This window comes from Streptomyces sp. Edi2 (assembly GCF_040253635.1).
Lineage (GTDB): Bacteria > Actinomycetota > Actinomycetes > Streptomycetales > Streptomycetaceae > Streptomyces.
The window spans coordinates 690,477-805,819 of record NZ_JBEJGX010000003.1; the positions used below are offsets into that span (position 1 = coordinate 690,477).

Annotated in this window: 90 protein-coding genes and 5 pseudogenes (2 of these 95 cut by a window edge); 51 read left to right on the forward strand and 44 right to left on the reverse strand. The window is 71.6% G+C overall.

Features of this window, described 5'->3' with window-relative positions; translation table 11 throughout:
- The 3 genes from ABR737_RS06450 to ABR737_RS06460 form a co-directional block, all read left to right on the forward strand.
- A protein-coding gene (locus ABR737_RS06450) for a gas vesicle protein K (protein WP_350256692.1) crosses the window boundary here: on the forward strand, nt 1–193 show its 3' end. 224 nt of this gene lie to the left of the window's left edge; the window shows 193 of its 417 coding nt (coding positions 225–417); its start codon lies off the left edge, out of view; its stop codon occupies nt 191–193.
- Nucleotides 194–426: 233 nt separating this feature from the next.
- Nucleotides 427–597 (forward strand): hydrophobic protein, encoded by a 171-nt coding sequence (locus ABR737_RS06455; protein WP_350249221.1) that lies wholly within the window; start codon nt 427–429, stop codon nt 595–597.
- Nucleotides 598–882: 285 nt separating this feature from the next.
- Complete coding sequence (locus ABR737_RS06460; RefSeq protein WP_350249222.1) at nt 883–2,586, forward strand: cholesterol oxidase substrate-binding domain-containing protein; 1,704 nt, start codon at nt 883–885, stop codon at nt 2,584–2,586.
- Nucleotides 2,587–2,729: 143 nt separating this feature from the next.
- On the opposite strand, the gene ABR737_RS06465 is transcribed toward ABR737_RS06460, so the two are convergent.
- The 9 genes from ABR737_RS06465 to ABR737_RS06505 form a co-directional block, all read right to left on the reverse strand.
- Complete coding sequence (locus tag ABR737_RS06465) at nt 2,730–3,884, reverse strand: CapA family protein (protein WP_350249223.1); 1,155 nt, start codon at nt 3,882–3,884, stop codon at nt 2,730–2,732.
- Between the two features lie 373 nt (nt 3,885–4,257).
- Entirely contained in the window at nt 4,258–4,917 is a 660-nt protein-coding gene (locus ABR737_RS06470) for a hypothetical protein (protein WP_350249224.1), read from the reverse strand.
- A gap of 162 nt (nt 4,918–5,079) precedes the next feature.
- On the reverse strand, nt 5,080–5,364 hold the full coding sequence (locus ABR737_RS06475) for an HAD hydrolase-like protein (protein WP_502964284.1): 285 nt from the start codon (nt 5,362–5,364) through the stop codon (nt 5,080–5,082).
- A 125-nt stretch (nt 5,365–5,489) separates the two neighbouring features.
- Entirely contained in the window at nt 5,490–6,062 is a 573-nt protein-coding gene (locus ABR737_RS06480) for a hypothetical protein (RefSeq protein ID WP_350249226.1), read from the reverse strand.
- A gap of 174 nt (nt 6,063–6,236) precedes the next feature.
- Nucleotides 6,237–6,842: a response regulator transcription factor gene (locus ABR737_RS06485; RefSeq protein WP_350249227.1), complete on the reverse strand. Its 606-nt coding sequence runs from the start codon at nt 6,840–6,842 to the stop codon at nt 6,237–6,239.
- Nucleotides 6,839–8,014 carry a sensor histidine kinase gene (locus ABR737_RS06490; RefSeq protein ID WP_350249228.1) on the reverse strand — a complete coding sequence of 392 codons (1,176 nt, stop codon included), beginning with the start codon at nt 8,012–8,014 and terminating at the stop codon, nt 6,839–6,841. The genes ABR737_RS06485 and ABR737_RS06490 overlap by 4 nt, the downstream gene beginning before the upstream one ends.
- A gap of 220 nt (nt 8,015–8,234) precedes the next feature.
- Nucleotides 8,235–8,972 (reverse strand): ABC transporter permease, encoded by a 738-nt coding sequence (locus ABR737_RS06495; RefSeq protein WP_350249229.1) that lies wholly within the window; start codon nt 8,970–8,972, stop codon nt 8,235–8,237.
- Nucleotides 8,972–9,901 carry an ABC transporter ATP-binding protein gene (locus ABR737_RS06500; RefSeq protein WP_350249230.1) on the reverse strand — a complete coding sequence of 310 codons (930 nt, stop codon included), beginning with the start codon at nt 9,899–9,901 and terminating at the stop codon, nt 8,972–8,974. The genes ABR737_RS06495 and ABR737_RS06500 overlap by 1 nt, the downstream gene beginning before the upstream one ends.
- 176 nt (nt 9,902–10,077) lie before the next feature.
- Complete coding sequence (locus ABR737_RS06505) at nt 10,078–10,563, reverse strand: tetratricopeptide repeat protein (protein WP_350256693.1); 486 nt, start codon at nt 10,561–10,563, stop codon at nt 10,078–10,080.
- 1,470 nt (nt 10,564–12,033) lie between these two features.
- Here ABR737_RS06505 and ABR737_RS06510 point away from each other — a divergent pair.
- The 3 genes from ABR737_RS06510 to ABR737_RS06520 all read left to right on the forward strand — a co-directional run bounded on the left by ABR737_RS06510 (nt 12,034) and on the right by ABR737_RS06520 (nt 15,752).
- Nucleotides 12,034–12,372, forward strand: coding sequence for a hypothetical protein (locus ABR737_RS06510; protein WP_350249231.1), 339 nt, complete (start codon nt 12,034–12,036; stop codon nt 12,370–12,372).
- Nucleotides 12,373–12,558: 186 nt separating this feature from the next.
- Entirely contained in the window at nt 12,559–13,338 is a 780-nt protein-coding gene (locus tag ABR737_RS06515) for a DUF3800 domain-containing protein (protein ID WP_350249232.1), read from the forward strand.
- Nucleotides 13,339–13,670: 332 nt separating this feature from the next.
- Nucleotides 13,671–15,752 (forward strand): hypothetical protein, encoded by a 2,082-nt coding sequence (locus ABR737_RS06520; RefSeq protein ID WP_350249233.1) that lies wholly within the window; start codon nt 13,671–13,673, stop codon nt 15,750–15,752.
- Nucleotides 15,753–16,219: 467 nt separating this feature from the next.
- Here ABR737_RS06520 and ABR737_RS06525 read toward each other — a convergent pair.
- Nucleotides 16,220–17,095, reverse strand: a pseudogene (locus ABR737_RS06525) (EamA family transporter); the annotation flags it as partial.
- Between the two features lie 89 nt (nt 17,096–17,184).
- Here ABR737_RS06525 and ABR737_RS06530 point away from each other — a divergent pair.
- The 3 genes from ABR737_RS06530 (at nt 17,185) to ABR737_RS06540 (ending at nt 20,575) form a co-directional block, all read left to right on the forward strand.
- Nucleotides 17,185–18,036, forward strand: a complete 852-nt coding sequence (locus ABR737_RS06530) for a LysR family transcriptional regulator (protein WP_350249234.1) — start codon at nt 17,185–17,187, stop codon at nt 18,034–18,036.
- 109 nt (nt 18,037–18,145) lie between these two features.
- Nucleotides 18,146–18,910, forward strand: coding sequence for a (2Fe-2S)-binding protein (locus tag ABR737_RS06535; RefSeq protein WP_350249235.1), 765 nt, complete (start codon nt 18,146–18,148; stop codon nt 18,908–18,910).
- A gap of 255 nt (nt 18,911–19,165) precedes the next feature.
- Nucleotides 19,166–20,575: an amidase gene (locus ABR737_RS06540; protein WP_350249236.1), complete on the forward strand. Its 1,410-nt coding sequence runs from the start codon at nt 19,166–19,168 to the stop codon at nt 20,573–20,575.
- Between the two features lie 80 nt (nt 20,576–20,655).
- Here ABR737_RS06540 and ABR737_RS06545 read toward each other — a convergent pair.
- A pseudogene (locus tag ABR737_RS06545) lies at nt 20,656–20,835 on the reverse strand (dTDP-4-dehydrorhamnose reductase); the annotation flags it as partial.
- Between the two features lie 474 nt (nt 20,836–21,309).
- Between ABR737_RS06545 and ABR737_RS06550 the strand changes: the two are divergent.
- Together ABR737_RS06550 and ABR737_RS06555 are read left to right on the forward strand one after the other, a co-directional pair.
- Nucleotides 21,310–21,834, forward strand: a complete 525-nt coding sequence (locus tag ABR737_RS06550; RefSeq protein ID WP_350249237.1) for a hypothetical protein — start codon at nt 21,310–21,312, stop codon at nt 21,832–21,834.
- Between the two features lie 301 nt (nt 21,835–22,135).
- Nucleotides 22,136–22,372: a hypothetical protein gene (locus ABR737_RS06555; RefSeq protein WP_350249238.1), complete on the forward strand. Its 237-nt coding sequence runs from the start codon at nt 22,136–22,138 to the stop codon at nt 22,370–22,372.
- Between the two features lie 142 nt (nt 22,373–22,514).
- Here the strand turns inward: ABR737_RS06555 and ABR737_RS06560 are convergent.
- Nucleotides 22,515–23,206, reverse strand: a pseudogene (locus tag ABR737_RS06560) (SDR family oxidoreductase).
- Nucleotides 23,207–23,235: 29 nt separating this feature from the next.
- Complete coding sequence (locus tag ABR737_RS06565) at nt 23,236–23,478, reverse strand: hypothetical protein (RefSeq protein ID WP_502964285.1); 243 nt, start codon at nt 23,476–23,478, stop codon at nt 23,236–23,238.
- Between the two features lie 79 nt (nt 23,479–23,557).
- Between ABR737_RS06565 and ABR737_RS06570 the strand changes: the two genes are divergently transcribed.
- Nucleotides 23,558–24,352, forward strand: coding sequence for an SDR family oxidoreductase (locus ABR737_RS06570; protein ID WP_350256694.1), 795 nt, complete (start codon nt 23,558–23,560; stop codon nt 24,350–24,352).
- A gap of 5 nt (nt 24,353–24,357) precedes the next feature.
- Here ABR737_RS06570 and ABR737_RS06575 read toward each other — a convergent pair whose 3' ends face one another.
- From ABR737_RS06575 to ABR737_RS06585, 3 genes are all read right to left on the reverse strand, one after another.
- Complete coding sequence (locus ABR737_RS06575; protein ID WP_350249239.1) at nt 24,358–25,311, reverse strand: IS481 family transposase; 954 nt, start codon at nt 25,309–25,311, stop codon at nt 24,358–24,360.
- Nucleotides 25,312–25,471: 160 nt separating this feature from the next.
- Nucleotides 25,472–26,464, reverse strand: a complete 993-nt coding sequence (locus ABR737_RS06580; protein ID WP_350249240.1) for an alpha/beta hydrolase family protein — start codon at nt 26,462–26,464, stop codon at nt 25,472–25,474.
- On the reverse strand, nt 26,461–27,381 hold the full coding sequence (locus ABR737_RS06585) for a zinc-binding dehydrogenase (RefSeq protein WP_350249241.1): 921 nt from the start codon (nt 27,379–27,381) through the stop codon (nt 26,461–26,463). Before ABR737_RS06585 ends, ABR737_RS06580 begins: the two co-directional genes overlap by 4 nt.
- Before the next feature lie 89 nt (nt 27,382–27,470).
- On the opposite strand from ABR737_RS06585, the gene ABR737_RS06590 reads away from it, so the two are divergent.
- Nucleotides 27,471–28,415, forward strand: a complete 945-nt coding sequence (locus tag ABR737_RS06590) for a LysR family transcriptional regulator (protein WP_350249242.1) — start codon at nt 27,471–27,473, stop codon at nt 28,413–28,415.
- A gap of 226 nt (nt 28,416–28,641) precedes the next feature.
- On the opposite strand, the pseudogene ABR737_RS06595 reads toward ABR737_RS06590, so the two are convergent.
- Nucleotides 28,642–29,289, reverse strand: a pseudogene (locus ABR737_RS06595) (SDR family oxidoreductase); the annotation flags it as partial.
- Nucleotides 29,290–29,671: 382 nt separating this feature from the next.
- Between ABR737_RS06595 and ABR737_RS06600 the strand changes: the two are divergent.
- From ABR737_RS06600 to ABR737_RS06610, 3 genes are read left to right on the forward strand one after another with little or no spacing between them, the layout of a single operon-like run.
- Nucleotides 29,672–31,114 carry a family 2B encapsulin nanocompartment shell protein gene (locus ABR737_RS06600; RefSeq protein WP_350249243.1) on the forward strand — a complete coding sequence of 481 codons (1,443 nt, stop codon included), beginning with the start codon at nt 29,672–29,674 and terminating at the stop codon, nt 31,112–31,114.
- An 18-nt stretch (nt 31,115–31,132) separates the two neighbouring features.
- Nucleotides 31,133–32,191, forward strand: a complete 1,059-nt coding sequence (locus ABR737_RS06605) for a family 2 encapsulin nanocompartment cargo protein terpene cyclase (RefSeq protein WP_350249244.1) — start codon at nt 31,133–31,135, stop codon at nt 32,189–32,191.
- A gap of 37 nt (nt 32,192–32,228) precedes the next feature.
- Complete coding sequence (locus tag ABR737_RS06610) at nt 32,229–33,104, forward strand: geranyl diphosphate 2-C-methyltransferase (protein ID WP_350249245.1); 876 nt, start codon at nt 32,229–32,231, stop codon at nt 33,102–33,104.
- A 42-nt stretch (nt 33,105–33,146) separates the two neighbouring features.
- Here ABR737_RS06610 and ABR737_RS06615 read toward each other — a convergent pair whose 3' ends face one another.
- Nucleotides 33,147–35,108 carry an APC family permease gene (locus ABR737_RS06615; protein ID WP_350249246.1) on the reverse strand — a complete coding sequence of 654 codons (1,962 nt, stop codon included), beginning with the start codon at nt 35,106–35,108 and terminating at the stop codon, nt 33,147–33,149.
- Between the two features lie 142 nt (nt 35,109–35,250).
- Complete coding sequence (locus tag ABR737_RS06620) at nt 35,251–36,027, reverse strand: GNAT family N-acetyltransferase (RefSeq protein WP_350249247.1); 777 nt, start codon at nt 36,025–36,027, stop codon at nt 35,251–35,253.
- Nucleotides 36,028–36,399: 372 nt separating this feature from the next.
- On the opposite strand from ABR737_RS06620, the gene ABR737_RS06625 reads away from it, so the two are divergent.
- The 4 genes from ABR737_RS06625 to ABR737_RS06640 all read left to right on the forward strand — a co-directional run bounded on the left by ABR737_RS06625 (nt 36,400) and on the right by ABR737_RS06640 (nt 42,148).
- Nucleotides 36,400–38,580, forward strand: a complete 2,181-nt coding sequence (locus ABR737_RS06625) for a SpoIIE family protein phosphatase (RefSeq protein ID WP_350249248.1) — start codon at nt 36,400–36,402, stop codon at nt 38,578–38,580.
- A 121-nt stretch (nt 38,581–38,701) separates the two neighbouring features.
- Nucleotides 38,702–39,880: a MalY/PatB family protein gene (locus tag ABR737_RS06630; protein ID WP_350249249.1), complete on the forward strand. Its 1,179-nt coding sequence runs from the start codon at nt 38,702–38,704 to the stop codon at nt 39,878–39,880.
- Between the two features lie 157 nt (nt 39,881–40,037).
- On the forward strand, nt 40,038–41,306 hold the full coding sequence (locus tag ABR737_RS06635) for a VWA domain-containing protein (RefSeq protein WP_350249250.1): 1,269 nt from the start codon (nt 40,038–40,040) through the stop codon (nt 41,304–41,306).
- Nucleotides 41,306–42,148, forward strand: a complete 843-nt coding sequence (locus tag ABR737_RS06640; RefSeq protein ID WP_350249251.1) for a hypothetical protein — start codon at nt 41,306–41,308, stop codon at nt 42,146–42,148. The genes ABR737_RS06635 and ABR737_RS06640 overlap by 1 nt, the downstream gene beginning before the upstream one ends.
- 66 nt (nt 42,149–42,214) lie before the next feature.
- Here the strand turns inward: ABR737_RS06640 and ABR737_RS06645 are convergent, their stop codons facing one another.
- From ABR737_RS06645 to ABR737_RS06655, 3 genes are all read right to left on the reverse strand, one after another.
- The gene (locus tag ABR737_RS06645; RefSeq protein ID WP_350249252.1) at nt 42,215–43,567 is read right to left on the reverse strand and encodes a DUF5685 family protein; all 1,353 of its coding nucleotides are present in this window, start codon (nt 43,565–43,567) and stop codon (nt 42,215–42,217) included.
- Nucleotides 43,568–44,045: 478 nt separating this feature from the next.
- Nucleotides 44,046–45,332 carry a PP2C family protein-serine/threonine phosphatase gene (locus tag ABR737_RS06650; protein WP_350249253.1) on the reverse strand — a complete coding sequence of 429 codons (1,287 nt, stop codon included), beginning with the start codon at nt 45,330–45,332 and terminating at the stop codon, nt 44,046–44,048.
- Between the two features lie 253 nt (nt 45,333–45,585).
- Nucleotides 45,586–46,419, reverse strand: coding sequence for an undecaprenyl-diphosphate phosphatase (locus ABR737_RS06655; RefSeq protein WP_350249254.1), 834 nt, complete (start codon nt 46,417–46,419; stop codon nt 45,586–45,588).
- A 927-nt stretch (nt 46,420–47,346) separates the two neighbouring features.
- On the opposite strand from ABR737_RS06655, the gene ABR737_RS06660 reads away from it, so the two are divergent.
- The 3 genes from ABR737_RS06660 (at nt 47,347) to ABR737_RS06670 (ending at nt 53,207) form a co-directional block, all read left to right on the forward strand.
- The gene (locus ABR737_RS06660) at nt 47,347–48,540 is read left to right on the forward strand and encodes an acyltransferase family protein (protein WP_350249256.1); all 1,194 of its coding nucleotides are present in this window, start codon (nt 47,347–47,349) and stop codon (nt 48,538–48,540) included.
- 371 nt (nt 48,541–48,911) lie between these two features.
- Entirely contained in the window at nt 48,912–50,543 is a 1,632-nt protein-coding gene (locus tag ABR737_RS06665; RefSeq protein ID WP_350249257.1) for a helix-turn-helix domain-containing protein, read from the forward strand.
- Nucleotides 50,544–50,729: 186 nt separating this feature from the next.
- Nucleotides 50,730–53,207 carry a SpoIIE family protein phosphatase gene (locus tag ABR737_RS06670; protein WP_350249258.1) on the forward strand — a complete coding sequence of 826 codons (2,478 nt, stop codon included), beginning with the start codon at nt 50,730–50,732 and terminating at the stop codon, nt 53,205–53,207.
- A gap of 189 nt (nt 53,208–53,396) precedes the next feature.
- Here ABR737_RS06670 and ABR737_RS06675 read toward each other — a convergent pair whose 3' ends face one another.
- On the reverse strand, nt 53,397–54,818 hold the full coding sequence (locus ABR737_RS06675; RefSeq protein ID WP_350249259.1) for an NAD-binding protein: 1,422 nt from the start codon (nt 54,816–54,818) through the stop codon (nt 53,397–53,399).
- A gap of 759 nt (nt 54,819–55,577) precedes the next feature.
- On the opposite strand from ABR737_RS06675, the gene ABR737_RS06680 reads away from it, so the two are divergent.
- Both ABR737_RS06680 and ABR737_RS06685 read left to right on the forward strand, forming a co-directional pair.
- Complete coding sequence (locus ABR737_RS06680) at nt 55,578–57,041, forward strand: amino acid permease (RefSeq protein WP_350249260.1); 1,464 nt, start codon at nt 55,578–55,580, stop codon at nt 57,039–57,041.
- Between the two features lie 156 nt (nt 57,042–57,197).
- The gene (locus ABR737_RS06685) at nt 57,198–58,190 is read left to right on the forward strand and encodes a hypothetical protein (protein ID WP_350249261.1); all 993 of its coding nucleotides are present in this window, start codon (nt 57,198–57,200) and stop codon (nt 58,188–58,190) included.
- On the opposite strand, the gene ABR737_RS06690 is transcribed toward ABR737_RS06685, so the two are convergent.
- On the reverse strand, nt 58,130–58,585 hold the full coding sequence (locus ABR737_RS06690) for a hypothetical protein (RefSeq protein ID WP_350249262.1): 456 nt from the start codon (nt 58,583–58,585) through the stop codon (nt 58,130–58,132). The two genes, ABR737_RS06685 and ABR737_RS06690, sit on opposite strands and share 61 nt — an antisense overlap.
- Nucleotides 58,586–58,687: 102 nt before the next feature.
- On the reverse strand, nt 58,688–59,140 hold the full coding sequence (locus ABR737_RS06695; protein ID WP_350249263.1) for a hypothetical protein: 453 nt from the start codon (nt 59,138–59,140) through the stop codon (nt 58,688–58,690).
- A 341-nt stretch (nt 59,141–59,481) separates the two neighbouring features.
- On the opposite strand from ABR737_RS06695, the gene ABR737_RS06700 reads away from it, so the two are divergent.
- The 10 genes from ABR737_RS06700 to ppk2 all read left to right on the forward strand — a co-directional run bounded on the left by ABR737_RS06700 (nt 59,482) and on the right by ppk2 (nt 71,683).
- Nucleotides 59,482–60,507, forward strand: coding sequence for a zinc-dependent alcohol dehydrogenase family protein (locus ABR737_RS06700; RefSeq protein WP_350249264.1), 1,026 nt, complete (start codon nt 59,482–59,484; stop codon nt 60,505–60,507).
- Nucleotides 60,508–60,840: 333 nt separating this feature from the next.
- A complete protein-coding gene (locus tag ABR737_RS06705; RefSeq protein WP_502964286.1) occupies nt 60,841–63,381 on the forward strand; it encodes a SpoIIE family protein phosphatase in 2,541 nt (846 codons plus the stop codon).
- Between the two features lies 1 nt (nt 63,382).
- Nucleotides 63,383–64,483: a sugar ABC transporter substrate-binding protein gene (locus ABR737_RS06710; protein ID WP_350249265.1), complete on the forward strand. Its 1,101-nt coding sequence runs from the start codon at nt 63,383–63,385 to the stop codon at nt 64,481–64,483.
- A 13-nt stretch (nt 64,484–64,496) separates the two neighbouring features.
- Nucleotides 64,497–65,306, forward strand: a complete 810-nt coding sequence (locus ABR737_RS06715; RefSeq protein ID WP_350249266.1) for an ATP-binding cassette domain-containing protein — start codon at nt 64,497–64,499, stop codon at nt 65,304–65,306.
- Entirely contained in the window at nt 65,303–66,589 is a 1,287-nt protein-coding gene (locus ABR737_RS06720) for a sugar ABC transporter permease (RefSeq protein ID WP_502964287.1), read from the forward strand. The genes ABR737_RS06715 and ABR737_RS06720 overlap by 4 nt, the downstream gene beginning before the upstream one ends.
- Nucleotides 66,590–66,677: 88 nt before the next feature.
- On the forward strand, nt 66,678–67,922 hold the full coding sequence (locus ABR737_RS06725; protein WP_350249267.1) for a permease: 1,245 nt from the start codon (nt 66,678–66,680) through the stop codon (nt 67,920–67,922).
- Nucleotides 67,923–68,045: 123 nt separating this feature from the next.
- Complete coding sequence (locus tag ABR737_RS06730) at nt 68,046–68,924, forward strand: universal stress protein (RefSeq protein WP_350249268.1); 879 nt, start codon at nt 68,046–68,048, stop codon at nt 68,922–68,924.
- Nucleotides 68,925–69,119: 195 nt separating this feature from the next.
- Nucleotides 69,120–69,419: a dsRBD fold-containing protein gene (locus ABR737_RS06735; protein ID WP_350249269.1), complete on the forward strand. Its 300-nt coding sequence runs from the start codon at nt 69,120–69,122 to the stop codon at nt 69,417–69,419.
- 62 nt (nt 69,420–69,481) lie between these two features.
- On the forward strand, nt 69,482–70,828 hold the full coding sequence (locus ABR737_RS06740) for a nicotinate phosphoribosyltransferase (RefSeq protein WP_350249270.1): 1,347 nt from the start codon (nt 69,482–69,484) through the stop codon (nt 70,826–70,828).
- Between the two features lie 33 nt (nt 70,829–70,861).
- On the forward strand, nt 70,862–71,683 hold the full coding sequence (ppk2, locus tag ABR737_RS06745) for a polyphosphate kinase 2 (protein WP_350249271.1): 822 nt from the start codon (nt 70,862–70,864) through the stop codon (nt 71,681–71,683).
- A 20-nt stretch (nt 71,684–71,703) separates the two neighbouring features.
- Here ppk2 and ABR737_RS06750 read toward each other — a convergent pair whose 3' ends face one another.
- A complete protein-coding gene (locus tag ABR737_RS06750; protein WP_350249272.1) occupies nt 71,704–72,579 on the reverse strand; it encodes a universal stress protein in 876 nt (291 codons plus the stop codon).
- Between the two features lie 229 nt (nt 72,580–72,808).
- Between ABR737_RS06750 and ABR737_RS06755 the strand changes: the two genes are divergently transcribed.
- Nucleotides 72,809–73,570: an HAD family hydrolase gene (locus ABR737_RS06755; RefSeq protein WP_350249273.1), complete on the forward strand. Its 762-nt coding sequence runs from the start codon at nt 72,809–72,811 to the stop codon at nt 73,568–73,570.
- A 41-nt stretch (nt 73,571–73,611) separates the two neighbouring features.
- Nucleotides 73,612–76,014 carry a glycoside hydrolase family 65 protein gene (locus ABR737_RS06760; RefSeq protein WP_350256697.1) on the forward strand — a complete coding sequence of 801 codons (2,403 nt, stop codon included), beginning with the start codon at nt 73,612–73,614 and terminating at the stop codon, nt 76,012–76,014.
- A 113-nt stretch (nt 76,015–76,127) separates the two neighbouring features.
- On the opposite strand, the gene ABR737_RS06765 is transcribed toward ABR737_RS06760, so the two are convergent.
- Complete coding sequence (locus ABR737_RS06765; protein WP_350249274.1) at nt 76,128–78,467, reverse strand: collagenase; 2,340 nt, start codon at nt 78,465–78,467, stop codon at nt 76,128–76,130.
- 155 nt (nt 78,468–78,622) lie between these two features.
- Here ABR737_RS06765 and ABR737_RS06770 point away from each other — a divergent pair, with 155 nt between their 5' ends.
- Entirely contained in the window at nt 78,623–80,014 is a 1,392-nt protein-coding gene (locus tag ABR737_RS06770) for an aminopeptidase P family protein (protein ID WP_350249275.1), read from the forward strand.
- Nucleotides 80,015–80,066: 52 nt separating this feature from the next.
- Here the strand turns inward: ABR737_RS06770 and ABR737_RS06775 are convergent, their stop codons facing one another.
- The 6 genes from ABR737_RS06775 to ABR737_RS06800 form a co-directional block, all read right to left on the reverse strand.
- Entirely contained in the window at nt 80,067–80,783 is a 717-nt protein-coding gene (locus ABR737_RS06775) for a GntR family transcriptional regulator (protein WP_350249276.1), read from the reverse strand.
- 95 nt (nt 80,784–80,878) lie between these two features.
- Nucleotides 80,879–81,880, reverse strand: a complete 1,002-nt coding sequence (locus ABR737_RS06780; RefSeq protein WP_350249277.1) for a proline racemase family protein — start codon at nt 81,878–81,880, stop codon at nt 80,879–80,881.
- 13 nt (nt 81,881–81,893) lie between these two features.
- Nucleotides 81,894–82,802, reverse strand: a complete 909-nt coding sequence (locus tag ABR737_RS06785) for a dihydrodipicolinate synthase family protein (protein WP_350249278.1) — start codon at nt 82,800–82,802, stop codon at nt 81,894–81,896.
- Nucleotides 82,803–82,888: 86 nt separating this feature from the next.
- On the reverse strand, nt 82,889–84,283 hold the full coding sequence (locus ABR737_RS06790; RefSeq protein ID WP_350249279.1) for an FAD/NAD(P)-dependent oxidoreductase: 1,395 nt from the start codon (nt 84,281–84,283) through the stop codon (nt 82,889–82,891).
- The gene (locus tag ABR737_RS06795) at nt 84,264–84,584 is read right to left on the reverse strand and encodes a (2Fe-2S)-binding protein (protein ID WP_350249280.1); all 321 of its coding nucleotides are present in this window, start codon (nt 84,582–84,584) and stop codon (nt 84,264–84,266) included. The genes ABR737_RS06790 and ABR737_RS06795 overlap by 20 nt, the downstream gene beginning before the upstream one ends.
- A 148-nt stretch (nt 84,585–84,732) precedes the next feature.
- On the reverse strand, nt 84,733–85,911 hold the full coding sequence (locus ABR737_RS06800) for an NAD(P)/FAD-dependent oxidoreductase (RefSeq protein WP_350249281.1): 1,179 nt from the start codon (nt 85,909–85,911) through the stop codon (nt 84,733–84,735).
- Nucleotides 85,912–86,049: 138 nt separating this feature from the next.
- Between ABR737_RS06800 and ABR737_RS06805 the strand changes: the two genes are divergently transcribed.
- The gene (locus ABR737_RS06805; protein ID WP_350249282.1) at nt 86,050–89,040 is read left to right on the forward strand and encodes an SUKH-4 family immunity protein; all 2,991 of its coding nucleotides are present in this window, start codon (nt 86,050–86,052) and stop codon (nt 89,038–89,040) included.
- A gap of 87 nt (nt 89,041–89,127) precedes the next feature.
- Here the strand turns inward: ABR737_RS06805 and ABR737_RS06810 are convergent, their stop codons facing one another.
- Together ABR737_RS06810 and ABR737_RS06815 are read right to left on the reverse strand one after the other, a co-directional pair.
- A complete protein-coding gene (locus ABR737_RS06810; RefSeq protein WP_350249283.1) occupies nt 89,128–89,541 on the reverse strand; it encodes a S1 domain-containing protein in 414 nt (137 codons plus the stop codon).
- A 185-nt stretch (nt 89,542–89,726) separates the two neighbouring features.
- The gene (locus tag ABR737_RS06815) at nt 89,727–91,022 is read right to left on the reverse strand and encodes a M20 metallopeptidase family protein (protein WP_350249284.1); all 1,296 of its coding nucleotides are present in this window, start codon (nt 91,020–91,022) and stop codon (nt 89,727–89,729) included.
- A gap of 333 nt (nt 91,023–91,355) precedes the next feature.
- Between ABR737_RS06815 and ABR737_RS06820 the strand changes: the two genes are divergently transcribed.
- On the forward strand, nt 91,356–92,144 hold the full coding sequence (locus ABR737_RS06820; RefSeq protein WP_350249285.1) for a uracil-DNA glycosylase: 789 nt from the start codon (nt 91,356–91,358) through the stop codon (nt 92,142–92,144).
- A gap of 131 nt (nt 92,145–92,275) precedes the next feature.
- On the opposite strand, the gene ABR737_RS06825 is transcribed toward ABR737_RS06820, so the two are convergent.
- The gene (locus tag ABR737_RS06825; protein ID WP_350249286.1) at nt 92,276–93,193 is read right to left on the reverse strand and encodes an SDR family oxidoreductase; all 918 of its coding nucleotides are present in this window, start codon (nt 93,191–93,193) and stop codon (nt 92,276–92,278) included.
- Nucleotides 93,194–93,386: 193 nt separating this feature from the next.
- Nucleotides 93,387–94,157: pseudogene (locus tag ABR737_RS06830) on the reverse strand (SDR family oxidoreductase); the annotation flags it as partial.
- Between the two features lie 82 nt (nt 94,158–94,239).
- On the opposite strand from ABR737_RS06830, the gene ABR737_RS06835 reads away from it, so the two are divergent.
- The 4 genes from ABR737_RS06835 to ABR737_RS06850 are packed head-to-tail and all read left to right on the forward strand — an operon-like array spanning nt 94,240 to nt 97,656.
- A complete protein-coding gene (locus ABR737_RS06835; protein WP_350249288.1) occupies nt 94,240–95,013 on the forward strand; it encodes an enoyl-CoA hydratase family protein in 774 nt (257 codons plus the stop codon).
- 2 nt (nt 95,014–95,015) lie between these two features.
- Nucleotides 95,016–95,855 (forward strand): CoA transferase subunit A, encoded by an 840-nt coding sequence (locus ABR737_RS06840; RefSeq protein WP_350249289.1) that lies wholly within the window; start codon nt 95,016–95,018, stop codon nt 95,853–95,855.
- A gap of 11 nt (nt 95,856–95,866) precedes the next feature.
- On the forward strand, nt 95,867–96,601 hold the full coding sequence (locus tag ABR737_RS06845) for a CoA-transferase subunit beta (RefSeq protein ID WP_350256698.1): 735 nt from the start codon (nt 95,867–95,869) through the stop codon (nt 96,599–96,601).
- On the forward strand, nt 96,598–97,656 hold the full coding sequence (locus ABR737_RS06850; RefSeq protein ID WP_502964288.1) for an NAD(P)H-dependent flavin oxidoreductase: 1,059 nt from the start codon (nt 96,598–96,600) through the stop codon (nt 97,654–97,656). Before ABR737_RS06845 ends, ABR737_RS06850 begins: the two co-directional genes overlap by 4 nt.
- A 188-nt stretch (nt 97,657–97,844) precedes the next feature.
- Here ABR737_RS06850 and ABR737_RS06855 read toward each other — a convergent pair whose 3' ends face one another.
- Nucleotides 97,845–99,002, reverse strand: a complete 1,158-nt coding sequence (locus ABR737_RS06855; RefSeq protein ID WP_350249290.1) for an acetyl-CoA C-acetyltransferase — start codon at nt 99,000–99,002, stop codon at nt 97,845–97,847.
- A gap of 138 nt (nt 99,003–99,140) precedes the next feature.
- Nucleotides 99,141–99,923: an SDR family oxidoreductase gene (locus tag ABR737_RS06860; protein WP_350249291.1), complete on the reverse strand. Its 783-nt coding sequence runs from the start codon at nt 99,921–99,923 to the stop codon at nt 99,141–99,143.
- 224 nt (nt 99,924–100,147) lie between these two features.
- Between ABR737_RS06860 and ABR737_RS06865 the strand changes: the two genes are divergently transcribed.
- A complete protein-coding gene (locus ABR737_RS06865; protein WP_350249292.1) occupies nt 100,148–101,317 on the forward strand; it encodes an acyl-CoA dehydrogenase family protein in 1,170 nt (389 codons plus the stop codon).
- The gene (locus tag ABR737_RS06870) at nt 101,317–102,312 is read left to right on the forward strand and encodes an acyl-CoA dehydrogenase family protein (protein WP_350249293.1); all 996 of its coding nucleotides are present in this window, start codon (nt 101,317–101,319) and stop codon (nt 102,310–102,312) included. The genes ABR737_RS06865 and ABR737_RS06870 overlap by 1 nt, the downstream gene beginning before the upstream one ends.
- A 56-nt stretch (nt 102,313–102,368) precedes the next feature.
- Here ABR737_RS06870 and ABR737_RS06875 read toward each other — a convergent pair whose 3' ends face one another.
- A complete protein-coding gene (locus ABR737_RS06875; protein WP_350249294.1) occupies nt 102,369–102,983 on the reverse strand; it encodes a helix-turn-helix transcriptional regulator in 615 nt (204 codons plus the stop codon).
- Nucleotides 102,984–103,259: 276 nt separating this feature from the next.
- On the opposite strand from ABR737_RS06875, the gene ABR737_RS06880 reads away from it, so the two are divergent.
- Entirely contained in the window at nt 103,260–105,491 is a 2,232-nt protein-coding gene (locus ABR737_RS06880; protein WP_350249295.1) for an FUSC family protein, read from the forward strand.
- 105 nt (nt 105,492–105,596) lie between these two features.
- Here ABR737_RS06880 and ABR737_RS06885 read toward each other — a convergent pair whose 3' ends face one another.
- Complete coding sequence (locus tag ABR737_RS06885) at nt 105,597–106,790, reverse strand: PP2C family protein-serine/threonine phosphatase (RefSeq protein ID WP_350249296.1); 1,194 nt, start codon at nt 106,788–106,790, stop codon at nt 105,597–105,599.
- A gap of 318 nt (nt 106,791–107,108) precedes the next feature.
- Here ABR737_RS06885 and ABR737_RS06890 point away from each other — a divergent pair, with 318 nt between their 5' ends.
- Complete coding sequence (locus ABR737_RS06890; RefSeq protein WP_350249297.1) at nt 107,109–109,688, forward strand: ATP-dependent Clp protease ATP-binding subunit; 2,580 nt, start codon at nt 107,109–107,111, stop codon at nt 109,686–109,688.
- The gene (locus ABR737_RS06895) at nt 109,666–110,163 is read left to right on the forward strand and encodes a DUF6328 family protein (RefSeq protein WP_350249298.1); all 498 of its coding nucleotides are present in this window, start codon (nt 109,666–109,668) and stop codon (nt 110,161–110,163) included. Before ABR737_RS06890 ends, ABR737_RS06895 begins: the two co-directional genes overlap by 23 nt.
- A 160-nt stretch (nt 110,164–110,323) precedes the next feature.
- Here ABR737_RS06895 and ABR737_RS06900 read toward each other — a convergent pair whose 3' ends face one another.
- Entirely contained in the window at nt 110,324–111,406 is a 1,083-nt protein-coding gene (locus ABR737_RS06900) for a hypothetical protein (RefSeq protein WP_350249299.1), read from the reverse strand.
- A gap of 533 nt (nt 111,407–111,939) precedes the next feature.
- Entirely contained in the window at nt 111,940–113,355 is a 1,416-nt protein-coding gene (locus tag ABR737_RS06905; RefSeq protein WP_350249300.1) for a DEAD/DEAH box helicase, read from the reverse strand.
- A 329-nt stretch (nt 113,356–113,684) separates the two neighbouring features.
- Here ABR737_RS06905 and ABR737_RS06910 point away from each other — a divergent pair, with 329 nt between their 5' ends.
- On the forward strand, nt 113,685–113,876 hold the full coding sequence (locus ABR737_RS06910) for a DUF6381 family protein (RefSeq protein ID WP_350249301.1): 192 nt from the start codon (nt 113,685–113,687) through the stop codon (nt 113,874–113,876).
- Between the two features lie 188 nt (nt 113,877–114,064).
- Nucleotides 114,065–114,961, forward strand: coding sequence for a DNA/RNA non-specific endonuclease (locus tag ABR737_RS06915; protein ID WP_350249302.1), 897 nt, complete (start codon nt 114,065–114,067; stop codon nt 114,959–114,961).
- A gap of 55 nt (nt 114,962–115,016) precedes the next feature.
- Here ABR737_RS06915 and ABR737_RS06920 read toward each other — a convergent pair whose 3' ends face one another.
- Nucleotides 115,017–115,343 carry the 3' portion of an ABC transporter substrate-binding protein gene (locus tag ABR737_RS06920; RefSeq protein ID WP_350249303.1) on the reverse strand. 699 nt of this gene lie beyond the right edge of the window, so the window shows 327 of its 1,026 coding nt (coding positions 700–1,026); its start codon lies off the right edge, out of view; its stop codon occupies nt 115,017–115,019.

A 115,343-nucleotide genomic window follows, 5' to 3' on the forward strand; every position in this document is an offset into this window, starting at 1 on the left:
GGAGCGCACCGCACTGCACCGTGTCGACCAAGGCGATCTGAGCGAGGAGCAGGAAGAGAAAGTCGGGATGACGCTCATGATTCTCCAGGACCGTATGACGGAACTCTGCGAGCGCTACGGCCTCACGATGGCCGACCTCAATCTCGACCTCGGCCCCCTGGGTTCCCTGCTGCCTCCTCACGACGCCGCCTGAAGTCCCCTGGCGTCCCTGACTTCGCCCGACATCGCCTGCCGTCACATCAACAATTCCGTGAGCACCACCGACATCCCGAGCCTCTTCATCTCTCACAGGTATCACGCCATGTTTCGACACGCTTTGAGCGGCAAGACGGCATAAAAGGGCCGCAGAGCGCACCAGTTTTCCTCTCGTTCCCATGGTTTCTCCATACGCGCTCTCGCTTCGTACCGATTCGGAGGTGCAGGGAAATGGTTCCGCTGCTTCTGGTTCTGCTGCTCGCGTTGCTGCTCTTCGGCGCGGGATTCGCGTTGAAGGCACTGTGGATCGTCGCCGTGGTGGTGCTGGCGTTCTGGCTGCTCGGCTTCCTGATGCGGTCGGCCGGCGCCGGCGGCCAACGCGGCCGCTGGTACCGCTGGTAGAGCCGGCACCGCCTGGCAGGGCTGGTACAGGCCGAGTAGAGCTGGTACCGCCGGGCAGAACGGGTACCACTGGTAGACCCGGGCCCCGCTCCCTCAACGTCCCCGGCGGGCCGATCCCCTTCGGCCCGCCGGGGAACGGTATTTCCTGACGGGCATTGCAACTGATGGCCCGTCACCTTACTCTTCCGGCACATCCCCACCGCACCGGGGCGCTCGTACGGTCTCACCCCTACGATCCGTGCGCGGTGCAGCGGGGCCGGCGCGCCGCGCGCCGGAGGGACAGCCATGTCCGACGACAGCGCTCGAAGAGCTTCCTTCACCCGCCGCACGCTGCTGACCGGGGCCGCCGCCGCGGGACTCACCGCAGCAACCGGGCTGCAGCCCGCGCATCGCATCCCCGTGGGCAGCGCCGCGGCCACCCTCGACCCTCCACCCGACTTCCCTGCGGACATCCCGCTCTCCCAGCAGGCCTTCCGGAACTGGTCGTTGGAGATCGTCGTCGAGGGCGTATGGACGGCCTCGGCCCGTACCCCCGACGATGTGGTCACCCTCGCCAACTGGGCTCATCAACACGGCTACCGGCTACGGGCCCGGGGCAAGGGCCACACCTGGTCGCCGCTGGTGGTGCCATCCGGGGCCGACACCAACCGGACGGTCATCGTCGACACCACCTCCCACCTCACCGCGGTCAGTGTGCGCGGCGGCGGCCCGGGGAGTGTCACCACGCAGACGGGGGCGACACTCGACACCATCCTCGCCCGCCTGGAGGAAGCAGGGCTCGGACTCGCCACCACTACCGCGCCCGGCGACCTCACCATCGGCGGGGTGCTCGCCATCGGCGGCCACGGCACGGGTCTGCCCACCGCTACCGAACGCCCGCCCGCGGGCTCCGGCTTCGGCACGCTGAGCTCCCTGGTCACCTCCCTCACCGCCGTGGTGTGGAGCGCGGCCGAGAGCCGCTATGTGCTCAAGACCTTCACCCGTTCCGACCCGGACATCCGCGCCTTCCTCGTCCACCTGGGCCGCGCCTTCCTTACCGAGGTGACGATGACCGCGGCCGCCAACACGCGGCTGCGCTGCCAGAACTGGTTCGATGTGAACGTGGGCACCGTCTTCGGCCCGCCCGGCACGGGCGGCCGCACCCTCGGCTCCTACCTGGACCGCACCGGACGCATCGAGGCGATCTGGTTCCCGTTCACCGATGTGCCGTGGCTGAAGGTGTGGAGCCTGGCGCCCAGCAAGCCGCTGCTCGCCAAGCAGATCGACGCCCCGTACGCGTACACCTTCGCCAACCGGGTCACCGAGGAGATGTCGGGGCTGCTCGGGGAGATCGCCGCGGGCGGGGGCGACAAGACGCCTGCCTTCACCAAGCTCGCCATGTCCATCGTCGGATCCGGGCTGATCGTCACCGGTACATGGGACGTCTGGGGCTGGTCGAAGAACAGCCTGCTGTACGTCGAACCGACGACGCTGCGGATCGTCGAAGCGGGGTGGGCGGTGCTGACCTCCCGGGCGAATGTGCAGCGGGTGGTAGGGGACTTCTACGCCCGCTACCAAAGCGTGCTGACGGCACATCAAAACCGTGGCTCCTACCCGGTCAACGGTCCGATCGAGCTGCGTATCACCGGCACGGACCCCCTGGACGGCCCCCTTCTGTCCCCGGCGCGAGCGCGTGCGGACCACCCCGAGTGGGACACCGTGGTGTGGCTCGACTTCGCCACCTATCCCGGCACGCCCGGCGCGGGGCCCTTCTTCCGCGAGCTGGAGCAGTGGATCTGGCAGACCTACACCGGTTCGTACGCGTCCGTACGTCCCGAGTGGTCCAAGGGTTGGGCCTATACGGACAGCGGGCCGTGGACGGACCCGGCCGCAGTGGGCGGCACCGTCCCGGCCGCATTCGAGGACTGGCGCACCGCCCGGGACATCCTGAACTCCTACGATCCGGCACGGGTGTTCTCGAACGCCTTCCTCGACACGCTGCTGCCCTGAGCGGCGTCCCTCTCCCCTGGGTGGCACCCCTCTTCCTTGGGCGCGCCACGCCACCTCGCGCCCGTGGTCCGGCTCCGCTTACCGTCACGGCTCTACGGGCCTCCGGGCCCATGGGCCTCTTCTGGTCCTCCGGGCCTCTGGGCCTATGTCTGTGGACGGTCGGCGGAGCCGCGGCCGCCGCTCCCCTGTGCGGGACGGAGCGTTAGCGTTCCTTCCGGGGCGGAGGCGACGCAGGGGTGGAAGCCGGAACTGATCCGGTCGAGCACCTGACGCAGCCACCGGGAGTCCTGCTGCGAGGCGTGCTGCAGCCGCATACGCCAGGCCTGCAGCGGGGTGATCCGCACGTCGTGGAGTCCACCGGTGTCCGGGTCCACCGAGACGAGGTAGAGCAGCCGCAGGTCGTCCCGGTACTGCTCGTAGCCGGTGATGCCCTCGTAGTCGTCGATGAAGTCGCCACACCCGTGGATCACCAGCTTTCCCCGGTACACCTCCAGGGCGCGGGGGTGGTGCGAGGAGTGCCCGTGGACGAGATCCACGCCGCCGTCGATCAGGGTGCGCGCGAACGCGACCTCGTCGCGGGGCACGTGGTAGCCCCAGTTGGCACCCCAGTGGACGGAAACCACGGCGATGTCGCCCGGCCGCTTCCTCTGTCGTACCCGCTCGGTGACCGCGTTCGCGGCGGCGGACGAGGGCCTGGCCACGAAGGCGACCCCGGCGTGGTCCCGGGCCGCGGCCCATGCCCAGGGGATGCCGCTGGACGGCATCCCGAAGGAGAAGACCAGGAGCCGGCGGCCGCCTTCGAGAGGGACGCTCGCCGGCCGGTCCGCCGCGTCGGCGTCCGCTCCCGCCCCCGCCGTCCGCAGCCCCGCCCCCGTCAGAGCGTCGAGGGTGTCCGAGAGTCCTTGGTGACCGAAGTCCAGGACGTGATTGTTGGCCAGTACACAGACATCGGGGCGGGCGGCGGTGAGGCACGGAAGGTTCGCTGGGCTCATCCGGTAGTGGATTTCCTTGCCGCGGGCGAAGTCGGCGCTCTGGGTGATGCTGGTTTCCAAGTTGAGCACCCTGGCGGCGGGCGCGGCGTCATCGAGCGCCCTCAGAGCCTCCCCCCATGGCCAGGAGAACCCGACCGGACGCTCAATGGGGCCGTTCGCCGCCTCCGCCAGCTCGACATAGTCGCGGGCGTCCCGCACGTAGCCCTCCCGCAGCACCGGGTCCCCTGGGTGCGGAAGGATCTGGTCGACGCCACGGCCGAGCATGACATCGCCGCAGAAAAACAGTGTGAGCAAGTCACCGCTCATTCCCCCAGGTTAGAACCAGTCGACAAGGGTTTCCCATCGCAGCGGCCGACGCTCTGCGCCGCGCCCCCGGGGGCGGGCGAATCAGGGCTCTTACGGCGCCTGGCGCCCTCCTGACCAGCAAAGATGCCACGGGTGGGGGTGTGGCTGGGAGATGGTGGATGGGGGGCGGCCGGCTGCCAGCTCCGGCCGGCGTCGAGGCGAGGCGAGGCGAGGCGAGGCGATCAAGGTGAGCCTGAGCGCTCCGCACGGCGGGAACCGCACGCAGTGGGGACCACGCCCGGCGAAACCCGTGCCCAGCGGGATCCGCCCCTTCAAACACTCCCTTCCGAGGCTCCGGCCTGCCTGATGCGCCCACGGGGGCAGCCACTGCCACCTACCTGAGGCCTCGCCCAGCCGACCTCCCCCCACCCGGCTTCTCCGCGTCCAGACCCCTGTCCCTGTCCCTGTCCCTGTCCCTGTCCCGCAGGGTGTAACCACCATCGACGACCGCCATGTCGGCGGCAGGCGCCATGCACATGGTCAGCAAGGGCGCACCCTTGGCCGTTGCCCCGGACAGCCCGGCGCGGCCCTTCCCGTCCTTGGGGACGTAGAAGCTCACGCCCATGCGGGTGTGCGGGTCCAGGTGCGTCTGCCACGGGTGGCCAGGGCTGGTACGGACGAGTCGGCCGGTCACGGTGGCGGTGGGGCCGCCGGTGGTGAGGCAGTCGACCTCGAAGTCACCCCAGTAGTCACGGCCGCCGATGACATGGGAGATGCGGACGGTTCCCCAGGAGCGGGTGGGAATGCCGCTCGCCGCATAGGTGGCATGGGCGTCGACGGTGACCCGCACTTTCTCCTCGGCGACGGGGTACCCCAGTCGGGCCTTCCCTTTGAGGGCGGAGACTCGGCTGGCAGCAGGAGTGCCGGGGGCGGGTGCAACTGCGGATGCGGGTGAGGGCGGGGGTGCCGTCGGGGGTGCAGCGACGGCGGCGGGTGCGGCGACTGCAGCAACCAGGGCGAGGACGGTGGTGGCGCGCACGATCTGCTTCAGCACGGTGAGGCTCCGATCCGGGCTTCAGGATGACTGACACGTCGATCGTCGCCAACTCCCCTGCGTACGGGCGTCCTTCGAAGGTCGCCACCGCCTCCGCCGCACGGGTGAGGCGCCCCTCTCGGCGTCCTCTTGATGCCCCTCCGACGGTGTGGCGCCGATGCTTCACACGGACAGGAGGCCAAGGGCTTGCAGGGGCACGTACAACACCACATCCGCCCGTTCCGCCGGGTCGTACATGTGGCCCCAGGCCGCCGCGGCACCGCGGCTTCCGGCAGCCATGGCGGCACGCAGATCGAGTGGCGAATCGCCGACATAGGCCACGTCCACGGGATCGATGCCAAGTTCCCCGGCAGCCAGGAGGATTCCGTCCGGCGCCGGCTTGGGGCGCGACACCCGGTCGCCGCCGATCTGCACCCCGGCAGGCAGGCCCGCGGACTTCAGCAGCATCCTGGCTGCCCGGGAACTGGCGCCGGTGAACACCGCCCGTGCCCGGCCGTGCCCGGCCGTGCCCGGCCGTGGGCTCGTAGGGCAGCGAAGACGTCAACCACCCCAGGATATGGAGTCACCCGGGATCAGGAGCTACTTTCCGCATGAGGTGAGACATCCCGCTGCCGGACGTACGGGCGGGAGTCGGGCTGCTCGGCCCCGCCAGGCCGGCGCAGGGCGGCGGCCCGGCCGCGCACCAGGAGGTTCTGCGTGCCCAGGCCGATCGCCAGGTAGGCGTACAGCGACACAGCCCCGAGTACCCCGGCCCCGGCCGTGTGGTCGATCCACAGGCCCAGCCCGAAATGCACGCCCGCTGAGGTCAGCCACAGCCCGGTAGTGACCGCCGTCCCCTTGCGCAGCACCTCGCCCCGGAGGCCGCGCCAGACTCGTACGGTCCGTGCTCTGGCCGCGCCGAATCCCGCCGCGACGGCCAGGCTCACCACCAGGAGGACGACAGGCAGCGCGGTCAGCGGATGGTGCTCCACGACTGAGGCGACGCCGAAGGCGATCCCCGCGATGCCCAGGGCGGCGAAGACCGCCGGGGTCAGCAGCGAGCCGATCGGCCGTACCCGGCGGGTGCGCAGCTGCTGTAACACCACCAGCCCGACGACCGGCAAGGCTGTGGCAAGGGCGGCGGCTCCGCCGTTCGTACTCTGCATGTCAACTCCCCGTGGTAGCACTGCATTCGGGCGGTATCGCCGTATGCCGTACTCCCAATTGTCCGCGGACGGCCACGGGCGAGGGACGCACCCCCGAGGTCCGGCGGGGACCTGGCGCCGGCGGCGGCCTGTGGCACGGTGGGGGCCGGGCTCCCGCTCCGCCGGGGTCCGCGCCTATAGCCAGCCGCGCTCGCGTGCCGTGTGGGCCGCTTCGAAACGGTTGGCGGTGTCCGTCTTCTGGATCGCCGAGGAGAGGTAATTGCGCACCGTCTTCTCGGAGAGATGCACCCGCGCCGCGATGGCGGGGATCGACGCCCCGTCGATCGCCGTTGCCAGCACCTCCTGTTCGCGGCGGGTGAGCGGGTTGGGTCCGGCCCGCAGCGCCGCGGCGGCCAGGGCGGGGTCCATCACCGTCTCCCCGGCCATCACCTGACGGATCGCCACCGCAAGCTCGTCCACCGGCCTGTTCTTCCCGATGAAACCGCTGGCACCGGCCGCGAGTGCGCGCTGCAGATGGCCCGGCCGGTCGAAGACCGTGAAGATGAGGATCTTCGTTTCGGGCAGCTCGGCGTGCAGGGCCACAGCGGCGTCCAGTCCGCTGCCCCCGGGCATCTCGATGTCGAGCAGGCACAGGTCCGGGCGCAGCCGCCGGGCGGCGGACACGGCAGCCGGCCCGTCATCCACCTGGCCGACCACCGTGATGTCAGGCTCCAGGCCGAGCAGGGTCGCGATGGCGCCGCGCACCATGGCCTGGTCCTCGGCGAGGAGCACCCGGATCATGTCGTCTCCCGGACGCGGCCGGCCGCCGCGAGGGGGATGGTGGCCTGCAGGCGGAAGCCGCCACCCGGAGCGGAGCCGATGCGCAGGCGGCCGTCCAGGGCGGTGACCCGCTCGGCGAGCCCGGCCAGCCCGTTGCCGCCCGGGCCCGGGCGAGAGTGCCGGACGGACCGGGCGGGCCCAATGCCGTCGTCGAGCACCTGAAGGAGGGCGCGGCCGTCCTCGCTACGGAGTACGACGCGGCAGTTGGCGGCCCGGGAGTGCCGGGCAACGTTGGTGAGGGCCTCGCGGGCGACCCAGCTCAGCGCCGTCTCCACCACCTCGGGCAGCCGGCCGGCAGTGGCCTCCACCGTGACCGAGACGCCGGCGTCGGCCAGTGTCGGCCGGGCCTCCTCGATGACCACGGGCAGGCTGAGCGTCCGGTAGCCGGTGACGGCCTCCCGCACCTGCTCGAGGCACTGCCGGCCCATGTCCTCGATCTGCTGGAGCTCTGCCGCCACGTCCGTCTCGCCCGCCCGGTAGAGCCGCCGTGTGACTTCCGCGCGCAGGGTGAGCTGGAGGAGGCTGTGGCCCAGTGTGTCGTGCATGTCCCGGGAGAAGCGCAGCCGCTCCTCGGTCACCGCGGCCCGCGCCAAGGCCCGCCGGGTACTGCGGAGTTCGGCGTTGAGGTCGAGGATACGGCGGTAGGTCGTCATGGCCAGGCCGACGGCGGTGGTCATCACCACCAGCGAGGTGGCGTCCGATCCGGTCCGGCCCGCCACGAAGAAGGCCAGCGATACCGAGGCCGCGAGCGCAGGGAGGGTCAGCCTGGCGGGCACCGCGACCGCGCCGGTCGCTGACAGGTACGGCAGCAGGATGGTCCAGTCTTTGCCGAGCCACAGTGGGAGTGCCACGGAGAGCGCCGTGAGCGGAACCAGCAAGGCGAACCGTAATCGCTGGTCGAGCCGGCCGGAGTGGTAGGACCAGGCAAGGATCACCTGGGAGGCCGCGAAGAGGCCCAGGGCACAGACGGCCGCCAGTACGGTGCTGAGCGGACTGTCCGATGCGGAGAGCGAGGGGACCAGGCCGAACAGGGGAATGAGTCCGACCGTGGAGCCGACCACGGCGCCCCGGGAGGAGGCGGGCTCCCCCGAACCGCCTGCGGCCTTCGCCCCCGGGCCGAAGCGCCGGCTCATGAACGTCCCCTCCCGCTGTGCCGCGCTCGGACGGCGTCATGCAGCACTTTCAGTCTATTCTCCGGCCCGTCAGGGCCGGGCTGCCTACGGCGGCGGGCAGCGGGCTGTGGAGCAGGTCCCATGCTCCGGCCTGCCGTGGCCGCACTGCCCACGGCGAGCGCCGGCCCGGTGCCCGTGCCGGTGCTCCTGCCTCTCACGCCGTCCCTGCCCCCGCCGCCGCTCAACGCGCCACCTCCCGCCGGAAGGCGAAGCCGGCCAACAGCGCGAAGCCGGCCGTCCAGCCGCCCAGCACGGCAAGGTCCGACAGGGGGGATGCCCCGCCCTCCAGGAGAGCCTGGCTGAGGTGGACCCAGTGGTTGGTGGGCAGCGCCTTGGACACCTGCTGGAGGGAGTCGGGGAACAGTCGTACCGGAATCCACAGCCCGCCCAGCGCGGACATGCCGATGACGCAGGCCATGACGGCGGGACCGCTGGTGGTGGGCGAGACAAGGAAGCCCAGGGCCATGCCCAGCAGGGCGAACGGCAGACTGCCCAGCCAGGTGATCGCGCCGATCTCCAGCCACTGGGTGCCGCTGAGTTGGATGCCGTGTACCTGGCCGCCGATCAGGAAGACGGCAAACAGCGAGAGCAGAGAGAGCAGCAAGCCGCTGGCCCCCTTGCCGATGACGATCTGCGTCGCGCGCAGCGGAGTGGTACGAAGCTGGGCGAGCCAGCCGATGTTCCGGTCGAGTGCGACGTTGACCCCGTTGGTGATGGTCACCATCAGCACTCCGTGGCAGGCCATACCGGTCATGACGACGGCGTCCGGTGCGTACCCGGCCCCCGGAGCGCCCGGGCCCCCGCCGATCGTGGAGAACATCAGGTACAGCAGCGCGGGCATGGCCACGGTGAGAACCACGAACTTCGGATCGCGGCGCAACCGCCGGAGCTCGAAACGGAGGTAATGGCGCGTCAGCATCAGTGCTTCACCTCCGGTGCGGCCTGGTGAGCGGGCCCGGTGGTGAGCGCGCGGAAGGCCTCTTCGAGGCTGCTCCCGGACAGTTCGAGTTCCCGGGCCGCGAAGCCGCCGGACAGCACGGCGTGGAGGGTGGCGTCGGAGTCGGTGGTGTGCAGCCGCACCCTGTCGTGCTGCCGCTGCACGCCGCAGACACCGGGCAGTAGCTCCAGTCCGGCCGGCGCGGGACCGTCCGTGCGGAAGGTGACCGTGCGTCTGCCTACCGTCCGCTTGATCTCCTCGCTGGTTCCTTCCGTCAGGACCCTTCCTCGGTTCATCACGACGATCCGGTCGGCCGCGGTATCGGCCTCCTCCAGGTAGTGGGTGGAGAACAGCACGCTACGGCCGCGCTCGGCATAGCCGCTGATGCTTTCCCAGAACCTGGCCCGGGCCTCGACGTCCATCGCAACCGTCGGCTCGTCGAGCACGAGCAGGCCGGGCGCGCCCGCGGCCGCGCAGGCGAAGCGCACTCGCTGCAGCTCACCACCCGACAGCCTGTCGACGCGGCGGCTCAGCAGGCCGCCGATGTCGGCTACTTCGGCGAGCTCGCTCAGTAACGCGGGCTGCGGATAGAGCCGTCGAGCCAGCTCCAGAACCTCACGGACCTTGGCACTGGCGGGGAAGGCACCGTCCTGCCGCATCGCTCCGACCAGCCCGGCCCGTACGGCCGCGTCGGGTGTCCCGCCGAACACCTCGACCCGCCCGCGGTCCGGACGCAGCAGGCCCAGAAGCATGTCGATCAACGTGGACTTGCCCGACCCGTTGGGGCCGAGCAGCGCGGTGACCCTGCCCCGGCCGATCGACAGCTCCAGCCTGTCGACTGCTTTCACCTGGAGGAAACTCTTGGATACGTCGGAGAACTCCGCCGCGTGATCTGTGATCGTCTGTGACATACCTGCACGCTAGGTTCCCGGCGCATCGCGGCGGCAGAGGCACCGGCCCCGCTTTCTTTGGGACATTTGTCCTGGTGAAGGTATGCGGCCAGAGGAGGATGCGGCCGTCAATGCGACCGCCTACGCGCTGCAGGTGCAGGGTATGGCGATGGGGCGGCACCCCGCTGTGCATCCGATCACCGAGGTTCCCTGAGTGCCGATTGCAGCCGATCACGAAACAGCGGTAGATGTTCTCCGACCGAAGGAACCAAGATCCGCAAATTCTCAATATCCACCAGTAGTTCGGAAATCTGTCCGGGTGCCGGACTGCGACTCAGAAAGTCAGCCAGGTATCCTTCTGCTTTCCCCCAATCCGGCACGAAGCAGTGCACGAGAAAAAGGATGGCCACGTCTGTGGCCGCTTCTGCCGTCGATTCACTGGACGCAGGGGTACACACCTCGACGGTGTGCGCAAACTGCACTTCACATGCAGGGTCTTGTGCGGCATACAGCGCAACTGCCTTCTCATAGTGAGCCCAGCCGGAGTCGGCATCAAGTTCGATGGCGCGGTTGAAGTCGGCCAGCGCCTCCTCGTAACGGCCCGCAAGGCGATAGGCGAATCCCCGACTGGGTAATGGCTCCGGCCGGCACGGTCGATGACGAAGGGCATGGACCGGAGCCAGCTGAACTGTTCGCTGGCCTCCTCGTCATCCACGACGGCGCGGTAAATGTCCTCGTCGAGCTCCTGCGGGAGAGCACAGGCCAGGGCAGCAGCCCGGCGGGCAGGGCTGGTTTCCCACTTGAGGAACCGCTCGACGGCAGTGCCGCTGGGGTCTCCTACATCCGCAACACTGGCGGGACGGGCTTCGGCGAGAGTCGAAACCAACACCGGGAGCCGACCCGATAGCTCCAGGATCACTTCGGTGATCTTTTCATCGGTGATCCCTTTGGCTGCCAGGAGTTGGCGCGCCTCCGCATCGGTGAACACCTCCAGCGGCAGATCGGTGACCAGGTCGAGCCAATCCCCCCAGCATCGGGCATCGAGCCGAGGCTGTCCTGCCAGGACCACTAATACGTTGGCCGGCAGGTGTCCGTATCGTTCGGTGACCAACATGTCCCGCAGCCACACGTTCAAGAGCGGCCCGGTGCGCTCATAGGTGTCGAAGAACAACACCACCCAAGGCCGGCACGCCGCAGCCTCTGTCAGGCCCTGGAGAAACACCGGAGTGAGGGTCTGCAGAGGGGACAGGACGAGCTGGACGTCGTCATGGTTCCGCAACCGGGCACTGAGCAGCGCCTTGGCCCGGTCGGCTCCGGCCGCGACCTGGCCGTGGTCGACTGTGCTGGTGAACGCTCCGATGCCGGGGATCATGCCCAACCCCGCGAGGCCGAGTTGCGACACGATCACGCTGGAGGGTGACGGACCCTGCTGCTCCCGCCCTTGGCCTGTCCCTGCCGCCTCGCTGGATGCACCGGCGGTGGCTCCGCTCGCATCTGCCTCGTGCCGACGCTGCCTGTAGGTGGTCAGCAGCTTGTTGAAGCCCTTGAGATCGACACCCTGTTGAGCGAGCTGCGAACTGACCGCCTCCATCGTCTCCACCAGGTCCGCTGCGGACTCGTCCATGTAGGCAGTGAGGGCTTGCGCCTCGCGGGCAACGGACTCCATCTGCCGTAACAGGGTTGACTTGCCCACACCGGCTGGGCCACGGATATGGAAGAGAAACTGGGTGGCCTCTTCCGGCGGCTGTTGCAGAGCATCCTTGAATGCAGCTTGCTCTCCCTGGCGTCCGACCAATCCGCTACGACGCCGTCGCCGGATCAGCTCCTGCCGTGAAGGACCCCGCCTCGCCAACTGAAACCCCCACCGAGATGGCCGACAGATCGCTTGGTCATAGTGCCGTACACAAGCGTCCGCCGTCCCTGGGCAGCCCACATCCAACCGTCGGTGAAATCTTCCTCGTCAGGCAACGAACACGGATGACCGCACCGGCCGCCTCCGACGGAGGACGCTGTCGCCGGAGTGGGTTCGGCCGGTGCCCTGTCCGCCGCGCCTCTTCCGCAACGTGATCGGACGATCTGAGGCTGGAGGAGCGAACACCGGCTTCTGATAGGGATGTTGACCGTGACGGCATAACTCAGTTAACTACTTAGTTATGGACTTCACTATTGTGGCCCACGCCGTAGAGGTGGATCACGGCATCAAGCGTCTTTCGATGCGGTTCATCAAGCGCTACGCGGCGCCGGACCGGGTGCGACTCAGCGCCGAACTCTGCGAACAGATCGCACGGGCCCTGGATGAGCTCGGGCTGATGACCCTGCCGCGACGGCTTCCTACGTCTGAGAACGAGTACATCTTCGTTATCCAGAAGGGCAGCGCGCTTGGCGAGGCCGTGGCCATCGCATCCTCGGTTGCGATGATGGAAAAAATGGGGACTCCTGTACTACCCAGCCTTTTCGAAAGGTTCCCGGAAGCGAGGCGCCAATTGACATAAGACGTCTGAACGTTTTCGATCGAATCTCATCAAAACTCCTCTTTCCAGGCATACTTGTCGCATCGGCGAGTCAAAAAGCTCTACGGTCCAAGAGTGCAACGCGGTTCACCGGCGATGCGCTGGTCCCGACGTTTCACCAGGGGCTCCTCTCCATCTAAGAGTCCCTGGCGCAACGGAGTTCCGCACATGGTCCACGATGAACAATGCTTCACGCCCCGCTCTGTCCGGATCGTCACCCCGAGCCTCCAGGAGAACGCCTCTCACAGCTCACCTTCGCTGACCCGCCGGACCTTGCCGGACAGCATCTATTTTCTGGATGATTCGGGAAACTCCGACGTTTCACTGTTCGGATTTATTCGGGTGCCGTGGATCGAAGGATGGCGCGAGGCTGACGCCGCATGGGCCACCTTCCTGAAAAATCTGCAGGTCAGCCCGCATTTCAGCTACACGCACGGCTATCCGCTTCATGCCGTTGACCTGGTCGCCGGGAGGGGAAGGCTGCTACACCCGGAGGCCGGAACTGCTCCCACCGTGCTGCAGAAGAGCGCGGCTGCGAGCATCGTGCTCCAGGGGCTGAAGGTGCTGAGCCAGGTACCCAGGCTCGCCGTCGGGTCTGTCTACCGTCGCGGGGCGAGCCGCGAGGACTTGTACGCGGACCTGGTGGAGATGGTCAATAGCCGCCATGCGGAAGCAGGCAGTTGGTGCCAATTCATCGTGGACGGAAACGGCACGGAACGGGCGCTGCGGGCCGCTCATCGTCAGCTTCCCGCCGACCGACGGCATGTTCTTGGCGATCCTTTGCTCGTCCCGGCCGACCGGATCCCGCTGCTACAGGCGGCCGATTTCGTCGCGCACGCTGCCTACCAGTCCCTGGTCCGGCATCCCCGTCGGGCATTCATGTGGGACTGGTACCCGCGCTTCTTCCCCGAGGCCGGTGCGCTGATGAATCTCGGGCGGCTTCACTGAAAAGATCCGGGCCCCTGCGGTGAAGCCGGGGCCCGGGTCGGACCTGGTGCTCCGGGAACCCGGGCCAGGACCGCAAGTCAATTCTTCCACACAATCCACAGCTCATGCCCGGAGGATGCATGTCCCGTCCCGCTTCCCAGTCCGTAATGCTCGTCTGGAAAGGCGAGAGTGTCGCGGTTTCCAGTGTTGAACGCGCCCTGCCCTCACAGCCCGATGAGTCTGTCCGGGCCAAGGTTGCTACCGCCGGCGTTGCCAACCCACTCGCCTCGCTTCCTCTCGGTGCCTGGCAAGCCGTGGCCCGGGCATCGGCCGTTCCCGAAGGTGTAGCAGTCATGCTGCAGCCCACCGCACAGGAGCCCGGCGGCCTCCTGCTGGAGGAGAACGTCGAAGGCGCCACTCTCCGGACCTTCAACACCCGTGTCTGGCTCAGCGAACTGCTGCCCGGTATTCAGCCCCGCACGGGGATGGAGGTGATGGACGTCCCCGACCCGCAGGTGGTGGGCACGACCCAAGGCGGCGAGCCGTGCGCCGTCGTGCGCTATCGGTACAAAGACCTACAGCACCTGAAGGATCACATCCGGCAGACCGTACACGGCACCCTGGCTCTCAACAGCTACGCGGTCTCCATCCTGGGCCGGAAGGTCACCCGCCCCCTGATCACACATCCGGTGGAGTTCACCTTCGAGGACGGCACAGAGTCCTTCCACGCTCTTGTCGTGCGGGACGGCATCACACGTTTGGCCAGCGCTTGGAGCCTACTCGCCGGTCCGGACGCCGAGGCCGAGGACGCAGCCGATCTCATGGTGGAGTCGCTTTTCGGGAAGACTTCGGGCGCTCCCGCTGCAGACGGCCGGCCCTTCGTCGAGCGGCTGGCAGCGACCCGTGAGAACTGGCGGAGGGCCCTCGCCCACGAGTTCCACGGGGCCATGGCAGGAGAACAGCCGGGCGACCGCGGAGTCCACATCGCGCAGACCTACATGGTCCCCGCCCAGGTAGCAGTCGGCGCCGAGGGGCACCCGGGCCACCTGCTGGCGCCCGAGGACGTCTTCGACGACGCCATGCGCTCGATCCTGGCCAGCGTGCACGTCGAGTTCAAGGCGTGGGACTCCGCGGCCCAGAACGTGGAGGTGGCCACCCGGGCCCTCAAGCGCATCATCCAGCTCGGTGACGTGCCGGTGGCCAAGGAGAGCCTCCAGGTCGTCTACGGCTTGGCCGTGGGCCGGACCGCACCGGAGGATCTGCCCCGGGAGTACGGCGACGACCGCCTCCCGGGCACCGCCCTGTGGCGCGGTATCCAGCTGATCCACGCCCTGACCCGGCCCGAGCTGTACGAGCGGCTCAAGGAGCAGGCCAAAACCATCAAGGGCGGCTCGCGGATGAGCGCCAAAGGCTTCGCCGAGCTTCTGGGCCCGATCATCGATCTGCCGTGGCGCAGCGCCAAGAAGGCCGTTTCCAAGCAGGCCCGCAACGCATGGAGCAACGGCGGTGTCCTCACCCGAGAGGTGCTCAAGGAGTGGGAGCCGGTTTTCACTGACGACTTCACCAGCCTGGTGCAACCAGCCTTGGCGGGCGACGCCGGTGCCCGGTGCACGCTGGCGGTGGCCGGCGGCATCGCGCTGATCGCCGACAAACTCCTCACCCGGAACGTCGGCTCGTCCCTGATGGCCCCCAAGGAGAAGGGCGGCGTACCCTTCCGGTCCGACGTCCACCTGGTCGTCGAGGATCTGTCGGCCCAGGACAATGAGCTGGGCCTGTGGACCCTGGCACTGACCGCCAACCGGTTCCGCGCCGGCGCGCTGCCGGAGAACGTGCAGTCCGTACGGCAGTTCGTCCGCCGGGACCGGAAGGACGACGAAGGCCCGGCCTACGTGCACACCAAGGTGGACCTGGAACAGCCGGACAAAGTTGCCCGGGATGAGAACGGCGTCCCCCTGCCGTTGTGTGAATGGGACGTGGTGTGGGCCGCCGACCAGGAGCGCGCCCGCGTGGCCTACGCGGAGCACTTGGCCCGCCAGTCGCCCGCCCCTGCCCCGCCCCCGACCCCGGCTTCCAAGGAGGACTCGGCGGGCGGTGTGGGCGGGGAGTCTCTCGACGGCGAGGGCACCTTGACCGTACCTAAGCCGTGGGGCCCCTCTTCCAGCGATCCCGGCGACGCTGCCCCGAGCGGCAGGCGGGCCGCCGACTACCGACGCACTCTGCGGGGAAGCTTGTCGAGTGCCAGGATCGCCCTGGATGGTCTGACGGCGATTGATGGCACGGCCGGGAGCTGGCCACCCGTCGTCGAGCTCGCCGAGTTCGGTGACCTGCGTCAGTCGCTGCTCGAGCTACAGACCGACCTGGAAAACCTACGGCGCAACGTCCACGGCGAGGCTGCGACCGCTGACGCGGATGCAGAGGGCGACGACGAGGGCTGACGTGGAAGCTTCGTCCGTTCCAAGGTCCAGCGGATGACCGGGCTCAGGTCCGCGACCTCGGCCTCGACCCTCTCAAGCAGGACGGGAATCGAACCCGTGCTCCGGACTGGGAAACTCCGCCCCTACCGGGCGGCGGACTGCGGTCCGCGTCTCTGAGCTGCGCAGATGCGTGGCTGTCTGGCCGTGTGGCTGCATTGACCGTGTGGCCGCTGAATCGACCGTGTGGACGGGAAGACGTGGAAGGGGTACGAGCGCGCCGCTCAGCAGAGTTCACGGCACGGGATCGATCCGGTCTGGTGGCCGTGCGTCGATCCGGTCTGGCGGCCGTGCGCCGTGGTGAGGGCGGACTCGGCTGTGCGGGCATCCGTCGGGGTGGGGTCAACCGGCGTCGTGGGGTCGAGTGCCACGGCCGAGGAGACGGTACGGCGGCCGCCGGACGGAACCGCAGCGCGGGAGCCGCCGCCCAGGATGCTGACGGTGTTGGCCGCCACGATGGCCGCGATGGCCAGCCAGTCGATTCCTTGCAGGGTCTGGTCCAGGACGACGAGGCCGACCAGAGCCGCGAGGACGGGGTTGACGCTCATGAAAACCCCGAAGAAGCGGGCGGGGACCCGGCGCAGTGCGCGCAGGTCGGCGAGGAACGGGACGGCCGAGGAGAGGAGGCCTGCGGCAGCCGCGTACCCGATGGCGCTCGCGCTGGGGTGGTGGTGGGCGAGCACGGCGATTCCGATGGGGAGGTACAGCAGGGCCGAGACACCGGCAGCCGCGGCCGAGCCCTCGGCGCCCGGCAGCCGGGCGCCGACGAGCCGGTTGAGCAGGATGTAGGACGCCCAGCACACGGCAGCGAGCAGGCCCAGCGCGAGGCCCACGTAGTCGGTGGCCGGCTGCGGGCGGGTCAGCAGGACGACCGCGGCCCCGGCGACGAGGGCACACAGCAGATCCGCCAGCCGGCGGGAGGCGGCGAGTGCCACGGCCAGCGGCCCGAGGAATTCCAGGGTCACCGCGAGGCCCAGACCGATGCGGTCGATCGCCGTGTAGAGGGACAGGTTCATGGTGGCGAACACCGCCGCCAGGCACAGCACCGGCCACCACTGCCGCCAGGTGAACGTCCGCAGCCGCGGCCGCCCCACCGCCAGCAGGACGAGGCCCGCCACCCACTGCCGCACGGCCACCACGCCCGCCGGCCCGATCACCGGAAACGCCAGTGCTCCGGTCGCGGCACCGATCTGGTTGGACAGCCCGCTGCCGAACATCATCGCGACCCCCGCCGCACGGCCCGGGTGCGCCGCCGGTCCCCCACGATCTGCCTCGGGTTGCCACCGGCCTTGAGTGCTCTTTCCCATGCACCGAGCATCCGGCCGGAGACACCCATACGTAAAATGCATGCACGTACGCATCAATGCGCCCTGGTTATGGATCTGGACACTGGACAATGGAACTGCGACACCTGCGCTGTCTGGTGGCGATCGTCGACGCCGGCGGCTTCACCGATGCCGCCATCGATCTGGGCATCTCCCAGGCGGCGGTGTCCCGCACGCTCAGTTCGCTCGAAGACGCGCTGGGAGTAAGGCTGTTGCACCGCACCAGCAGGAACGTCATCCCCACCACCGCCGGCGTCCAGGTGCTGGCGCGCGCCCGCAAGGTGCTGGCCGAGGCCGACAACCTCATCCGCGAAGCCACCACCGGCCACACCCGCCTGCGCATCGGCCATGCCTGGTCGGCCATGGGCCGGCACACCGCCGAGTACCAGCGTCGTTGGGCGGCCCGCTACCCCGACGTCGAACTGCATCTTATCCGTACCAACTCGTCCACCGGCGGCCTGGCAGAGGGCCTGTGCGACCTGGCCGTGGTGCGTACCGCCTTCGACGACGCGCGCTTCGCCAGCGCCGTCGTCGGCCGGGAACGCCGCTACTGCGCCATGGCCGACGACGACCCCTGGGTCACCCGCCGCTCCATCGCCCTGGCCGACATCCGCGAACGCACCCTCCTCATCGACCGGCGCACCGGCACCACCACGGCCGACCTGTGGCCGGAGTCAGCGCGTCCCGTCGTGGAATACACCCAGGACATCGATGACTGGCTCGCCCTGATCGCCACCGGCCGCAGCGTCGGCATCACCCCCGAGAGCACCGTCAACCAGTACCGGCGCGACGGGATCGTCTTCCGGCGGCTGCGCGATGCCACGCCCATCGCGGTCCACCTCATCTGGCGCCGCCACGACCCGCATCCGGCGACCCATGCCGCCGTCGCGCTGCTGACCGACCTCTACCACCGGGGGAAGTGAAGGGCTGTGCGCTGCCGCCCTGGCAGCGCTCCGCCCCGGCAACGGCCCCATGCTGCGCAACCGGCGCCTCCCTGCCCTCCCCGCCACCTCGAACCCAGACAAGGTAGCCATGACGGAACCCACTGCCGCCTGGCAGGAACAGGTCGCGGCCCTCGGACCCTTCTTCGCCTTCGAGACGCACCCCGCGGCGTCGGAGATCGCCTCCCCCTGGCGCAGGTTGAGCGAGGTGGCGCGGGAGGAGAGCGGCGTCCTGCGGGAGCGCGTCACCGCGGTGCGTGCCTCGCTTGCCGCCCGCGGCGGCAGACCGGCCGAGGCCGTCGAACAGCGTGTGGCCGCTTCCGTGGCACATCTGGGTCTGGTGGCACGGGTCATCTCGCCGTTGCTCGGCCTGGCCGCTGTGCGCGGCCTGCCGTCACCACCACCCACCCTGGACGATCTGAGGTGGCACTCCGGCCTCGGCGGCGCGTTCGCCCTGTCGCTGCCGTGGGAGACGGTAGCGGCCTCGGTCGCCGCCGGTAACGCCGACAACAACGCCGATGCTGATGCCGACGCCGTAGAGAAGTTGCTCGACGGGCCGATCCGCGAACTGGGCGACGCCGCAGCATCCTTCTCCGTCTCCCCGCGCATTCTGTGGGGCAATGTGGCATCGGCCGTCAACGGCGCGGCGGCGGGCATGGTGTCCGCGGCACCGGACCTCGCACGCCCGGCGCGCACAGCGGCCCTGCTGTTCCTGAGCCGGCCGCTGCTTCAGGACACCCACACCCTGGACGCGGGCAACGGGCGCTTCCGGCGGAGGAGTTGCTGTCTGATCTACCGGGCCGCTCCGGGTGCCTCGGGAGCGATCTGCGGCGATTGCGTCCTTGCGCGCCCCTGAGAGAGCCTGAGAGTCCCTGAGACCCCAGGCGAACCCCTGCGGACCCCTGCGCATCTCTTACCGAATGGTCTCTGTCGCTGGTCTCTTTCCTGACCGCCTGCCGGAAGCCTGAGACAGGAACCGGATCGAACCCCCACTGCTGGTCCGGGGGCGGGGTGGCCTCCGGGGGCATGCAGCCGTATGCCCAAATGCGCCTGGTTTTCCGGGGTTCTGTGCCTATCATGATCGTGCTGTACGACGGAAAGGCGGCGGTCGATGGGCGAGCACGAGATCTGTTACCGGGACGCGACCGACCTGGCAGAACTCATCAGCCGGCGGCAGGTCTCCGCGACCGAGGTGATGCAGGCCCACGTGGACCGCATCGAGGCGGTCAACCCGAAGGTCAACGCCGTCGTGACGGTGGTCGCCGAACAGGCCCTCGCCGCGGCGCGCGCCGCCGATCGAGCGGTCGGGACAGGCACCGCCGTGGGTCCGCTGCACGGTGTCCCGTTCACCGTCAAGGACTCGTTGGATGTGGCGGGGACTGTGACCACACGCGGCTCGTCACTGTTCCGGGACCGGGTTCCCGAGAGGGACGCGACCGCGGTGGCCCGGTTCCGGGCAGCCGGTGGGATTCCCCTGGCCAAGACGAACTTGCCGGAGTTCTCCTACTGGACCGAAACCGACAACTTGATCACCGGCAGGTCCCTCAATCCCTGGGACGGCGCGCGCACTCCAGGCGGTTCGAGCGGCGGGGAGTCGGCCGCGATCGCCGCCGGAATGTCGCCGCTCGGGCTCGGCAGCGACGTCGCCATCTCGGTGCGGGGGCCGGCCCACGACACCGGCATCGTCGCGCTGAAGGCGACCCGCGGACGGATACCGATCACCGGACACTGGCCCGAGGTGCCCCGCCGTTTTTGGCACGTCGGTCCGATGGCCCGCAGTGTGCGGGACATCATGACCGCCTTGAAGATCCTCTCGGGCCCCGACGGGGCCGACGGCTACGTACGGCACGCGCCGCGGATCACCGACCGGCCGGGCCACGTGGCGGGGCTGCGGGTGGGCTGGGCGGCCGAGCCCACCTTCGGCCCGGTGGACCGCGAGGTGACGGACACCGTCATGGCCGCGGCCGACGCGTTGCGGACGCTGGGCTGCACCGTCGAGCCGGCCCCGCTGGAAGAGTTGGAGACCCTGGACGCGACCGCGCTGAGCGCAGCGTTGTTCACCGCCGAGGTCGTGCCGTACTTCCGGCAGGCCGTCGACGGCCGCGAGTCCGAGCTGCACGGCGTCATCCAGCGGGCGCTCACCGCCCCGGACGTGCCGGCGGCCGACTATGTCGCAGCGCAGCAGCAGGTCGAGGTGCTCGGCTCCCTGTTCGCCGGATACTTCGAGCGTTACGACGTGCTGCTGTGCCCCGTGTGCCCCATCCCCGCGCCACCGCATGCCCGGTCGAAGTTCACCGTCGGAGACGTCACCGTCCCGGCACGCGGCATCATGCGCGCGACCGTTCCCTTCAACCTCACCGGTCTGCCCGCGCTCTCGCTGCCCTTCGGGGCCACATGCGAGAAACTGCCGATCGGCGTCCAGCTCGTCTCCCGCTGGTACGACGAAGCCACCCTCCTGCGCCTCGGTGCCGCACTGGAGTCGGTCAGCCCCGTGCGAGACCGGCGCCCTGAGCTGACCTGATGTGCGGGTGAACGGCGCTACTGCTCCACTGTCGTGGCCGTAGCCGCGGTCGCCGAGCACCACCCCACCCCACTCTCGCGTTACCGCGGTTGAAGGAACTCCCGTGCCCCACGCAACCGTGTGTGTACGCGCCTCTGTGTGGCACTGCTGTCGAGGCGGACGTCGAGCGCCCCGGGCACCGGGCTGTCGGCTCGACGCCCGGCAGGCAGCCGGGTTGCGTCGAGTCCGTCGCGCCGAGCGATGAGAACGCCGAGTTCATAGCTTCCCTGATGCTTGAGCGTGTTCAAGCGTCAGTGGAGGTAGCAGTTGAGTACGTGGCAAGTGGTGCGGGTACCGGATCCGGGCCGGTGGGGGACGCTCCCCGCTGAGGGGGTTATGGGGGTGCGGGATCTGCCCGAGGCGGTTACCCGGATCGGTCTCAAACCGGGTGATCCGGTGTTCGTTCGGCCGGAGGACCGGGAGGCGGCGGCGTTCACGAAGCTGTTCCGGTGGGGCGATGTACGCCCGCTGCCGGTGGACGTGTCGCGGCAGGAGGACCGGGCGGCGGACTCGGTCAGTTCGCGGGTGTCGTGGCTGACGCCGCGAACCCGGGGCCTGTGGTCCGACGTCGGTCTGCGCGGCCACACCCGTGCTGGTTTGCCAGCGCCAGGGGGGATTCCCGGACGGAGATGCGGAACACGAGCTTTGTTCAGCTGCTGCTGTCCTCGGCCCTGAGGCGGCAGGAGGGCGGGTCGTTGCTGACGTTCGAGCTGCCGACCCAACGTCTTCGGCACGGGCGATATTGCCATGGCCGAACAGCCGGTGCCGTGAGGCGGTCGAAGAACAGCCGCGTGTTCTACGCCACGGTGGACGCGGTCGGGCAGGTCGAGGTCTACATCCAGTCCGAGCGGGCTTGGGCAATCCAGCGAGCACAGGCAGCGGGCCGTTACGAGCGGCTGCCGGTGATGCGGCTTATCACTCGGGTGACGAATGGGCGGCACCCGACGGTGGAGTGGGTGGACCGGAACGGTGTCGCCGGTGCTCGGGAGCTGAGCCGTCTGGGCTGGATGGACCGGCAGTCACTGTTTCTGGAGGGGGCAGAGGGGCCGGAGCCTGCTTATCTGTGGCTGACGGAGCAGGGTCTGCCGATGGCACCTGAGCGGTGGAACGGGGTGTTCATGACCGCGAACCTGCGCTGCGAGGAAACGTTGCTCACCGAGGAGGAGCGGAAGATCACCCGGGACTTCCGGCTTGCGGAGGTGCTGGGGAAGTCTCCGTAGGCGACGCCGCATTCTGCTCGGCACTCGGCGGCGCTCTATTTGCTGATCGTGCTGAATGGGCGGGCAATCCCCATAGCCCGAACGTCTCTGCCATCCGACGCCCGAGCACCTCAAGTTCGACAACAAGCACGCCCACCTGGTCCTGGGCCGCCACCCCGTCCTGCTGCCGCCAAGGCTCGCCGAACTCCTCCGTCAACTTGCCGAACAGCCTCAGCTGCGGCCGCTGCTCTCGCGAGTTCACCCAGGGCCTCGGTGGCTCTTCCCGGGCATGGTCCCGGGCAAGCCGATCTCGACGCACGGCATGACCCAGAAGCTGGGCCGCCATGGCATCCCGGTTCGCACCGCGCGTAACGCGGCGCTGGCTGCTCTCGCTGCTGATCTCCCCAGCCCGATCCTCGCCGACGTGACCGGGATGCACCGCCACACCGCACTCCGCTGGGTCGCCTACGCCCGACGCGACTGGGCCGAGTACCTCGCCGCACGAGCTGAGGACGAGGCGAACAAGCGGAAGAAGAGAGGCACCGACGAAAGTCGCTGACCTTGGGCTGCGCAGGACTTCAGAGAGATCGTTTCCCGCGGTGCCCGGCCATTCTCCCGCAGCCGAGGGGAACAGGTTGGATGGCGGTCGACAGCGCGGGCCTGGGAGAAGCCGGCTGGCTTCGGGTGTGCGCTCCCGTTCGTCAGGCGGATACGGCACCGACCAGGCCGCCGTCGATGACGAGGTCCTGGCCGTTGACGTAGGAGGCGTCGGACGAGGCGAGGAATGCCACCGCTGCTGCGATCTCCTCCGGCTGTCCGAAGCGGCCTGCGGCGATCCGGTCGGTCAGCGCCTTCGTCTCCGCCGCGCTCAGTGCGGCGGACGGGTACATGGGGGTGTCGATGTACCCGGGGCTGATGGAGTTGACGCGCATGCCGCGCGGGGCGAGTGCGGCGGCGAGGGTCCGGGCCAGGTTGTGCACGGCGGCTTTGGTCGCCGAGTACAGGGTGAGGACGCTGTTGCCCCGGTGGATGGTCCACGATGCGTTGATGACGATCGAGCCTCCGTCCGCCAGCAGTGGCAGTGCCTTTGGGGCGGTGAAGAACACCCCCTTGAAGTTGATACGCCGTGGTCGAAGTCAGGCTCGGCGATCTTGTCGAACGGCAGGAACGTGCCGGTGCCCGCGTTCGCGAAGAGGCTGTCGAGACGGCCGTGACGGTCGCGGACCGTCTCCATCAGCGCGTCCACCGCGGCGAGGTCGGCGGCGTCGGCCACGACTCCCGAGGCGTTGGGGCCGAGCTGCTGGACGACGGTGTCCACTCGTGCGCGGGTGCGGCCGGTGACGATGACGTGAGCGCCTTCGGTGATGAGGCGGTGTGCGGTCGCCAGGCCCATGCCGCTAGGGTCTGTTGCGAAAGTGCTGGTTACATCCACTCGTTGAGGATTGCGAGCAGCACGGTCGCCCTGTAGAGGACTGCGAGCTTGTCGTACCTCGTGGCTGGAGCCCGGAGGCGCTTGAGGCGGTTGATCCCGCACTCGACCGCGTGCCGCTGCTTGTAGTCGTCCTGGTCGAACTTGGGCGGCCGTCCACCTCGCCATCCGCGCTTGAGGCGGTTGCGGACGCGGTTCGTCGGGACCTTGATCCGCTTGCTTGGAGTGCACTCCACGGCCATAGCGTTGAGACATCGGAACCGAAACCCCACGCGTCGACGCATCATCCCGCACGATCAACTGAAAAGACGGCAAGTGGTAGACAACCAATTCACAACGCATGCAGAACTTTTCGATCTGCGTGGAAAGCGCGCGCTCGTCACCGGTGGCACCCGAGGCATCGGAATGATGATCGCGCGTGGCCTTCTCCAGGCGGGCGTCCGCGTGGTCATCAGCTCACGCAACGCAGAAGCGTGCGCTCAGGCGCAGGAACAGCTTTCCACATTTGGTGAGGTGTGGGCCATCCCCGCCGACCTGTCCCGCCACGACGAGTGTCGGCGACTGTCCGACCTCGTCACCGCCGACTCGGAGCGTCTCGATATCCTCGTCAACAACGCGGGCGCCATGTGGGACGAGCCGCTGGCGACGTTCCCAGACGCGGCCTGGGACACGGTCGTCGACCTCAACCTGAAGTCGCCGTTCTGGCTGGTCCAGGCGCTGCTGCCCGCACTTCGCAGGGCGGGTACCGCCGACGATCCCGCGCGGATCATCAACATCGGTAGCATCGCCGCCATCCACGTCCCCCAGCGGCCCAACTACTCGTACTCCAGCAGCAAGGCCGCACTGCATCAACTCACCAGAGTGCTCGCCAGGGAACTAGGACCGCAGCACGTCACCGTGAACGCCGTGGCGCCGGGGGCGTTCCCGTCGGCGATGATGGCTGCAACCCTCGATGAGTTCGGCGAGGCGATCGCGGCGTCGGCCCCGCTACGCCGGATCGGCCGTGACGACGACATGGCGGGTGTCGCCGTGTTCCTCGCCAGCCGGGCAGGCGCATACCTAACGGGCGCCGTGATCCCCGTCGACGGCGGCATCGCCACAACCGCGTAGGCCGCCTAGGTGTGTTGTCCGGAGAGGTTGGTGACGCGGCTGGCTGGGGTGTGGCCGCTGATTCCGGTGTGGGGTCGGTGGTAGTTGTACCAGTCGAGCCAGTCGGGAAATGCGGCTTGGCGTTCGGCGTCTGAGGTGTAGGGCTGGTGGTAGGCCCATTCGTCGAGCAGGGTGCGGTGGAAGCGTTCGACCTTGCCGTTGGTCTGTGGGCGCCAGGGTCGTGTCCAGCGCGGTTGTATGCCCAGGTCGCGGCAGGTCTGGCGCCAGGTGTTCTTGCTGTAGGCCCAGGCGTTGTCGGTCAGCACACGCTCGACGGTGATCCCCCGGGCGGCGAACCAGGCCATGGCCCGCGTGAGGAAGCTCGCGCAGGTGGCCGCCTTCTCGTCGGGGAGGTCTTCGGTGTAGGCGAGTCGGGTGTGGTCGTCCAGAGCGGTATGGAGGTAGGCGAGTCCGGCGCCGGTGCGGTTCTTGCGGCCGGCGGCCCGGCCGAGGGCTTTGTGGCCGCCGCCGTCGGGGATGCGGCCGAGTTTCTTGACGTCGATGTGGACCAGTTCGCCGGGGCGGGCGCGTTCGTAGCGGCGGACGGGTTCACCGGTGGCCCGGTCGGTGGCGGCCAGCGGCGGCAGGCCGTGGCGCCTGAGGATGCGGTGGGCGGTGGAAGCTGCGACACCGGCACGGACGGCCAGCCGCAGCGGGCCGATCCGGTGCTCGCGTCGCATGCGGACGACCTCGTCCTCCACCGCTGCGGACGTGCGGTGAGGCTGGTGGTGGGGCCTGCTGGAGCGGTCCTTCATCCCCGCATGACCATGACGTTGGTAGCGGCCGGCCCAGCGTGCCGCTGTCGTGTGGCTGACCTGGAACCGTTCCGCGGCCCGGCGCAACGGCCAGCCGTCATCGACGACGCACCGGGCCAGACGCAGCCTGCCGGTCGGCGTCAGCGGGGCGTTACGGTGGATCACGAGGGCCTCCTGGCATCGGTGCAGACTTCGCAATCCACACCGAAACCAGAAGGCCCTCCCTCTTTCAAGCACCCTGAGAGGCATGTCGCCTGTCACCAACGTCCCGGGACAACACACCTAGTGCCGCCGGTGATGAGGACGGTCTTCCCGGTGAAGCGGTTCATGCCGATGCTCCCGTCAGGGTGCGCGTGATGTGGTCGGTGAGGTGGGGCAGCCAGTCGGCCCGTGCGTCGCCGAGGAGGTGGTCGCCGTGCGGTACGGACAGATAGGTGCCGTGCGGTGCCAGACGGGCCAGCGGCTCGCCGTTCGTCACGCCGGGTATGACGTCCTGACCCCCGTCCACGACCAGCAGCGGGGCCGCGATACGGGGTGCCAGGGCAGAGAGGTCCACCTGGCGGACGAACGCGTGTGCAGCGTCGGGGCCGCCGGTGCGTCGGGCCATGATGTCCCGTACCGGCGGGGGCAGTTCCTCCCAGTCGAGGCGGAAGGGGCCGCTGACGGTTGCGGCCGCGGCCACGCGCGGCTCAAGCGCCGCGGTCCGGGCCGCGAAATAGCCGCCCAGACTCAGGCCGACGAGCCCGATGCGTGCGACGCCGAGGGCATCGATGACCCGGCCCACGACCTGCTCGTAGTCCGGACTGAAGGTTGTCGTGGCCGCGAGCACGCCCTGCCCGGGCCCGTCCATCGCGAACACCGCAAGCCCTCTGGCCAGCAGTGCGGAGGCCAGATCGAGGAACTCTTCCTTGGCCGAGTCCAGGCCGGGGACGACGACCACGGTGCCGGGAGCGTCGGCGGGGCCGCGCAGCCAGCCGGTGAATCCTTCACCGCTCACACGTCGGGCGCCGGGCTCCAGCGCAGTGAGTGCTCTGCTCAAGGCGTGGTCGGCCTCGACGGCGGCACGGCTTGCCTGCGCGTACGGCGTGAGCGTGGCGAGGTGGAACCACCGGGCCGCCATCAGCAGATGTTCCCCCGCGGAGACGGACGATCCCGCCTTCTCCGCGCGCTCCAGATAGGCGTGTCCGGTGCGCAAGAAGGACGCCTCCCAGTCGGCGACGGAGGTGAGGCCGTCGGTCACGCGCCGGTACTCGTGGGGGTCGACGCCCGCGCCGGTGGCGCGTGTCCACTGGGCGGCGGCGAACTCGGCGATGCTCATCGTGTTGCTCCTGTTGTCAGTACGGCCCTGCCGCGTATCCGGCGCTCCCGCAAGTCGACCAGCGTGTCGGCGGTCTCCGCCCAGGCGGCGATCCGGCCGATCTCCGGGTGCAGCCGCTCCTGCTCCACGAGACGTACCAGGGCTGCGAGGTCGGAGCCGTAGGGGGCACCGGCGTAGTGGAAGTGCTGGATCGTGACGCGCTCGGGCCCGCTCAGCAGTTGGAAGAAGTCGAGGGTCACCGGCGTGCGGCTTGCCTGGCCGAACCAGACGAGCAGCCCGCCGGGGCGCACCTTGGCCAGGGCGACCGGCAGATCCGGCCCGCCCGCAGACTCCAGCACGACGTCGAATGGTCCTTGAGCCGCCGCGACGTCGTGCACCACCTGCGCGCCCAGCTCCGCGAGCCGCTCGCCGCGAACCGGCGTGGCCGTGACCGCGGTCAGCTCGGCCCCAGCACCGACGGCCAGTTCGGTGACGTAGTGGCCAACCCCGCCCGCGGCGCCGGTCAGGAGCACCCGCCTGCCTGCCAGGGAACCGGCCGTACGCAGCAGGCGCAGGGCGGTGATCCCGGCCAGGGGCAGGGCTGCCGCCCGTACGCTGTCGATACTGTCCGGGAGCACCGCGAGCGAGTGCGTAGGCACGGCGGCGTACTCGGCCCAGCCGCCATGCGGCGGATGTCCGACCACACGGGTGCCGATGCCGGGCCCCGAGCCGTCGGCCGCCGCCTGCACGACGAGCCCCGCGATGTCCTTGCCGGGCAGCATCCCCGGCCGGGGGTTTTCGAGGAGGAACGTCTCGCCCCTGTTCGGTGCGAACGCCTCGACCTTGACCAGTGCCTCACCGGGCTCCGGGACGGGCTGGGGAACCTCGGCGAAGGCGACGGGACGCGCCGCTTCCCCTGTAGGGATCAGTCTTTGCATGCCGAGAATGCAACCTCCACGGCAGCCCGGTGATCCAACAACGCACACGCACAGCCGACAACTCTTAGTTGTCACCTATGGTGGGAGCCATGGATCTCGACGTGCCACAGGTACGCGCCTTCGTGCGAGCCGCCGAGGAACTGCACTTCGGTCGGGCAGCAGGGACGCTCGTCATCTCCCAGCAGGCGCTGTCCAAGAGGATCGCGAGGCTGGAATCCCTGCTCGGCACCGAGCTGTTCCAGCGCGGCGGCAACGGGGTACGCCTCACCGAGGCCGGACAGCGTTTCCTCCCGCCGGCCCGGCAGACCCTGGCCGCCGCCGACGCCGCGGTCGCGGCGGCGGTCGGCAAGCACCGTCCACTGCGCGTCGATGTCTGGGGGCACCTCTACGCACCGATGCGGACACTGGCCCAGGTCGCCGGACAAGCCGGGGACCTGGCGCTGGGGCACGGGCGCGACCTGCCGTCGGTGATGACGGCACTGCTGCACGGCGACATCGACGCGGCCTTCGGCCGGGTCCACCCCCCGCTGCGCTCCGGCCTTGCACACCGCCTCGTGCGCCTCGAGCCGGTGGACGCCGTACTGAGTACGGACCATCCGCTCGCAGCCGAACCAGCACTGCGACCTGACCAGCTGAGCGACAGCGTGCTGTGGGCACCCGGTGAACTGGACCGGCTCGACTTCCTGCACCGGTTCGCCGACCGATTCGACATCCGAGACACAGCCACGAGCGTCAACCTGGGCCTCGCCCACTTCCTCGCCGAGGTGGCGCAAGACCCACGACGCTTCTCGCTGCTGCCCGCCGACGCGCCACTGCCGGAGATCCCGGGGCTGCGCTCCGTCCCGCTGGTCAACCCCACGCCGCTGTATGCCTGGTCGCTGCTGTGGCGCGCCGGCAACGGACACCCGGGACTGAGCGACCTCACCGCCGTCTGCGCCACCGAAGCAGGGCAACGCCGTTGGTTGGAGTACGACCCGGCTCGCGACTGGCTGCCCGAACCGCCCGCGAACCGCGCCTCCTGCAAGGAGCATTGAGCAGTGCTGCCCCAAGTGCGTCGTCTCCCACCGTGCGCAAACTTGGCCCGGACACCTTTCGTTGGTGTCCCCGTCGCGGACAACGTCGTCCCATTTCGACCGCCGAACCGCTGACTGCTCCACCTACAGAGCCGCCCCGGCCACCTTCACCACCGGGGCGGCTCCTCTGCGTCTCGGGCCCCCAGAGCACCCCACAGAATCTGAACAGATGAACTTGACAGGGAACATAGCGGCTGAGGGCGTCCGCTCCGGCGAGGTGGAATATCCCGGCCTGGTCGGAGCAGGCGAGTTGCCGCAGAGCGGAGGCCAGATCTTCGACGTGCTCTGGGCAACGGATGTCGTCGGTGAACAGGACACCGTCGTGTGCCTCGGCAGCCAGGGCATGGACCATACGCTCGTGTACGGATGTGCCCTGCCCGAGGATCAATGAAATGCGTGCGACTGCGGCGGTCGGCGCGAAGAGGCGAACAGCCGTCTCGGCGGTGGCCTTTGCCGCGCCATACGGGGTGATCGGGTCAGGTGAACAGGTCTCGTCGTAGTGAATCCGCGCACCGGAGAACACGGCGTCGCTGGAGACATGGACCAGGCGGCAATCGCGTGGCGTCGTGGCCATCGCCACACGGATCGAACCCTCGGCGGTGACCGCCCAGTCGCTCCCCCCGCTCGTTGCGTTGATGACGGCACCGGGGGCAACCGCGGCCAGCACCTCGTCGACCTGCCCGGTGGCGCGGAGGTCGAGTGGGTACCAGGAGGCTCCGGGGATGGTTCCGGGGCGGGAGCAGTACGTTGCGGCTGTCTCCCAGCCCGCAGCCGTGGCCTGGCGCACCAGTTCCGTCCCCAGGAACCCGCTGCCGCCGATGATCAGGACCTTCATGGCGCCCTACGGTAGGGCAGCTTGAGCAGTCCACGCCGTTCACCCGGTCCATGCAGTCCGCCCGGTGGCCCGAACGCACCCGCCCGGGTGGGCCGTTGCGATCGCTCACCGCACAGAACCTCTGCGCATGACCACTGCGCATGAGCGACACGGGTAACCGTCCCGGCGCACGTATTCCTGGATCATGCAGCGGTCGGAGGGCGTGCGGAGGCGCGGGAGGGCGCGGTTCGCGTCGTTCCGGGGATTGTGGCTTCTGAATGCGAGGCCGCCCCCTTTCACGCTGTACCGAGATGATCTCCGGTCTGTTTGGCTTGGTGACGCACGGCCACTTTGTTCACCACTGGCCGCATTGCTCACTTCTGTTCACGTCCCGGGAGGGAATGTGTCCGTACCGGACAGCGTCACCGGATCCGCTGCCGAGGAGCCCGCTCTCGAACCACCCGCAGACAGCACACTCACCAGCCTCAGTACCCGGGCCGCGCGCCAACTGGCGACCACCACCAAGTCCGAGCCCCAGATGCAGGCCATCACCTCACGGTGGCTGCTGAAGATGCTGCCGTGGGTGGACGTCAAGGGCGGCACCTACCGGGTCAACCGGCGTCTGCAACTCCGTGTCGGCCGGGGGCGTGTCCAGTTCGAGCAGAACGGCGCGGACGACATCAAGGTGATCCCCCAGACGCTCACGGAGCTGCCCGCCCTGCGCGGTTACGACGATGCCGAGGTGCTGAAGGAGCTCGCGGGCCGCTTCCGTGTCCGTGAAGTCCGGGCCGGCCAGGTGCTCTTCGAGGCAGGGCAGCCTGCCACCGAGGCGTATCTCGTCGTCCACGGCCGGTTCGCCCGCTACACGGTCGGCAAGTACGGCGAGGAGGAGGTCATCGGCGTCGTCACGGACGGCGACCAGATGGGGGACGAGGCGATCGGGCGGCCCGACCCGCTGTGGTTGAGCTCGGTGCGGGCCGAGACGGCCGGCGTGCTGATGGTGCTGCCCTGGGACGTGATCCGGGAGTTCACCGACCGGGTGCCGTCGCTGGCCGCACACCTGGCGGCGTTCGCGGAGCGCCAGCAGCGTCCCGCGAACCGCAGGGGCGAGGCGGAGGTGCCGGTGGCTGCGGGGCACGTCGGCGAGCCGACGCTGTCCGGTGGCTTCGTCGACTACGACCTCGCCCCGCGCGAGTACGAACTCTCCCTGACCCAGACCGTGCTCCGGGTGCACAGCCGGGTCGCCGATCTCTACAACGAGCCCATGGACCAGACCCAGCAGCAACTCCGGCTCACCGTCGAGGAGATCCGCGAGCGCCAGGAATGGGAGATGGTCAACAACCGGGAGTTCGGGCTGCTGCACAACGCCGACTACGGCCAGCGCATCAGCACCTACACGGGCCCACCCACCCCCGACGACATGGACGAGCTGTTGTCCATGCGCCGCAAGACCCGGCTGTTCCTGGCCCACCCGAAGGCGATCGCCGCCTTCTTCCGGCAGTGCAACAAACGCGGTCTGGTGCCGGGCACGGCGAACGTCGACGGGCATGAGGTCCCCGCCTGGCGCGGTGTCCCGATCTTCCCGTGCGGCAAGATCCCGATCAGCGACGCGAACACCAGCAGCATCATTGCGCTGCGTACCGGCGAGGCGGACCAGGGGGTCGTCGGCCTGCACCAGACCGGTATCCCGGAGGAGTTCCAGCCCGGTCTGAACGTCCGCTTCATGGGCGTCGACGACGCCGCGATCATCAAATACCTGGTCACCGCCTACTACTCGATGGCCATCCTCGTGCCCGACGCGGCCGGAGTCCTGGAGAACGTCCAGATCGGCCGGAGCACCGACTGACCAGGTGGAGTACGCACCATGAGCACGCCTCCCGACACCACCGCCGGGTTCTCGTTGCCCGGCCCGCCGAACCTCGCCCGCACCGTACGGGCCCGACGCGGCGGGGCCGTCCCCGGACTGAGGTACCGGCCCGCCGCCCCCGCCGACCCGGAGAAGGCCGCGGAGATCGACCGCAGGCTGGAGGCCTGGGCCCGCCGGCTGGATCTCTTTCCCGCCCGGTGGACCGGGGACTTCGCACAGTTCCAGGTCGGCCGCGCCGTCGTCCTGCAGCATCCCGGGGCGGCCGATCTCGAACGCCTCACCGTCGCGGGTGAGCTGCTGCTGGCGGAGAACATCGTCGACAGCTGCTACTGCGAGGAGGACGAAGGCCGCGGAGCCGCGCGCCGCGGCCTGGGCGGCCGGCTGATCATCGCCCAGTCGGCCCTCGACCCCTTCCACGGCACCCCCGGACTGGAGGAGGAGTGGCGCTGCGGCGTGCAGGCCGACGGGCCCCTGCGCTCCTATCACTGGGCCCTGACCGACTACGCGGCCTTCGCCACCCCCAGCCAGACGGACCGGTTCGTCCATGACGTCGCCCGGCTGCACCTCGGCTATCTGGCCGAGGCCTCCTGGGCGGAGACCCGGCACGTACCGCAGGTCTGGGAGTACCTGGTGATGCGGCAGTTCAACAACTTCCGCCCCTGCCTGTCCCTCGTCGACGCCGTGGACGGCTATGAACTGCCCGAAGCGCTCTACGCCCGTCCCGAGGTCCAGCGGGTCACGGCGCTGGCCTGCAACGCCACGACCATCGTCAACGACCTGTACTCCTTCACCAAGGAGCTGGCGAGTGACCCGACCCACCTGAACCTGCCGCAGGTGGTGGCCGCCCACGACAAACGCGGGCTGAAGGCCGCCTACCTGAAGAGCGTCGAGATCCACAACCAGATCATGGAGGCGTTCGAGACGGAGTCGGCCCCGCTGGCCGCCCTCTCGCCCCTCCTGGAGAGGTATGCCCGGGGCCTGGCCGCCTGGGTCTCCGGCAACCACGAGTGGCATGCCACCAACACCGACCGCTATCAGCTGCCCAACTACTGGTAGACCGACCGATCCCGCGCACCCTTGCAAGGAGTCACCGTTGACCATCGCTCATGCCGACACCGCCCGTACACCGGTGCCGACCCAGTCCACGTACCAGTCCCGCGTCGCGGACTACTGGAACGCCGAGGAAAACCCGGTCAACCTCGAACTCGGTAAGATCGACGACCTGTACCACCACCACTACGGCATCGGGGAAGCCGACTGGTCGGTGCTGGACGAGCCGGACCAGGACCTCCGCCGCGAACGGGTCACCGGCGAACTGCACCGGCTGGAGCACGCCCAGGCCGAACTCCTCGCCTCCCGCCTCGGCGACCTCTCCCCCACCGACCGGGTCTTCGACGCCGGGTGCGGACGCGGCGGCGGCAGCGTGGTGGCGCATCTGCGCCACGGCTGCCACGCCGACGGGGCCACCATCTCCGCCAAGCAGGCCGACTTCGCCAACGCGCAGGCCCGCAAGCGCGGCATCGACGACAAGGTGCGCTACCACCACCGCAACATGCTCGACACCGGCTTCACCTCGGGTGCGTACGCGGCGTCCTGGAACAACGAGTCGACCATGTACGTCGAGCTGGACCTGTTGTTCGCGGAGCACGCACGGCTGCTGCGGCGCGGGGGCCGGTATGTCACGATCACCGGCTGCTACAACGACGCCTATGGGCGCGCCTCGCGCGAGGTGTCCCTCATCAACGCCCACTACATCTGTGACATCCACCCCCGTTCGGCGTACTTCAGCGCCATGGCCCGCAACAGGCTCGTCCCCGTGCACGTCCAGGACCTGACCGCGGCCGCGCTGCCGTACTGGGAACTGCGCCGGAAGGCCGACCACTTGGTCACGGGCATCGAGGAGACCTTCCTGAACGCCTACCGCAACGGCAGCTTCCAGTACCTGCTGATCGCGGCCGACCGCGTCTGAGTCCCGGGGCCACGCCCCTGCGTACGCTGCGGCCGGACTCGTTCAGCCGACGTGGACGCGGGGGCGCCGGTCGCGGTCGGGTTCGGCCTCGCGCAGGACCTCACGGGTGACGGGGGCGACCTCCCCCTGGCCGAAGAGGAAGAAGCGGAGGAACTGGGCGAAGGGGTTGCCCTCGGTCCACTCGAAGTAGATGTGCGGCCGCGCTCCGGTGGCGTCGCGTACGTGCAGCAGCAGCGCGGCCAGCGCGTTGGAGATGGTGGAGCTTTCGAGGGCGAGCACCCGGAAGCGGCCGTGCATGACCTCGCCGCGTACCCGTAGTTCGCTCTCGAACTCGGACGGGTCGCCGACGGTGACCTCGACGAAGATGAAGTCGTCGTCGACCGGCAGGTCGTTGTCGGTGCGGATCTGCTGGAGCTTGTCGCGGTATTCGGACAGGTCGCGCTGGTCGGGTTCGTTGGCGATGAAACGGATCTTGCGGTGGGCGACGTCTCGGATGAACCGTTCGGCCTTCTCGTCGAGCACGACGCTGGTCACCCGCAGCTCGAAGGCGCGGGCGAGACGGGAGAGGAACGACAGCAGGATGATCCCGGCGATGAAGCAGGCGCCGATCTTCACCCCGTCGGGGCGCTCGATGACGTTCGCGATGGTCGTGTAGAGGAAGACCAGTGAGATGACGGCGAAGCCGATTGTCCAGCCCCGCTCGCGGGCACGCCGTGCGGTGATGGTCACCGCGATCGCGGCGGAGCTGATCAGGACCAGGACACCGGTGGCGTAGGCGCCGCCCTGGGCGTCCACATCGGCGTCGAAGAGCCAGGTCACCAGGAAGGCGACCAGGGTGAAGACCAGCACCATCGGGCGGACCGCGCGTGCCCAGTGGGGCGCCATGCCGTAGCGCGGCAGGTACTGCGGCATGAGGTTCAGCAGGCCGGCCATCGCCGAGGCGCCGGCGAACCAGAGGATCGCGATGGTGGAGGCGTCGTAGACGGTGCCGAAGGCCGAGCCCAGATACTCGTGGGCCAGGTAGGCCAGGGCGCGTCCGTTGGCCGGACCGCCGGGCCGGAATGCGTCCGCGGGGATGAGCAGGGTCGTGATGAAGCTGGTGATGATGAGGAAGACGCTCATGATCACGGCGGCGGTGGTGAGCAGCTTCTTTGCGCCCCGGATGCGCCCCGTGGGGCGCTCCTCGGTGTCGTCGGGGTCGCCCTCGATATGGGGCATGACGGCCACGCCGGTCTCGAACCCGGACAGGCCCAGTGCCAGCCTCGGGAAGACCAGCAGGGCCACGCCGACCATGGCCAGGGCGCTGCCGTGCTCGGTGGTCAGGGCATGGGACCAGTCGGTGACGACATGCGCCGCGGTGGCCACATGCCACACTCCGGCGGCGACCACGACCACATTGAGCCCCAGGTAGAGACCCACGAGGACGATGGCCACCCCGATGGCCTCCAGGAAGCCCTTGAGGAACACCGCGCCCAGCAGCGCGACCAGGATCAGCGTGATGACCAGCTGGCCGTTGTGCAGGGCGCTGGTGAGGTGCGGGTTCTCCACCAGGTGGGTGGCGGCGTCGGCCGCCGAGAGGGTGATGGTGATCAGGAAGTCGGTGGCGGCGAACCCCAGCAGGGTCAGCACGAACAGCTTGCCCTGCCAGAAGGACAGCAGCCGCTCCAGCATCGCGATCGAGCCCTGGCCGTGCGGGCTCTCCCTGGCCACCCGCCGGTACACCGGCAGCGCGCCGGCCAGCGTCACCAGGACCAGGACGAGGGTGGCGACCGGCGACAGCACGCCCGCCGCCAGGGCGGCGATGCCCGGCTGATAGCCGAGGGTCGAGAAGTAGTCGACTCCGGTCAGGCACATCACCCGCCACCACCGCTGTCCGCGGTGGGCGCTCTGGGCCCCCGCGTGCGGCCCGGGGTGGTGCTTGGCCATGTCGGCCAGGCCCTCCAGCATCCATGCGCGCAGGCGATGCCGTGCTGCGGCCCGGGGAGAACCGGCGGAGGCGGCCATCGTGTGCTCCTGTCGTACCGCGAACGGGGCCGGCCATCGGCGGGACGGCCACGTCAGCGTATGTAAGCGGGACATCGTCGCCGTGGTGTTCGGCGGCGTGGCGCGTTCGTGTCCCCGGAGGCCGGGGGCGGCAGGCGGGTGTTCAGGCGGGAAGTCCGGCTCCGTCGCGGACCGGCTTTCCGGTGAGGTGGTGCACGTACTCGTGCGCCAGGCGGAAACCCGCGGTCCAGGCGAGGAGCCGACTGGGACGGTGGTCGCGGGAGCAGGTCCAGCTCGGGGTGTGGCCGCGGGCGGCGATGTCCCGGCACAGGGCGGTCACACAGGCCAGGGCCAGGTGCTGACGACGGTGCTCCGGAGCGGTGAAACAGGCGATGTCCTCGTACCGGGTGCCGTGGAAGTACGTACAGGCAACGGCGAGGACGTCCTCCTTCCGGAAGGCGGCCCAGCCGAGCCCGGAGACGGTGAGCGGGGCCGGGCCGCCCCAGCCGGCATGGAGCCACGCAGCGTCCGGGGTGAGGGCGGCCAGCGCCGGGGCGTCCCCGGGGGCCAGCCGGCGCACCGTCACTCCGTCCGGGGTGCGCGGCACCGGTACGGGCACCTGGTGCAGGTACAGCATCCGCTCCCACGGCACGACCAGGTCGAAGGCGCTGCCCAGAGCGGGCAGGAAGCGGGCGGGGGCCTGCGCATAGTGCGCGCCGAAGACGGCGAGGTCGCCGGGGGTCAGGGCGTCCGGGTCGCCGCGGAGCAGGACGTGGTTCGCGCAGGCCACCGCCAGGGCGCGCGGAGCGGTGGCCCGGTCGGCCCACCAGCGGCCGGTGCCGAAGGCCCGTACGTGTTCGGGCAGCGCGCCCGCTCCGGGGGAGCCGGCAGTGAACCAGCCGGTGAGCGCGGGGAGTTGGTCCGGGGCGAGTTCGATCACGGGGTTCCTCGGGTGGTCGCGGCCTGCGCCGGTGCGGCCGTGCGCCGAGACATGGGTGCCGCACTCGGCGCGGTGCCGGGCGGCCGGGGGTCGGAGGTCGGGGCGGCTGAGGCGATACCGGCCATCAGGACCATAGGGGAGGAAAGGTGCATGCCGGGTGCGATCGCTCCCGGGGAGGGGGACGCGTACGCCGAATGGCCCCGTCAGGCCCCCGGCCGCGCGGCAGCGGAGGAAGGGCGAAGAGTTCAGCGAGTCGCCGAGCGGATCCGCTCGGTGACCCCTCCCGGCCGCGGCCTGGAATCCGCGGAGCGGTGTGCCAGAGTGGAGGTGGACGGGCGCCGCGGTCGATACGTGGGAGAGAGGCGGCCTGTCATGTCCCTACAGCCGGATCGCCTCGGCGCGGTCACCACTCCTCCCCGGTTCCCGTCCTGGCGGACCGAGGAGTACGAGGACCTGTTCGATCAGGCTCCGGTGATCTTCGTTGCGCTGGGCGGCGCCTCTCACCTGCTGGAGGCGGCGAATCCGGCGTTCTTCGCGGCGTTCGGCGGCGACCGTACGCATGCCGGCCTGCCGATCGGCGACCTGATTCCGGAGCTGGCGCCGCAGGGCGTCCTCGACCGGCTCGATGCCGTGTACCGCACGGGCACCCCCCTCCGCGCCCGCGGCGCGCGGCTGCTGCTCGGCGTGCCGGGGAAGGAACGGGAGGGATTCTTCGACGTCACCTACGAGCCGCGCCGGGACGCGGTGGGCGCGGTCGACGGGGTGGTGGTGATCGCGGTGGAAACCACCGGGCACCACCACGCCCAGCTCCTCGCGGCCGAACAGCGCATCCTGCTGGAGCAGATCGCGCGCGACGCCCCGCTGGGCGACATCCTGACCGGCATGGCCAAGGCGATCGAGGAGTTGTCGCCGGAGCTGATCGTCTCGGTGCTGCTGGCCGATTCCGACGGCCGGCATCTACGGCACGGCACGGGGCCGGGCCTGCCGGCCTTCTACAACGAGGCGATCGACGGGATCGCCATCGGCGCGAACGTGGGCTCGTGCGGCACGGCCGCGCACCTGCGGGTGCCGGTGATCGTCACCGATATCGCCACCGATCACCGGTGGGAGGGCTATCAGGAGCTGGCGGCCCGGGCCGGGCTCGCGGCGTGCTGGTCCACCCCGATCATCGGGACGGACGACCGGCTGCTGGGCACCTTCGCCATGTACCACCGGGCCCCCAAGGCCCCCGAGGAGAAGGACCTGGCCCTCAGCGCCGCGTTCGCCCGTATCGCCGCGCTGGCCATCGAACGCCACCAGGCCATGGAGGCGAGCCGCGCTGCCCAGGAACGGGAGCAGGAGGCCCGGGAGGACCTGGCCTTCGTCCTGGAGGCCAGCACGGCCATCACCCGCGAGCCGCACTTCTCCGACTGCCTGCAGTGCCTGGCCCGGCTGGTCGTGCCGACCTTGGCACTGCTGTGCAGCGTCCATGTGCGGGAGCACGGCCGGACCCGGCAGATCGCCATGGCCGCCGCCACCCCTGCCGAGGAAGACCTCCTCGCCTCTCCCGTCCTGCGCGAGCAGGTCGAGCGGGCGGTGGCCCGGGTGCTGGCCTCGGGCACCACGGAGACGGACCACGCCGACGCCCTCGGCAGCCACACCGTCCTGCCCGGCGTCACCGGTTACCTCTGCGTCCCACTGAGCGTCCGCGGCCGCACCTTCGGCGTACTGACCCTGCTGGCCACCGACGGGCCCCTGGACGGCCATGTCATCTCCCTTGCCAAAGAGCTGGCGCGCCGGGCCGCTTCCAGTGCCGACAACGCCCACCAGTTCAGCGACCGCGTCCAGCTGGCCCGCGACCTGCAGGCCGGGCTGCTGCCTCCGGAGCTGCCCAGCGTTCCGGGCGCCGATCTGGCGGCGTCCTACTCCCCCGCCGGGGAGGGGATCGAGGTCGGCGGCGACTTCTACGACGTCTTCCCGCTGCCCGACGACCACTGGGCGTTCATGATCGGCGATGTCTGCGGGCGCGGCGCACTGGCCGCCACCATCACCGGCATGGTCCGCCACACCGCCCGCGCCGCCGCGCGTCTGCTGCACGATCCGGCGGACGTGGTTTCCGCCATCAACGACGCGCTGACCGGGAGCCCGCTCGACGAGGACCACTTCGTCTCCCTCGTCTACGGCGAACTGCGGCACACCGGATCGCACCTCGCACTGGAGCTGATCCGGGCCGGTCATGTGCCGCCGCTCGTGCGCCGCACCGACGGCACGGTCGAACAACTCGTCCAGCCGGGCCTGCTCCTGGGGATCAGCCCGGAATTCCATGGCGCCACCTGCCGGCTCGACCTCGCGCCGGGCGACAGCCTGGTGCTGGTCACCGACGGCATCACCGAGGCACGCTCCGCCACCGGCGAGTTCTTCGACGAACACCGTCTGGCCGATGCCCTTCTCACCCTCACCGGCACCACGTCCGGCGCCGCCGGTCTCATCGAGGCCGTCCATGCCGCGGTGACCGCCTTCGCGGGCCGGTCCACCCCCGATGACCAGGCCGCTCTGGTGCTCACCGCCACCTGACGCCGGGCCTGTACGCCGGCCGGCCGGTGCGGGTCCGGGCTCGGTGTGCCAGGGCCCCGGTCGAGAGCGAGGACCGCTCGCCCTCTGCCTTTTCGCCGGGCAACGTGCCTATTTTGGCTCCATGAATCCCGTGCCGCATGCCACCCCCGACGACCCCAACCCGCTGCGCCGGCTCTCCCTCGACGCCCTGCGACGGCGTACCAGCATGAAGTGGCGTACCTATCCGGACGATGTGCTGCCGCTGTGGGTGGCGGAGATGGATGTGCCGCTGGCGGAACCGGTCGCCGCGGCGATCACGGAGGCGGTCGCGCTCGGCGACACCGGCTACCCGGCGGGCACGGCGTACGCCCGGGCGCTGGCAGACTTCGCGCGGACGCGATGGGGCTGGGACGGGCTCGAGGTGGAACGTACGGCGATCGTGCCCGATGTGATGCTGGGCATCGTCGAAGTGCTGAAGCTGCTCACCGGGCCGGGAGACCCGGTGGTCGTCAACTGCCCCGTCTATCCGCCGTTCTACCAGTTCGTGACGCATATGGACCGGCGCGTGGTGGAAGCGCCGCTGGGTGCGGACCTGCGGATCGATTTCGCCGCGCTGGAGGGGGCGTTCCGGCACGCCGTCGCGGACGGGGGCCGCGCCGCCTACCTGTTGTGCAGCCCGCACAATCCCACCGGCACCGTGCACGCCGCCGAGGAACTGTCCGCCGTCGCCGCGCTCGCCGACAGGTACGGCGTAAGGGTCGTCGCCGACGAGATCCACGCCCCGGTGGTGGCCCCGGACGCCGGGTTCGTGCCCTACCTGAGCGTGCCAGGGGCGGAGAGCGGTCTGTCGCTGATGTCGGCGTCCAAGGCCTGGAACCTGGCCGGCCTCAAGGCCGCGCTCGCCCTCGCCGGGCCCGCCGCTGCCGACGATCTGGCCCGTATGCCGGAAGAGGTCAGTCACGGTCCCAGCCACCTCGGCATCATCGCCCACACGGCCGCCCTGCGGGACGGCGGCGACTGGCTCGACGCGGTGCTCCGCGGCCTCGACGACAACCGCCGGCTGCTCGACGGCCTGCTGACCGAACAGCTCCCCGCGGTCCGCTACCGCCCCGCCGCCGGGACCTACCTCGCCTGGCTCGACTGCCGCCCGCTCGGTCTCGGTGACGATCCCGCCGCGGTCTTCCTCGCCCGCGGCAGGGTCGCGCTCAGCCCCGGTGCCGGCTTCGGCACCGGCGGCGCCGGTCACGTCCGGCTCAACCTGGCGACCTCGCCGGAGCTGCTGACGGAGGCCGTACGGCGGATGGCGGCCGCGCTGGCCTGAGCACGGCAGCGGGCGGCGCTCCGTACCCCCCCTCGCCGCCGCCGTACGGGGAACGGACGCCGGTCCGCGCGGCGGCCACCGCGCCACCACCCCTTCTGCGCACCGCATTTGAGGGGTCGTTTTTGGAATGCGGAGACTTTCTCCATACGATCCGGCGATGATCACAAGAAAACGGCTGGCGGCCGGGGTGTGCGGCCTGCTGGCCGCGATGACCCTCGCGCTCGCCCCCACACCTGCCGGCGCCGATGAACCGGACGCCAAGCCTTCCCCCAAAGTCGAGTTGACGCTCGATGTCAGCGGCTCGATGCGGGCACGTGACATCGACGGCCAGAGCCGGATGGCCGCGGCGAAGCAGGCGTTCAACGAGGTGCTGGACGCCGTGCCGGACGAGGTCCAGCTCGGCATACGCACCCTCGGCGCCAACTACCACGGCGAGGACCGGAAAGTCGGCTGCAAGGACACCCGGCAGCTCTACCCGGTCGGACCGCTGAACCGGACCGAGGCGAAGACCGCGGTGGCCACGCTCAGCCCCACCGGCTGGACACCCATCGGGCCGGCTCTGCTGGGCGCGGCCGACGACCTCAAGGGCGGCGACGGCTCCCGCCGGATCGTCCTGATCACCGACGGCGAGGACACCTGCGCCCCGCTCGACCCCTGCCAGGTGGCGCGGGACATCGCCGCCAAGGGCATCCATCTCACCGTCGACACCCTCGGTCTGCTGCCGGACGCCAAGACGCGCAACCAGCTGAGCTGTATCGCCGAGGCGACCGGCGGCACCTACACCTCGGTACAGCACACCAAGGAACTCCGGGACCGGGTGCACCAGTTGGTGGACCGTGCCGCCCGTCCGGTGGTCACTCCGGTGGCGACCGAGGGGGGCCGGCAGTGCACCGGCGCCCCGCAGCTCAAGCCCGGTCTCTACACCGACCGCGAGAAGTTCGCCGAGCACCGCTGGTACCGGGTGGACGTGCGGCCCGGCCAGGAGCTGCGGGCCTCGGTGAGCCTCGCCGCCGACCGTGCGGTCAACAACGATTACGGGGTCCTGCTGCGGGCCTCGACCGTGCACGGCAGGGAGATCGTCCGCGGCGCGGAGGCCGGCGACGGCCGTACCGATGTGATCTCCTCCGGGCTGCGCTACCCGAAGGCACCCGCCTCCTCGGATGACGACGCATCCGCGACGGAGACCGTCTGTCTGCAGGTCAGCAACTCCTTCTCGGCGCCCGCCTCGGTCAAGACCGACCCGGGCCTGCCCGTCGAGCTGACCGTGGACCTGGTGGACGGGCCCGATGGCGCCTCCGACGCGGCCTTCTTCGGCCTCGGACACGGCTGGTGGCTGCTGATCTCGCTGGCTCTCACCGGGCTGATCGCCGGCCTGGTGTGGGGCTGGATCTCCCGTTGGCGCGTGACCGTCTGGAGGACCAACTGATGCGCACCCTACGCACCCTGACGGCCGCTGTGCTGACGACCGCTGCGCTGGCGGGCGCCGCCCTCTTCGGCACGGCGGGAACGGCCTTCGCCGACAGCCCCTCCCCCAGCACGAGCGCCGGCACGGACGGGGAGGCGCCGGCCCCGACCGAGGCCGGTACCTCGTTCCGTACGGCGACGGCCATCACACCGGACCAGCGGGCCACGGCCGATGCCTCCACGGGTGACTACCTCTACTGGGTGCTGCCCGTGGACGCGGGGCAGCGCGCCACCGTCAAGGCCAAGGTGACCCTCCCGCAGAGCGCCCGGCACGGCTCGGCCACCTGGCAGCTCGATGTCTATGACGGGCTGCGCCGCCGCCAGGCGTGCCAGTACGGCGCCCAGACCAGGGCGGTGGCCCGGGATGCGGGTTCCGTCGAGCTGTCCTGCACGCTGCGCACGGTCCGCGCCTGGGCCGAACCGTGGGCGAACGATCCGCTGCCGGGCAGCTATTACCTTCGCCTGACTGTGGTCGACCTGCCCAAGGACGACCTCGGTCTGCCGGTGCACGCGGAGGTCGACGCCGCCCTCGCCGACCAGGGCGGCGCCCACGACGTGGACGGCGCACTCGCCGCTCCCCTGGTGCCCGGCGCCTCCACCGCCTCCCCCGAGGCCCAGGAGAGCACCGCGCCGGGGAAGCCCGCCGCCCTGGGCGAGCCGGACGGCGGCTGGTCGTCCGGCGGGTGGTCCGACCGCTGGATCTGGACCGCGGCGGGCGGACTGCTCGCCGCCCTGGGTGGTATCGCCGGCTACCGCTTCACCGGGGGCTCAGGACGCCCGTCGCGGATGCCACCGGGCGCCTGACCGGCCCGGGGGCGGTCATGGCACGGGCCGTGGCCGCCCCCGGCGGGTGTCCGGAACCGTCAGGTTTCAGCAGCTGCCGCAGCTGAGACATTCACAGCATTCGCAGCACTCAAAGCACTCACAGCAGCTGCAGCCGTCACAGCAATCGCAGTTCTGGCAGCACCCCTCGCGCTTCTTGCGCGACCACGGTCCCTCGTACTCCTCCGCGCAGCAGAGCTTGCAGGTGCAGCACAGTCCGATGGCGACCGCACAGCCGGCGAAGAAACCGCGGGGCTTCTTCGGCTGCTGCGGGACGTGCGGCATCCCGCCGCCCTCGCCCCCGCCGGAGCCCCCGCCGTAGCCGCCGTGGCCGCCGCCCGGACCGCCGGGGCCCACCGGGCCGCCGCCGTAGGGGTTCTGAGGTCCGTTCAGCGGCTGCTGCCCGTGGGCGTACGGGCCGCCTACGGCCGGTGCCTGGCCGTACTGGGGAGGCTGTCCGTACGGGGAGGGTCCGCCGTTTCGGTACGGGTTCCCGCCCTGGCCGTCGTACGGCCCCGGCGCTCCGTGCCCCTGGTGGGAGCAGGTGGACGTGCCGAAGGCCCGGTCCACCGAGCGGCGCAGTTCGTGGACCAGCAGCACATGCACCAGGGCGGAGTCGGCGAACTCGACGTCGCGCAGTGCGAGACGGATGCCGTGCAGCGCGTCGTCACACAGCCGGCGGGCCTGGGCGAGGGTGGCGCCCGTGGCGGCGAGCGGGTTCCAGGCGCCCTCGGCGGCGTCCGCCGCACGGTCCTCCACGGCATCGAGGAGGTGGGCCAGCCGCCCGAAGAACCGGCCGGCCTCGGCCAGCGGCGCGGCGTTGCCCGGCCGGCCCGCGAGCACCGCGGTGTGGGCGAAGGCCGCGGCGGTCGCCGTCTCGGTCGGTTCGGTGATGAACGTCAGCGGAGTGCCGGGCCCTGCCAGCTCCTCGATGCCCAGCTGCCGGTCGACGGCGTCGACGAGTACGGCGGTGTCAAAGCCGAGGGTGGCGCCGGTGCGCGCCCCGGCCCGGTCCCATCCCGCGGCGACCTTGCGCGCGGCGGCGGCCACCGGCCGGCGGCGCAACGCGCCGTTCCCGTCGGCGACATGGTCGCGTATCTTCGCCGAGGCGAGCACGAGGGACACCGACGCCGCGAGGCGCGCGCCCTCCCCCTGCGCCACCGATGCGGTACGCATACCCCGCAGCGGGCAGGGTCCCGCCGTGCGGCGGCGGGTCTGCGCAGGGCCGGACTGAGCGTCCGTCAGCACGGAGATGATCAGTCCGTCGTAGTTCGTGACGACCCGGGCGAACTGCCCGTGGTCGCCGCGCAGCGCGAGACAGAGGCCGCACAGATGGGCCATCCACTCCGCCTTGAGTCCTTGTGACAGGCGATGGGTGCAGGGCCTGACGATTCCGAACATGTGGAAGAAACCCCCGTAAGACGTCGGCATGGACCGGCCTCGGTCGACGCGGGCCGGCAGCGGCAGGAATCGTACCGAGTGTGCCGTTGACCTGGACACACACCCCATGGGGAGGCCGTGGAGTCCGGATGAAATCTGATGGTTCGTCATGTCGGTGCTGGGGCGGCACGGACGTCGAACCGGCCCGCCGCCGCCCGCGCGGCGGTGAAAGGCGGCCGCTCCGCGGTGCCAGGGGAAACACCGGCGGAGCGGCCGCGGGGCCCGGGTCCACAGGAAGGCCGGGCCGGGCCGGGAATCGGGGAAAATCCCGCGGCACACCCCTATGTACGGACTGCGTCCCGGGAGCGTTCAACCGGTTTGGGGATGCGTCGGGACGGACCGGGGTGCCGGTGTCAGGGAGCCGGCGCGAGGTGTGGTGGTGGCAGGTGTGGTGGCGCCGGATGTGCGGCTTCGGGTGTGCGGCTTCGGGTGTGCGGCGTCAGAGCGCCGGCGGCGCGGCGGCCCCCGCCCCGGGGTGGTGGCGCAGCCGGGCGGCGAGGACGGCGACATCGTCCTCGGCATGCAGGCCGTCGAGGTGGAGCAGCACCTCGTCGAGCACCTGCGTCACCCCCGCTCCGGCGGGCAGCCGTATCCGGGCCAGCCGGGACAGCGAGACGTCGATGTCCTCCCCGCGCCGCTCGACGAGACCGTCGGTGAACATCAGCAGCGTCTCCTCGGACGTAAGGGTGCGGGTGACGAGTTCGTAGCCCCCGGCACCGGTGCCCAGGGGCGGGCCGACGGGCACCTCGACGAGGCAGGCCACGCCCTCGCGGCTGAACACCACCGGAGGCAGATGGCCCGCGCTGGCGAACGCGGCGATACCGCGCGCCGGATCGACCCGGGCCAGCAGACAGGTCGCCGGACGGCGCGCCTCGTCCCCGGCCACGGCGGTGTCGAGCTGACGCAGGACGCGATGGGGCGGCAGATCGGTCGAGGCGACGTAGCGCAGGTGGGAGCGGTAGGCGTTCATGTCGACCGCCGCATCGAGTCCGTGTCCCATGACGTCGCCCATGACGAGCAGGGTGCGTCCGTAGTGGAGCCGTACCGTCTCGAACCAGTCGCCGCCGACCAGGGCGCTGCTGCCGGAGGGCAGATAGCGGGTGGCGAGTTCGAGGTTGGGGTGCGGCCTGCCGGGCTCCGCGAGGAGCGCCCGCTGCAGGTCCATCGCCGTGCGCTGCACCGCGGCATACCGGCGGGCGTGCGCGAGCCGGCCGGCCGTGAGACGTGCCAGGAAGTGCACCGTGTCGGTCTCGTCCGCGGTGAAACTGCCGCCTGCGCGCAGGGCCAGCAGTGCGCCGTAGCGGCGGCCGTCCGCGCGGAGCGGCACCGACAGCGCCCCGGCCGAGCGGCCGCCGGGCAGGGTGGCCGTCGCGGTGACGGGATGTCCCTCGGTCAGCGCCCGGACCGGGAGTGACCCACTGTCAGGCCGCTCCGGGTCCTCGTCGGGGAACCGTGCTTCCAGCACCTTGACCAGGCCTGCCGTCGCCACGCGGCGCAGCGCTGCCGGGGAGCGGGAGCGCGCCCCGGTGCCCTCCTCGTCGAGCAGGTCCACCGCGGCGGCGTCGCACAGGTGCCGGCACAGGATCCGGGACAGCTCGGCGCAGGTGGTCTGCTCGTCCAGGGTGGTGCCGATGCGTTCGGCGGCTTCTTCCACCGTGCGCAGACGGGCGGTCAGGTGCGCGGGGCCGGCGTCCCGGTTCCGGTCCGGGCCATCCTCGTTCGACAAGGCACCTCCAGAGCGCCGCGGCCCGCCCGCTGCGCGCCCCGGCCATGATCTGCCGGGCCGGCCCGGGGCGGCCGCACGGCCCGCCGCGGCCACGGTGCCGGTCCTCCGTGCGGCCGAGGCTCCCCGCGGCTCGCCGGGCACCGGGAGCCACGGCGGCACCGCGGCGGTCGTCGGACCACGGCGGTCGTCGGACACGGCGGTCGTCGGACACGGCGGTCGTCGGACCACGCCAGTCGTCGGACCGCGCCAGTCGTCAGGAAAGGACGCCCATGCCCAGCAGGCCGAAGAGGAGCGCGCCGACGAGGATCCGGTAGATCACGAAGGAGTTGAAGGAGTGCTTGGCCACGAACTTCAGCAGCCAGGAGATGGAGGCATAGGCCACGGCGAAGGAGACGACGGTGCCGATGGCCAGCGGCGCGACGGCGGCGCCGGTGCCGATGGCGTCCTTCAGCTCGTAGATGCCGGCTCCGGTGAGGGCCGGGATGCCGAGGAAGAAGGAGAGACGGGTGGCCGCCACCCGCTCCAGGTCGAGGATGAGGGCGGTGGACATCGTCGCGCCGGAGCGGGAGAAGCCCGGGAAGAGGAGGGCGAGGATCTGGGAGCAGCCGACCCACATGGCGTCCTTGAGCGAGGTGTCGTCCTCACCGCGCTTGTGGCGGCCCATCTGGTCCGCCGCCCACATCACCCCGCTGCCGAGGATCAGCGACCCGGCCACCACCCACAGGGAGGCGAGCGGGCCTTCGATCAGGGGCTTGGCGGCCAGGCCGACGACGACGATGGGGATGGTGGCGTAGATCACCCACCAGGCGAACTTGTAGTCGTGGTGGTAGCGCTCCTCCTTATTGCGCAGCCCGCGGAACCACGCACCCACGATACGCACGATGTCCTTGAAGAAGTAGACGAGCGCCGCGGCGATCGCGCCGACCTGGATGACCGCGGAGAAGGCGACGACGGCCTTGTCGTTGACGGGGATGCCCATCAGACCTTCGGTGATCTTGAGGTGGCCGGTGGAGGAGACCGGAAGGAATTCCGTCACCCCCTCGACGGCTCCGAGGACGACGGCTTGGCCGATGCTGATCGCGCTCATGGGATCCAATTCTGGAGAGGGGGGACGGGGCGGGCATGCGGCGCGGGTGCGCCGTGGTGCGGTGGGCGTGGGGTCGTGCGGCCGGGCGCGCGGCGGGGACGAGGGGGCATCGGCACCCTCGCCGGTGCGCTCGGTTCGGCCCGGGCGGGTCCCGCGGATACCTCCGGTGTCACCGCGACACACGTATGCCGCGGCGCACCGGTCGGTGAGGCGACTGTACTGGGGGTCGTGCCCTCGGGCCGAAGCGAAGGGCGCGGCGGGCCGGCTCGGGAGCGGCCCGGCAGGCGGGCGGGGCGGTGCGGGCGGCCGGCGAACGGGGCCGGTGCGGGCCGGGCCGGCTCGAAGAGGGCCGGTGCGAACGGGACCGGCGCAGAGAAGGCTGGTGCGGGCGGGCCGGTGGGAACGGGAGCAGGAGAGCAACCGCCGTGGTGACGGGCCCGGGTGGCGGATGGCCGCCGGGATTCGGTACGGATGAACGGTGCCCCTGACCGGCGACGTACAGAAGGGCGGGCACCCGGACACCGTGCCATGTCGTCAGCCCCTCCCGTGATGGGTCGGGATGCGTCCCCCGCGCCCCGGTGTCTAGAGTGCCAGATGGTCTACAACACTGTAGACGACCAGGAGGGGGGAACCGCCCCATGGCCGATGCGCAGGCGCAGGCACAGGCGCAGGCACACCGTCGCCCTGCGGGCACGCTTCCCGGCCCGTGGGCGCACCGGGAGGCGAAGGTTCCCACAGCATTGTGGGCCACCGGCCCCCGCCGGCTCACACCAGGAGCGCCACCCGGCACCGGTAGGGTCCTCCACCCGTCCCGCGCCAGCACACATGAGGAGCCAGGATGCCGCTTACCACGATCGTCACAGTGATCGCCCCCACCACCACGGCGAGAAGGGCCCGACGGCCGACCGACCGCTGGGAGGCCGTGTCGTGACCCCTCCCTCCCACTCCTCCGCCGCCTCCGCCTCCACCCTGCAGGACGACGATCAGCCGGCCTCCGCCGAGCGGACCGCCGTCCCCACCCGCTCTCCCGCCCGCCCCCGTGCCGGCGCCCCGGGCATCACCCCGGACGAGTCGGCGCCACCACCCCCGGCCAAGCACCGCGACGCGTTCTTCGACAACGCCAAATACCTGGCGATCGTGCTGGTGGCACTGGGCCACGCCTGGGAACCGCTGTATGCGGGCAGCCGGAGCGCGGCCGCGCTCTATATCTTCGTCTACGCGTTCCACATGCCCGCCTTCACTGTCATATCCGGGTACTTCTCCCGCAGTTTCGAGATGCGGCGGAACCAGCTGCAGCGGCTGGTCACCGGCGTCGCCGTCCCGTACATCGTTTTCCAGACGGCCTACTCGGCGTTCCGGTACTGGGCCGGCGACGTGCCGAGCTTCTCGGTCGACCTGACGGACCCCTGGTTCCTCACCTGGTTCCTGGTCGCCCTGTTCCTCTGGCGGCTCACCGCCCCGCTGTGGCGGATCGTCCGGTGGCCGGTGCCCCTGGCCCTGGCGATCGCCCTGGCAGCCTCGGTTTCCCCGGATCTCGGCAGCGGCCTGGACCTGCAGCGGGTCCTGCAGTTCCTGCCGTTCTTCGTCCTGGGCATGTGCCTGAAGCCGGAACACTTCCAGCTCGTGCGCCGCCGGGCGGCGCGGAGGGCCGCCGTGCCCGTTCTCGTGGCCGCACTGGCCTTCGCCTACTGGGCCGTGCCGCGCATGAACGACGCATGGTTCTACCACACCGACAGCGCACAGCATCTGGGCGTGCCGTGGTGGTGCGGGGTCCTGATGCAACTGGCCATGTTCGGCTGCTCAATGGTCCTCACGGCCTGCTTCCTGGCCTGGGTGCCCGGCCGCCGGATGTGGTGCACCGTACTGGGCGCCGGCACGCTCTACGGCTACCTGCTGCACGGCTTCCTGGCCAAGGCCTCCCGCTGGTGGGACTGGTACGACGCCGACTGGGTCCACACCCCGTGGGGCGCCATCACCATCACACTCCTCGCCGGGGTGATCGTGACGCTGCTGTGCACCCCGCCGGTCCAGCGCGCCCTGCGCTTCGTCATGGAGCCGAAGATGACGTGGGCCTTCAGGAAGGAGCCCCCGCTCGGCGCCCGGCAGGGCCGTACGACCTGACGGGGGCCGTACAACCTGACGGGGGATGAGGGGCGGGGCGGCGCTCAGCTGGGCTTACGAGCGGTGGACGCCTCCTGCCGGTTCACCTCAGGCCCCCGGCGCACCCGTAGTGGCGGTGGCCGGGGGCGTGGGCCGGGGGCGGCAGAAGTGGCCGGGGCTCCAGTGCCCCCCACGGCCCCCGACCGCCCCCGTGGCCCCGATGGCCCCCATGGCCCCGGCGGATAGCATCAGTACTGTTGGCGTAGCTCATACGTGCGGTGGTGGCTCACCTCGGGCCGACCGAATGCTGATGTGACGTGATCGGAAGTGCCTGCCAGATGGCCAGCAGCCCCATGAGCCCAGGCCACCCGGATCCAGCAGAGGCGCCGGCCATGGAACCAGCCGCGGCGGCATCGCCACCCCCGACCGGGATCAGCCTGCGCCAGCTGCTGATGTCGCTGGGTGAGCCCCTGGTGGAGCTGCAGGCCGCGCCCGCCGGGCTGGACGTCGAAATCCGCAGCGTCGCGCTGCTGGACCCCGAGGATCCGCCGATCACCCACCCCGGCGAGCTGGTGCTCGCCATAGGCGCCCGCGGCCGCGCCGCCTTCCCCGCGCTGCGGGCCGGCGGGCGTGACGGCGCCGCTGCCGTCGCGGTCAAGCTGGACACTCCCGGACAGGCCGCGGCGCTCAGCGCGACCGCCGTCGAGGCGGGCATCGCGCTGCTGTCCGTCCGGAGTGAGGCGCGCTGGGAGCAGGTGGACGCGCTGGCCCGCGCGGCATTGGAGAGTGTGCCGCAGGGACGCCCCGGCGAGGGCCCCGAGGAAGGCGACCTCTTCTCGCTCGCCCAGACCACCGCCGTCCTGACCGGCGGCATCGTCAGCATCGAGGACACCGCCAACCGCGTGCTGGCCTACTCCCGCTCCACCGACTCCGACGAGGTCGACGACCTGCGGCGGCTGTCCATCCTGGGCTGGCAGGGTCCGGAGGCGTATCTGGCGCGGCTGCGGAAGTGGGGCGTCTTCCAGCGGCTGCGCGCCTCCGACGAGGTGATCTGCATCGACAGCCACCCCGAGCTGGGGATTCGCCGGCGACTCGCGGTGGCCATCCGGTCCGGGGAGCGGCAGCTGGGCACCATCTGGGTGCAGGAGGGCTCGGTGCCGCTGACCGAGCACTCGGACCAGGCGCTGCTGGGTGCGGCCCGGGTCGCCGCGCTCCACCTCGTACGCCGCCGCCGGGAGCTCTCCGCGGACCTGACGCTGACCCGGACACTGGCGGCCGGGCTGCTGGAGGGCAGCACCGGGCCCCAGCCGCTGGCGAGCCACCTGGCCCTGGACGCGGCCCGCCCGGCCGCCGTCCTGGGCTTCTCGTACGGGACCGCCGAGGCCGCCCCGCCGGAGCTGACCCGCTCCGAGGTCAGCAACCTGATCTCGGTACACACCGCGGCCCGGCACCGCAGCGCCCTGGTCACCCAGGTCGATGGGCGGATTTATGTGCTGCTGCCGCAGCTGCCGCGCAGCATCGACACCGGCACGCTGCGCGGCTGGGGGCAGGCGATCACCGAGGCCGCAGGCCGGCATCTGGGCATACCGCTGCGCGGTTCCATCGGCTGCATCGTGCCGGGGCTCGGCGAGGTTCCCGAATCACGGCGGGAGGCGGACCGGATCCTCGACGCCATGGTGAGCGCCGGCGTCGCCACCACGGTCGCCGCGCTGCCGGACATCCAGGCCGAGGTGCTGGTCAGCGAGGTGCTGACGCTGCTCTCCGTGCACCCGGAGATGCGCGACCCCCGGCTGACCGCCCTGGTCACTCACGACAGCCGGAGCCAGGGGCAGTTGGCCGAGTCGGTCCTCGCTTTTCTGAACGCCTTCGGTGACGTACGGGCCGCCGCCACCGAGCTGCATGTGCACCCCAACACGTTGCGCTACCGGATCCGCCGCGCCGAGGAGTTGACCGGCCTCGACCTCAGCCGTCCGGATCAGCGACTGCTGGCGATGCTCCAGCTGCGACTGCCGCCCGCTCCCTGAGCGCGAGCAGGACGGCAGAGTCGCGGTCGGCCCGCCCCTCTCCCCGCCGGGGCCCGCTGTGCCCGCTCGCCACCCTCACCGCCTGCGAGGTAAGCGCCCCGCCCGCCCCCAGATCGCACAGACCGCCCTTAGTCCACAATTCTCCTAAACTGGGCGATATTGCTCCATTGAGCTGACAGGCTGGCGATGATGACCTCGGAGAATGCCGTGCCGGGCGGGTCGGGCCGCGCGTGGGACATGGCGAAGGCGGCCACGGCCGAACTGGACCGACAGGGGCGGGTCATCGCGTGGACCCGGGCGGCGGAGCGGCTGCTCGGCTATCCCTCCGAGGAGATCCTGCACCGTCCCGCGGCGGAGCTGCTGGCGATACCCGGCGACGAGGCGCGGGTGGCCGCCGTGGCCCGGTGGTGCCGTTCGGGGGACGGCTGGGGCGGGTCGGTCGCGGCCCGTCACCGGGACGGCCGGGATCTGCAGCTGGCAGTGCAGGTCACACCGCTTCTCGACCGCACCGGCCAGGAACGGTGGTCCGTTCTCGCACTGGAGGAGTGGCGGGTGCCGGGCGGCGGTGTGAACCAGTTGATGCTCGAACCGTTCCTGGCGCATGCGCCGGTCGGCATGGCGGTGCTGGACACCGGTCTGCGGTACGTCTGGGTCAACGAGGTGCTGGAGCGCCTGATCCCGCTCGACCGGCGGCTGGGAAAACGGGTGGCGGAGGTGCTGCCGAAGCTGGAGGCCGAGGCGTTCGAGGAGCGGATGCGACGGGTCCTGAAGACCGGGGCGCCGGTGATGGACTATGAATTCCGCAGCCCCACGTACGCGGACCCCCACCAGGAGCGCGCCTACTCGGCGTCGTTCTTCGGGCTGGAGGATCCCCAGGGCCGGCGCATCGGCCTGTGGTACATGGTCATCGACGTCACCGAACGCTGGCGGGCGCAGGAACGCCTGGCGCTGCTGAACGACGCCAGTGTGCGGATCGGCAGCACGCTGGATGTCACCCGGACCGCACAGGAACTGGCCGATGTCGCCGTGCCGGCGCTCGCCGATTTCGTCGCCGTCGACCTGCTGGATTCGGTCCTGCGGGGTGCCGAGCCGGTTCCCGGGCCGGTCGACAACACCCCCACCATGCGCCGCTCCGGCCAGCAGTCGGTGCACGAGGGCTGCCCGGAGGCCGGGCTGGCCGTGGGGGAAGCCGTCCAGCGTTCCCCCACGTCGCCCATCGCCCGCTGTCTGCTCAAGGGCGAATCCCTCGTGGAGCCGGTACTGGACTTCGCCACCAGCTCCTGGGTCACCGAGGACCCGGTACGGGCCGCGGTGATCCGCGCCTTCGGATTCCGCTCGGTGATGGTGGCGCCGGTCCAGGCCCGGGGCATCACCCTGGGCGCGGCGACGTTCTTCCGCTCCCGCCGTCTGGGTCCCTTCGTGGCGGACGACGTCCGGCTCGCCGAAGAGTTGGTGGCCCGGGCTGCGGTGTGTGTCGACAATGCCCGCCGCTTCACCCGCGAGCGCGCCGCGGCCCGGGTGATGCAGCAGAATCTGCTGCCGCACGAACTGACCGGCGGATCCGCCCTGGAGGTGGCGTCGTGGTACTTCCCCGCGGACGCGCCGAGCGGAGTGGGGGGCGACTGGTTCGATGTGATTCCGCTGTCCGGGGCGCGGGTCGCCCTGGTGGTCGGGGATGTGGTCGGGCACGGCATCAACGCCGCGGCCACGATGGGGCGGCTGCGTACCGCCGTACGCACCCTGGCCAACCTGGACCTGCCGCCCGATGAACTGCTGGCCCGGCTGGACGACCTGGTCATCGGCCTGGTGAAGACGCAGGGCACCGACCCGGCGGCGGACGCCGGGAACCCGAGCGTGGCCTCGACGTTCATGGGGGCCACCTGTCTGTACGCCGTGTACGACCCGGTCAGCAGGCGGTGCAGCATGGCGCGCGCCAGCCATCTACCGCCGTTGTTCGTCGGCCCTGACGGCGCTGTGGACTGCCCCGAACTGCCCGCGGGACCGCCGCTCGGCCTCGGGACGCTGCCCTTCGAGTCCGTCGACCTGGAGCTGGCCGAGGGCAGTCTGATCGCGCTCTACACCAACGGACTGATCGAGACCTGCGACCGGGACATCGGCGTCGGGCTGTCCCGGCTGAGCAACGCCCTCGCGGTGCCCGGGCGGACGCTGAAGGACATCGGCGGACATGTCATCAAGGCGCTGATGACCGGACCGCCGTCCGATGACGCCGCGCTGCTGCTCGCCCGGACCCACGCCCTCGACGCGCACCAGGTCGCCTCCTGGGACCTGCCCACCGACCCGGCCGTGGTCGGCACCGCCCGTGTGCTCGCCGGGCGGCAGCTGTCCGAGTGGGGCATGGACGAGTTGCAGTTCACCACGGAGCTGATCGTCAGCGAACTGGTCACCAACGCCATCCGCCACGGCACCGGACCGATCACGCTGCGCCTGATCCGGCAGGACGCCCTGATCTGCGAGGTCTCCGACGCCAGCAGCACCTCGCCGCGGCTGCGCCATGCCCGGACCACCGACGAGGGCGGGCGCGGGCTGTTCATCGTCGCGCAGGTCACCCGGCGCTGGGGCACCCGCTACACCCCCACCGGCAAGATCATCTGGACCGAGCAGAGCATGCCGTCCGAGGCCGGATCCCCCGCCGGGGAAGACTGAGCCCGGATCACCGGATCACCGGGTCACCGGAGGACCGGGCCGGGCTCAGCGTCAGTGGCGAGCCGGGCCGGGCTCAGTGGCGGGCCGGGCGGGCGCCTCAGGTACGCGAACGGGCCGGGCGTTCAGGAGCGCGACGGGGTCCGGAGCCTCAGGACACGACCGGACGGAGCGCGGCCGGGGTGCCGCGCCTCACCCCGGGCCCGGCACGCTGCGGGCCGGGACTCGTTCGCCCTCGCCGGAGACATGTCCGCAGTCGTCCCCGGCCGCGACGGGCCGGCCGACGAGACCGCGCCCCGGCAGGTCGACGTAGTCGCAGTCGGCATCGGCCACGACGCGTCGGGGCGCGGCGCCGGACGGGCAGGCCGTGAGATGGGCGGACACGAAAGCCGCGCTGGTCCTGGTGATATCGCGGGTCAGCCCGAGGGGCAGCAGCGAGCGGGTCTCCGCGATCGCCTCGTCCTCCCCGGCCCGCAGCACCACCCGGACCTCCGGTGCCACACCGTGGGCGGCGACCGCGACGGCGATGTTGTCGAGCTCATGGGAGCCGACGGCGGCAAGCGCCCGTGCCCGCGCCAGTCCGAGCCGCGCCAGCACCGCACGGTCCTCGCCGTGCGCCAGCACCACGGGTATCCCCATCGACCGGGCGAGACGCAGGTTCGGGGCGGTGGGCTCGCGCTCGACACCGATGACGGGCACCCCCAGCTGCCGCAGTGTCTGGCACAGCCGCAGCCCCACCTGCCCAAGCCCCACCACGATGACGTGACCGGCACGGGGCAGCACCCGCGGCCCCAGGACGCCGACCAGCCGGGGCCCGAACAGCCGGTCGACGATGCCCGCGGTCAGCAGCGCGGTGAACCCCACCGTCACCAGCATCGCCACGGCGGAGATCACCTCGTACACGGGATGGCCGGGATGCGGCGCCGCAGGCCCCACCCCGGCGACGACCCGGGCGGCCTCCAGGAAGGCGGTGCTGGCCGGCTGGTGGAACACGCCGACCAGCCACATCCAGTCCGCGGCCAGTACGGCGACGATCCCCAGCAGCCCGATGAGCAGCAGGCGGGCGTCCGCGTCATGGGGCTGCAACTGCCCCCTCAGCCGCCCGAGCAGCGCGCGCCGCCGGGCGCCCGTGCTCGCCCGCCACGCCGTCTCCACCAGCTGTTCCCCGGGCCGCCTGACCTCCACCGCACGCCGGACCGCCACCGCACCGTGCCCGTCGTCCCATACGGCCAGGGCGTCGGGGTCCACACACAGTCCGGCCAGCGTCGGCGCCAGGAGGTCGGCGGGCGAGACCGGCACACAGTCGCGCAGCAGCAACCTGAGCTGCTGTGCCACGGTGCGGTCGAAAACGGTGACGACGATCCGGACGGTGTCGCAGACGTGGCGTACCGCGAGCGCGTAGCGCAGTGCGGACAGGTCGTCGCCCACGAGGACGGCCACCCCGGCCGGCCGTGCGGCGAGCGCCCGGCGCAAGTCCTGGTCGTCCGGTGCGGCGAGGTGGTCGACCGGGTGTCCGCTCTCCTCCAGGGAGGCGCAGACCCGGCGCGCCAGCGTCGTGGCCCCGATCACCACGGTCCCGGGGGCCCGGCCCGCCGGGCCGGTGGCCGGATTCATCCCGGGCGCTTCGGCCTCGTCTTCGGCCCCGCGCCCCGGACGTTCCGGTGCCGCCCCGTGCTCCGGCGGCTCCCCCGCGGGAGCGTCACCGCGGGGTTCACCTGGCGTTACGTCCCCGGACCCGCTGCCGTCGTCCCCCACTGATGGAGTGGCGGGCACAGCGTGCGGCGGGGCGGTACGGGTCTGTCGGGCGGAGGGAAGGGTGGCCATGGAGTCCCCTTGCTCGTCGGCCGTCGGAAGGTGGCCGAACTCACGCTAGGGCGCCCGCGTCCCGAGGCATCTGTCCTGCTGACCAAGGGTTCACGGGGGACGTTGTCCGGCGGCACCAGCGGTCGCCCCGGCGGCCCGCGCCAGGGCCGGGGAGAGCGGCCGGTGAAGGCCACTCACCACCCATAGCCCCGGAGCGCGCGCCCCTTTTCCGCCAATCTTCATTGGCCTGACGTACAGCTCTCGCAGGGGAATTTGTCCCCTCTCACAAATACGCCGCCGCGCACCGCCACATACGCTTACGCAAATCCCAATCCGGACGTGATGCGGCTCACCTCCCACAAGGAGGGGCCGCGGCGCGGAGGGGCGATCAGCGCTCCCCCACCCGTGCAGGGCATCCGAAGGCAACGGCCCGCTCGTCGCGCCTTCGCTCTACGTCAGGGCCATGATCGCCGCCTGAGGGCACCCCGGCCTTGTCGTACGTCCGGCCACCGAGGCGATCCCAGCAGTCACCACGTGCATGACCCCTCCAACCCTCAATGGATGTCGAAGATGACTACATCTCCCCCCAACCCCGTGGCCGCTCCGCCCGCTCCCCCGGGGCACGGGCAGGACCCGCAGCAGTCAGGCCTGCAGTCGGGCCTCAAGAACCGCCATCTGTCCATGATCGCCGTGGGTGGGGTCATCGGCGCCGGTCTCTTCGTGGGCTCCGCCTCCGGCATCGCGGCCGCCGGACCCGGCATCCTGCTGTCGTACGCCCTGGTCGGCGCGATGGTCGTGTTCGTGATGCGGATGCTCGGCGAGATGGCGGCCGCCAACCCGACCTCCGGTTCCTTCTCCGCCTACGCGGACCGGTCACTCGGCCGCTGGGCCGGCTTCTCCATCGGCTGGCTGTACTGGTTCTTCTGGGTCGTGGTGCTCGCCGTGGAGGCGACCGCCGGCGCGGCCATCCTCACCGGCTGGATGCCCGCCGTCCCGCAGTGGGCCTGGGCGCTGATCGTGATGTTCGTCCTCACCGCCACCAACCTCGCCTCGGTCGCCTCCTTCGGTGAGTTCGAGTTCTGGTTCGCCGGCATCAAGGTCGTCGCCATCGCGGCCTTCATCGTCCTCGGCGGCCTGGCGATATTCGGCGTACTTCCCGGCTCCGACAACGCGGCGACCGGCTTCAGCAACCTCACCTCGCACGGCGGATTCCTTCCGCACGGGCCCAGCGCGATCCTCACCGGCATCCTGATGGTCGTCTTCTCCTTCATGGGCAGCGAGATCGTCACCCTGGCCGCCGGTGAGTCCGAGCACCCGGAGCGCGCGGTCACCAAGGCCACCAAGAGCGTGATCTGGCGGGTCGGCATCTTCTACCTCGGCTCGATCCTCGTGGTCGTCTCCCTGCTGCCGTGGAACGACCCCTCGATCGCCAAGAAGGGCTCCTACGTCGCGGCCCTCGACTCGATCGGCATCCCGCACGCCGGCCAGATCATGAACGTCATCGTGCTGACGGCCGTGCTCTCCTGCCTCAACTCCGGCCTCTACACCGCCTCCCGGATGGCCTTCTCGCTCGGCCAGCGCGGCGACGCCCCGAAGGCCTTCGCCCGGACGAACTCGCGGGGCGTGCCGCAGGCCGCGATCCTCGCCTCCGTCCTCTTCGGCTTCATCGCGGTCGGCTTCAACTACCTGTGGCCGGACACCGTCTTCCAGTTCCTGCTGAACTCCTCGGGCGCGGTCGCGCTCTTCGTCTGGCTGGTCATCTGCTTCTCGCAGCTGCGGATGCGCGGGATCATCCTGCGCGAGAACCCCGAGAAGCTGGTCGTCCGGATGTGGCTGTTCCCGTACCTGACCTGGGCGACGATCGCGATGATCTCGTTCGTGCTGGTCTACATGCTCACCGACGACAGCGAGGGCGGCGGCCGCATCCAGGTGCTGCTGTCGGTGCTCCTCGCCGTGCTGGTGGTCGGGGTTTCCCTGGTCCGCGACCGGCTCGGCGGCCGGGCCGCCGAGAAGGCAGCCGTCACCTCCCGCTAGCCACAAGGTGGCCGGACGGCCACCGAATCCCGTGCCGTACGGTCGGCGGGTGCCCCGCACCCGCCGACCGTACGGCGCAGCAGTGCCACTACCCTTCTGGCCACGCACCTTTCCTCTCCGCCTACGAGCCCACGACCGGAAGGCCGCCGAAAAACCATGCCCGCGTTCAGACGCCGCAAAGGCAGCCTTCCCCGCCTCGTCCCCGAGCTCGACGATGTGACCCTGGGGAAGGTCCGGCGACGCGTCGAAACCTGCTGGTCCCGCGGTTCTCTGGACACCGCCGTCATGGCGCTGATGGCGGATGCGATCAACGACGCCGGCGAGGACTGGGACCGCAAGGCCCACCGCCTGGGGGTGCTCGCCGGGTCAGCCGGGCGGTCACTGCCCGGCATCTGGCGCCAGCACAGCCCGAAGGACCATGGCGCGCTGCTGCTCCACGCCTGGTCGGACCTGCTCCACGCCCGGCAGCAGGACTCCTCCGTCGATCTGGACGCCACCCGCGAGACCTGCCGGCTCGCCGCCGAGCTGCTGCCCGCCGATCCGACCCCGTGGACACTTCAGCTGGCCACGCTCCGCGTGGAGCGGCGCCCCTCCACGGAGCTGGCAGCGATCTGGCGCGAGATCAAGGCCCGCGATCCCTGGAACCGCGAGGCGCATCTGCAGGCCCTGGGCTACCTCTCGCCGGACGAGTGCGGCTCCAGCGCCCTGGTGCTGGACCTGCTCGACGGTGTCCGCTCCCTGATGCCGACCGATGCCCCCGCCACCGGTCTGGAACTCACCTCGCTGGTCATCAGCCACCAGCGAGCGGTCGCCGAGGGCGGCATGACGGCTCTGGGCGCCGGAGAGATCTGGCGGCGCCCCGATGCCGCCCGGGCCCTCGACCAGGCCGCGCACTACTGGCCGGGCCCGGGGTTCCTCCGGCACGCGACGGCCCTGGCCGACCTCAACCTGCTGGCCTACGCCCTGATCAAAGCCGGCCGGACGGCCGAGGCCGGGACCGCGCTGCGCGCCACCGGAGGGGTGGCGACCGTCTGGCCGTGGAGCATGGACGGTGACGCGCTGGAGCGGTATGCGCACTTCCACGGCCGCTACGCGAGCGGTGACCCCGACGGCGGTTCCGCGGGGCGCGCCCCGTCCTGGCGTCGGTGACGCTCCGGACCACCGGCGCCCCGAGCGCGCGCCGGGCGTCGCCCTTCCACCCCTGATCCAGCAGGCCTGCCCCGGCCGAGGAGCGCCGCCAGCCGGTGCATCATCCGGCGGAGCAGGCCCTTCCGGGCCGGGGACGAGGACAGGGCCGCGGTGACGGCGGACGGAGGTTCGGCGGACCGCGGCTCGGCGCCCGACGGCTCGGTGGGCGGCTCGGCCGATGGCTCGGCAGGCAGCCCGGCAGGCAGCCCGGCGGGCGGTTCAGCCGGCTGAGGCACCGCGGTGGCCGGCTGCTGCGTCGCGGCATGGTCGGCGGGGGTGGGCGCGGGTACGGGCTTGGTGCGTCGGGCCTCGGCGCGGACGAGCGCGCCGAGAGCGGCATAGACATCGAAAGGCATGCCAAGTCTCCTGCGGTGGAAGTGCCGGGTACGGAGGACGGCAGACCGCGATCGCCCCATGGCCCCGTGACGGGGTGGGGTGGGTGATGCGGCCGGGCCGGCTCAGCAGCGCAGGACGGACACGCGAGGTGGCGAGGCGGTGACAGCGGCCGTGACGGCGGCCCCGGAAGCGGCGTCCTTCGACGCGGTGAGGTTCTGTGCGACGGGAGAGTCCCCGAGCGCCTTGCCACCGGCCCCGGTGGGGACCTGATGGCGCAGATGACAGGCCGAGGCGTCGCACAGGCGGCGGACACCGCTGCCCGGATGTTTTCCGCCGCCGGTGGACGCCGGCAGCGGCCCCGCCGTGACGCAGGTCCGGACGGCCGGGCCCGGCACCGCAGGCGCCGGCACGGCGGGGGCGCCGGCGTGCAAAGGGCAGCCGTGAGCGTCCGAGGCCGGTCCATGGGAGCAGCCGGTGGTGAGTGCGGCGTGCAGTAACGCCAGCAGCGCGACGAACAGCAGCACGCGCCAGCCACCGGTTGCCGCACAGCGGCCGGTGCCGACGGTGTCGCGCATGCGCCTCTCCCACCCTTCTTCGAGGAGGGGATCCCCGGGAAGCGGGAGGGACACTCGCGATACGCCGCAAGAGACCACAAAACCACTCGATCCGGCTATGTCATCGCACACGCGGACTTCGCACACCAGGCCCTCTGGCGAGCGGCCCGCTCCGGACGGTTCCGGACCCACCCCGGTGACGCCGCACGGCACGGACCCCGGGACACCGCCGTGCCGCGGGCCCCGGCGGCGTCCCTGCCCCCGCCGTGCCGCGGAGCCCGGCCGTGCCCCTGCCCTGTTGGGCCGCGGGCCCCGGCGACGCACCGTTTGTCCGCCTCTGCGGTGGGCGCCATTCTGGGGACATGGCCCCCGTTGCAGGCCCGGACACGGTGTCCGGCTGGGCCGTCCGGCGTCCCGGCCCGATGGCCTCCGGGCCACTGACCCCCGTCCGCCGTCCGGCTCCCGAGCCGGGCCCCGGGGACCTGCTGCTCGGCGTGGAGGCCTGCGGGGTGTGCCGTACGGATCTGCATCTGGCGGAGGGCGATCTGTCCCCGCACCGCCCGTCGACCATCCCCGGCCATGAGATCGTCGGCCGGGTGGTCGCCACCGGCGAGGCGGTGACGGCGTTCCGCGCCGGTGACCGGGCGGGCGGTGCCTGGCTGCGCGGCACCTGCGGTGTCTGCCGGTACTGCCGCGCGGGCCACGAGAACCTCTGCCCGGCCTCCCGGTACACCGGCTGGGACGCGGACGGCGGTTTCGCCGATACCGCTCTCGTCCCCGCGGATTTCGCCTATCCGCTCCCGGACGGCGAGGACGCCGCGCACCTGGCACCGCTGTTGTGCGCCGGGATCATCGGGTATCGCGCGCTCCGCCGCAGCGCACTGCCCTCCGGCGGCCGGCTCGGCATCTACGGCTTCGGCGCCTCGGCACATCTGGCGGCGCAGGTAGCCCTGGCCGAAGGCGCGACCGTCCACGTACTGACCCGGTCCGCACAGGCCCGTGAACTCGCCCTCGATCTGGGCGCATCCTCAGCCGGCGACGCCTACGACCACCCTCCCGAGCCGCTGGATTCGGCGATCCTCTTCGCACCGGTGGGCGATCTGGTGCCGGTGGCGCTGGCGGCACTCGACCGGGCGGGCACCCTCGCCGTGGCCGGCATCCATCTCACCGACATCCCTCCGCTCCACTATCAGCAGCACCTCTTCAACGAGCGGAATCTGCGCAGCGTGACCGCCAACACCCGGCAGGACGGCCGCGAGTTCCTGGCGACCGCGGCGAGGATCGGCATCCGGGTCACCGTCAGCACCTACCCACTGAGCCGTGCCCCACAGGCACTCACGGACCTGGCCGCCGACCGGGTGCAGGGGGCCGCGGTGTTGACGCCTTGACTTCCCCGACGCCTTGACTTCCCTGACGCTTTGACTTCCCCGACGCCCGAATTCCCTGACGCCCCGGCACCGTTCTCCGGAATGTTCTCCTACCCGCCCGGTCCGGCGGGCCGTTCACGGGTTGATCCGCCGGGCGGCGGCCCCCCCCCCGGCGGAGCGTCGCCCGCCCCGCTGCCGTGGCGCAACCTGCCCGCCACACACCGTGACCACCGCTCCGACTAGCTGCCCCCTCCCGGTGTGCCGCACCATGGAGAGGAGGCCGTGAATGACGACATATCCGGTGAAACGGTGGCGGGGTGAACGCTCCGGCTCCGGAGGGCGGATACGGCGACCGTGGCGTACGACAACGGCTTCCGGCATACGGAGGCGGTACAGGAAGTGACCGCACGGGTCCTCGGGGCTACCGGGGCTGAGCTGACCGCGGTCTATGTGCCCGCCGAGGGGAGCGGCGCTCTTCAGCTGGCCGAGATGGTCGGCGGCACCGGCGCCCCCTACGGACTGCCGGCGAGCTTCCCGCTGTCCGGCAATTCCCCGGTCGCGGCAGCCTTCCGCACCGGCCTTCCCCTGTGGCTGAGCCCGGCGGAGCTCGCGCAGTACGGCGTCACCACTCCCCCGGGCAGCCCGGGTGCGGAGCCCTGGGACGGCGCCGGGGCACTGCCGTCCGATGTCTCCCTGGGCGTGCTGCCGCTGGGCGGGGACGCCAAACGGCTGGGGTGCCTGGTCGTCATGGACAAGGCACCGGACGCCTTCGACGCCGACCGCCGCCATCTGCTGGAACTCCATGCCGACCAGGTGTCCGCGGGGCTGGAGGCCGTCGCGGCCCGGGTGATGGCCCGCACGGAGCGGCGGTCGCTGCTGGGACCGGGGCTGGACACCCTCCGGGGCGGCGCCTTCACGCTGATGCTGAGCACCGGGCGGATCGACGCGGACGGCCAGGTACTGGAGCTGTTCGGGATCGCTCCGGAGCAGTTCGACCGGCGGGTGGAGACGCTGTTGGAGTGCACCGCGCCGGACGACGTTCCCGCGCTGATGTCGATGGTGGAGCCGGGTCGGCTGCCCTCCCCCGCCCAGCAGCTGTCGATCCGCATCCGCCGGCCCAACGGCGAACTCCGCTGGCTGAGTCTGCGCTGCCGGGTGCTGGTCGACGCCGCCGGCGCCCCGGAGCGCATGCTGGGCGTGGTCGCCGACGCCTCCTATCTGCGCCCCAGTGCGGACGAGGTCTCCATCGTGCAGCGGCTGTCCGCCGCGCTGGCCGGCGCCACGACCATCCGTGACGTCAGCCGGGTGGTGGTCGCCGCCCTGCGGACGCCGCTGGGCGCCGACCGGGTGGCGGTGGCCGAGCTGGAGGCCGACCGGTTCGTGGTGTCCGTCCTCGACCCGCCGGAACCCGGCGCCTGGCCCGCGGTGTGGCGGTCCGAGTGGAGATCCGAGTGGCCCGATGCGTCGTGCCATGCGATGCCCACGCTGGAGAGCGTGATACGGAGCGGCCATGTGGCCCTGTGGCCTCCGGGGGCCGCTCTCGAACCCGACCTGGCGGGCATCGGGCCCGGCGGTCTCGCCGTCCTGCCGCTGCCGGCCGGCGGCCGGATCGTCGGAGTGTGCCTGGTCGGCTGGGAGGAGGAGCACCCGTTCGGGCCGGAGGAACGGTCCCTGCTGACGGCGACCGCGGGTCTGGTGGGCCAGGCCCTCGTCCGCGCCCATGCGCTGGACGCCGGGCATGAGCTCGCCACGATGCTCCAGCGCAGTCTGCTGCCCCGCAAGCTGCCGTCGCTGCCCGGCGGGGTGGCCGTCGCCCGCTATCTGCCCGCCACCATGGGCCTGGAGGTGGGCGGCGACTGGTACGACGTCATCCCGCTGTCCGACGGCCGGATCGCGCTCGTCATCGGTGATGTGGAGGGCCACAGCGCCGGCGCCGCCACGATCATGGGCCAGATGCGCACCGCGATCCGGGCCTACGCGGTCGAGGGGCACCCGCCCGATGTGGTGGTCTCCCATGCCAACCGGCTGCTCCTCGGTATGGAGACCGATCTCTTCGCGACCTGCTGTTACGTGGACCTGGACATGGAGGAGGGCATCGCCTGGTTCGTCCGGGCCGGGCATCTGCCGCCGTTGCTGCGGTACCCCGACGGCAGCACCGAGGAGCTGTCGGTCGAGGGCGGTCCACCGCTGGGAGTGGCCGCCGAGGGGGAGTTCCCGCTGACCGAGGTGGGCCTGGCCCCCGGCACCGTGCTCGTCCTGCTCACGGACGGCCTGGCCGAATCGGCCACGCTGCCCCTGGACGACGGCATCCGCCGGGTGCGCGAGCTGCTTGCCACGGCCGACCCGGCCGACGCCGGGCAGCTCGCCGACCAGCTGCTCGGCGAGACGAAGCGGCGCGACGACGATGTGGCGGTGCTGGTGCTGCGCTACGACGGCATGCGCGTCCGGCCGACCCGGGCGCACTGGACGGTGTGGCGGCTCCCCGACGCGGTCATGCACGCCCGCCGCTTCACCGCCCGCACCCTGCGTTCCTGGCAGGTGAGCGAGGAGCTGGACGTGGCCCAGCTGGTGGTGTCGGAACTGGTCACCAACGCCATCGCCCATACGCAGGGCGAGGTGCGGCTGGATCTGACCCTGGCCGGGGACCGGCTGCGGATCGCGGTGAACGACGCTTCGCCCCGGGCGCCCGTCAAGCCGGCGACCGTGGACTGGGAGTCGACCGGCGGCCGCGGGCTGCTGCTCGTCGAGGCGATGTCGGCGTCCTGGGGGTCGGTGCCGCTGAGCGGCGGCAAGCAGGTGTGGAGCGAGATCACCCTGCAGCCGGGCGAACAGCTCGGCGCCGAGGGGGCGCCGGCCGGCGCGGACGGCCGGCGGGAGGGGAAGGAGGTTCCCTGAGGTGCGTGCTCGTCTGCGGGGAGCTGCCGCCGTCCTGGCCGGGCTGTGTCTGCTGGCCGGGCCGGCCGCCTGCGGCAAGGCCGGCGGGGTGCACGAGCCGGGCGGGCCCGCCTCCGGTGGCGCCCTGAAGATCGGTGTGCTGCTCCCGGACAACACCTCACGCCTCTACCACTTCGACAAGCCGCTGATCGAGAAGAAGATCCATCAGCTCTGCCCCGCATGCACGGTGGAGGTCGTCAGCGCCGAGCATGACGTGGCCACCCAGCAGCAGCAGATGGACGCGATGATCACCAAGCGGGTCCGGGTGCTGATCCTGGACGCCGTCGACTCCAAGTCGCTGCGCGCGCCGGTCGAGAGCGCGCGGGCGGCGGGAATCCCGGTCGTCTCCTACGACCGCCTCGTGGAGGGACCGGTCTCGGCGTATGTCTCCTTCAACGGCAAGAGGGTCGGCGAGCTGCAGGGCGAGGCGCTTCTCCAGGCACTCGGCGAGAAGGCACGCGGCGACCGGATCGTCATGATGAACGGCGATTCGACGGACCCCAACTCCGCCTGGTTCCGGCAGGGCGCGCTCGACGTGCTCCGGGGCAAGGTGAAGATCGAGAAGGCCTACGAGACCGCCGGGTGGCGCCCGGAGAACGCCAACAGCAATATGTCCGCCGCCATTTCGGCGCTCGGCGCCGGGAACATCGACGGTGTCTACTCCGCCAATGACGGGCTGGCGGCCGGCGTCATCTCCGCCCTGCAGGCCGCGAAGATCTCGCCGTTGCCGCCCGTCACCGGCCAGGACGCCGAACTCGCCGCCATCCAGCGCATCGTCACCGGCGATCAGTACATGACCGTCTACAAGCCCTTCGGGCCCGAGGCCGGCACCGCCGCCGCCATGGCCGTCGCGCTGGGCCGCGGCAAGAAGCTCGACGGCATCACGACGCACACGGTCAACAGCCCCACCACCCATGGCATCCCGGCGGTGCTGCTCACCCCGGTCTCCGTGACCGTGCACCGCATCAAGGACACCGTGGTCAAGGACGGCATGTACACGATCGAGCAGATCTGCACCCCCAAGTTCGCGTCCGCCTGCCGGCAGGCGGGACTCACCAGGTAAGGCAGGTATCTCCATGGAGCCCGGCCCAGCCCTCCGACGACCGGTACCGGCGCCGCCCCTGCTGGCGCTGCGCGGCATCTCCAAGCGGTACGGCGCCGTGCAGGCCCTGACGGATGTCGAACTGGAGGTCCGCGCCGGCCAGGTCGTCGCGCTCGTGGGCGACAACGGCGCCGGCAAGTCCACGCTGATCAGGGTGGTCGCCGGGGTCGATCCCGCCGATGAGGGCGTGATCGAGTGGGACGGCCGGCCCGTCCAGATCACCCGCCCCCACGAGGCCCAGGACCTGGGCATCGCCACCGTCTACCAGGACCTCGCGCTGTGCGACAACCTCGACGTGGTCGGCAATCTCTTCCTGGGCCGCGAGATCCACCGGGCCGGTGTGCTGGACGAGGTGGAGATGGAGCGCCTCACCCTGGACCTGCTCGACATGCTGGCCATCCGGATGCCCGACGTACGCCTCCCGGTCGCCTCGCTCTCCGGCGGCCAACGCCAGACCGTCGCGATCTCCCGCTCGCTGCTCGGCGAGCCCCGGCTCGTGCTCCTCGACGAACCCACCGCGGCCCTGGGCATCGAACAGACCGCCCAGCTCCTCGACCTCGTCGACCAGCTCCGCGAACGCGGGCTGGGGGTGCTCCTGATCAGCCACAACATGGGGGACATCAAGGCGGTCGCGGACTGGGTCGCCGTGCTGCGGCTCGGCCGGAACAACGGGTTCTTCGATGTGACGACCACGTCCCACGAACAGATCATCTCCTCGATCACCGGGGCCACGGACAACGCCGTGACCCGCCGCAGGACACCCGGGTGGGAGGTGCAGCCGTGAGCAGGACCTGGGCCCTGCGCAAGCAGCGGCCGTCCGGCGGGCAGGGCGCCGCCGGCGGGGCGGTGACCCCTGCCGACCGGCGCCGCCTCGCGCCCGATTTCGGGGCACAGAACCCCCTCGACGTGCTCCGGCGGAGGTTCCACAGCGGCGAGCTCGGCTCGGTGCCGGTGGCCCTCGGCCTGATCGTGGTGTGGATCATCTTCGAGAGCCTGAACGAGAACTTCCTCTCGCCGCGCAACCTGTCCAATCTGACCGTGGACATCGTCGGCACCGGCATGATCGCCGTCGGTGTGGTCTTCGTTCTGCTGCTCGGCGAGATCGACCTCTCGGTGGGGTCGGTGAGCGGCCTCGCGGCGGCCGCCTTCGCGGTGCTGACCGTGAACCATGGCGTACCGGAGGGGCTTGCGTTGCTGGTCGCGGTGCTCGGGGGCACGGTGATCGGAGCCGTTCAGGGGTTCTTCTTCGCCAAGGTCGGGGTGCCGGCGTTCGTGGTCACCCTTGCGGGCCTGCTGGGCTGGAACGGCCTGATGCTCTACGTCCTGGGCTCCAACGGCACGATCAACATCGACGACAAGGGCCTGCTCGCGATGCTGACCAGCTATTACTTCAACAATGTGGCCGCGGCGTACGGCCTGGCAGTGCTCGGCACCGCCGCCTACTTCCTGGTGTCCTACCGTGACGTGCGGCGGCGCAGGGCCGCCGGGGTGCCCGCCCGGCCGCTGAGCGAGATCCTGCTGCGCACCGGAGTGCTGGCGGTGATCTCGCTGGCCGCGGCCGTGGTCCTCAACCAGTTCCTGGGGCTTCCGCTGGCGCTGCTGATCTTCCTCGTCGTGCTCGTCGGCCTCGACTGCGTGCTCCGCCGCACGCGCTACGGACGCATGATCTTCGCCCTCGGCGGCAGCGTCGAGGCCGCCCGCCGCACCGGCCTCAATGTAGACCTGGTCCGTATCTCGGTCTTCATGGTGTCCGGCACGATGGCCGCGATCGGCGGTCTGTTCCTGGCCTCGCGCGTCACCTCGGCCAGTCAGACGTCGGGGGCGGGCCTGCTGCTGATGGACGCCATCGCCGCCGCGGTCATCGGCGGCACCAGCCTGTTCGGCGGACGGGGCCGGACCTGGTCCGCGCTGCTCGGTGTCCTGGTCATCCAGTCGATCGCCTCCGGTGTGGCCCTCATGGGCATCCGGACCGCCGTGCAGTTCATGATCACGGGCGGGGTGCTGCTGATCGCCGTGGTCATCGACTCGCTGTCGCGGCGGGCGCAGAAGGCGCACGGGCGGGTCTGACACGCCCGCAGTCCCGGGCCGGGAGCCCGGGAACGCCACCGGGCGAGCGGGCGTTTGCGCCGCGGCAGGCCACGGAACACCTCAGCCGATGCACCCGATCCTGCACGCCCTGTCCATCGCCGGATCCATGACCTGGGAGATCACCTGGGCGCTGATCCTGGGCTTTGCGCTGTCCGCGGTCGTCCAGGCGGTGGTGCGCACCTCCACCGTGGTCGGTCTGCTCGGCGACGACCGTCCCCGCACCCTGACGCTGGCCGCCGCGCTGGGTGCGGCGTCCTCCTCCTGCTCGTACGCCGCGGTCGCGCTGGCCCGGTCGCTGTTCCGCAAAGGCGCGCACTTCACGGCCGCGATGGCGTTCGAGATCGCCTCCACGAACCTGGTGGTCGAACTCGGCGTCATTCTGGCGCTGTTGATGGGCTGGCAGTTCACGGTCGCCGAGTTCGTCGGCGGACCGGTCATGATCGTCGTGCTGGCCGTGCTGTTCCGCCTCTTCCTGCGCGACAGGCTGCTGCGGCGCGCCCGCGAGCAGGCCGAGCGGGGGCTGGCCGGCTCCATGGAGGGGCATGCCGCGATGGACATGTCCGTACACCGCGAGGGGTCCTTCGCACGGCGGCTGTTCTCCACCGAGGGCTACACCTCGACCTCGCACGTCTTCGTCATGGAGTGGGCCGCGATCATCAAGGATCTGGTGCTCGGCCTGCTGATCGCCGGGGCCATCGCCGCCTGGGTCCCCGACAGCCTCTGGCGCGCGTTCTTCTTCGACGGGCACCCGCTGGCCGCGAAGGTGTGGGGCCCGCTGATCGGACCGCTGGTGGCCATCGCCTCGTTCGTCTGCTCCATCGGCAATGTGCCGCTGGCGGTGGTCCTGTGGAAGGGCGGGATCAGCTTCGGCGGGGTGGTCGCGTTCCTCTTCGCCGACCTGCTGATCCTGCCGATCCTGCACATCTACCGGAAGTACTACGGGACCAGGATGGCCCTGTTCCTGCTGGTCACGTTCTATGCGTCCGTCGTCGTCGCGGGCTATGCGGTCGAAGGCATCTTCGGCGGACTGGGGCTGATCCCCCGCCAGGCCGACGCGACGATCCCCATGTCCGGGGTTTCCTGGAACTACACCACCTGGCTCAACATCGCCTTCCTCCTCCTCGCCGCCGCACTGGTCCACCGCTTCCTGCGCACCGGGGGCCGGGCCATGCTGCGCGTGATGGGCGGCACGCCGCCGGACGGTCCCCGGGCGCACCCCGCGCACGGCGGCAGCGGGCACGGCAGCACGGGGCATGACGGCACCGGAGACGGCGGCACCGGCCACGGCGGCACCGGAGACGGTCCGCGCTGACCGGTGGCGGGAGGCGAGTGGGAGCCCACTGGGGCCGATTGGCCCGTGCCGGAGCGGGCGAGGGCGAGCACCCTGGAGGTGTGGGCGCGAACGCGCCGAGCGCGCCAGGAACGGAGCGAGGCCATGAACGATGTCATCACCGCCGGTGTGGACGGTACGCCCGAGTCCCTGTCCGCGATCCTGTGGGCGGCGCACGAGGCACGGCTGCGCCATGCGCGCCTGCGGCTGCTGCATGCCTGGGTGCTGCTCGCGCCCGAGCCGGTGCCCCACTCCCTGGAGGAGCTGGAGGAAGGGGACCAGAACTACTGGCCGCACCGGATGATGGAGGAAGCCGTCACCGCGGTGCGCACCCGTTTCCCCGACCTTCCGGTGGAGCCGGTCCTGGTGCCCGCGGACCCCCTGGAGGCCCTGCAGAAAGCCGCGGGAGCGTCGGACCTGCTGGTCCTCGGCTCACGGGACCTGGGCCCGGTGTCCCGCTTCGCCCTCGGCGAGCTCGGGCTGAAGCTGGTGGCGCACACCGAGTGCCCGACGGTGCTGGTACGGGCCCGGCCGGGCATCGCGGCAGCGGGGCAGGACGGAGAGGTCGTGGTGGGGCTGGGCCTGCACGGGCCGTGCGAGGCACTGCTCGCCTTCGCCTTCGACAGCGCCGCCCGCCGGGGTGCCGCGCTGCGCGCCGTGCACGGCAGGCACCTGCCCTCGTACGCGTACAACCGGGGCGGCGGCGTGGAGCCGGTTCTCGCCGAGGAGGCGGCGCGCGACGCACGGCAGGAGCTGGCCGCGGCGCTGCATCCGTGGCGGGAGAAGTACCCGGACCTGCGGGTGAACGAGCGGGTGGTGATGGAGAGTCCGGCGCCGGCCCTGCTGCACAGCGCCGCGGACACCCGGCTGCTCATCGTCGGCCGGCGGCACCGGCGCCGCTTGCCGGCACCGCGTATCGGCCATGTCGTCCAGGCTGCCGTCCACCACGCTCCGTGTCCGGTGGCAGTGGTGCCGCACGAGTGACCGGGCGACGGCGGACGTCCACGGTCTGAGACGGCGGTGGCCGGCGCCATGACGGCCCGCGGCAGAAGGCGGATGATGACGGTGAGAGGTCATACCGGCGGGACCGGCCGCCGAGGGCATGACGGCTCCGCCCGCGGCCCCGGCCGGCAGCCCCCGGTGGCAGGTGGCAGCCCCGGTGGAAGGCAGAGGTACGCCATGGCGAAGACAGTCGAGTGGCCCGTCCGTCTCTACCTCTTCGAGGAGGACGGCACGACCAAGGCACGCGTGGTGCTCCGGACCGGAACCACCACCCTCACCGGGCACGGCACGGCCCACTGCAGCCCCGAGGACAGGGACGTACCGGAGATCGGCGACGAGATCGCGGCCGGGCGTGCGATGAGGGACCTCGCGGGGCAGCTGCAGCGGGTGGCGGATCTTGACCTCGAAGGGGTCGGTGCCGCGCCGCCCCGGCACGACCACCGCGCCGCGTACGGCTGGGCCGACGCGATGGCGTGAGTCCGGTGCGGGCGCCGGGACCGGCCGGCCGGTGCCACGGCGCTCCCGGGAAGGAGCCGGCCATGTCGGATGCGACGCTCACCGACCTGTACGAAGTGACCATGGCCCTCTCATACCTCCACGAGGGCATGACGGAGCCGGCGACCTTCAGCTGCTTTGTCCGCGCCCTGCCGCCGGACCGGGGATTCCTGATCGCCGCCGGAGCCGAGACGGTCCTCGACTTTCTCGCCGACTTCACCGTCGAACGCGACGATGTCGAGGTGTTCGCCGAGGCGCTGCAACGGCCGGCGCGGGAACTCGCCCCGCTGGTGGGGATGCCCTTCACCGGCGAGGTCCGGGCCGTGCCGGAGGGCCGGGTCGTCCTGGCGGGGGAACCGCTGCTGGAGATCACCGCTCCGCTGCCGCAGGCGCAGTTCGTGGAGTCGTATGTGCTCAACCACCTCACCCACCAGACGACCATCGCGTCCAAGTGCGTCAGATGCGTGCTCGCCGCACGGGGGCGCTCCGTCGTGGACTTCTCGCTGCGGCGCACCCACGGAACCGCCGCCGCCTGCCAGGTGGCCCGGCTGGGTGCCATGACCGGGTTCACCGGCACCAGCAATGTGGCGGCGGCGCACGCCGAGGATCTGACGGCGGTGGGCACGATGGCGCACTCCTACATCGAGGCGTTCGGGGACGAGGAGGCGGCGTTCACCGCGTTCGCGCTCCGCCATCCCGGACCGGTGACCTTTCTGGTGGACACCTACGCCACCGAATCCGGCGTCGCGGCAGCGGCCAGGGTGCTGAACGCGCTGGGGCGCGGTGACGGTTCCGCCATCCGGCTGGACAGCGGCGACCTGGCGGAACTGGCCTTCCGCGCCCGCTCGATCCTGGACAACGCGGGGCTTCCGCAGGTCCGTATCGTCGCCAGCGGCGGGCTGGACGAATTCGCCGTGCACGATCTGACACGGGCGGGAGCCCCGATCGACGTCTTTGCCGTGGGCACCCGGATCGGGGTGAGCGCCGACGCCCCCGCACTGGATTCGGCGTACAAGCTCGTCGCCTACGACGGCCGCCCCCTGATGAAGCTGTCGGCGGCGAAGGCGACCGCACCGGGCCGCAAGCAGGTCTTCCGCCGGCCCGGGTGCCACGATGTGATCGGTCTGGCCGAGGAGCCGGTCCCTCCGGGCAGTACGCCGCTGCTGGAAACGCTGATGCGCGGGGGCGTGCGCGGTACGCCGCGCGGCCGCCTCGAGGACGCCCGGCGGCGGGTCGCCGCCGATACCGCGGAGCTGCCCGCGGCCGCGCGGTACATCCGGTCGCCGCAGGCCGTCCGGGCGAAGGTCTCGAAGCGGCTCGCCGTCCTGACCGAGCAGGTGCGGCGGCGGACCGAGCGTGAGGCCCTGGCCCCGTTCGGCTCGCACGCCTGAGCCGCCGGGGGCTTTTCTCCGTACCGTCGTCGTATGGCGGACAAGCAGGGCGGCAGCGGCGCCGGGAAGCTGTCACGGTCGCGGTACGAACCGGAGCTGTACCGGCTGCAGACGGAGCTGGTGAAGCTCCAGGAGTGGGTGCGCACCGAGGGCGCCCGGCTCGTCGTGGTCTTCGAGGGACGGGACGCGGCCGGCAAGGGAAGCACCATCAAACGGGTCGCCCAGTACCTCAACCCCCGGGTGGCACGGATCGTGGCGCTGCCCCGGCCCACCGAGCGCGAGCGCACCCAGTGGTACTTCCAGCGCTATGCGGAGCACCTTCCGGCGGCGGGCGAGATGGTGCTGTTCGACCGTAGTTGGTACAACCGGGCCGGTGTCGAACGGGTCATGGGCTTTTGCACACCGGCCGAACACCAGCGGTTCCTGCGGCAGTGCCCGGTCTTCGAACGGATGCTGGTGGAGGACGGGATCCTGCTGCGCAAGTACTGGTTCTCGGTGAGCGACGAGGTGCAGGAGCAGCGGTTCCGGCGGCGGCTGCAGGACCCCACCCGGCGCTGGAAGCTCTCGCCCATGGACCTGGAGTCGCTGACCCGCTGGGAGGAGTATTCGCGGGCCAAGGACGAGATGTTCGTGCACACGGACATCGCGGAGTCACCGTGGTACGTCGTCGAGAGCGACGACAAACGCCGGGCGCGGCTGAACATGATCGCCCACCTGCTGTCGACGGTGCCCTATCACGCCGTCACCCCGCCCGAGCTGGCCCTGCCGCCGCGGCCGCCGGCCACCGGCTACCAGCGGCCGCCCCGGGATCTGCAGACCTACGTCCCCGATCATGCGGCCGGGCTGGAGACGTAGCGCCGGACCGCGGTGCCGGCTCAGGCGGCCTTGGGCACGACCGCAACGGGGCAGGCGGCGTGGCGGAGCGCGGTGTGCGCCACCCGGCCGGGCTGCAGTCCGAAGTGTCCCTGGCGGCGCTGCGCTCCGACCACCAGCAGATCGGCCGCGGCGGCGCGGTGCACCAGGACCTTGTGCGCCGGTCCCTCCGCCACGGCGCGCTCCACCCGCACCGCCGGATGCGCGCCGGCCGCCTTGTCCAGGGCATCGTCCAGCAGCGCCGTGGCCTGCTGTTCGTGGGAGCGGTGGGCCGTTGCGGTGGGCTGCGGGGCGTCGGCCGACCCGGGTGCCGGGCGGTGCCAGGCGCAAACCGCCTCCAGTGTGCAACCGCGGGCCTCGGCCTCGCGGAAGGCGAAGCGGACGGCCGCCATGTCACCGGCCGGGTCGGCGACGCCGAGGAGGATGCGCTCGTGTGTGCCCGCGAGTCCGGCCGGGTCACCGCGCACCACGATCACCGGGCACCGGGCGCGGGCGGCAACCGCCAGGCTGACCGACCCGAGCAGCAGACCGCTGATCTCCCCGTGTCCCCGCGACCCCAGGACCAGCGCCGAGGCATGCAGGCCCTCGTTCAGCAGGACGGTGACCGCGTCGTCGGCCAGCACCTCCGCCGAGACCCTGACGTCCGCACGACGGCGGCGGGCGTGGTCGGCGGCGGCCGCCACGATGTCCTCCGCGAGCACCTGCTCGACGGGGCGTTCCGGGGCCGGCGCCGACGAGGTGCCCTCATAGTGCTCCCACCGGGAGGCGTGGACGATCCGCAGCGGGAGGGTGTGGCGTGCCGCCTCGTCCACCGCCCAGTCCAGCGACCGGAACGCGGCATCCGATCCATCGGTCCCGACGGTCAGCGGATGCTCCATCGCTCCACTTCCTTTCGCTCACCCCGGCGACGGGGCCTACTGCCACCGTCGCACCGTGGTCCGGTGCGCGCAGGGGGGCGGCCAGTCGTCTCGAGGCCGTCCGGCCGGGATCGCAGCGGGCCCACCGGGCTCCGGTGACGGAGCGCGGCGCGCCCATGGCCCGCAGTCGTGGTGCCATGGAAGGGACACCGACGAACGGAACCGTCACCATGCGAACGGAACCGTCACCATGAGCGGCGCTGCCCTGGCCGCTTGTCTGCACTCGCTGCGGGCCGTGGTCTTCGACACCGACGGGGTCATCACCGACTCCGCGCGGATGCATGCCGCGGCCTGGAAGAGCGCCTTCGACGCATGTCTGACGGCCGCGGGCGGGCAACGCCCCTTCGACCCGGTGGACGACTATCTGCGCTATGTCGACGGCCGGTCCCGTCAGGACGGGGCGGCCGCCTTCCTGCGCGCCCGGGGCCTCGATCTGCCGTCCGGCACACCGGAGGACGCGCCGGGCACGGACACCGTCGGCGCCGTCGCGGCCCGCAAGGACGAGCTGTTCACCGCGCGCCTGCGGACCGAGGCCGTCACCACCTGGCCCGGCACCGTGCGCCTGCTGCGGGTGCTGTGGGACCTAGGGGTACCGTGCGCCGCCGTCTCGGCGTCCCGCCACGCCACCGAACTGCTGGCCTCGGCCGAGGTGCTCGGGCTCTTCCGGGCCGTGGTGGACGGCAACGAGGCACGCCGGCTGAACCTGCCCGGCAAACCGGACCCCGCGCTCTTCGTGGAAGCGGCCCGGCGGCTCGGTGTCCCGGCCGCGGACACCGCCGTGGTGGAGGACGCCCTCGCCGGTGTCGAGGCCGGCCGCCGCGGCGGATTCGGCCTGGTGGTGGGCGTGGACCGGACGGCAGGACCGTACAGTGCCACCGCCCTGCGCCGCCGTGGCGCCGATGTGGTCGTGGCCGACCCCGGCGAGCTGCTGACGGCCGGGGAGGGGGGATGACAAGCACCTGGACCTGGTCGTACGGCAGCCGGGGCGGGCGGATGCCACGCCCCTGGACCTGGTCGTACGAGGGGTACGACCCGGAGACGGAACGGCTGCGCGAAACACTCTGCGCCCTCGGCAACGGCTACTTCGCCACCCGCGGCGCGGCATCCGAGGTGCCGGCCGGACCCGCGCACTACCCCGGCACCTACGCCGCCGGCTGCTACAACCGGCTCACCTCGCTGGTGGCGGGGCGCCCGGTCGAGAACGAGGACATGGTCAACCTGCCCAACTGGCTCCCGCTGCGCTACCGGATCTGCCCCGCCGACGCGGCTCCCGGCCCCTGGCTCTCCCCCGACCACCCGCAGCTGACGGAGCACCGGCAGACCCTGGACCTGCGGCACGGCACGCTGACCCGCTGGTCGGTCTACGAGGACGAGGCCGGCCGGCGGCTGACCGTGGAGCAGTGCCGCCTGGTGCACATGGGAGAACCCCATCTGGCCGGGCTGCGCACCTGCTTCCGGTCCCATGGGTGGACGGGCACGGTGGAGGTGGAGTCCGGGATCGACGGTGCGGTGCGCAATGCCGGCGTCGCGCGCTACCGGGAGCTGGCGGACCAGCATCTGACGGGGTGGGAGACCGGGAGCGAGCTGCCGGACACGGTGTGGCTGAGCTGCCGCACCCTCGACTCGGACATCCGGATCGCGCTGGCCGCCCGGACCCGCGCCTCCTCCGGCCGGGGCGGGGCGCCCATGCCACAGCTCACCGCGCTCGGAGCGTTCCACACCCTGGTCCTGCCCCTCCCCCTGGACTCCCCCGCGGTCGTCGAGAAGACCGTGGCACTGTTCACCTCCCGCGACCCGGCGATCGAGAGCCCGCGGCATGCGGCCGTGGACTGTGTGGCCCTGGCCCCGCACTTCCGGCAGTTGCGGGCGTCGCACCGCCGCGCCTGGGAGAACCTGTGGCGGCAGGCCAAGCTGGAGGTCCCCGGAGAGGCGGGCGGGATCCTGCGGCTGCACCTCTTCCACGTCCTGCAGACCCTCTCGCCGCACACCGCCGAGCTGGATGCCGGGGTGCCGGCGAGGGGCCTGCACGGCGAGGCGTACCGCGGACATGTCTTCTGGGACGAGCTGTTCGTGCTGCCGTTCTTGAACCTGCACCTGCCGCAGGTCTCCCGCGCGCTGCTCGACTACCGCTACCGGCGGCTGCCCGCCGCCTGCCATGCGGCGCGGGAAGCGGGCCGCACCGGCGCGATGTACCCGTGGCAGAGCGCCGGCGACGGCCGTGAGGAGACCCAGCAGCTCCACCTCAACCCGCGCTCGGGGCGCTGGCTGCCCGACTACTCCCGGCTCCAGCACCACGTCGGGTCGGCGATCGCCTACAACGTGTGGCAGTACGGACAGGCCAGCGGCGACACGGAGTTCCTGCACACCAGGGGCGCGGAGATGCTGCTGCAGATCGCCCGCTTCTGGGCCGCCTCCGTGGTCTGGGACGACGCCCTGGGCCGGTACCGCATCCGTGGGGTCGTCGGTCCCGACGAGTACCACGACGGCTATCCGGACGCCGCCGCACCGGGGGTGGACGACAACGCCTACACCAATGTCACGGCGGCCTGGGTGCTGATGCGTGCCCTCGATCTCTGCCGCACGCTCCCCGAGGCCCATCAGCGGCAGCTGTGCGAACGTCTCCAGCTCGACCCGGAGGAGCCCGAGCGCTGGGAGGACATCGCACACCGGCTCCATGTGCCCTACCACCGCGGGGTGATCAGCCAGTTCGCCGGATACGGGGACCTCGCCGAGCTGGACTGGCACGGATACCGGCAGCGCTACGGAGACATCCGCCGGCTGGACCGGATCCTGGAGGCGGAGGGCGACACGGTCAACCGCTACCAGGCCTCCAAACAGGCCGATGTGCTGATGCTGGGCTACCTCTTCTCGCCGTCGGAGCTCGCTTCGGTGTTCCGCCGGCTCGGCCATCCCCTGGACGACGACATCTGGCACGCCACCGTCGACTACTACCTGCACCGCACCAGCCACGGCTCCACCCTCAGCGCCCTGGTCCACGCCTGGGTCCTGGCCCGCGTCCAGCGTCCCGACGCCTGGACGTTCTGCGAGGAGGCGCTGGCCGGGGATGTGGCGGACGTCCAGGGCGGCACCACGGCGGAGGGCATCCACCTGGGGGCGATGGCCGGCACCCTGGATTTCGTCCAGCGCGGGATGACCGGCCTGGAGACCCGCGACCAGGCACTGTGGCTCGATCCGGCGCCGCTGCCGGAACTCTCGAAGTTCGGGGTCCGCATCCGCTTCCGGCGCCACTGGGACATCGATCTGCGCATCCGCGCCGAGCAGGTACGGATCGAGGTACCGGCCTCCGAGAACGCCGCGGTGCGGGTCAGGCTGCGCGACCGCTCGTTCTCGCTCGCGCCCGGTACGTCCCGCCGGCTCGATCTGCCCGGCGACTGACGGGGACGATGGGCCGTGCCGGGCACGGCCCGCCGACCGGTTACGGCCCTCCGACCGGACACGGCCCGCCCGTCGCACGACGGGCCGTGCCACCGCCGGGGACGGCGGCGTTCTTACCGCCGCAGCGGGCCCTCGCAGCGGAAGTCCGCGCTGCCGGCCCGGCCCGAGGACCAGATCTCGGTGGGGCCGAAGGAGCAGTTCATATCGGTGAAGTTGTTCGCGGCGGGCTTGGTGCGGTCGAGGATGAAGTAGTCGACGGTTTCGGACATGTCCTTGAAGACCTGGCCGGGGTCACCGGAGTTGGCGAGATTGGCGGTGATCCGTCCGGTGCAGGTGAAGCGGCCGATGCCCCGGTCGCCGTCGTCCTTGCAGACGGGCGTGTTGGCGGTGGCGGCGGCGAAGGCGCTCTGCACTTCGGCGGGGGTGGCGAACCTCAGGGATCCGTTGGGCGTGAACGTCGTGTCGGGTACGAAGAGGTCGTCGACGAGGGCGATCTGCGCGTCGAGGAAGGCGTCGTACTGCTGCTGCAGCCCGGGGTCGGATCCCATGCGGTTGCGCCAGGAGTCAAAGGCGGCCGGGTCGTCCGCCCGCAGATAGCGGTACATCTCCTGGAGCATCGCGGGGTGGTCGCGCCACAGGAACTCGAAGAACGTCCCGGCGTAGGAGTAGAACCGGAAGCCGTCGTGGTCGTACGTCGCGTGCAGGAACTGGTTGATGCTCATCCGGGCTTTGCCACCTGCGGTGTCCGCGATGATGTCGCGGACCAGTGACCGGCGCACGGCGATGCCGTTGTCACGGGTCGAGCCGTCGAAGAACTCGGCGCTGCCCTCGTCCATGGCGGTGGTGCGGTCGCCCTCGTACCAGGGGCCCTCGCCGAAGAAGCCGGGGACGGCGAAGCGGCCGTTGAGGTAGTGGACGTACTCGTGCCGGAAGAGCTCTTCGAGGGTGAGGCTGGAGTCCTGGGGGACGCGCCGCTGGTAGGTGTAGAAGGTCGCGCCCTGCTCGATGTAGACGCCGCCGTTGTTGGTTTCCATGCCGGTGAGCAGCGGGTGGTAGACCTCGTAGTCGGCGCGGGAGGCGTACAGCACGATGGTGAGGGTGGTGTTGGGGTCGCCCGCCAGCGGTTCAGTGGTGCCGAGCACCCGGTGGAACTGGGCCCTGACCTGCTTGGACGCGTAGTAGAGCTGGTCGACGACGGCGCGGTCGAGGGCGGTGCGGACCGTGATGGCGCCGTTGTCGTAGGAGTAGGTGCGCGGGAAGATCCGCTTTTCGATGTCGTCCTTGCACACCGCGTACGGCTTGCAGGCGTCGAAGAAGATGAGCCAGCCGGCGACCTTGGCCCAGGGTTCGCTGCCGTCACCGAAGTTGCGCACGGTGGTGGGGAGGAGGGCGCCGAGGTCGGTGACGATGGCCGGCTTGAGGGAGCCGATCTGGCCGAAGCGGCCGTACTCCCCGAGCGCATCGCGTACGGCCCAGGCGTTGGGTGTCCCCTTGAGGTGGGTGTATCCGGCGAACGCCTTGAAGGCGGCGCGGTAGGCGGGGTCGGAGGCGGCCGCGTACTGGAAGGCGGTGTCCTTGTTGCCGGGGTAGACGCCCAGGTAGTTGACGGAGAGCCCGGCGAGGGCGGCATTGCCCCAGGCCGGGTCCTTGTACGTGGCGGGGTGGGCGGCGTCCAGGGTGGCCAGGACCCGCTGGATCAGGTCGAGTTGGTGCTGGCGCAGGCCCGGGGCGCTGGCGGCGTACAGGGCTTCGCGGAGGGTGTCGGCGTTGGCCCGGGTGACGTCGAAGGTGCGGGCCGCGGTGCCGAAGGCCTCGACGGCGCGGCGTACCGCGTCGACGGTGGGGGCGTCGGTGGTGTCGATCTCGTCGTGCGAGAAGTCCTGGTAGGCCACCGCGTGCAGGTACGTGAACATCTCGTACAGATGGCTGGTGTTCTTGCCGTCATGGGAGGCGGCCAGGCCGGTGATGCGACGGGCCACCGCCTGGACGTGGGCGTCGGACATGACGGGGATGAGCCGGGGGTCCCAGGTCCACACGAGGGTGCGCAGGCAGTCGTCGGCCGTGACGGCGGGATCGGCGAGGAAGTCCGCGAACTGTTCGGGGTTCAGGCCGGTGATGCCGTCGAGGGTGCAGGGGGCGGCCTCGGGTCTGGGGCCCTGCGGCGGGCCTGCGGGCTTGGTCTGAGGGCCCGGTATGCGGCCTCTCTCGACGAGGGCGCGGGGCGCCGGCGCCGGGGCGGCGCCGGACTTCGGGGCCGTGGCGAGGCGTTGAGCGTGGTCGAAGGGGTTGGGTGCGGGGGCGGCGGGCCGGTGTCCGGGCTGCGGCGCCCGGGTCTGCGAGGAGGGGGCCGACGGGTGGGGTGCCGCCTGGGCGGCCTGGACGGCCGGCAGGGCGAGGGTGGCGGCGAGGGCCGCGGCCAGCAGGATGCTGCGCGGCAGACGCGAAGGGGACACCTGAACCTCCGTAAGGGTGTGGGGGGTTGGGTGGGGATGGAGGCAGGGGCCTTTCACAGGCAGCGGCCTTCACTCCGCGAGGTGTGACCCATAACATAGTAATGTGAAATTGCACTGACAAGGCTTCAGGTAGCTTTCTTTACCGGAGGTGTCCTTTGACCTCGCGTGCCCCCCAACTCCACACCGGCAGCCATGACTTGCCGGTGTCGGACGCCCTCGCCGTCTTCATGACCGGCCAGTGGGCCGCCACCCCACCCCCCGACGGGCCCCGCGTCCCGGGCTTCGCACGGTTCGCCCGCCGCCGGGCCCGGCTCGCCGCACGCTTCCCCGGCGAGCGGCTGACCGTCCCCTCAGGAGAGTTGAAGGTCCGCTCGCACGACTGCGACCACCGTTTCCGCCCGCACAGCGCCTACGCCTGGCTGACCGGACTGACGGGCGAGGACCAGCCGGGGCATGTCCTGGTACTGGAACCGGATGGCGAGGCGGTGCTGTACCTGCGGCCGCGGGCGCCGCGGGACGGCGGTGGCGCGTTCTACCGGGACCGCCGCTACGGCGAGTTCTGGGTGGGGCGCCGCCCCGATCTCGCCGAGGCCGAACGCCTCACCGGCCTCCGCTGTGCGCACCTGGACGACCTCGAACCTCACCGGCCCGGACGGGACGCCGCCCATGACACCGAACTCGCCTCCGTACTCAGCGAGTTGCGGCTGGTGAAGGACGACTGGGAGGTGGCCAGGATCCAGGAGGCCGTCGCGCACACCACCACCGGATTCGAGGACGTCGTACGGTCCCTCCCCACCGCGCTGCGCCACCCGCGCGGTGAACGCTGGCTCGAAGGGGTCTTCCAGCTGCGGGCCCGCGCCGAGGGCAACGGCACGGGGTACGAGACCATCGCCGCCGCCGGCGCCCATGCCTGCGTGCTCCACTGGACCCGCAACGACGGGCCGCTCGACCCCGGCCAGTTGCTGCTGCTGGACGCGGGCGTGGAGACCGACACGCTGTACACCGCCGACCTCACCCGCACCCTGCCGCTGTCCGGGCGCTTCTCCCCCGTCCAGCGCCGGGTGTACGAGCTGGTACTCGCCGCACAGGAGGCGGGCATCGCCGCCCTCAAGCCGGGGGCCAGCTTCCGGGACTTCCACCGTGCCTGTACGGGCGTCCTGGCCGAGGGGCTGGCCGACTGGGGCGTCCTGCGCATCCCGGCACGGGAGGCGCTTGCCGCCGACAGCGGCCTGTACCGGCGCTACACGCTGTGCAGTTCGGGCCATATGCTCGGGCTCGATGTGCACGACTGCGCCCGGGCCCGCGCGGAGCAGTACCTGGACGGCGTCCTGACGGAGGGGCAGGTCCTGACCGTCGAGCCGGGGCTCTATCTCCAGCCCGACGACGAGACCCTGCCACGGGAGCTGCGCGGTATCGGGGTCCGGATCGAAGACGATCTGGTGATCACCGCGGACGGTGCCCGGCTGATGTCGTCGGGGCTGCCGCGCACCGCGGACGGGGTGGAGGAGTGGATGGACGGGCTCCTCGCCGGCCGGACGGACGGCTGACCATCCGACCGGGCTGACCGGGCTGACCGGGCTGACCGAGCCGGCCGCCGGGTCAGCCCCGGCGGGCGGTCTGCGGCCGCTGCGGCCGCGGTACCAGCGGCTCGTCGCGACCCTGGGCCCACAGCGAACGGACATGGCCGAGGTGGCGGGCCATACAGGCCTCGGCCGCCTCGGCATCGCCCGTCAGCATCAGATCGAGCAGTTCGACGTGCTCCTCGGCGGAGGGCAGCAGTTGATTGCGCTCGTCGAGGCGGGTGAGGCCGTAGAGACGGGAGCGCTTGCGCAGCTCCCCCACCGTCTCGACCAGGCGGTCATTGCCGCTGAGGCCGAGCAGTTCGAGGTGGAAGCGGCGGTCGGCCTCCAGGTAGCCAATGAGGTCGTGCGCGCGGGCGGCGGCGACGATCTCCAGGGCGGCAGGGCGAAGGGCCTCCAGCTGTGCAGGGTCGGCGGTGCGGGTGACCTGGCCGACGACCGGGACCTCGATCAGGGCACGGATCTCGGTGTACTGGTCGAGGTCGTGCTCGCTCACCTCCGTGATCCGGAAGCCCTTGTTGCGCACCGGCTCGACCAGCCCCTCACGGGCGAGGTCGAGCATCGCCTCGCGCACCGGGGTGGCGGAGACGCCGAAGTCCGCGGCGAGGCCCGGGGCCGAGTAGACCGACCCCGGGCGGAGCTCCCCCGCGATCAGGGCCGCGCGCAGTTGATGGGCGACCTGATCGCGAAGCCGCTCCTGCGCGGTGATCAGGCTGCGGTGCTTGAGTTCACCCATCGTGGTCCTCCGAATTGGCGCGGAGTGCCAGCGTACAATGTCACGTTGCGCGAACTCCCTGGTGGCGGACGGCCCTCGGCCTCATGGGCCGTGTGTCACAGCACGAACCCCGCGGGGAACGGGTCCGACGGGTCGAGGAAGTACTGCGCGGTGCCGGTCACCCAGGCCCGGCCGGTGACGGTGGGGACGACGGCCGGGAGCGGGCCGGCCGTGGTGGTGGCGACGAGGCGGCCGGTGAACTCCGTTCCGATGAACGACTCGTTGACGAAGTCCTGGTGGAGGGGGAGTTCGCCGCGTGCGTGCAGCTGCGCCATCCGTGCGGAGGTGCCGGTACCGCACGGCGAGCGGTCGAACCATCCGGGGTGGATGGCCATCGCATGCCGGGAGCGGGAGGCGTCCGACCCCGGCGCGGCGAAGTAGACGTGCTTGAGGCCGCCGATCCGCTCGTCCTCGGGATGGACCGGCCGGTCGGTGGCGTTCACGGCCTCCATGAGGGCGAGTCCGGCGGCGAGGATGTCGTCCTTACGGGCCCGGTCGAAGGGCAGGCCGACGCTGTCCAGCGGCAGGATCGCGTAGAAGTTGCCGCCGTAGGCGAGGTCATAGCTGATCGTGCCGTAGCCCGGGACGGTCACCTTGCGGTCCAGTGCGGCGCAGAAGGCGGGCACATTGGTGAGCGTGACGGCCGTGGCCGCCCCGTCCCTCACCTGCACCTCCGCGGTGACCAGTCCGGCGGGGGTGTCGAGCCGCACCCTGGTCACGGGCTCTACGACCTCCACCATGCCGGTCTCGACGAGAACGGTGGCCACGCCGATCGTGCCGTGCCCGCACATCGGGAGGTAGCCGGACACCTCGATGAACAGGACGCCGTAGTCGGCATCGGGCCGGGTCGGCGGCTGGAGGATCGCGCCGCTCATGGCGGCATGGCCGCGCGGCTCGTTCATCAGGAGCGTACGGAGGGCGTCGCGGTGCTCGGCGAAGTGCAGCCGGCGCTCGGCCATGGTGGCGCCGGGGACGGTGCCGACGCCGCCGGTGATCACGCGGGTGGGCATGCCCTCGGTGTGGGAGTCGACGGCGTGGAAGACATGGCGGGTGCGCATGGCGAGTCCCCTCTCAGTGGTGGCCGTCGGCGAGGAGCTTTCCGGTGGCGGCGCGGAGCGCGGCCGAGTGCTCGGCGGTGAGCGGGGAGCGCGGCGGGCGGGTCGGGCCGCCGCGGTGTCCGGCGAGGTCCATGGCGAGCTTGATCGCCTGCACGAACTCGGGCCGGGAGTCCCAGCGCAGCAGCGGGTGCAGGGCGCGGTAGAGCGGCCGTGCGGTGTCGAGGTCGCCGGCGAGGGCGGCGCGGTAGAGGGTGCCGCACGCCTCGGGCAGCGCGTTGGGGAAGCCCGCGATCCAGCCGACGGCACCGGCGAGGGCGAGTTCGAGCAGGACGTCGTCGGCGCCGATCAACAGGTCGAGTTCCGGCGCGACTTCGGCGATCTCGTAGGCCCTGCGGACATCGCCGCTGAATTCCTTGACGGCGACGATGCTGCCGTCGGCGTACAGCTCGGCGAGGAGGCCGGGGGTGAGGTCGACCTTGGTGTCGAAGGGGTTGTTGTAGGCGACGACGGGCAGGCCGGCCGCGGCGACCTCGGCGAAGTGGGCACGGACCGCGGCCGGTTCGGCACGGTAGCCGTTGGGCGGCAGCAGCAGGACGGAACCGGCGCCCGCCTCGGCGGCCTGCTCGGCCCACCGGCGCGATGCGGCACTGCCGTAGGCGGAGACTCCGGGCATCACCCGGTCCCCGTCACCGGCGGCCTCCACGGCGGTACGGACGACACGGGCACGCTCGTCGTCGGTGAGCGTCTGGTACTCGCCGAGGGAGCCGTTGGGGACGACACCGTCGCAGCCGGCGGCGAGCAGCCGGGCCACCTGGTCGGCGTAGGCGTCGTGGTCGACGGAGAGGTCGTCACGGAAGGGGAGGGTGGTGGCAACCATGATGCCGTGCCAGGGGCGGAGGCGGGTGGGGGTGCGGGTGACCATACGAAGTCTCCTTCTATGAGGTGTGACATTTTACTGAGCGCCCCAGGCGCTTGCCAAGGTCGCCCGGGAAGTCGAATTAGCCCTATCTAGCCCTGTTCGCCCGCGAGTTCCCCCAGGACGACGGGACAGGCGAGAGGTCTGCGGTCGGCCGCGGGCCCGGACTGACCGGCGAGCCGGGCCACCGCGGGGCCGCACATCCGCCCCTGGCACCAGCCCATTCCGGCCCGGGTGAGCAGTTTGACGGTGCGGGTGTCGCGGGCACCGAGGCCGGATACGGCTTCCCGGATCCGGCCGGCCGTGACCTCCTCGCAGCGGCAGACCTCGGTGTCCTCGCGGAGCCAGCCGGTCCAGCCGGGGCGCGGCGCATGGGCGGCGGCCATGGTCCGGGCGAACCGCCGCAGCCGGTCCCTCCGGCGCCGCAGCGAGTCGCGGACAGCCCGGTGCGCAATGCCGTACGCCGCCAACTCGCCCTCCACGAAAGCGAGTTCCGAGCCTCCCACGCCCCCGGTCTCACCGGCCGCCCAGATGCCGTCGACCGTGGTCCGCTGCTGGTCGTCGAGCACCAGCGCCCAGGTGCCGTCCGGAGCAGCGCGGGTGGCGCAGCCCAGTGCGGTGGCCAGCTCCAGTTGCGGTACGAGTCCGTGCCCGACGGCGAGCGCATCACAGGGGATACGCTGTCCGGTCCCGGGCACCGGACGCCAGTCCCGGTCGAGCCGGGTCACGGTGACGGCCTCGACCCGGTCGGTGCCGTGCACGGCGGTGACCGCGCTGCGGGAGCGGAGGCGTACGCCGTGGCGGAGCAAGGTCACCGCGTGACCCGCCCCTTCGACGAGCTTGCGGGGGTTGGCGGCCAGCGTGCGTGGGGCACGGGCGTAGCCGGCGTAGCCGCTCGCCTCGGCGACCACCGGCACGGTGGCGCCGGCCGCGGCGAGCGTCCCGGCGACGGCGAGCAGCAGCGGCCCGCTGCCGGCGACCACGATCCGCCGCCCCGGCAGCACCAGCCCCGCCTTGAGCATGGCCTGCGCGCCTCCCGCCCCCACGACACCGGGCACCGTCCAGCCGGGGAAGGGGAGTTGGCGCTCGTGCGCGCCGGTGGCGAGGAGCACATGAGGCGCGCGCACCTCGGCCCGGCCCTGGGCCCCGTCTGGCCCGGTGACCGCGTGCACGGTCCAGTGCGCCGGGTCCCGGGTGACGGCCCAGACATGGTGTGCCGCGAAGTGCCGCACCCGGCCTGCGGCGAGCTGCGCGTCCAGCCGCGCGGTACGTCTCGCGAAGGCGCGCCAGGAGTGGTGCAGGGCCTCGGGGCGGGCGGCACCCAGCCCGGGCGCCGGCTGCCGGTAGAACTGTCCGCCGGGACGGGCGGCCGCGTCGACGAGTGCCACCCGCAGCCCGAAGCCGGCGGCAGTGACCGCGGCGGCGAGCCCGGCCGGCCCCGCGCCGATGACCACGAGGTCGTGGGTGTCAGACGGTGAGATCGGCATGCCCGTGTCCCTCCTGGGTGGTGATCGTGTCCCCGGGCCGGGCGGGCACCAGGCAGGCCCGTTGATTGGGCCGGCCGTTGACGGTGGCCAGGCAGTCGAAGCAGGAGCCGATTCCGCAGAAGGCCCCGCGCGGCCGCCCGTCGCGTCGCGTGGTCCGCCAGGAGAGCACACCGGCCGCCCAGAGTGCGGCGGCGATGCTCTGACCGGGCAGTGCGACCAGCGGCCGACCGTCGAGACGAATCTCGAACGCCGGTCCCGGCGCGGCCCGTACGACGTCGACGGGGGTACGGCGGCGGGTCATCCCCGGACTCCTCTCGGTGGTGGTGTGCGGGTGAGCGGGGCGGGCGCAGGCACGGACCGGGCGGACCGGGCCGACAGGGCGGACAGGGCCGACAGGGCGGACAGCAGCGGAAGTTGGCCGGCCCACCGTTGGGTTCCCTCGGAGCCGGTCACCCCTCCCCCACCTCTTCCTCCCCCACCTCTTCCTCCCCCGCCCCTTCGGCGAAGCGCTCCGGGCGGAACGGCCGTGCGTCCAGCGGGCCAGGGGCCCCCGTCAGCGCGGCGGCGATCAGCCGGCCGGTGGCCGGGGCGAGTCCGATGCCGGCGCCCTCGTGGCCGCAGGCGTGCAGCAGGCCCGGCAGGCGCGGGTCGGGGCCGATCGCCGGGAGGTGGTCCGGGAGGTAGGGGCGGAAGCCCTGATAGGTGCGCATCACCCGGACACCCGCCAAGACGGGGAACAGAGCAGCCGCTTGGGCGGCGAGCCGGCGCAGCACTCCGACCGAGAGAGTGCGGTCGAAGCCGATCCGTTCCCGGCTGGCACCGATCAGGACCGGTCCGGCCGGGGTGCCCTCGACGACGGCGGAGGTCTGCAGCGCCGCGGATCCGCTGGCCACATCGGCGACATAGTCCGCGGCATAGACCTTGCGGCGTACGACGCGCGGCAGCGGCTCGGTGACCAGCACACATCCCCGGCGGGGCAGGACGGGGACCCGCACCCCCGCGAGCGAGGCCAGGCGGCCGGCCCAGGTGCCGGCGGCGTTCACCACCGCGGGGGCCAGGATGTCGCCCCGCGGCGTACGGACGCCCCGTACCGTCCCGCCGGGCCCCCGCAGGACGGCCGTGACCTCCGCGCCCAGGTGCAGCCGCGCTCCGGAGGCACGCAGCAGATGGGCGGCGGCCAGGGCGGGCTGGACCTGGGCGTCCTGCGGGTAGAGGACACCGCCGGCGAGGCCGGGCGCCAGATGCGGTTCGGCGTCCCGCAGCCGGTCGGCGGACAGGCAGTCGCTCAGCACGCCCGCCCTGCCCTGCGCCGCGCGGAAGGCGCGCAGCGCCGCCATGCCGGGTTCGTCGGAGGCGACGACCAGCCCGCCCTTCGTCTCGTACTCGATCTCCGGCGGGAGCTCGGCGGCGAGTTCGCGCCACAACCGGAGGGAGAGCAGCGCGAGTTCGAGTTCGGGGCCCGGTTCCTTGTCGGAGACGAGCAGATTCCCCTCGCCGGCTCCGGTCGTGCCGCCCGCGACGGGTCCGCGGTCGACGACGGCGACGGCGAGGCCGGACCGCCCGGCGTAGTAGGCACAGGCGGCGCCGACCACTCCGGCCCCGACGATGACCACATCCGGAGCATCCAAAGATTGTCGGTGTCTCGTGGGCACGTCAGTAATATGTCACACAACACAGGAGCGGGAAAGGGGACTTGGCGGACCACGGCTTCCGCACACGCCCCTGACGGCTCCGGGGCGCCGGACGACGGATAAGGTCGCGCACAAATGGATTTCCGTCTCACAAGCCGCTCGTCTGCCGCGCGTTCGCTGGTCTCCTGGCTCACCTCCGAGGCACCTGACGACCATGTGCGGATCGTCACGGACGATGCCGGCAGCGGTGGGACCTGGCTCACGGCCTGGCTGGCAACGGCGGTCGGCACGGACACCCGGGCATGCCCCGCCCCTACCGCTCCTTCCGCCCCTTCCACCCCTCCCACCGCGCCGCTCCCGCCACCCCCGCCTCCCCGGGCTTTCGACCTCGTACTGGAATCGCGAGGTCGTACACAGTGCGAGATCCAGGCGGAGATCGAACGGGCGCTGCTCCCCGGCAGCACGCCCGACGGCCCCTTGCCCGACGGCAGGTGGCTCCCCTTGCCCGCGCTGTACCGGGAAGCCAGGCGCCGCGGCACCCCTTTCACCCTTGCGCTGCTGGGCACGGCGCTGGCCGGCCGGACCTCACTGAGTCGCGTGCCCGACCGGCTCACCGAGGAGGTACTGCTCCCTCTGGTACGGCCCGGAGGGGTGACCCGGAAACGGTCGGCACATGGCGCCGAGCCGGTCCGTGTCCTTCTGGATCTGCCGAGGGGGCAGGCCAAGTGCCTCATGCGACGCGGCACGTTGCCGGCGCGGGCGCTGATCGATCTGGACAGTGCCGCATACGCACCGGACCGCACCGCATTCCGGAGCTGGGTCCACGACCTGTTGTGTACGGCAGACTCCGTCTTCGACCGGGCCGGCTCCGCGGCCGGGGCCGCCGCCGACGCCATTACCGCCCGTTCCTGGCCCAACCTCCTGCTCGCGGAGACGCTTGCCGCAGGGGTACGCGCCAGGGGAGCGCGCTGGGTCCCGGACGGGTCGACGCCGCTGCCGACGTCGGTGGACGACGCCTGGCAGTTCCTCCTGTCCTCCTTCGGGGAGCCCGCCGACGAGGTGGGCAGGGCGCTCACTGCGGTGGCGCTGGCCGAGGGGGCGTCGGGCATGCCCGCCTCACTCGCCGCGCGCGCGGTCTCCGCCCTGGGTGGGCAGCCGATCGCCGAAGACGCGCTCACCCGCCTGGTCTCTGCGGCAGCCGCCCTCGTCACGGAGGAGACCGTGGCAACGGAACCCGGCTACGGGCCCGGCGAAGGGCCCGGTAGGGCAAGCACGGCCGCCGAACGGCCCGCGGACGCCGGAGGCGCGGAGACCGCCCCCGCGGCTGACAGGCCGTCGGGCCCCGGACGGACGGACACCGGACGGTCAGATGCCGGACGGACAGACGCCGGACGGACAGACGCCGAACCATCGGACACCGGACGGACGGACGCCGATCCACCGGACACCGAACCGTCGGACACCGGACCTTCGGCCTCGGGACCATCGGCCTCGGGACCATCGGCCGCCGGACCGTCCGCCACCGGATCCCCGGACTCCCCGTTCCCCGCAAGCGCCGGCCGAGTCCGTCACCTCCGGCTGCGCGACCCCGCGCTCGCCGCCGCGGCCCGGCGGTCCTACGGTTCCGCGCTCCCCGCGCTGCAGCGCAGGATCGCCACAGCACTCGCCCCCCGCACGGTGCTCACCGATGCCGAACTCGCGGCCCCCGGTGCGGAACCGCTCTCACCGGAGGCCGCCTATGTGCTCGGGCCGGGGCTGGCCCATGCGGCCGCGGGTGGCCTCCTGGACGAGTGGATCGCCGCCCCCGCCCTGGCGTTCCTGGTGAATCTGCCGTCCTTCGAGGACGCGGACGGCCACGCTGCCCCCGCTTCCCGGCCGGACGGGCGGGCCCGCCGGCGCTCCCTCGGGCAGGCTCAGCGGCTCTACGGCGGGCCGAGGAGCGGTCAGCTGTCGGAACACGCCTCGCGCCTGGGGCTCACGGCGTCGGTCTGTGACGACACCGAGCTGGCCGACTGGCTGCTGCGGTCGGGCGTCCCGCGGATCTGGCGCACCCACTGGTCGCACTGGCGCCCGCTGGGTGTTTTCGAACCCGCGGAATTCGACGGTGAATGGCCCGGCCCGGTCGCCCTGCACGGCTGGCGCAGCGTCAGGGGCATCGAACAGTTCTGCACCCGCGGCGAGCTGAGCGGGCGCTACCAGTGGTGGGTCCTCGCGGACGGCACCCCGGTCGGCGCCCCCTCCACGGAGCCGCCACCAGCCCTGTCCGGGCCCTCCGGCAACATCGCCGCGCCGACCGGCCCCAGGGACGTGGTACTGGGTGAGCACGACCCATGGATCGGAGTGCGAACGGCCGGCGGGGCAGCTCCCGACGCCACGGTTCTGGTGTGCCCCGAGGGGCATGTGAGTGCAGTCCATCCGCTCTCGGCGGAGCGCGCATTGCTGCTCGGACGCAGCGGAATGATGCTCATCGACGTCGCACCGGGCCGGCCGGGAGAGCGGGCCCTGCCGGCGCGTCCCCGTCGACTGACGTCGTGGTGGATCACGGATGATGCCCTCTACGGTGACCGCGCCCTGGGTGCTGAGCTGCTGGCGCCGCTGTTCGCCCTGGCCGGTCGGCCCGTCCGCGCCGACCCGGAGCGACTGGGACCGCTGGCCTCGCTCCCCGGCGCCGCGCGGCTGCTCACCGAGGTCGGCCTGCCGGCCTCCGGGTTCTGGTTCGAAGGCCTCGACCGCTTCGTACCGACGCTCCCGCGCCTCACCGCCGGGGACGGAAACGACCATGCGGAAGGGGGCCAACCGCAGGCCTCGGTCATCGGGTATGTGGGCGACGACACCATGCAGCTCTGCATCGCTCACGGCAGCGGGCACATCATGGTGGCCGACGGCGGAACGTTCGTCCGCCACGTCAACAGCTCGCTGGATGCCTTTCTGCGCTGCTGGACGGTCGCGCTGACGGCCATCATCACCTCGACCGCCCGCGATGCAGAGGAAGAGGGCGAGTTCCGGGCGCACATGCTGCGCCTGCTCGGCCGTATCGACCCCACCTGTGTGGGCGGGCCGGAGCCGGGCCGGCCCACCACGATGTGGCCCCAGCTCCTCAGCGACAGCACCTACCTTCTCGAATGACGCGCGCACTGGTTCTCTTCACCAGTGGTGCTCCTGGCCCACTTCTTGTGGTTGCGCACGCAGCGTGACGGTCCACCGCACCAGATCTCATGGGGAATTGGCCGGCGGCTCGTGAGGTCGAGGCGCGGCCTGCAACTCATCGAGGGACAGCGGCCCAGGGGCACGAACGGCACGGCCGACGTCGGACGGCCAACCGGGACGGAAGCGTTCAACGAAGTCCGCGAAGTCGTGACGCAGATACCGGGAATCGGACGGCTTCAGCCGGACCTGTTGGCGGCTGTCGGCCCACCAGATCTCGAACTCGCCAACCGTGCCTTCCTTCGGCCAGTCCTCACTCTGATCCGGAAGCAACGCAGCATCGACGAAGCCTCCGACACTCAGGCCGATGTCCACGAAGATCCCGATCGCACCGGGCCGAGGAACGTTCACGACAGTGCCCTCGAAGACCTGCCCAAAGCGCAGACCCCCGCGAATCCGAGCCCACTCGGCAGCTGTCACCACGAACGCATCATCGCACCCTCGTCCGAGTCACGAGGCCCTGGACGAACGCCGTCGCTGAAAGCGAACGAGGCCAGGCGCAGTTGCGGACACGCCCCGGTACGCCCAGTGCCGGGGGGCGAGCCTCCGCCTCGCGAGGCACGGCACCTGACACCGCAGGCTGACAGACAGCGGCCGGAAAGACACCCCTAATCACCGGAGCCGCCGGGCAGGCCCTGCGCCCGGTGGGTCCGTTCCGCGATCCAGCCCGCCATGGCCCGTACGCCGATGCCGATGGCGCGCTCGTCCGGGACGAAGTCGGGGTAGTGCGGGTAGCTGGTGGTGAGGGGTGCGCCGGGGGTACGGACGCCGAGGAAGGTGAACGTGCCGGGGAGGCGGTCCAAATAGAGCGCGAAGTCCTCGCCGCTGAAGGGCGGAAAGGCGGCATGGAGCTCGGTCACCGCGTCTCGGCCGAGGGTGTGCCGGAGGTGGCGGGCGAGTACGCGGGCGTCATGTTCCGGGCAGACCATGGCCGGGAACGGCTCGGCGGGGAAGCTCACCCCGGCCCCCGCGTACGACGTGGCCAGGCGACGGATGTCCTTGCGTACCTCCCGGTACCGCTCCTGAGGCCAGCAGCGGTAGGACACGCTCACCTCGGCCTCCTCCGTCCGGGCCCGGAGGGCCACGAATCGGTCCAGCGGCCCGTTGGGCTTCTGGGCGTCGGCGACGATTCGCTCGAGGTCCGCGGGGGTCTGTGGCAGTGCCACCGTTGCGAGCGCGCCGATCTCGTCGGCCAGTCGTCGCGCGGCATCGGGCGCGTCCGGCCCGGAGACAGTCACCTCCGCCTTGTCCTGGCCCGGCATTCCGAAACCCGGGGTCACGGCGAACCTGCCGACGGGGAACGGCCCGCAATGCAGCGCATGGATCTCCTCCACACGGGTGCGCTCCAGCACACCCGTGTCGATCAGCGCACGGGCCCCCGACAGGGTTTCCTCGGCAGGCTGGAAGAGGAACACCACCGTTCCGTCCAGTTGCCGCCGCAGCCGCGCCAGGACCTGTGCGACACCGAGCGCCACGGCGGTGTGGACGTCGTGCCCGCAGAGGTGGGCCACCGCCCGGCCGCCGCCGACGATGTCCTTGGGCGGCACCGCGTCCATGTCCGCCCGGTACGCGACGGCCCGGCCCGGACGCGTCCCCCGCAGGACACCGACGACGCCGTGGCCGCCCACCCCGGTGGTGACGGCCAGCCCGGCGTCCCGCAGTTCCCGGGCCACCACACCGGCGGTGCGCCGCTCCTGCCCCGGCGCCTCGGGGTGCCGGTGGATGTCCCGCCGCAGCGCGATCAGCCTCTGCTCCAGGCGCGCCGCCTCGTCGTCCACCGCCCTTTGCGCGATCGGCTGTCTCCGGCCAGCGGCGACAGCCCTCCCCGAAGCTCCCCACATAACTCCCGCACCGGCTGCCGCCGCGCCGGCCAGTAGCGCACGGCGCGCAAGAGCGCGCTCCATGGGTCGATCCACTGGTCCCCCTCGATCCCTCAACTGGCTGCCAGTTGCACTTCAGTTGACCTTCACGATGGCCGCAGCAGAGGCCGTTGCCCATCCGGCGGGCCCCCAGGTGGGGGTGGGGGCAACCCCCATCCCCCATGAGGAGGTAGGGGCAAACCCCAGGGGCCGCTGTCCACGCAGAGCGGGCAGAGGACCTGGCGTCCGGGACGTTCCGGGCAGCCGTCGGTAGCTGTCCGGGCAGGGAAGAAGGGAAGAGCTGCCACCTCGCAAGCAACCGGGCGATGCGGCGCACGGCAGCGCGTACGTAGCCCGGTGCGGCACTAGCGTGGAGGGATGAACGGAACCGGGGCGGCGGGGACACCGCCGGGCAGGGACGAGGCGGCCTTCCCCGTCCATCAGGCCGGGTGCTGCGGTGAGCTCGCGGAGCTCGACGCCCAGCTGGTCCGCTGCCGCGCCTGCCCCCGGCTGGTGGAGTGGCGCGAGGAGGTCGCGGCGCATCCGCGGGCGGCGTTCCGGGACCAGGAGTACTGGGCGCGGCCCGTCCCGGGATTCGGGCCGTCCGATGCGGCGCTGGCCATCGTAGGGCTCGCTCCTGCGGCGCACGGTGGCAATCGCACCGGCCGCATGTTCACCGGGGACGCCTCCGGTGACTTCCTGTTCGCCGCCCTCCATGCGGTGGGTCTCGCTTCCCGGCCCACCGCGACGCACCGGGGCGACGGGCTGGAGCTGTACGGAGTGCGGGTCACCGCGCCGGTCCACTGTGCTCCGCCGGACAACCGGCCCACGCCCGCCGAGCGGCGTACCTGCCGGCCGTGGCTGTCGGCGGAGCTCGAACTCCTCAGCCCCGGGCTGCGTGCGGTCGTGGTGCTCGGTGCCTTCGGCTGGCAGGCGCTGCTGCCCGTACTGGGCGACGCGGGGTGGCCGCTCCCCCGGCCCCGCCCCGCGTTCGGTCACGGCGTACAGCTGACCCTGCCCGCCGGCGGACGGCGGCGGGAACTCCAGGTGCTCGGCAGCTACCACCCCAGCCAGCGCAATACGTTCACCGGCCGCCTCACCTTCGACATGCTCGTCGATCTGCTCGCCCGCGCCGCCGGACTCGCGGGACTCACCGGACTCGCCTGACGGGAGCGTCCGGCAGGCTGACGGGCGAGACCGACGATCGAAACGGATGAACGAGACGGACGAACGAGGCGGGAGAGACGTCCGCGGGCCGTGGGCCGCGGATCTGCCCCGTACCCCCGTGGCGTCATACGTCACCGCGCGCCGTACACCGGCCGTGGCTCCTCGGCGGCTGCCAGCAGCTCGCGCGCGGCCACGCCCGCCTCGGCGGGTGTCCAGCGGCTCTTTCTGTCCGCCGTGGGGCCCGGGCGCCAGCCCTCCATCACGGTGATCCTGCCCGCCTCGGCCTCGAAGACCCGGCCGGTGACCCCGGCGCTGGCGGCGGAGGACAGCCAGACCACCAGGGGGGAGACATTCTCCGGGGCCATCGCGTCGAACTCCCCCTCGGCGGGCGCCGCCATCGTCGCGGCGAAGGTCTGCTCGGTCATACGGGTGCGGGCGGCCGGTGCGAGGGCGTTGATCTGCACGCCGTAGGAGGCGAGTTCGGCGGCGGCGACGAGGGTGAGGCCGATGATGCCTGCCTTGGCAGCGGAGTAGTTGCCCTGGCCGACGCTGCCGAGCAGCCCGGCACCGGAACTGGTGTTGACGATCCGGGCGTCGGGGGTGCGGCCGGCCTTGGCCTCGGCCCGCCAGTGCGCGGCGGCGTGCCGCAGGGGGAGGAAGTGGCCCTTGAGGTGGACGCGGATGACGGCGTCCCAGTCGTCGTCGTCGAGGTTGACGAGCATCCGGTCGCGGAGGAACCCGGCGTTGTTGACGAGGGTGTCGAGGCGGCCGAAGGCCTCCAGGGCGGTGGTGACGAGCGAGGCGGCGCCGTCGGTGGTGGTGATGTCGCCGGTGTGGGCGACGGCCCGGCCACCGCGGGCGCGGATCTCGTCGGCGACCTGCTGGGCCGGTCCGGCCGAGGCGCCGGCCCCGTCGGGGGCCACCCCGAGGTCGTTCACCACGACCTGGGCGCCTTCGGCGGCGAGGGCCAGGGCGTGGGCTCGGCCGAGTCCACGGCCCGCCCCGGTGACGGCGGCCACGCGTCCCGTGCAGATTCCGGTGCCGGTCATGTCCGTAACTCCTTTGCCGTTCGGGTCAGTTGTCCTTCGTCGTGTCGGGCGGGGTGGGGCGGTTGGCGGTGGCGGTGCCGGGCGGGGTGCGGCGGTTGGCGGTAGCGGCGTCGGGCGCCGTGGGGTGATCGACGGTGGCGGCACCAGGCGCCGTGGGGCAGTTGGCAGTGGCAGCGCCGGCCGCCGTCGGACGGTTGACGGTGGCCGCGTCGAGGAAGGCGGGGCGCTCCCCGCCGCCGTGGACGAGCAGGCTCGCCCCGGTCAGATAGGCGGCCCGGTCGGAGGCGAGGAACACGCAGGCGTCGCCGATCTCGGCGGGTTCGGCGAGCCGGCCGAGCGGGACGGTGGCGCCGACCGCCGCGATACCCGCCTCGTCGCCGTAGTGCAGGGCGGCGAGTTCGGTGCGCACCATGCCGAGGACCAGGGTGTTGACCCGTACGTCGGGGGCCCATTCGACGGCCATGGAGCGGGCGAGGTGGTCCAGGCCCGCCTTGGCCGCGCCGTAGGCGGCGGTGCCGGGCGAGGGGCGGGTGCCGCTGACGCTGCCGATCATGAGGACCGAACCGCCGGCCGGCCCGCCCCGCATCACCTCGTAGGCGGCGAGCGAGGCGGTCAGCGGCGCGAGGAGGTTGAGTGCGACGACCCGGGCGTGCCGCTCGGGCTCACCCTCCCCCAGCAGCCGGTACGGCGTGCCTCCGGCGTTGTTGACCAGGCAGTCCAGCCGGCCGTACTCGTCCGCGAGCCGGGCGAAGAAGGCGTGGACGGCGGCCTGGTCGCGCAGGTCCAGGGGGCGGAAGTGCGCGCTGCGGCCGGCCGCCGTGACGGGGGCGTCGGGTGGCCGGCGCGCGCAGATGACGACCTCCGCACCGGCCCGCAGGAAGGCGCGGGCGATCCCCGCGCCGACGCCGCGGGTGCCGCCGGTGACGACGGCCAGCCGCCCGGACAGATCGAGAGCCAGGCTCACGGAGCACCCCTCCCGCAGCGCACCATCCGCTGCTAACTTCGCTACCTAACAAACGCTTGGTGGAAAGGTAGCTGATCTGCTCATGGGTGTCTCCACCTCCCAGCCTGACCAGGGCGTCGCCGTCGTCACCGTGGACTTCCCGCCGGTCAACGCCCTTCCCGTGCAGGGCTGGTACGACCTGGCCGAGGCCGTGCGCGCGGCCGGCCGCGACCCCGGTGTCCGCTGCGTCGTCCTCACCGCGAACGGCCGCGGTTTCAATGCGGGGGTCGACATCAAGGAGATGCAGCGGGACACCGCGTCCGGCGGGCACGGGGCCCTGCTCGGCGCCAACCGCGGCTGCGCCGAGGCGTTCTCGGCGGTCTACGCCTGCGAGGTACCCGTCATCGCGGCGGTGCACGGCTTCTGCCTGGGCGGCGGCATCGGCCTCGTCGGGAACGCGGACGCGATCGTGGCCAGCGACGACGCCACCTTCGGACTCCCGGAGCTGGACCGCGGCGCGCTCGGCGCGGCCACCCACCTGGCCCGGCTGGTCCCGCAGCACCTGATGCGCGCGCTCTACTACACCTCCCGCACCGCCACCGCCGCCGAACTGCAGGCGCACGGCTCGGTCTGGCAGGTCGTCCCGCGCGCGCAACTGCCGGGCGCCGCACGGGACCTGGCCCGGGAGATCGCCCGGAAGGACGGCTTTCTCCTCCGCCTGGCCAAGGCCGCCCTCAACGGCATCGACCCCGTCGACGTGGGGCGCAGCTACCGCTTCGAGCAGGGCTTCACCTTCGAGGCGAACCTCAGCGGAGTCGCCGACCGCGTCCGCGACACCTTCGGTGCGCCGGGCACCACCCCGACCAAGGAAGGCTGACCGTGACCGACAAGACCATGACGCCCGAGGACGTCGTCTCCCGGCTGCGCAGCGGGATGACCCTCGGCATCGGCGGCTGGGGTTCGCGCCGCAAGCCGATGGCGCTGGTGCGGGCGCTGCTCCGTTCCGACATCACCGATCTGACCGTGATCTCCTACGGCGGTCCCGATGTCGGCCTGCTCGCCGCCGCGGGCCGGATCCGCACCCTGGTCGCCGCGTTCGCGACCCTCGATTCGATCCCTCTCGAACCGCACTTCCGCGCGGCCCGCCAGCGCGGTGCGTTCGAGCTGAGGGAGATCGACGAGGCGATGTTCATGTGGGGTCTGCACGCCGCCGCCAACCGGCTGCCGTTCCTGCCCGTACGCTCCGGCCTCGGCTCGGACGTCATGCGCGTCAACCCGGGCCTGAAGACCGTCACCTCGCCCTACGAGGACGGTGAGACCTTCGTCGCGGTGCCGGCCCTGCGCATGGACGCGGCGCTGGTCCACCTCAACCGTGCCGACCGGCTCGGAAACGGCCAGTACCTGGGCCCCGACCCGTACTTCGACGATCTGTTCTGCGAGGCCGCGGACAGTGCGTATGTCTCGTGCGAACGGCTCGTGGACGACTTCGCCACGGCCGCCCCGCAGACCCTCCTGGTCGCACGCCATGCGGTCACCGGAGTCGTGGAGGCCCCGAACGGCGCGCATTTCACCTCCTGCGTCCCCGACTACGGGCGGGACGAGCCCTTCCAGAAGCTGTACGCCACCACGCCCTGGGCCAAGTTCGCCGAGCGGTTCCTGTCCGGGGACGAGAAGGCGTATTGGTCCGCGGTCGAAGCCTGGCACGAGGAGCAGCAGTGAGCGCTACCCCCATGACGACGACCCGAGCCGAGTACTGCGTCATCGCCTGCGCCGACGCCTGGCGCGGCAACGGCGAGGTGCTGGCCAGCCCGATGGGCGTGATCCCGTCGATCGGCGCCCGGCTCGCCCGGCGCACCTTCTCCCCCGATCTGCTCCTCACCGACGGCGAGGCCATGATCGTCGGCCCGGACGACTCGGCCGAGGGCTGGCTGCCCTACCGCCGGCACCTCACCATGGTCACCGGCGGCCGGCGCCATGTGATGATGGGCGCGAGCCAGCTCGACCGCTTCGGGAACCAGAACATCTCCTGCATCGGCGCGTGGCAGCAGCCCGCCCGCCAGCTCCTCGGGGTCCGCGGCGCTCCGGTCAACACCCTCAACAATCCGGTCAGTTACTGGGTGCCGAAACACTCGAAGCGGGTCTTCGTCGAGAAGGTCGACATGATCTGCGGGGTCGGATACGACAGCGCGGCCGCCGCCGGGCCGTCCGCGACCCGCTACCACCGCATTCCGCGCGTCGTCTCCGACCTGGGGGTCTTCGACTTCGAGACCGCGGACCGCGCGATGCGGCTGGCCAGTGTGCATCCCGGCGTGACGGTCGCGGAGGTCAGGGAGGCCACCGGGTTCCCGCTCGCGCTGCCCGACGAGGTGCCCTGCACCCGGGAGCCCACCCCCACCGAACTCCGGCTGATCCGCACGGTCCTCGACCCGGAGGGACGACGCGAGCGCGAGGTGCCGGCGGCATGACGGACGCCCGGATCGAGACGCCGCTGACCAGGCTCGTCGGGGTGCGCCACCCCCTCGTGCAGACGGGCATGGGGTGGGTGGCGGGACCCCGGCTGGTCTCGGCCGCGGCCGATGCGGGCGCCCTCGGGATTCTGGCCTCGGCCACCATGACCGTCGCGCAGCTGCGTGCGGCGATCCGCGAGGTGGCGTCCCGTACGGACGCACCCTTCGGGGTCAACCTCCGTGCGGACGCGGCGGACGCGGGCGAGCGGGTGCGCCTGATCGTGGCGGAGGGCGTCAAGGTCGCCTCGTTCGCGCTGGCGCCCTCCCGTGAGCTGATCGCCCGGCTGAAGGACGCGGGGGTCGTCGTCATCCCGTCCGTAGGTGCCCGCCGCCATGCCGAGAAGGTCGCCGCCTGGGGCGCGGACGCGGTCATCGTGCAGGGCGGGGAGGGCGGCGGCCACACCGGGAAGGTCGCCACGAGCGTGCTGCTGCCGCAGGTCGTGGACGCGGTCGGTATCCCGGTGATCGCCGCGGGCGGCTTCTTCGACGGCCGGGGGCTGGTCGCGGCGCTCGCCTACGGCGCGGCCGGTATCGCCATGGGCACCCGCTTTCTGCTGACGTCGGACAGCACCGTGCCGCGGGCCGTGCAGGACCGCTATCTGGCGGCGGGCGTCCAGGACGTCACCGTCACCACGAAGGTGGACGGTCTGCCGCACCGGATGCTGCGCAGTGAGCTGGTCGAGGCGCTGGAGCGGTCCGGGCGCGCCACCGCGCTGCTCGGAGCCGTGCGGCGGGCCGCGTCGTTCAGAAAACTGTCCGGCCTGAGCTGGGCGCGGATGGTCCGTGACGGCCTGGCGATGAAGCACGGCCGGGACCTCTCCTGGAGCCAGGTCCTGCTGGCCGCGAACACCCCGATGCTGCTGAAGGCCTCGATGGTCGAGGGCCGTACCGATCTCGGGGTGATGGCGTCCGGGCAGGTCGCCGGCGTGATCGAGGATCTGCCGTCCTGCGCGGAGCTCGTCGACCGGATCATGGCGGAGGCGCGGACGGCGCTGGGCGCGCTGCCGCGCTGAGCGGAATGCGGTGCCCGGCCGGGGGTCCCGGGGCGGTCCACGGCGGTGCCCGGCGGGCCCGTCACGGATACGGCGGGCCCGTCACGGATACGGCGGGCCCGTCACGGATGCGGCGCGTCACGTGTACGGCGGGCCCGTCCCAGCAGCAGCGAGCCCGTTGTACGTCCCGTGGCGCGCCGGACCGGCCGTCAGAGGCGTTCGATGATCGTGACGTTGGCTTGCCCGCCGCCCTCGCACATGGTCTGCAGGCCGAACCTGCCGCCGGTGCGCTCCAGTTCGTGCAGCAAGGTCGTCATCAGCCGGACGCCGGTCGCGCCGAGCGGATGGCCCAGAGCGATGGCGCCGCCATTGACGTTGACCCGCTCCGGGTCCGCGCCGGTCTCCTCGATCCAGGCCAGCACCACGGGCGCGAACGCCTCGTTGATCTCGACCAGGTCGATGTCGCCGAGGGACATCCCCGTCTTCCTCAGCGCATACGCCGTCGCCGGGATCGGTGCGGACAGCATCCGGATGGGGTCCGCGCCACGCACCGACAGATGGTGGATACGGGCGCGCGGGGTGAGGCCGTGTTCGGCCACCGCCCGCTCGGAGGCGAGGAGCAGGGCAGCCGCGCCGTCGGAGACCTGCGAGGAGACCGCCGCGGTCAGCCGGCCGCCCTCGACGACCGGCGCCAGCGCGGCCATCTTCTCCGGCGAGGTATGACGGCGTGGGCCTTCGTCGGCGGTGATGCTGCCGAAGGGGACGATCTCCCGGTCGAAGCGGCCCTCGTCGATGGCGCGGACGGCCCGCTGGTGCGACCGGAGCGCGAACTCCTCCATGTCGGCACGGGAGATCTGCCACGCGTCGGCGATGAGTTCGGCGCCGTGGAACTGGTTGACGGGTGCCTCGCCGTAGCGGGCGCGCCAGCCCTCGGAGCCGGCGAACGGGCCGTCGGTCAGGCCCAGCGGGGCGGCGGCCTGCCGGCTGGCGAAGGCGATCGGGATCTGCGACATGTTCTGCACACCGCCCGCGACCACCAGGTCCTGGGTGCCGGAGAGCACGCCCTGCGCCGCGAAGTGCACGGCCTGCTGCGAGGAGCCGCACTGGCGGTCCACGGTGACGCCGGGCACCTCCTCGGGCAGTCCGGCGGCCAGCCAGCACGTCCGGGCGATGTCCCCGGCCTGCGGGCCCACGGTGTCCAGGCAGCCGAAGACGACGTCCTCGACGGCGGCCGGATCGGCGCCGCTGCGCGCCATCAGCGCCGTCAGCACATGGGCGCCCAGGTCGGCGGGGTGGACGGCCGACAGGCCGCCGCCCTTCTTGCCCACCGGGGTACGGACCGCGTCGACGATATAGGCCTCGGGCATGGGGTCTCCTCGGTTCGGATTCTGCGACGGTGCCGGCCGGATCCGCAAGGCGGTGCCGGCCGCCGCGGACGGGTGCCGGTGGGCGGTCCGCCCGGGGGCCGCACGGCGCACCGCGCAGCGCGCCCGGCCCACCGCGCCTCACGCATGCTGCGAGCTGACGGACACCGTTTCCCCGGTCATGTACGAGGCGTAGTCGCCGGCCAGGAAGACGATGACATTGGCGACCTCCCAGGGTTCGGCCCAGCGGCCGAACGCCTCCCGTTCGGTGAGCTCCGCCAGCAGCTCGGGCGTGGTCACCTTCGCCAGGTGCGGGTGCATCGCGAGGCTGGGCGAGACCGCGTTGACGCGTACGCCGTACTCGGCCGCCTCCATGGCGGCGCACCGGGTCAGCGCCATCACCCCGGCCTTGGCCGCGGCGTAGTGGGCCTGGCCGCGCTGGGCGCGCCAGCCGACGACCGAGGCGTTGTTGACGATCACGCCGCCGCGGCCGGCCGCCTTCATCCGGCGCAGGGCGGCCCGGGTGCATCGGAAGGTGCCGTTCAGGGTCACGTCGAGGACCGTGTCCCACTGGGTGTCGGTCATCTCGACCAGGTCGGCGGTTCCGCCGAGCCCGGCGTTGTTGACCACGATGTCGAGGCGGCCATGGCGTTCCTCGGCCGCGTCCAGCAGGGCGTTGACCTGGTCCTCGTCGGTGACATCGCAGGGCAGTGACGCCACCTGGCCGGCGCCGAACTCCTCGGCGAGCGCCTGGGCGGTGGCCTGCAGCCGGCGTGCGTGGGCGTCGCCGAGGACCACCCGGGCGCCTTCCTCCAGGAACCTGCGGGCGGTGGCCCCGCCGATGCCGGCTCCGGCGGCCGCGGTGATCACGGCGGTCCGGCCGTCGAGCAGATGGTGGCCCGGCACATAGGGCGGCGGTGTCATCCGTGAGCCTCCTCTTCCCGCAGCCTGGTGCGGATTCCGGGGCCAAGGCTCCCGACGGTGACGGGACCTCGACGCCGCTCTGCCGGTACGTTAATCTACCAAACACTTGTTAGGGAAGCGCTTGTCAGGGAAGGAGGGCGGATGCCCGCTGCCCACCACGACGCACTCCCGAGCGGCACTCCGCGGGGGCCGCGCGCGGCCGTCACCCGGGAGGCGGGGGCCTGATGGACCTCGACATCACCGCCGCGGACGAGGCGTTCCGGGACGAGGCCCGCGCCTGGCTCGCCGCGCAGGTGCCCGCCGTTCCGCTGCCGTCACTGGAGACCGCGGAGGGGTTCGCCGCCCACCGGGAGTGGGAACGCCGGCTCGCCGCGGACCGCTGGTCGGTGGTCTCCTGGCCCGAGGAGTACGGCGGCCGGGGCGCTTCGCTTCTGCAGTGGCTGCTCTTCGAGGAGGAGTACTACGCCGCCGGCGCCCCCGGCCGGGTCGGCCAGAACGGCATCAGCCTCCTCGCGCCCACCCTCTTCGAGCACGGCACCGACGAGCAACGCGCCCGTATCCTTCGCCCCATGGCGCGCGGCGAGGCCATCTGGGCGCAGGCCTGGTCGGAGCCGGAGTCGGGGTCGGATCTGACGTCGCTGCGCTCGACCGCCGTACGGACCGACGGCGGCTGGCTGCTGAACGGGCAGAAGACCTGGTCGTCCCGGGCCGCCTTCGCCGACCGCGCCTTCGGACTGTTCCGCAGCGACCCGGATGCCGCCCGCCCGCACCAAGGGCTCAGCTATCTGATGTTCCCGCTGGACGCGCCGGGCGTGACGGTGCGCCCCCTCGGCCGCCTGGACGGCAAGCCGGCCTTCGCCGAACTCTTCCTCGATCAGGTCTTCGTGCCGGATGCGGACGTCATCGGCGAGCCGGGCCGGGGGTGGCAGGTCGCCATGAGCACCGCCGGCAACGAACGCGGCCTCACGCTCCGCAGCCCGGGCCGTTTCACCGCGGCCGCCGGACGGCTGGCCGCGCTCTGGCGCGAGACCGGCGGCACCGCCGGCCCGGCGCTCGGCGAGCGGGTGGCCGACGCGCTGATCGGCGCCAGGGCGTATCAGCTGTTCACCTACGCCCACGCCTCCCGGCTCGCCGACGGCGGGTCGATCGGCGCCGAGTCGAGCCTGAACAAGGTCTTCTGGTCCGAGCTGGACATCGCCCTGCACGAGACCGCCCTGGACCTGCTCGGCCCGTACGGCATGCTCGCTGATGACGCCGACGAGGCGCCCGCACACGGGAGTTGGGCCGAGGGGTACACGTTCTCCCTGGCCGGTCCGATCTATGCCGGCACCAATGAGATCCAGCGCGACATCATCGCCGAGCGGCTGCTCGGTCTGCCGAAGGGACGCCGCTGATGCGCTTCCTTGCGACCGCTGAGCAGCGGGAGTTCGCCCGTACGCTGGACGCCCTGCTGGGGACGTGCGGCACCCCGGCCGTGGCACGGGCCTGGGCGGCCGGGGAGCACAAGCCGGGCCGTGAGCTGTGGGCGCGGATCGCGGCGGCGGGCGTGTTCACGCTCGCCGTGACGGAGCGGCACGGCGGGGCGGGGCCGCTCCCGGTCGAACTGGCGCTGTCTTTCGTGGAGTTGGGCCGGCATGCCGTGCCGGGGCCGCTGGCGGAGACGGTGGCCGCGGCCGCGTTCCTGGAACGTCTCGGCGGGAGTGCCGCGGCGGAGGACTTGGCGGAGGACCTGCTGCCGCGGATCGCCGCGGGCGATGCCCTGGTGAGCCTGTGCGCCCAGGGCCCGTACACCGTGGACGCGGATGCCGCCGATGCCGTCCTCGTCGTCGAGGGTGACACGGTGCGCCGTACGGTCGCCCACGGACCCGTACAGGCCTCCCTCGATCCCGCCCGGCGACTGGCCCGCCCGCTCGGCGGCAGCGTCCTGGCGAAGGGCCCCGCGGTGGCCGCGGCCGCCGCACACGCCGTCGATGTCGCGCGGCTCGTCACCGCCGCGCAGTCCCTCGGCCTCGGCCGGGCCCTGCTGGCCGCGACGGTGTCCTACGCCGGGCAGCGCACCCAGTTCCACCGGCCCATCGGCTCGTTCCAGGCGGTCAAACACCGGCTGGCGGACACCCTGATCGGGCTGGAGTTCGCACAGCCGCTGGTGTACGCGGCGGCCCTGGCGGTGGCGGCGGGTGCCCCGTCGGCAGGCCGGGAGGTGGCGGCGGCGAAGGTCGCGGCGGGGGAGGCCGCCCATGCCGCGGCCCGTACGGCACTCCAGGTGCACGGCGCCGTCGGTTACACCGCGGAACTGGACCTCTCGCTGTGGATCCGCAAGGCCCGCCCGCTGCGGGATGCCTGGGGAACCCCGGCCGAGTGCCGCGCGCGCGTCCTGGCGGCCTCCTGACCGCGTGAAGGGGTGGGTGTCCTCGCCGGCTGACCGGGCGTCCTACGGGTTCGCCCCTACGGGAGCCTGCGGTCCCGCTCCTCCAGGTCGGCCAGCATGGCGTCGGCCAGATCCCGCTCGGCGGTGTAGTACCGCTCCGACCACTTCAGGACGAGTGAGGGGTAGGCCCAAGCCTCTTCGGGGCGGGTATCCGTCCCGTCCTCCCCGTCCGCCTCGGCGCGCCGGCGCATCGTCTCCGCGTACTCCCGGTGACGGGCCAGCACTTCACGCATCCGGTCGCCCTCCAGCAGATGACCGAGCCACAGCCGCAGCATCACCCCGTGCTTGAGGACCGGAGGTTCCACCGGCGCCTCACGCACCCAGTGGCGGACCGCCGCCATCCCCTCGTCGGTGATCACATAGACCCGCTTGTCGCGGTTGCCGGTCTCCTGGGCGACCATCCGGGAGCTGGCGTAACCGGCCTTCTCCAGGCGCTTCAGCTCGCCGTAGATCTGGCTGAAGGACGGGCTCCAGTAGAAGAAGTGCAGCGACCGGTCCGACCGTTTCTTCAGGTCGTAGCCGGACAGCTCCTCACCGAAGGAGAGCAGGCCCAGCACCGCCCAACCGGTGGCCGGCAGTGCAGGTCGCTCCGCATCGCCGGCGCTCACGGCGCCCGACTTCGTCTCCGTCACGTCCCGCAGTGTACGGTCCGCGCCCGCGCCTGCCCGACCAAAGACATCGCCAACTCCCCTCCCCCGCACCTGCATTCCCGGCACCCGTGTGCTTCGCGCGGGGGGGCTTCCTCCGGGGCACCCGGTATACCCGGTGCCCGCCGCGCGGTCCGACGAGTACCGCGCGGCTTCCTCGCACTGCCCGGGCCGCCTCGGCGCGCGGCCGACCGCGGACCGTGCGCCCGGTGCGGCCGGCTGCGCGGTGCGGACCGCGAGCCGTCGGCCAATAGTGGAAAGGTGAGCCGGCTACAGGGAACCTCCCCGCGGTCCGGGCCGCGGCCGTCGGTCGGCGGGCCCGTCGGGATGGTGCGGCGCAGACTGCGCTACCTGCTGGAACACGGGCGGCACGGCCTCCGTGAACACCGCTCCGTGGTCGGCAACGCGCTCCGGGTGACGGTGGCCTCGTGCGTGGCCTTCTACCTCTGCCGCTACGCGCTCGGTCTGACCGTGATGTCCGTCTACGCCACGTTCACCGTGGTGTCGCTCGGCGTGCTCGCCCGGATCCCGGGGTCCGGGCGCCAGCGCGCCACGACCGTGCTCATGGCGCTCCCCGCCGGGCTGGCACTCATCACCCTGGGCACCCTGCTCGCCGTACAGACGTGGGCCGCCGTCCTCGGCATGCTCGTCATCGGATTCCTGGTGGCGTACGCAGGCACCACCGGACCACGGATCGCCGGAGCCGCCCCCGGGATGCAACTGCTCTACATCCTGCCGTGTTTCCCGCCCTACGCCCCGGACGCCCTCGGCCAGCGGCTGTCCGGCTTCCTGCTGGGCGCGGCCCTGCTCGCGCTGGCCCAGCTCTTTCTGGTGCCCGAACCGGACACCCCGCCGTTCTGCCGGCTGCTGGCCGACGCCGCCGATGCCGCGGCGCGCCTGGCGGACCATCACGGCGGTCCGCTGCCCGTACAGGCGCTCGCCCGGGCGCACGAGACCGGGGACGCGCTGCGCCCGTCCCGGGTGCCGCCGGCCGATCTGCCCGCCTCCCCCACCCTCGCCCACAAGGCCATGGCGCACGCGACCGAGGCGGTCCGTACGCTGCTGGCCCGGCTGGAGGCCCTGCACGCCTCGGTCGGGCCGCAGTACGTCTACCACGCGGAGACCGTGGTGCTGCTCCAGGACATCAGCGACGCCGCCCGCGCGGCGGCACAGGCGCTGCGGCGGGGCAAGCGGCTGCGGCCCGGTGAGGGTCCTTCCGCCGCCGCCCTGCAGAGCGAGCTGGCCCCGGTGCGGGCCCACCGGGCCGTGGACGTACTGCAGCGGCTGAGCGCCGACGACCGGCTGGCCTATCTGCGCCGCCGGTCCCTGGTGGTGCAGGCCGCCGACTCCGCTGTCGTCCTCGCCCTGGCCACCCGGCTGCTGCTGGGCGACCGGTCCGTCGAACGGAGCCCCGCCGGGCACACCTTCTCCTACGCGCAGGCGCGCCTCCACGAGCTGTGGTGGCAACGCCTGACCACGCATCTCACCCCCCGCTCGGTGATCTTCCAGAACGCCTGCCGGTTCGCGCTCGGCCTGGCGGCCGCGCGGGCCGTCGCCGGGCTCCTCGATCTGCAGCATGGCTTCTGGGTGCTGCTGGCCACGCTCACGCTCACCCGTACCACCAGCCTGGAGACCTGGTCCGCGGTCCGCCAGGCGCTGGCCGGCACCCTGGTCGGCGCGGTGCTGGCCGGCGGGCTGCTGGCGCTGGTCCACGACCGGGACACGGTGTACGCCGTGGCGCTGCCGGTGGTGATGCTGGTGGCGTTCATCGCGGGGCCGCTGCGCGGGCTGGCCTGGGCGCAGGGCGGGTTCACGCTGGTCGTGGCCACGCTGTTCGCACAGGTCGCCCCCGTCACCTGGCAGCTGGCCCCGGTGCGGCTGGTGGACGTGCTGGTCGGCAGCCTGATCGGGCTGGCCTGCGGGCTGGTGGCCTGGCCGCGGGGCGCGGGCCGCGAGGTGCGCCGCAGCATGGCAGGACTGTGCGCGGCCATCGCCGACTCCATCGGGTACACCACCGCACGGGTCGTCGACCACTCCGGCAGCACGGACTGCCTCGACATCAACCGGGCCCTCGTCCTCGCGCAGGAGAGCCTGGCCCAGTACCACTGCGAGCTGCGGGACGAGAGTGCCGGGCAGCCGGACTGGCCCTCGGTGCTGGTTGCCGGGGCGGAGGCACGGCGCGGCGAACGGCTGCTGCCGGGCCGGCCGGGGCGGATCGCCCCGCAGGAGGTCAGCGCCTGGCTGCGCCGCGAGGCCGACCGGACGGCAGGCGACTACCGGTCCCTCGCCCGGCATCTGCACTCGGACGGTGAGGTGCCCCGGTCGGACGCCCGGCCGCTCGACATCCGCGCGCTGCTGGCGGTGGCCCCGGCCGTCCCGCACCACAGCCCGGACCGGGAGACCCGCGCGCTCTCGGCCGCGCTGCTCCTCGACTCGGTGATCTGGCTCGATGCCCTCACCGCCGATCTGGACCGGATCCACCGGGAGATGTGACGCCGCGCCGGCACGGAAGACGGGACGCCGCACCGTCACAGGAGACGGGACGCTGCAACGTCGCGGGAGAGGGGACCCCGCGTCGTAGGACCGGCGGACACCGGCTCACCGCGTACCGGACGGCTGCCACTCCAGGAGCAGGATCGTGGCGTCGTCGCTCAGCCCGCCGTGCCGGCTCTCCAGGATGACGTGGATCAGCTGGCGGAGCGCTTCCGAGGCGAGCTCGCCGACCGCCGTGGCCCGGATGATGGAGTCGGTGAACCCCGACAGGCCGAAGCGGCCGCCACCGGCCGTGCGGGCCTCGGTCACCCCGTCGGTGTACAGCAGCACCCGGTCCCCCGGCTCCAGGGCCTCCCGGTGGACCGTACGCGGGGCGTCGGCGAGCGTGGCGGGCATGCCCATCGGAGGTTCGCTCGGGCGCTCCAGCGCCTTGTGCACCTGGTGGTCGCGGATCAGCAGCGGCGGCGGATGGCCGCAGTTGCACCAGGTCAGCACCCCGCTGGTGAGATCCAGCCGGGCGGCGATGCCGGTGCAGTACTGCTCGGGCAGCCACTCGGCGAGCACCGCGTCCACGGTCTTGACGAGTTCCGGCAGGGCGGCGCCCATCCGGCGCGCGCTGCGGCAGCCGGCCATGGCGATCGACGTGGTCAGCCCCGAGGCGAGGTTGTGCCCCATCGCGTCGAGGATCACCGCATGCAGCGTCGACTCGGTCAGCGCATGGTCGAAGGCGTCGCCGCCCAGCCCGTAGGCCGGTTCCAGGACGCCGGTGGACACCGCCCGTGCGCTGCCGACGGTCCGCGGGGGCAGCAGGGAGCGCACCAGCTCGGCCGGCAGGCTCATGGTGTCCGTGCGGGTCTTGCGCACCACGTGGTCGCTGACGCCGCGCTGGGAGGTGATCGCCATGGACAGGACCGCCACCAGGGTGCGGCAGCGGCGCAGCACGGCGCCGTCCAGCGCGTCGACGTGCACGCCCACCACGCCCAGCCGGTCCGCACCGTTGACCAGCGGCAGCCAGGCGATGAGGGGGCCGGCCGGGCTCTCCTCGACGCGGAGCGACAGCGTGCGGTAGGCCCCGCCGGCCGGCGACTCGTCCACCAGGAGAGGTTCCCCGCCGGCGAGGGGCGTCAACTGCCGCTGCTGCAGGTCCACGAGGTAGACGGCCACCCGGCGCAGACCGATCCGGGCGGCGTAGCGGTCGACCAGGGCGAGGAAGCGTGAGGGGGGCGCGCTGTGGACGGCGGTCAGGAACTCCTGCAGCAGATGCTCGCCGTCACCGGCCGGAACACTCTCCACGGCCATCCGCGCGTCCCTCCGAACACCGTGCATCGTCATGAGCACTGCGAGCCAAGTGGGTTCCGGGCGCCCGTGCCATCCGGAAGCGCCATACGGCCCAACGGCCGCGCTCGCGCGACAAGCGCCGCCGGACGCGGGTGCCCGGCTCCGGTCCGCCCGGGTGCGGATGGGGTGGCGGACCCTGATCCTGAAGCAGTGGAGCCATCTGCGGGGTATGGCGTCGCCGCTTGCGGGCACCCGCCGGGCAAGAGCACGCAGCAACCGCACAGGGAACCCGACAAGGCAGCATGTCGCGGTACCGCCGTGGCAGCGGAACGGACACACATGGGCAATGGATTCATGGGTCCGGAGGGCTACGGCCCGGACTCGTTCGGTGACTTCCTCGCACGCTTCTTCGGCTCCGCGCAGTCCGCGAGCGGTGAGCCGGGGCAGCCCGCGCCCCGGCAGGCGGACATCGCGCGCATGATGAGCGGCCCCGCCCGGGACCTGGTGACCTCCGCCGCCGCTTACGCCGCCGAGCACGGCAGTCCGGAACTCGGCACCGAGCACCTGCTGCGGGCCGCCCTCGCCGCCGAGCCGACCCGCACCCTGCTGCGGCAGGCGGGGACGGACCCCGACGCGCTGGCGGCCGAGATCGACAGCAGCGCCGGTTCGGGGCCGAAGCAGTCCAGCGTCGCCGTGACCCCCGCGGTCAAGCGGGCCCTGCTGGGCGCGCACGACCTGGCGCGGGACAACGGCGCCTCGTACATCGGCCCGGAGCACGTCCTGGACGCGCTGGCGGCCAATATGGACTCGGCAGCGGGGCGCATTCTGAACCTCGCCCACTTCGATCCGCAGGCCGCCCCGCAGAGCGGCCACGGGGCCCCGCACGTGGCCCCCGAGCACGGCGCCCCGCCGAAGCACGACACACCGACCCTGGACAAGTACAGCCGCGATCTGACCGACCTGGCCAGGGCGGGCCGGATCGACCCGGTCATCGGCCGCGAGGAGCAGATCGAGCAGACCATCGAGGTGCTGTCCCGCCGGGGGAAGAACAACCCGGTGCTGGTCGGCGATGCGGGGGTGGGCAAGACGGCGATCGTCGAGGGCCTGGCCCAGCGCCTCGCCGACGGCGACGTCCCCGAGAACCTGTCGGGCCGGCGGGTCGTCGCACTGGACCTGACGTCCGTGCTCGCCGGCACCCGCTACCGCGGTGACTTCGAGGAGCGGATGAACGCCATCATCGAGGAGGTTCGCACGCACCCCGACTCGCTGATCGTGTTCATCGACGAACTCCACACGGTCGTCGGCGCCGGCGGGGGCAGCGGGGACGGCGGTTCCCTGGAGGCGAGCAACATGCTCAAGCCGGCCCTGGCCCGTGGCGAGATGCATGTCATCGGCGCCACCACGCTGGAGGAGTACCGGCGCAACATCGAGAAGGACGCCGCGCTCGCCCGCCGCTTCCAGCCCATCCTGGTGCCCGAGCCGGATGTCGCCGACACGGTGGAGATCCTGCGCGGGCTGCAGGACCGCTACGAGGCGCATCACCAGGTCCGCTACACGAACGAGGCGCTGCTCGCGGCGGTCGAGCTCTCGGACCGCTATATCGCCCACCGCTTCCTGCCCGACAAGGCGATCGACCTGCTCGACCAGGCGGGCGCACGGGTCCGGCTCCGCTCGGGAGCCAAGGCCACCGACGTCCGCGATCTGGAACGCGAGCGGGATCAGCTGGTGCGGGACAAGGACCAGGCAGTCGCCGCGGAGCAGTACGAGCGAGCCACCGAGCTGCGTGACCGGGTCGCCGCCCTCACCGCGCGGATCGAGGCCGGCCGGGGCGAGCCGCCGACCGACCGCCGGATCGTGCAGGTCACTGCCGAGGACATCGCCGAGATCGTGTCGCGGCAGACCGGTGTGCCGGTGAGCAGTCTGACCCAGGAGGAGAAGGAGCTGCTGCTCGGCCTGGAGGAACGGCTGCACACCCGGGTGATCGGCCAGGACGACGCGGTCACGGCCGTCTCCGAGGCGATCCTGCGGTCCCGGGCCGGGCTCTCCGACCCCGACCGCCCGATCGGCAGCTTCCTCTTCCTGGGCCCGACGGGTGTGGGCAAGACCGAACTGGCCCGCGCGCTCGCCGAGGCGCTGTTCGGCAGCGAGGAGCGGATGGTGCGCCTGGACATGAGCGAGTATCAGGAGCGGCACACGGTCAGCCGGCTGGTCGGTGCTCCCCCGGGATACGTCGGCCACGAGGACGCGGGACAGCTGACCGAGGCGGTGCGCCACCACCCGTATGCGCTGCTGCTGCTCGACGAGGTCGAAAAGGCGCACCCCGATGTCTTCAACATCCTGCTGCAGGTCCTCGACGACGGGCATCTGACCGACTCCCAGGGCCGCCGGGTCGACTTCAAGAACACCGTCATCGTGATGACGAGCAACCTCGGCTCCGAGGCGCTGAGCGGCGGTCGCGGGGTGCTCGGCTTCGGCTCGGACGCCACGGGCGCTGAGGCGGGCGACGGCGCACGGGAACGGGCGCTGGGATCGCTGCGCGAGCACTTCCGCCCGGAATTCCTCAACCGGCTCGACGAGATCATCGTCTTCCGCCGGCTCACCGACGACCAACTGCGCCAGATCACCGGCCTGCTGCTCGACGGGACCACCCGCAGGCTGCGCGCCCAGGACATCTCGATCGAGTTCACCCCCGGCGCCGTGGACTGGCTCACCCACCGCGGCCACCAGCCCGAATACGGCGCCAGGCCGCTGCGGCGCACCATCCAGCGCGAGGTCGACAACGCGCTCTCGCGGCTGTTGCTGGACGGCGCGCTGTCGGAGGGCGGCGCCGTGCGTGTGGAGGTGAAGGACAGCGAGCTGGTGTTCCATACCGACGAGAAGCAGCAGGGGGGTCCGGGTGGCGCCACTGGGCCCGCGTGACACCTCCCAGGGGCGCCATGAGTCGCCGGAAGAGCGGGCCGACCGGCGGTGGAACGAACTTCTGCAGGAGGTCCGGGTCATCCAGACCGGTGTGCAGATTCTCTTCGCGTTCCTGCTCACCGTCGTCTTCACCCCGCGCTTCGCCACGCTGGAGCCGACGGACAAGGTCATCTACGTGGTGACGGTCCTGCTGGGGGCGGCCACGACCGGCGCGCTGATCGGTACGGTGACCTTTCACCGCTTGGTCACCGGGCACCGGCTGAAGCCGGAGACGGTCCTGTGGGCCTCCCGCCTGGCCGTGCTGGGGACCGTCCTCCTACTGGGGACGGTCGCCTCCGCGCTGCTGCTGATCCTGCGCATCGCGCTGCACAACTCCGCCGTCCCCTGGGTCGTCACCGGGCTGGTCGCCTGGTTCGTGGTCTGCTGGTTCGTGCTGCCCGCCTGGATCCTGCGCCACTATTCGGCCAAGGAATGAACCCGTACGGGACCGGTGACCGGACCGGGCACACACCCGTCGGCCGGCCGGTGCCGGAGGGGGGAAGGGGCCGCACACACCAACGGCCGCCAAGGGCGCGGGCCGAGACCCTGATCTGGGTCTCGGCCCGCGCCCTTGGCGGCCGTTGCGCCGTCGCCCGTCAGGCGCGCGCGGCGGCCGGACCCACCCGGCGCGGGCGGTAGAGCAGTGCCCCGCCCGCAAGTGCGGCGCTGACGACTGCCAGCCCTACTGCCAGCAGCTCGGGCCACATGCCCGCCTCGCCCAGGCCGCTGCCCAGGGGAGACAGGACGCCGGCCCGGGACAGCGCATGCAGGGCGATGATGATCATGGCCGCGGCGGCGCTCACCGTCCAGACCAGGGCGGTGTCACGCATCGCCAGCCAGCCGGCCAGCAGCAGGTACACGACGGCGATGGCCATCGAGAGCCCGGCTGCCGCCTGGGCGCCCTGCAGGTGCGACGCGTGCACCGGCAGATGGCTCAGACCGCACAGCGCCAGGGTCGCGGCCGCGGGCCAGCGCAGTACGGAGCGCAGCACGCCGGGGACCGCGTAGCCCGGCTGCGGAGCCGCCTCGGCCGGCGAGGCCCACGCCGGGCCGCCCTGCCGCATGGGGTCGGCGGGCTGCCGGGACCAGGGGGTGTGCTGGGGCGGCCGGCCCATCATGGACTCACGCTGTGCGGTGGACAGCGGCTGCCCGTTGCGGTCCAGGGGGCGGACATCGGGGTCGAGCACGTGCATGGACGCGGTCGGTTCGGGTTCGCCGTGGCTGCCATAGCTGCCGTGGCTGCCGTGGCTGCCGTGGCTGCCGTGGCTGCCGTGGCCGCCGTGGCTGCCAGGTCCGCCGAGGCCACCGGGGTCGCCGAGGCCACCGGGGCCGGGCGGGAAGGGATCGACCATGTCAGGGAGACCGGCATGCCCGCCCTTCGTACGGTCGAACAACTCGATCAGCTGCGCCACCTCCTCGACGGACCGGTCGACGGCCACCGCGCGCAGCGCTTCCTGGCTCGACTCCGCAGTGTGCGGGGTGGCCCGCAGCATGTCGAAGAGCGCGGCGACCTCGCTCACCGGCCGGGAAACCACCGCCATACGCAGGGCTTCATCGCCGGGGTTGGGAACGTCGCCGCTGCGCTTGAGCAGTTCCACCAGGGCGGCGACTTCCTCCAGGGGCCGATGGGTGACTGCCTCCCACAGAAGGGTGTGGGACGAGTTGTGCTCAGGGGGCATGGGCGGAAAGTGCTCGCCGGGTCCTGTCGATGACAGTTCGGCGTCGCCCCCACAGAGTGCTGGTTCGGATGTCATGGAGGGACTCCACTGAACGAGGGGAGCGTCAAACACCAGAAGCGCTGACACTCGGCGGACGTTGAGAGTGCTGTGCCTCAGCCAACGTCCCATCGGTGTGCCCCCGCCATTCAGGAAGGCCATCCGGTGGAGACACGCCGGTACGCCCGGGCGCGCCGCCGCCCGGCGTTCGTCTGCCGGTGGGCGTACCGCTTCGCGGAGCAGCCGGCAGGGGGTGCGGCACCGTCGGCGTCCCTCCGGTGACGGCGGCCGTATACGCCCCACCACGAGTGCGGCGACCGCAGGCCTTCCTTCAGGGACGGCCCAGGAGCCTGCGCACAGCACGACTGCTGTTGCGGACCCGCGGCCGATCCGGATGACACGGCCGTGCACTCTCCGCAGGCAGGCAGGCAGGCGGCGCGGCGCCGGAGTGGCTGTCGACCATGTGATCAGGAATATCCGGCTATCAGGGCCGGCTATCAGCCGCCGCGGCGCACCCGGGCTGCTTTGCGGGCCTCGGCGAGCTTCCGGGCCTCGGTGGCCTTGCGGGACTTGCCGCCGGTGGTGCGGGAGGTGTCCTTGCTGGTGCCCAGGCCGCGGAAGGGGGTATGGGTGTTCTTGGCCCGGCGTGTGGCGGGCTTACCGTCGAACGCGGTGCCGGAGGGGGGCTTGGCCCCGGTGATCCGGCTCAGCTCCGCCTCACCCGAGCGCACCTTGGTGGTCGTCGGCTCGATGCCGGCCTCTGCCATCAGGCGGCTCATCTCCCTGCGCTGGCCCGAGAGGACCAGCGTGACGACGCGGCCGGACTCACCGGCCCGGGCGGTGCGGCCCGCGCGGTGCACATAGTCCTTGGGGTCGGTGGGCGGGTCGACGTTGACCACGAGATCGAGGTCGTCGACGTGCAGGCCACGGGCCGCGACATTGGTCGCCACCAGGACGGTGATCTCGCCGTTCTTGAACTGCGCGAGGGTCCGGGTGCGCTGCGGCTGGGACTTGCCGCTGTGCAGGGCCGCGGCATCCACCCCGCTGGCCCGCAGGTGCCGGGTGAGCTGGTCGACCGCGTGCTTGGTATCCAGGAACAGCAGTACGCGGCCGTCGCGGGCGGCGATCTCCGTGGCGACGGCATACCGGTCGGGGCCATGAACGACCAGCACATGGTGGTCCATGGTCGTGACCGCGCCCGCGGACGTCTCGACGGAGTGGGTGACGGGGTCATGGAGGTAGCGCCGGACCAGGTGATCGACGTCGTGGTCCAGGGTGGCGGAGAACAGCATCCGCTGGCCATCGCGGTGCACCTGGTCGAGCACCTCGGTGACTTGCGGCAAGAAGCCCATGTCGCACATTTGGTCAGCCTCGTCGAGGACGGTGATCCACACCCGCCCCAGGTCACAGGCCCTGCGCTCGATGAGGTCGTGCAGGCGGCCAGGTGTGGCGACGATGACCTCGGCCCCGTCGCGCAACGCAGCGGCCTGTCGGCCGATCGACGTGCCGCCGACGATCGCGGCCATCCGCAGCCGGAGCGCGGCGGCATGCGGCGCGAGTGCTTCGGTGACCTGTTGGGCCAGCTCCCGGGTAGGCACCAGGATCAGGGCGAGGGGATGCTTGGGCTCCGCGCGGCGCCCGGCTGTCCGTGCGAGCAGTGGCAGGCCGAAGGCGAGGGTTTTGCCCGATCCGGTGCGCCCGCGCCCCAGGACGTCGCGTCCCGCGAGGGCGTTGGGCAACGTGGCTGCCTGGATCGGGAAGGGCTCGTGCATGCCGAGCTTGGTGAGTGTTCGCAGCAGCTCGGCCGGCAGTTCCAGGTCAGCGAAGGAGACGACCGGGGGCACCGTCGGGGTGAGGGTCACTGGCTGGGCGAGGTCGCCGTGCGAGGTGCCGGGGCGGTCCGGGTGGTTCATGAAGGGCCTTCCGTATGCGGAACGTACCGAGGAAGGCCCGGCAGGAAATGAGCAGCCAACGAACAAAGAGAACCGGACGGGCAGGCTTGCCGACCGTCACAGCCATCCAAACATTTGAGGCTAACACAAAGTGACAGTGTGCCCCGGCGCTGTGGTGCTGATCGTTCCGTCTGCGCGGAGAGCACCCGGTCCGAAGCGGCCTCGAGAATCTCACCTTGGTCGTCAGCCGGCCGCCCTTCCGCCTCCGCCTTTCGAGGTGCCAAGGCCCGCCGAGCCTGATTCGCTGGTAAGTGCAGCTCTCGATACACCACACGGGTGAAGGACAGATCATGAGCGCAACAGGAGAATCCCACGGACGCATCCAGCAGATGCGCGACAAGGCCCAGGAATTGCAGGCGGCCGCGGAACGCACCGGCGACCCGGAAGAGCAGAAGCGGCTCAAGGAGAAGGCGCGCAGGCTCCTGTCCCAGAGTGAACAGGAGAGCGGTATGGCCAGCGGAGACATCTACCCCGCCGAGTAAGGCCGAGCCGTCCTGCGTAAGGCGCCGCGCTGTCCCGCACAAGGCCGTTCTTTCCTGCGCAAGGCCGTGCTGTCGTGCGCAAGGCCACGGTGTCGTACGGGCGGGGTGGCGCCGCGGCGCCCGGCTGTTCGAGTGGCTTCGCGGCCGGCACCGGTCGGCGGTCCGTGCCGCCGGGAAGCGGTGACCGCATGATTCCCTCCGAGCCCCCGCGGACCGCCGGGGCCGTGGCCCGAACGGTGTCCGGGCAGTCCATGGCCGGCCGTGCGGGCTACGACGAGCACTTCCTCGGGGTGCCGGTCCCGCTGCCGGTGCCCGCCGGCCCCGCCGTGGAGACGGTGGTGCTGCCCTACACCCACTTCACCGTGGTGCTGCGACCGGACCGGCGGATGGCGGCGGCCACCGCGGTCTGCATCGACGGTGGGCGGCTGCTGGAGCAGGTGCCGCAGGAGCGCGACTGGCAGCTCGATCCACGGCTGGACGGGGACCGGCAGACCGGTGAGGAGGTCTACCGGAACAACTCGCTGGACAAGGGGCATCTGGTGCCCCGACCCGCGCCCGTGTGGGGCGAGGCCGAGGAGGCGTACGAGGCGGATGCGGACACCTTTCACTACACGAATGCCGCCCCGCAGGCGGATGTGTGCAATCCGAGCAGGCAGGTCTGGCAGGGGCTGGAGAGCTATCTGCTCGGCCACGCCGCCCGGCCGGGACGCAAACTGGCCGTCCTCACCGGGCCCGTACTGCACGACTCGGACCCGCCCTACCGGGGCATCCAGGTACCGCTGCGCTTCTGGAAAGTGGCGGCGTTCCTCCGGGACGGCTCGCTGGCGGCGACGGCGTACGTACTCGACCAGAGCCCGGATCTGGTCTGGGACGCCGAGCGGGCCCTGGCCGGGGCGACGCCGGGGGCACCGCCGCCCCTGGGCGCCTTCCGGACGTTCCAGGTGCCGGTGACGGATGTCGCCGAGCTCACCTCGCTGAACCTGGGCCCCCTCCCTGCCGCCGATCTGATGCCCGTCGTACGCGCCCCGGAGGAACGGTGGAAACGGCTCGCCTCGCACGAGGACATCGTGCTGCGGCGCCGCTGAGGGGACAGGGGCGTTTTCCCACTTTCCGGCCCTGACTCCATGACGAACGCGGTGACTATTTGACGAATTCGGTGGTGTAGGTCTTCTTCAAGTCAACCGTGGCGTTCTTGAGGTTGGGGTTGAAGGCCTTCAGGACGCGTTCGACGGTGGCGGGGCCGTCGGCCGGCATCACCCCGTCCTTGGTGAACATCGGCAGGGTGTCCTTGATCGACCGGGCGTAGAGCTCCTTGCCGCCCTGGGCGTAGTCGGACGGCATCTTCGCGGCGATCTGTTCGGCGGTGTGCGTGGACATCCACTTGAGGGTCTTCACCAAGGCGCGGGCCAGCTTCCGCACGGTCTCCTTGTGGCTGTTCACCCAGTCGGTGCTCATGTAGAGGCTGGA

What these genes read in the sequence shown, in the direction of transcription:
- ABR737_RS06780 (WP_350249277.1), bottom strand. Translation starts at nt 81,880, where the DNA reads ATGCGCACCCGCCATGTCTTCCACGCCGTCGACTCCCACACCGAGGGC.
- ABR737_RS06615 (WP_350249246.1), bottom strand. Translation starts at nt 35,108, where the DNA reads ATGGCCGCCTCCGCCGGTTCTCCCCGGGCCGCAGCACGGCATCGCCTG.
- ABR737_RS06490 (WP_350249228.1), bottom strand. Translation starts at nt 8,014, where the DNA reads ATGAGCCGGCGCTTCGGCCCGGGGGCGAAGGCCGCAGGCGGTTCGGGG.
- ppk2 (WP_350249271.1), top strand. Translation starts at nt 70,862, where the DNA reads ATGGCGGACAAGCAGGGCGGCAGCGGCGCCGGGAAGCTGTCACGGTCG.
- ABR737_RS06555 (WP_350249238.1), top strand. Translation starts at nt 22,136, where the DNA reads ATGACCCAGAAGCTGGGCCGCCATGGCATCCCGGTTCGCACCGCGCGT.
- ABR737_RS06885 (WP_350249296.1), bottom strand. Translation starts at nt 106,790, where the DNA reads ATGGCCGTGGAGAGTGTTCCGGCCGGTGACGGCGAGCATCTGCTGCAG.
- ABR737_RS06645 (WP_350249252.1), bottom strand. Translation starts at nt 43,567, where the DNA reads ATGTTCGGAATCGTCAGGCCCTGCACCCATCGCCTGTCACAAGGACTC.
- ABR737_RS06465 (WP_350249223.1), bottom strand. Translation starts at nt 3,884, where the DNA reads ATGAGCGGTGACTTGCTCACACTGTTTTTCTGCGGCGATGTCATGCTC.
- ABR737_RS06665 (WP_350249257.1), top strand. Translation starts at nt 48,912, where the DNA reads ATGGAACCAGCCGCGGCGGCATCGCCACCCCCGACCGGGATCAGCCTG.
- ABR737_RS06890 (WP_350249297.1), top strand. Translation starts at nt 107,109, where the DNA reads ATGGGCAATGGATTCATGGGTCCGGAGGGCTACGGCCCGGACTCGTTC.
- ABR737_RS06825 (WP_350249286.1), bottom strand. Translation starts at nt 93,193, where the DNA reads ATGACCGGCACCGGAATCTGCACGGGACGCGTGGCCGCCGTCACCGGG.
- ABR737_RS06785 (WP_350249278.1), bottom strand. Translation starts at nt 82,802, where the DNA reads ATGGTCACCCGCACCCCCACCCGCCTCCGCCCCTGGCACGGCATCATG.
- ABR737_RS06815 (WP_350249284.1), bottom strand. Translation starts at nt 91,022, where the DNA reads ATGGAGCGCGCTCTTGCGCGCCGTGCGCTACTGGCCGGCGCGGCGGCA.
- ABR737_RS06535 (WP_350249235.1), top strand. Translation starts at nt 18,146, where the DNA reads ATGACGGAACCCACTGCCGCCTGGCAGGAACAGGTCGCGGCCCTCGGA.
- ABR737_RS06500 (WP_350249230.1), bottom strand. Translation starts at nt 9,901, where the DNA reads ATGTCACAGACGATCACAGATCACGCGGCGGAGTTCTCCGACGTATCC.
- ABR737_RS06755 (WP_350249273.1), top strand. Translation starts at nt 72,809, where the DNA reads ATGAGCGGCGCTGCCCTGGCCGCTTGTCTGCACTCGCTGCGGGCCGTG.
- ABR737_RS06520 (WP_350249233.1), top strand. Translation starts at nt 13,671, where the DNA reads ATGCTGCAGCCCACCGCACAGGAGCCCGGCGGCCTCCTGCTGGAGGAG.
- ABR737_RS06460 (WP_350249222.1), top strand. Translation starts at nt 883, where the DNA reads ATGTCCGACGACAGCGCTCGAAGAGCTTCCTTCACCCGCCGCACGCTG.
- ABR737_RS06540 (WP_350249236.1), top strand. Translation starts at nt 19,166, where the DNA reads ATGGGCGAGCACGAGATCTGTTACCGGGACGCGACCGACCTGGCAGAA.
- ABR737_RS06515 (WP_350249232.1), top strand. Translation starts at nt 12,559, where the DNA reads ATGGTCCACGATGAACAATGCTTCACGCCCCGCTCTGTCCGGATCGTC.
- ABR737_RS06790 (WP_350249279.1), bottom strand. Translation starts at nt 84,283, where the DNA reads ATGCCGATCTCACCGTCTGACACCCACGACCTCGTGGTCATCGGCGCG.
- ABR737_RS06655 (WP_350249254.1), bottom strand. Translation starts at nt 46,419, where the DNA reads ATGAGCGCGATCAGCATCGGCCAAGCCGTCGTCCTCGGAGCCGTCGAG.
- ABR737_RS06910 (WP_350249301.1), top strand. Translation starts at nt 113,685, where the DNA reads ATGAGCGCAACAGGAGAATCCCACGGACGCATCCAGCAGATGCGCGAC.
- ABR737_RS06495 (WP_350249229.1), bottom strand. Translation starts at nt 8,972, where the DNA reads ATGCTGACGCGCCATTACCTCCGTTTCGAGCTCCGGCGGTTGCGCCGC.
- ABR737_RS06585 (WP_350249241.1), bottom strand. Translation starts at nt 27,381, where the DNA reads ATGCAAAGACTGATCCCTACAGGGGAAGCGGCGCGTCCCGTCGCCTTC.
- ABR737_RS06695 (WP_350249263.1), bottom strand. Translation starts at nt 59,140, where the DNA reads ATGCGCGACACCGTCGGCACCGGCCGCTGTGCGGCAACCGGTGGCTGG.
- ABR737_RS06700 (WP_350249264.1), top strand. Translation starts at nt 59,482, where the DNA reads ATGGCCCCCGTTGCAGGCCCGGACACGGTGTCCGGCTGGGCCGTCCGG.
- ABR737_RS06795 (WP_350249280.1), bottom strand. Translation starts at nt 84,584, where the DNA reads ATGACCCGCCGCCGTACCCCCGTCGACGTCGTACGGGCCGCGCCGGGA.
- ABR737_RS06845 (WP_350256698.1), top strand. Translation starts at nt 95,867, where the DNA reads ATGACGACGACCCGAGCCGAGTACTGCGTCATCGCCTGCGCCGACGCC.
- ABR737_RS06590 (WP_350249242.1), top strand. Translation starts at nt 27,471, where the DNA reads ATGGATCTCGACGTGCCACAGGTACGCGCCTTCGTGCGAGCCGCCGAG.
- ABR737_RS06455 (WP_350249221.1), top strand. Translation starts at nt 427, where the DNA reads ATGGTTCCGCTGCTTCTGGTTCTGCTGCTCGCGTTGCTGCTCTTCGGC.
- ABR737_RS06915 (WP_350249302.1), top strand. Translation starts at nt 114,065, where the DNA reads ATGATTCCCTCCGAGCCCCCGCGGACCGCCGGGGCCGTGGCCCGAACG.
- ABR737_RS06605 (WP_350249244.1), top strand. Translation starts at nt 31,133, where the DNA reads ATGAGCACGCCTCCCGACACCACCGCCGGGTTCTCGTTGCCCGGCCCG.
- ABR737_RS06510 (WP_350249231.1), top strand. Translation starts at nt 12,034, where the DNA reads ATGGACTTCACTATTGTGGCCCACGCCGTAGAGGTGGATCACGGCATC.
- ABR737_RS06680 (WP_350249260.1), top strand. Translation starts at nt 55,578, where the DNA reads ATGACTACATCTCCCCCCAACCCCGTGGCCGCTCCGCCCGCTCCCCCG.
- ABR737_RS06635 (WP_350249250.1), top strand. Translation starts at nt 40,038, where the DNA reads ATGATCACAAGAAAACGGCTGGCGGCCGGGGTGTGCGGCCTGCTGGCC.
- ABR737_RS06580 (WP_350249240.1), bottom strand. Translation starts at nt 26,464, where the DNA reads ATGAGCATCGCCGAGTTCGCCGCCGCCCAGTGGACACGCGCCACCGGC.
- ABR737_RS06760 (WP_350256697.1), top strand. Translation starts at nt 73,612, where the DNA reads ATGCCACGCCCCTGGACCTGGTCGTACGAGGGGTACGACCCGGAGACG.
- ABR737_RS06865 (WP_350249292.1), top strand. Translation starts at nt 100,148, where the DNA reads ATGGACCTCGACATCACCGCCGCGGACGAGGCGTTCCGGGACGAGGCC.
- ABR737_RS06805 (WP_350249282.1), top strand. Translation starts at nt 86,050, where the DNA reads ATGGATTTCCGTCTCACAAGCCGCTCGTCTGCCGCGCGTTCGCTGGTC.
- ABR737_RS06690 (WP_350249262.1), bottom strand. Translation starts at nt 58,585, where the DNA reads ATGCCTTTCGATGTCTATGCCGCTCTCGGCGCGCTCGTCCGCGCCGAG.
- ABR737_RS06640 (WP_350249251.1), top strand. Translation starts at nt 41,306, where the DNA reads ATGCGCACCCTACGCACCCTGACGGCCGCTGTGCTGACGACCGCTGCG.
- ABR737_RS06475 (WP_502964284.1), bottom strand. Translation starts at nt 5,364, where the DNA reads ATGCTGCTGAAGTCCGCGGGCCTGCCTGCCGGGGTGCAGATCGGCGGC.
- ABR737_RS06715 (WP_350249266.1), top strand. Translation starts at nt 64,497, where the DNA reads ATGGAGCCCGGCCCAGCCCTCCGACGACCGGTACCGGCGCCGCCCCTG.
- ABR737_RS06820 (WP_350249285.1), top strand. Translation starts at nt 91,356, where the DNA reads ATGAACGGAACCGGGGCGGCGGGGACACCGCCGGGCAGGGACGAGGCG.
- ABR737_RS06850 (WP_502964288.1), top strand. Translation starts at nt 96,598, where the DNA reads ATGACGGACGCCCGGATCGAGACGCCGCTGACCAGGCTCGTCGGGGTG.
- ABR737_RS06625 (WP_350249248.1), top strand. Translation starts at nt 36,400, where the DNA reads ATGTCCCTACAGCCGGATCGCCTCGGCGCGGTCACCACTCCTCCCCGG.
- ABR737_RS06870 (WP_350249293.1), top strand. Translation starts at nt 101,317, where the DNA reads ATGCGCTTCCTTGCGACCGCTGAGCAGCGGGAGTTCGCCCGTACGCTG.
- ABR737_RS06835 (WP_350249288.1), top strand. Translation starts at nt 94,240, where the DNA reads ATGGGTGTCTCCACCTCCCAGCCTGACCAGGGCGTCGCCGTCGTCACC.
- ABR737_RS06735 (WP_350249269.1), top strand. Translation starts at nt 69,120, where the DNA reads ATGGCGAAGACAGTCGAGTGGCCCGTCCGTCTCTACCTCTTCGAGGAG.
- ABR737_RS06630 (WP_350249249.1), top strand. Translation starts at nt 38,702, where the DNA reads ATGAATCCCGTGCCGCATGCCACCCCCGACGACCCCAACCCGCTGCGC.
- ABR737_RS06685 (WP_350249261.1), top strand. Translation starts at nt 57,198, where the DNA reads ATGCCCGCGTTCAGACGCCGCAAAGGCAGCCTTCCCCGCCTCGTCCCC.
- ABR737_RS06485 (WP_350249227.1), bottom strand. Translation starts at nt 6,842, where the DNA reads ATGATCCGGGTGCTCCTCGCCGAGGACCAGGCCATGGTGCGCGGCGCC.
- ABR737_RS06730 (WP_350249268.1), top strand. Translation starts at nt 68,046, where the DNA reads ATGAACGATGTCATCACCGCCGGTGTGGACGGTACGCCCGAGTCCCTG.
- ABR737_RS06670 (WP_350249258.1), top strand. Translation starts at nt 50,730, where the DNA reads ATGATGACCTCGGAGAATGCCGTGCCGGGCGGGTCGGGCCGCGCGTGG.
- ABR737_RS06675 (WP_350249259.1), bottom strand. Translation starts at nt 54,818, where the DNA reads ATGAATCCGGCCACCGGCCCGGCGGGCCGGGCCCCCGGGACCGTGGTG.
- ABR737_RS06900 (WP_350249299.1), bottom strand. Translation starts at nt 111,406, where the DNA reads ATGCCCCCTGAGCACAACTCGTCCCACACCCTTCTGTGGGAGGCAGTC.
- ABR737_RS06855 (WP_350249290.1), bottom strand. Translation starts at nt 99,002, where the DNA reads ATGCCCGAGGCCTATATCGTCGACGCGGTCCGTACCCCGGTGGGCAAG.
- ABR737_RS06740 (WP_350249270.1), top strand. Translation starts at nt 69,482, where the DNA reads ATGTCGGATGCGACGCTCACCGACCTGTACGAAGTGACCATGGCCCTC.
- ABR737_RS06775 (WP_350249276.1), bottom strand. Translation starts at nt 80,783, where the DNA reads ATGGGTGAACTCAAGCACCGCAGCCTGATCACCGCGCAGGAGCGGCTT.
- ABR737_RS06905 (WP_350249300.1), bottom strand. Translation starts at nt 113,355, where the DNA reads ATGAACCACCCGGACCGCCCCGGCACCTCGCACGGCGACCTCGCCCAG.
- ABR737_RS06750 (WP_350249272.1), bottom strand. Translation starts at nt 72,579, where the DNA reads ATGGAGCATCCGCTGACCGTCGGGACCGATGGATCGGATGCCGCGTTC.
- ABR737_RS06480 (WP_350249226.1), bottom strand. Translation starts at nt 6,062, where the DNA reads ATGCAGAGTACGAACGGCGGAGCCGCCGCCCTTGCCACAGCCTTGCCG.
- ABR737_RS06725 (WP_350249267.1), top strand. Translation starts at nt 66,678, where the DNA reads ATGCACCCGATCCTGCACGCCCTGTCCATCGCCGGATCCATGACCTGG.
- ABR737_RS06860 (WP_350249291.1), bottom strand. Translation starts at nt 99,923, where the DNA reads ATGACACCGCCGCCCTATGTGCCGGGCCACCATCTGCTCGACGGCCGG.
- ABR737_RS06530 (WP_350249234.1), top strand. Translation starts at nt 17,185, where the DNA reads ATGGAACTGCGACACCTGCGCTGTCTGGTGGCGATCGTCGACGCCGGC.